The organism is Pantoea sp. GM_Pan_4, assembly GCF_026541005.1.
Lineage (GTDB): Bacteria > Pseudomonadota > Gammaproteobacteria > Enterobacterales > Enterobacteriaceae > Pantoea > Pantoea dispersa.
The window spans coordinates 1-106,713 of record NZ_JALNUZ010000015.1 but is presented as its reverse complement, the minus strand read 5'-3'; the positions used below and the strand labels follow the sequence as shown (position 1 = coordinate 106,713).

At 58.3% G+C, this 106,713-nt stretch carries 103 protein-coding genes, 1 other RNA gene and 1 other annotated feature; of the genes, 58 read left to right on the top strand and 46 right to left on the bottom strand.

From position 1 onward, the window contains the following. Positions 1 to 95 precede the first annotated feature (95 nt). A complete protein-coding gene (gene rdgC / locus OXR61_RS21405) occupies positions 96 to 1,007 on the bottom strand; it encodes a recombination-associated protein RdgC (RefSeq protein WP_021507129.1) in 912 nt (303 codons plus the stop codon). 147 nt (positions 1,008 to 1,154) lie between these two features. Between rdgC and mak the strand changes: the two genes are divergently transcribed. Beyond that, positions 1,155 to 2,066 carry a fructokinase gene (gene mak / locus OXR61_RS21400; protein WP_021507130.1) on the top strand — a complete coding sequence of 304 codons (912 nt, stop codon included), beginning with the start codon at positions 1,155 to 1,157 and terminating at the stop codon, positions 2,064 to 2,066. A gap of 60 nt (positions 2,067 to 2,126) precedes the next feature. Here mak and OXR61_RS21395 read toward each other — a convergent pair whose 3' ends face one another. The 3 genes from OXR61_RS21395 to eat all read right to left on the bottom strand — a co-directional run bounded on the left by OXR61_RS21395 (position 2,127) and on the right by eat (position 5,769). Beyond that, positions 2,127 to 3,059 carry a LysR family transcriptional regulator gene (locus OXR61_RS21395; protein WP_021507131.1) on the bottom strand — a complete coding sequence of 311 codons (933 nt, stop codon included), beginning with the start codon at positions 3,057 to 3,059 and terminating at the stop codon, positions 2,127 to 2,129. A gap of 137 nt (positions 3,060 to 3,196) precedes the next feature. Next, positions 3,197 to 4,195 (bottom strand): aldo/keto reductase, encoded by a 999-nt coding sequence (locus tag OXR61_RS21390; RefSeq protein WP_021507132.1) that lies wholly within the window; start codon positions 4,193 to 4,195, stop codon positions 3,197 to 3,199. Positions 4,196 to 4,404: 209 nt separating this feature from the next. Next, the gene (gene eat, locus OXR61_RS21385) at positions 4,405 to 5,769 is read right to left on the bottom strand and encodes an ethanolamine permease (RefSeq protein ID WP_031279644.1); all 1,365 of its coding nucleotides are present in this window, start codon (positions 5,767 to 5,769) and stop codon (positions 4,405 to 4,407) included. Positions 5,770 to 6,036: 267 nt separating this feature from the next. On the opposite strand from eat, the gene OXR61_RS21380 reads away from it, so the two are divergent. Further along, positions 6,037 to 7,041, top strand: coding sequence for a phosphotransferase (locus tag OXR61_RS21380; RefSeq protein WP_021507134.1), 1,005 nt, complete (start codon positions 6,037 to 6,039; stop codon positions 7,039 to 7,041). A gap of 56 nt (positions 7,042 to 7,097) precedes the next feature. Here the strand turns inward: OXR61_RS21380 and OXR61_RS21375 are convergent, their stop codons facing one another. Further along, positions 7,098 to 7,238: a hypothetical protein gene (locus tag OXR61_RS21375; protein WP_021507135.1), complete on the bottom strand. Its 141-nt coding sequence runs from the start codon at positions 7,236 to 7,238 to the stop codon at positions 7,098 to 7,100. Positions 7,239 to 7,270: 32 nt separating this feature from the next. Here OXR61_RS21375 and OXR61_RS21370 point away from each other — a divergent pair, with 32 nt between their 5' ends. Beyond that, a complete protein-coding gene (locus OXR61_RS21370) occupies positions 7,271 to 8,410 on the top strand; it encodes an AraC family transcriptional regulator (protein ID WP_021507136.1) in 1,140 nt (379 codons plus the stop codon). Here the strand turns inward: OXR61_RS21370 and OXR61_RS21365 are convergent. Continuing rightward, positions 8,292 to 8,672 (bottom strand): cell envelope integrity TolA C-terminal domain-containing protein, encoded by a 381-nt coding sequence (locus OXR61_RS21365; RefSeq protein WP_267412549.1) that lies wholly within the window; start codon positions 8,670 to 8,672, stop codon positions 8,292 to 8,294. The genes OXR61_RS21370 and OXR61_RS21365 overlap by 119 nt on opposite strands. A gap of 200 nt (positions 8,673 to 8,872) precedes the next feature. On the opposite strand from OXR61_RS21365, the gene OXR61_RS21360 reads away from it, so the two are divergent. Genes OXR61_RS21360 through OXR61_RS21350 form a run of 3 tightly spaced genes read left to right on the top strand, consistent with a single transcriptional unit; the run spans position 8,873 to position 10,571 of the window. Then, entirely contained in the window at positions 8,873 to 9,550 is a 678-nt protein-coding gene (locus OXR61_RS21360; protein WP_021507138.1) for a CsgG/HfaB family protein, read from the top strand. An 11-nt stretch (positions 9,551 to 9,561) separates the two neighbouring features. Beyond that, entirely contained in the window at positions 9,562 to 9,918 is a 357-nt protein-coding gene (locus OXR61_RS21355; protein WP_021507139.1) for a DUF4810 domain-containing protein, read from the top strand. Then, entirely contained in the window at positions 9,915 to 10,571 is a 657-nt protein-coding gene (locus OXR61_RS21350; protein WP_021507140.1) for a DUF799 domain-containing protein, read from the top strand. The genes OXR61_RS21355 and OXR61_RS21350 overlap by 4 nt, the downstream gene beginning before the upstream one ends. 45 nt (positions 10,572 to 10,616) lie before the next feature. Here OXR61_RS21350 and OXR61_RS21345 read toward each other — a convergent pair whose 3' ends face one another. Together OXR61_RS21345 and sbcD are read right to left on the bottom strand one after the other, a co-directional pair. Further along, a complete protein-coding gene (locus OXR61_RS21345) occupies positions 10,617 to 14,294 on the bottom strand; it encodes an AAA family ATPase (RefSeq protein WP_021507141.1) in 3,678 nt (1,225 codons plus the stop codon). Continuing rightward, entirely contained in the window at positions 14,291 to 15,508 is a 1,218-nt protein-coding gene (sbcD, locus tag OXR61_RS21340; RefSeq protein ID WP_021507142.1) for an exonuclease subunit SbcD, read from the bottom strand. Before sbcD ends, OXR61_RS21345 begins: the two co-directional genes overlap by 4 nt. Before the next feature lie 197 nt (positions 15,509 to 15,705). Here sbcD and phoB point away from each other — a divergent pair, with 197 nt between their 5' ends. From phoB to proY, 6 genes are all read left to right on the top strand, one after another. Beyond that, positions 15,706 to 16,395, top strand: coding sequence for a phosphate response regulator transcription factor PhoB (gene phoB, locus OXR61_RS21335; protein ID WP_021507143.1), 690 nt, complete (start codon positions 15,706 to 15,708; stop codon positions 16,393 to 16,395). A gap of 15 nt (positions 16,396 to 16,410) precedes the next feature. Next, entirely contained in the window at positions 16,411 to 17,724 is a 1,314-nt protein-coding gene (gene phoR, locus OXR61_RS21330) for a phosphate regulon sensor histidine kinase PhoR (RefSeq protein ID WP_021507144.1), read from the top strand. A gap of 18 nt (positions 17,725 to 17,742) precedes the next feature. After that, the gene (locus OXR61_RS21325; RefSeq protein ID WP_021507145.1) at positions 17,743 to 18,669 is read left to right on the top strand and encodes a phosphate ABC transporter substrate-binding protein PstS family protein; all 927 of its coding nucleotides are present in this window, start codon (positions 17,743 to 17,745) and stop codon (positions 18,667 to 18,669) included. A 165-nt stretch (positions 18,670 to 18,834) separates the two neighbouring features. Then, the gene (locus tag OXR61_RS21320) at positions 18,835 to 19,941 is read left to right on the top strand and encodes a cobalamin-independent methionine synthase II family protein (protein ID WP_021507146.1); all 1,107 of its coding nucleotides are present in this window, start codon (positions 18,835 to 18,837) and stop codon (positions 19,939 to 19,941) included. A 402-nt stretch (positions 19,942 to 20,343) separates the two neighbouring features. Beyond that, positions 20,344 to 21,663, top strand: coding sequence for a branched-chain amino acid transporter carrier protein BrnQ (gene brnQ, locus OXR61_RS21315; RefSeq protein WP_021507147.1), 1,320 nt, complete (start codon positions 20,344 to 20,346; stop codon positions 21,661 to 21,663). A gap of 69 nt (positions 21,664 to 21,732) precedes the next feature. Continuing rightward, a complete protein-coding gene (proY, locus tag OXR61_RS21310; protein WP_021507148.1) occupies positions 21,733 to 23,088 on the top strand; it encodes a proline-specific permease ProY in 1,356 nt (451 codons plus the stop codon). A gap of 42 nt (positions 23,089 to 23,130) precedes the next feature. Here the strand turns inward: proY and OXR61_RS21305 are convergent, their stop codons facing one another. From OXR61_RS21305 to OXR61_RS21290, 4 genes are all read right to left on the bottom strand, one after another. After that, positions 23,131 to 25,083, bottom strand: coding sequence for an acyltransferase family protein (locus OXR61_RS21305; RefSeq protein ID WP_021507149.1), 1,953 nt, complete (start codon positions 25,081 to 25,083; stop codon positions 23,131 to 23,133). Between the two features lie 276 nt (positions 25,084 to 25,359). Next, positions 25,360 to 26,595, bottom strand: coding sequence for a histidine-type phosphatase (locus OXR61_RS21300; protein WP_021507150.1), 1,236 nt, complete (start codon positions 26,593 to 26,595; stop codon positions 25,360 to 25,362). After that, complete coding sequence (locus OXR61_RS21295; RefSeq protein ID WP_021507151.1) at positions 26,592 to 27,401, bottom strand: inositol monophosphatase; 810 nt, start codon at positions 27,399 to 27,401, stop codon at positions 26,592 to 26,594. Before OXR61_RS21295 ends, OXR61_RS21300 begins: the two co-directional genes overlap by 4 nt. Positions 27,402 to 27,563: 162 nt before the next feature. Next, positions 27,564 to 28,145: an ACP phosphodiesterase gene (locus tag OXR61_RS21290; protein WP_021507152.1), complete on the bottom strand. Its 582-nt coding sequence runs from the start codon at positions 28,143 to 28,145 to the stop codon at positions 27,564 to 27,566. Positions 28,146 to 28,249: 104 nt separating this feature from the next. On the opposite strand from OXR61_RS21290, the gene queA reads away from it, so the two are divergent. Genes queA through secF form a run of 5 tightly spaced genes read left to right on the top strand, consistent with a single transcriptional unit; the run spans position 28,250 to position 33,694 of the window. Then, the gene (gene queA, locus OXR61_RS21285; RefSeq protein WP_021507153.1) at positions 28,250 to 29,320 is read left to right on the top strand and encodes a tRNA preQ1(34) S-adenosylmethionine ribosyltransferase-isomerase QueA; all 1,071 of its coding nucleotides are present in this window, start codon (positions 28,250 to 28,252) and stop codon (positions 29,318 to 29,320) included. 39 nt (positions 29,321 to 29,359) lie between these two features. Continuing rightward, entirely contained in the window at positions 29,360 to 30,484 is a 1,125-nt protein-coding gene (tgt, locus tag OXR61_RS21280) for a tRNA guanosine(34) transglycosylase Tgt (RefSeq protein WP_021507154.1), read from the top strand. Between the two features lie 25 nt (positions 30,485 to 30,509). Beyond that, positions 30,510 to 30,842 carry a preprotein translocase subunit YajC gene (yajC, locus tag OXR61_RS21275; RefSeq protein WP_021507155.1) on the top strand — a complete coding sequence of 111 codons (333 nt, stop codon included), beginning with the start codon at positions 30,510 to 30,512 and terminating at the stop codon, positions 30,840 to 30,842. A gap of 25 nt (positions 30,843 to 30,867) precedes the next feature. Beyond that, positions 30,868 to 32,715 carry a protein translocase subunit SecD gene (secD, locus tag OXR61_RS21270; protein WP_071813591.1) on the top strand — a complete coding sequence of 616 codons (1,848 nt, stop codon included), beginning with the start codon at positions 30,868 to 30,870 and terminating at the stop codon, positions 32,713 to 32,715. 10 nt (positions 32,716 to 32,725) lie between these two features. After that, positions 32,726 to 33,694: a protein translocase subunit SecF gene (secF, locus tag OXR61_RS21265; protein ID WP_021507157.1), complete on the top strand. Its 969-nt coding sequence runs from the start codon at positions 32,726 to 32,728 to the stop codon at positions 33,692 to 33,694. Positions 33,695 to 33,759: 65 nt separating this feature from the next. Here secF and OXR61_RS21260 read toward each other — a convergent pair whose 3' ends face one another. Both OXR61_RS21260 and lysM read right to left on the bottom strand, forming a co-directional pair. After that, positions 33,760 to 34,332 (bottom strand): DUF3251 domain-containing protein, encoded by a 573-nt coding sequence (locus OXR61_RS21260; protein ID WP_031279646.1) that lies wholly within the window; start codon positions 34,330 to 34,332, stop codon positions 33,760 to 33,762. A 15-nt stretch (positions 34,333 to 34,347) separates the two neighbouring features. Beyond that, a complete protein-coding gene (gene lysM / locus OXR61_RS21255; RefSeq protein WP_021507159.1) occupies positions 34,348 to 34,785 on the bottom strand; it encodes a peptidoglycan-binding protein LysM in 438 nt (145 codons plus the stop codon). 171 nt (positions 34,786 to 34,956) lie between these two features. Here lysM and nrdR point away from each other — a divergent pair, with 171 nt between their 5' ends. The 6 genes from nrdR to pgpA all read left to right on the top strand — a co-directional run bounded on the left by nrdR (position 34,957) and on the right by pgpA (position 39,018). Then, on the top strand, positions 34,957 to 35,406 hold the full coding sequence (gene nrdR / locus OXR61_RS21250; RefSeq protein ID WP_031279647.1) for a transcriptional regulator NrdR: 450 nt from the start codon (positions 34,957 to 34,959) through the stop codon (positions 35,404 to 35,406). A 3-nt stretch (positions 35,407 to 35,409) separates the two neighbouring features. Then, entirely contained in the window at positions 35,410 to 36,513 is a 1,104-nt protein-coding gene (gene ribD, locus OXR61_RS21245) for a bifunctional diaminohydroxyphosphoribosylaminopyrimidine deaminase/5-amino-6-(5-phosphoribosylamino)uracil reductase RibD (protein WP_021507161.1), read from the top strand. A gap of 93 nt (positions 36,514 to 36,606) precedes the next feature. Next, positions 36,607 to 37,077, top strand: coding sequence for a 6,7-dimethyl-8-ribityllumazine synthase (ribE, locus tag OXR61_RS21240; RefSeq protein WP_267412547.1), 471 nt, complete (start codon positions 36,607 to 36,609; stop codon positions 37,075 to 37,077). Between the two features lie 19 nt (positions 37,078 to 37,096). Then, on the top strand, positions 37,097 to 37,516 hold the full coding sequence (nusB, locus tag OXR61_RS21235) for a transcription antitermination factor NusB (protein WP_031279648.1): 420 nt from the start codon (positions 37,097 to 37,099) through the stop codon (positions 37,514 to 37,516). Between the two features lie 46 nt (positions 37,517 to 37,562). After that, entirely contained in the window at positions 37,563 to 38,540 is a 978-nt protein-coding gene (gene thiL, locus OXR61_RS21230; protein WP_021507164.1) for a thiamine-phosphate kinase, read from the top strand. Then, complete coding sequence (gene pgpA, locus OXR61_RS21225; RefSeq protein ID WP_021507165.1) at positions 38,527 to 39,018, top strand: phosphatidylglycerophosphatase A; 492 nt, start codon at positions 38,527 to 38,529, stop codon at positions 39,016 to 39,018. Before thiL ends, pgpA begins: the two co-directional genes overlap by 14 nt. Before the next feature lie 126 nt (positions 39,019 to 39,144). Here pgpA and OXR61_RS21220 read toward each other — a convergent pair whose 3' ends face one another. The 4 genes from OXR61_RS21220 to xseB all read right to left on the bottom strand — a co-directional run bounded on the left by OXR61_RS21220 (position 39,145) and on the right by xseB (position 43,213). Next, a complete protein-coding gene (locus OXR61_RS21220; RefSeq protein WP_021507166.1) occupies positions 39,145 to 40,119 on the bottom strand; it encodes an aldo/keto reductase in 975 nt (324 codons plus the stop codon). A 67-nt stretch (positions 40,120 to 40,186) separates the two neighbouring features. Continuing rightward, complete coding sequence (gene dxs / locus OXR61_RS21215; protein ID WP_021507167.1) at positions 40,187 to 42,052, bottom strand: 1-deoxy-D-xylulose-5-phosphate synthase; 1,866 nt, start codon at positions 42,050 to 42,052, stop codon at positions 40,187 to 40,189. 19 nt (positions 42,053 to 42,071) lie between these two features. Continuing rightward, complete coding sequence (ispA, locus tag OXR61_RS21210; RefSeq protein WP_021507168.1) at positions 42,072 to 42,971, bottom strand: (2E,6E)-farnesyl diphosphate synthase; 900 nt, start codon at positions 42,969 to 42,971, stop codon at positions 42,072 to 42,074. Then, complete coding sequence (xseB, locus tag OXR61_RS21205) at positions 42,971 to 43,213, bottom strand: exodeoxyribonuclease VII small subunit (protein WP_021507169.1); 243 nt, start codon at positions 43,211 to 43,213, stop codon at positions 42,971 to 42,973. Before xseB ends, ispA begins: the two co-directional genes overlap by 1 nt. Positions 43,214 to 43,447: 234 nt before the next feature. On the opposite strand from xseB, the gene thiI reads away from it, so the two are divergent. Further along, a complete protein-coding gene (gene thiI, locus OXR61_RS21200; RefSeq protein ID WP_021507170.1) occupies positions 43,448 to 44,896 on the top strand; it encodes a tRNA uracil 4-sulfurtransferase ThiI in 1,449 nt (482 codons plus the stop codon). 141 nt (positions 44,897 to 45,037) lie between these two features. Here the strand turns inward: thiI and yajL are convergent, their stop codons facing one another. Then, positions 45,038 to 45,649, bottom strand: coding sequence for a protein deglycase YajL (gene yajL, locus OXR61_RS21195; protein ID WP_058781215.1), 612 nt, complete (start codon positions 45,647 to 45,649; stop codon positions 45,038 to 45,040). After that, positions 45,603 to 46,523, bottom strand: a complete 921-nt coding sequence (panE, locus tag OXR61_RS21190) for a 2-dehydropantoate 2-reductase (protein ID WP_021507172.1) — start codon at positions 46,521 to 46,523, stop codon at positions 45,603 to 45,605. Before panE ends, yajL begins: the two co-directional genes overlap by 47 nt. A gap of 127 nt (positions 46,524 to 46,650) precedes the next feature. On the opposite strand from panE, the gene OXR61_RS21185 reads away from it, so the two are divergent. Then, a complete protein-coding gene (locus OXR61_RS21185) occupies positions 46,651 to 47,142 on the top strand; it encodes a YajQ family cyclic di-GMP-binding protein (protein ID WP_021507173.1) in 492 nt (163 codons plus the stop codon). On the opposite strand, the gene OXR61_RS21180 is transcribed toward OXR61_RS21185, so the two are convergent. Continuing rightward, positions 47,139 to 48,905, bottom strand: a complete 1,767-nt coding sequence (locus OXR61_RS21180) for a sigma-54-dependent Fis family transcriptional regulator (RefSeq protein WP_031279649.1) — start codon at positions 48,903 to 48,905, stop codon at positions 47,139 to 47,141. The two genes, OXR61_RS21185 and OXR61_RS21180, sit on opposite strands and share 4 nt — an antisense overlap. 259 nt (positions 48,906 to 49,164) lie before the next feature. Between OXR61_RS21180 and OXR61_RS21175 the strand changes: the two genes are divergently transcribed. Both OXR61_RS21175 and adhP read left to right on the top strand, forming a co-directional pair. Then, positions 49,165 to 50,685 carry an aldehyde dehydrogenase family protein gene (locus OXR61_RS21175; RefSeq protein ID WP_021507175.1) on the top strand — a complete coding sequence of 507 codons (1,521 nt, stop codon included), beginning with the start codon at positions 49,165 to 49,167 and terminating at the stop codon, positions 50,683 to 50,685. Between the two features lie 36 nt (positions 50,686 to 50,721). After that, on the top strand, positions 50,722 to 51,756 hold the full coding sequence (gene adhP, locus OXR61_RS21170) for an alcohol dehydrogenase AdhP (protein WP_031279650.1): 1,035 nt from the start codon (positions 50,722 to 50,724) through the stop codon (positions 51,754 to 51,756). A 56-nt stretch (positions 51,757 to 51,812) separates the two neighbouring features. Here the strand turns inward: adhP and OXR61_RS21165 are convergent, their stop codons facing one another. The 8 genes from OXR61_RS21165 to OXR61_RS21130 form a co-directional block, all read right to left on the bottom strand. Continuing rightward, positions 51,813 to 53,177, bottom strand: coding sequence for an MFS transporter (locus tag OXR61_RS21165; protein ID WP_031279651.1), 1,365 nt, complete (start codon positions 53,175 to 53,177; stop codon positions 51,813 to 51,815). A 203-nt stretch (positions 53,178 to 53,380) separates the two neighbouring features. Then, positions 53,381 to 54,268, bottom strand: coding sequence for a heme o synthase (cyoE, locus tag OXR61_RS21160; RefSeq protein WP_021507178.1), 888 nt, complete (start codon positions 54,266 to 54,268; stop codon positions 53,381 to 53,383). 13 nt (positions 54,269 to 54,281) lie between these two features. Next, positions 54,282 to 54,611 carry a cytochrome o ubiquinol oxidase subunit IV gene (locus OXR61_RS21155; protein WP_022549333.1) on the bottom strand — a complete coding sequence of 110 codons (330 nt, stop codon included), beginning with the start codon at positions 54,609 to 54,611 and terminating at the stop codon, positions 54,282 to 54,284. Then, positions 54,611 to 55,225 (bottom strand): cytochrome o ubiquinol oxidase subunit III, encoded by a 615-nt coding sequence (locus tag OXR61_RS21150; RefSeq protein WP_021507179.1) that lies wholly within the window; start codon positions 55,223 to 55,225, stop codon positions 54,611 to 54,613. Before OXR61_RS21150 ends, OXR61_RS21155 begins: the two co-directional genes overlap by 1 nt. Then, positions 55,225 to 57,207 (bottom strand): cytochrome o ubiquinol oxidase subunit I, encoded by a 1,983-nt coding sequence (cyoB, locus tag OXR61_RS21145; protein ID WP_021507180.1) that lies wholly within the window; start codon positions 57,205 to 57,207, stop codon positions 55,225 to 55,227. The genes OXR61_RS21150 and cyoB overlap by 1 nt, the downstream gene beginning before the upstream one ends. Positions 57,208 to 57,211: 4 nt before the next feature. Further along, positions 57,212 to 58,135 carry a cytochrome o ubiquinol oxidase subunit II gene (gene cyoA, locus OXR61_RS21140; protein ID WP_031279652.1) on the bottom strand — a complete coding sequence of 308 codons (924 nt, stop codon included), beginning with the start codon at positions 58,133 to 58,135 and terminating at the stop codon, positions 57,212 to 57,214. 438 nt (positions 58,136 to 58,573) lie between these two features. Beyond that, on the bottom strand, positions 58,574 to 60,061 hold the full coding sequence (ampG, locus tag OXR61_RS21135; protein ID WP_021507182.1) for a muropeptide MFS transporter AmpG: 1,488 nt from the start codon (positions 60,059 to 60,061) through the stop codon (positions 58,574 to 58,576). 55 nt (positions 60,062 to 60,116) lie between these two features. After that, entirely contained in the window at positions 60,117 to 60,695 is a 579-nt protein-coding gene (locus tag OXR61_RS21130) for a lipoprotein (protein WP_021507183.1), read from the bottom strand. Between the two features lie 269 nt (positions 60,696 to 60,964). On the opposite strand from OXR61_RS21130, the gene bolA reads away from it, so the two are divergent. The 9 genes from bolA to OXR61_RS21085 all read left to right on the top strand — a co-directional run bounded on the left by bolA (position 60,965) and on the right by OXR61_RS21085 (position 71,353). Next, positions 60,965 to 61,279, top strand: a complete 315-nt coding sequence (gene bolA / locus OXR61_RS21125; RefSeq protein ID WP_021507184.1) for a transcriptional regulator BolA — start codon at positions 60,965 to 60,967, stop codon at positions 61,277 to 61,279. Between the two features lie 303 nt (positions 61,280 to 61,582). Beyond that, positions 61,583 to 62,887: a trigger factor gene (tig, locus tag OXR61_RS21120; RefSeq protein ID WP_021507185.1), complete on the top strand. Its 1,305-nt coding sequence runs from the start codon at positions 61,583 to 61,585 to the stop codon at positions 62,885 to 62,887. A gap of 336 nt (positions 62,888 to 63,223) precedes the next feature. Next, positions 63,224 to 63,847 carry an ATP-dependent Clp endopeptidase proteolytic subunit ClpP gene (clpP, locus tag OXR61_RS21115; RefSeq protein WP_010616837.1) on the top strand — a complete coding sequence of 208 codons (624 nt, stop codon included), beginning with the start codon at positions 63,224 to 63,226 and terminating at the stop codon, positions 63,845 to 63,847. A gap of 127 nt (positions 63,848 to 63,974) precedes the next feature. Further along, complete coding sequence (clpX, locus tag OXR61_RS21110; RefSeq protein WP_021507186.1) at positions 63,975 to 65,246, top strand: ATP-dependent protease ATP-binding subunit ClpX; 1,272 nt, start codon at positions 63,975 to 63,977, stop codon at positions 65,244 to 65,246. Positions 65,247 to 65,435: 189 nt separating this feature from the next. Next, positions 65,436 to 67,790, top strand: coding sequence for an endopeptidase La (gene lon, locus OXR61_RS21105; protein WP_021507187.1), 2,355 nt, complete (start codon positions 65,436 to 65,438; stop codon positions 67,788 to 67,790). Between the two features lie 212 nt (positions 67,791 to 68,002). After that, a complete protein-coding gene (hupB, locus tag OXR61_RS21100) occupies positions 68,003 to 68,275 on the top strand; it encodes a nucleoid-associated protein HU-beta (protein ID WP_014606441.1) in 273 nt (90 codons plus the stop codon). A gap of 237 nt (positions 68,276 to 68,512) precedes the next feature. Continuing rightward, positions 68,513 to 70,381: a peptidylprolyl isomerase gene (ppiD, locus tag OXR61_RS21095; RefSeq protein ID WP_031279653.1), complete on the top strand. Its 1,869-nt coding sequence runs from the start codon at positions 68,513 to 68,515 to the stop codon at positions 70,379 to 70,381. Positions 70,382 to 70,520: 139 nt separating this feature from the next. Then, a complete protein-coding gene (locus OXR61_RS21090; protein ID WP_021507189.1) occupies positions 70,521 to 70,844 on the top strand; it encodes a helix-hairpin-helix domain-containing protein in 324 nt (107 codons plus the stop codon). Between the two features lie 101 nt (positions 70,845 to 70,945). Further along, entirely contained in the window at positions 70,946 to 71,353 is a 408-nt protein-coding gene (locus OXR61_RS21085; protein WP_021507190.1) for a YbgC/FadM family acyl-CoA thioesterase, read from the top strand. A gap of 44 nt (positions 71,354 to 71,397) precedes the next feature. Here the strand turns inward: OXR61_RS21085 and queC are convergent, their stop codons facing one another. Both queC and OXR61_RS21075 read right to left on the bottom strand, forming a co-directional pair. Further along, complete coding sequence (queC, locus tag OXR61_RS21080) at positions 71,398 to 72,093, bottom strand: 7-cyano-7-deazaguanine synthase QueC (protein WP_267412546.1); 696 nt, start codon at positions 72,091 to 72,093, stop codon at positions 71,398 to 71,400. A 26-nt stretch (positions 72,094 to 72,119) separates the two neighbouring features. Continuing rightward, the gene (locus tag OXR61_RS21075; protein WP_031279654.1) at positions 72,120 to 73,835 is read right to left on the bottom strand and encodes an SgrR family transcriptional regulator; all 1,716 of its coding nucleotides are present in this window, start codon (positions 73,833 to 73,835) and stop codon (positions 72,120 to 72,122) included. 93 nt (positions 73,836 to 73,928) lie between these two features. Here OXR61_RS21075 and cof point away from each other — a divergent pair, with 93 nt between their 5' ends. Beyond that, positions 73,929 to 74,750 carry an HMP-PP phosphatase gene (cof, locus tag OXR61_RS21070; RefSeq protein WP_021507194.1) on the top strand — a complete coding sequence of 274 codons (822 nt, stop codon included), beginning with the start codon at positions 73,929 to 73,931 and terminating at the stop codon, positions 74,748 to 74,750. A gap of 34 nt (positions 74,751 to 74,784) precedes the next feature. Here cof and OXR61_RS21065 read toward each other — a convergent pair whose 3' ends face one another. After that, positions 74,785 to 75,819, bottom strand: coding sequence for a PLP-dependent cysteine synthase family protein (locus OXR61_RS21065; RefSeq protein WP_021507195.1), 1,035 nt, complete (start codon positions 75,817 to 75,819; stop codon positions 74,785 to 74,787). Positions 75,820 to 75,934: 115 nt separating this feature from the next. Here OXR61_RS21065 and OXR61_RS21060 point away from each other — a divergent pair, with 115 nt between their 5' ends. From OXR61_RS21060 to amtB, 5 genes are all read left to right on the top strand, one after another. Then, a complete protein-coding gene (locus tag OXR61_RS21060; RefSeq protein ID WP_021507196.1) occupies positions 75,935 to 76,396 on the top strand; it encodes an Lrp/AsnC family transcriptional regulator in 462 nt (153 codons plus the stop codon). Positions 76,397 to 76,420: 24 nt separating this feature from the next. Next, entirely contained in the window at positions 76,421 to 78,190 is a 1,770-nt protein-coding gene (locus OXR61_RS21055) for a SmdA family multidrug ABC transporter permease/ATP-binding protein (protein ID WP_031279655.1), read from the top strand. Beyond that, entirely contained in the window at positions 78,183 to 79,958 is a 1,776-nt protein-coding gene (locus OXR61_RS21050; RefSeq protein ID WP_021507198.1) for a SmdB family multidrug efflux ABC transporter permease/ATP-binding protein, read from the top strand. Before OXR61_RS21055 ends, OXR61_RS21050 begins: the two co-directional genes overlap by 8 nt. A gap of 259 nt (positions 79,959 to 80,217) precedes the next feature. Further along, positions 80,218 to 80,556, top strand: coding sequence for a P-II family nitrogen regulator (gene glnK / locus OXR61_RS21045; protein WP_007886947.1), 339 nt, complete (start codon positions 80,218 to 80,220; stop codon positions 80,554 to 80,556). Positions 80,557 to 80,589: 33 nt separating this feature from the next. Then, entirely contained in the window at positions 80,590 to 81,879 is a 1,290-nt protein-coding gene (amtB, locus tag OXR61_RS21040; RefSeq protein ID WP_021507199.1) for an ammonium transporter AmtB, read from the top strand. Positions 81,880 to 81,951: 72 nt separating this feature from the next. Here the strand turns inward: amtB and tesB are convergent, their stop codons facing one another. Together tesB and OXR61_RS21030 are read right to left on the bottom strand one after the other, a co-directional pair. After that, a complete protein-coding gene (gene tesB / locus OXR61_RS21035) occupies positions 81,952 to 82,815 on the bottom strand; it encodes an acyl-CoA thioesterase II (RefSeq protein WP_021507200.1) in 864 nt (287 codons plus the stop codon). After that, positions 82,812 to 83,003, bottom strand: coding sequence for a hypothetical protein (locus OXR61_RS21030; RefSeq protein WP_125309056.1), 192 nt, complete (start codon positions 83,001 to 83,003; stop codon positions 82,812 to 82,814). The genes tesB and OXR61_RS21030 overlap by 4 nt, the downstream gene beginning before the upstream one ends. 15 nt (positions 83,004 to 83,018) lie before the next feature. On the opposite strand from OXR61_RS21030, the gene OXR61_RS21025 reads away from it, so the two are divergent. Next, positions 83,019 to 83,576: a YbaY family lipoprotein gene (locus OXR61_RS21025; RefSeq protein WP_021507201.1), complete on the top strand. Its 558-nt coding sequence runs from the start codon at positions 83,019 to 83,021 to the stop codon at positions 83,574 to 83,576. A 150-nt stretch (positions 83,577 to 83,726) separates the two neighbouring features. Here OXR61_RS21025 and OXR61_RS21020 read toward each other — a convergent pair whose 3' ends face one another. Next, positions 83,727 to 84,038 (bottom strand): MGMT family protein, encoded by a 312-nt coding sequence (locus OXR61_RS21020; protein WP_021507202.1) that lies wholly within the window; start codon positions 84,036 to 84,038, stop codon positions 83,727 to 83,729. Between the two features lie 176 nt (positions 84,039 to 84,214). Between OXR61_RS21020 and ffs the strand changes: the two genes are divergently transcribed. Beyond that, positions 84,215 to 84,311, top strand: an RNA gene (gene ffs, locus OXR61_RS21015) — signal recognition particle sRNA small type. Between the two features lie 128 nt (positions 84,312 to 84,439). Here ffs and OXR61_RS21010 read toward each other — a convergent pair. The 3 genes from OXR61_RS21010 to OXR61_RS21000 all read right to left on the bottom strand — a co-directional run bounded on the left by OXR61_RS21010 (position 84,440) and on the right by OXR61_RS21000 (position 85,559). Continuing rightward, positions 84,440 to 84,658: an HHA domain-containing protein gene (locus OXR61_RS21010; protein ID WP_021507203.1), complete on the bottom strand. Its 219-nt coding sequence runs from the start codon at positions 84,656 to 84,658 to the stop codon at positions 84,440 to 84,442. Between the two features lie 24 nt (positions 84,659 to 84,682). Beyond that, positions 84,683 to 85,060: an Hha toxicity modulator TomB gene (gene tomB / locus OXR61_RS21005; RefSeq protein ID WP_021313568.1), complete on the bottom strand. Its 378-nt coding sequence runs from the start codon at positions 85,058 to 85,060 to the stop codon at positions 84,683 to 84,685. Positions 85,061 to 85,205: 145 nt separating this feature from the next. Then, the gene (locus OXR61_RS21000) at positions 85,206 to 85,559 is read right to left on the bottom strand and encodes a hypothetical protein (protein ID WP_031279656.1); all 354 of its coding nucleotides are present in this window, start codon (positions 85,557 to 85,559) and stop codon (positions 85,206 to 85,208) included. A 327-nt stretch (positions 85,560 to 85,886) separates the two neighbouring features. On the opposite strand from OXR61_RS21000, the gene OXR61_RS20995 reads away from it, so the two are divergent. From OXR61_RS20995 to OXR61_RS20985, 3 genes are read left to right on the top strand one after another with little or no spacing between them, the layout of a single operon-like run. Beyond that, on the top strand, positions 85,887 to 86,543 hold the full coding sequence (locus OXR61_RS20995; protein ID WP_021507205.1) for an ABC transporter ATP-binding protein: 657 nt from the start codon (positions 85,887 to 85,889) through the stop codon (positions 86,541 to 86,543). Next, the gene (locus OXR61_RS20990) at positions 86,540 to 87,379 is read left to right on the top strand and encodes a metal ABC transporter permease (RefSeq protein ID WP_021507206.1); all 840 of its coding nucleotides are present in this window, start codon (positions 86,540 to 86,542) and stop codon (positions 87,377 to 87,379) included. The genes OXR61_RS20995 and OXR61_RS20990 overlap by 4 nt, the downstream gene beginning before the upstream one ends. Before the next feature lie 21 nt (positions 87,380 to 87,400). Beyond that, positions 87,401 to 88,279, top strand: coding sequence for a metal ABC transporter substrate-binding protein (locus OXR61_RS20985; protein WP_021507207.1), 879 nt, complete (start codon positions 87,401 to 87,403; stop codon positions 88,277 to 88,279). Between the two features lie 44 nt (positions 88,280 to 88,323). Here OXR61_RS20985 and ykgO read toward each other — a convergent pair whose 3' ends face one another. The 4 genes from ykgO to OXR61_RS20965 form a co-directional block, all read right to left on the bottom strand. Then, positions 88,324 to 88,464, bottom strand: a complete 141-nt coding sequence (gene ykgO / locus OXR61_RS20980) for a type B 50S ribosomal protein L36 (protein ID WP_010616859.1) — start codon at positions 88,462 to 88,464, stop codon at positions 88,324 to 88,326. A 15-nt stretch (positions 88,465 to 88,479) separates the two neighbouring features. Then, positions 88,480 to 88,737, bottom strand: coding sequence for a type B 50S ribosomal protein L31 (locus OXR61_RS20975; RefSeq protein WP_021507208.1), 258 nt, complete (start codon positions 88,735 to 88,737; stop codon positions 88,480 to 88,482). A 159-nt stretch (positions 88,738 to 88,896) separates the two neighbouring features. Then, positions 88,897 to 92,046 carry a multidrug efflux RND transporter permease subunit AcrB gene (locus tag OXR61_RS20970; protein WP_021507209.1) on the bottom strand — a complete coding sequence of 1,050 codons (3,150 nt, stop codon included), beginning with the start codon at positions 92,044 to 92,046 and terminating at the stop codon, positions 88,897 to 88,899. 17 nt (positions 92,047 to 92,063) lie between these two features. After that, entirely contained in the window at positions 92,064 to 93,254 is a 1,191-nt protein-coding gene (locus OXR61_RS20965; protein ID WP_031279657.1) for an efflux RND transporter periplasmic adaptor subunit, read from the bottom strand. 142 nt (positions 93,255 to 93,396) lie between these two features. On the opposite strand from OXR61_RS20965, the gene acrR reads away from it, so the two are divergent. Then, entirely contained in the window at positions 93,397 to 94,035 is a 639-nt protein-coding gene (acrR, locus tag OXR61_RS20960; protein ID WP_031279658.1) for a multidrug efflux transporter transcriptional repressor AcrR, read from the top strand. Here acrR and rsmS read toward each other — a convergent pair. The 3 genes from rsmS to OXR61_RS20945 are packed head-to-tail and all read right to left on the bottom strand — an operon-like array spanning position 94,032 to position 95,000. Next, a complete protein-coding gene (gene rsmS, locus OXR61_RS20955) occupies positions 94,032 to 94,187 on the bottom strand; it encodes a pleiotropic regulatory protein RsmS (RefSeq protein WP_021507212.1) in 156 nt (51 codons plus the stop codon). The two genes, acrR and rsmS, sit on opposite strands and share 4 nt — an antisense overlap. Before the next feature lie 8 nt (positions 94,188 to 94,195). Next, complete coding sequence (locus OXR61_RS20950) at positions 94,196 to 94,441, bottom strand: membrane protein (RefSeq protein WP_021507213.1); 246 nt, start codon at positions 94,439 to 94,441, stop codon at positions 94,196 to 94,198. A 49-nt stretch (positions 94,442 to 94,490) separates the two neighbouring features. Further along, a complete protein-coding gene (locus tag OXR61_RS20945) occupies positions 94,491 to 95,000 on the bottom strand; it encodes a primosomal replication protein (RefSeq protein ID WP_021507214.1) in 510 nt (169 codons plus the stop codon). 58 nt (positions 95,001 to 95,058) lie between these two features. Between OXR61_RS20945 and OXR61_RS20940 the strand changes: the two genes are divergently transcribed. The 6 genes from OXR61_RS20940 (at position 95,059) to htpG (ending at position 101,330) form a co-directional block, all read left to right on the top strand. Next, positions 95,059 to 95,442, top strand: a complete 384-nt coding sequence (locus tag OXR61_RS20940; RefSeq protein WP_021507215.1) for a DUF454 family protein — start codon at positions 95,059 to 95,061, stop codon at positions 95,440 to 95,442. 150 nt (positions 95,443 to 95,592) lie between these two features. Then, the gene (gene apt, locus OXR61_RS20935) at positions 95,593 to 96,144 is read left to right on the top strand and encodes an adenine phosphoribosyltransferase (protein ID WP_031279659.1); all 552 of its coding nucleotides are present in this window, start codon (positions 95,593 to 95,595) and stop codon (positions 96,142 to 96,144) included. A 247-nt stretch (positions 96,145 to 96,391) separates the two neighbouring features. After that, the gene (gene dnaX, locus OXR61_RS20930; RefSeq protein ID WP_021507217.1) at positions 96,392 to 98,371 is read left to right on the top strand and encodes a DNA polymerase III subunit gamma/tau; all 1,980 of its coding nucleotides are present in this window, start codon (positions 96,392 to 96,394) and stop codon (positions 98,369 to 98,371) included. Next, positions 97,713 to 97,774, top strand: a sequence feature (DnaX frameshifting element). It overlaps the preceding gene by 62 nt. A gap of 49 nt (positions 98,372 to 98,420) precedes the next feature. After that, complete coding sequence (locus OXR61_RS20925) at positions 98,421 to 98,750, top strand: YbaB/EbfC family nucleoid-associated protein (protein ID WP_010616869.1); 330 nt, start codon at positions 98,421 to 98,423, stop codon at positions 98,748 to 98,750. Further along, a complete protein-coding gene (gene recR, locus OXR61_RS20920) occupies positions 98,750 to 99,355 on the top strand; it encodes a recombination mediator RecR (protein WP_031279660.1) in 606 nt (201 codons plus the stop codon). Before OXR61_RS20925 ends, recR begins: the two co-directional genes overlap by 1 nt. A 106-nt stretch (positions 99,356 to 99,461) precedes the next feature. Then, a complete protein-coding gene (gene htpG / locus OXR61_RS20915) occupies positions 99,462 to 101,330 on the top strand; it encodes a molecular chaperone HtpG (protein ID WP_185749251.1) in 1,869 nt (622 codons plus the stop codon). Between the two features lie 172 nt (positions 101,331 to 101,502). On the opposite strand, the gene OXR61_RS20910 is transcribed toward htpG, so the two are convergent. Beyond that, complete coding sequence (locus OXR61_RS20910) at positions 101,503 to 102,372, bottom strand: LysR substrate-binding domain-containing protein (RefSeq protein ID WP_021507220.1); 870 nt, start codon at positions 102,370 to 102,372, stop codon at positions 101,503 to 101,505. Positions 102,373 to 102,561: 189 nt separating this feature from the next. On the opposite strand from OXR61_RS20910, the gene OXR61_RS20905 reads away from it, so the two are divergent. The 4 genes from OXR61_RS20905 (at position 102,562) to OXR61_RS20890 (ending at position 106,620) form a co-directional block, all read left to right on the top strand. Continuing rightward, a complete protein-coding gene (locus OXR61_RS20905; RefSeq protein ID WP_031279661.1) occupies positions 102,562 to 103,389 on the top strand; it encodes a DUF6024 family protein in 828 nt (275 codons plus the stop codon). 151 nt (positions 103,390 to 103,540) lie between these two features. Continuing rightward, positions 103,541 to 104,185 carry an adenylate kinase gene (adk, locus tag OXR61_RS20900; RefSeq protein ID WP_021507222.1) on the top strand — a complete coding sequence of 215 codons (645 nt, stop codon included), beginning with the start codon at positions 103,541 to 103,543 and terminating at the stop codon, positions 104,183 to 104,185. Between the two features lie 115 nt (positions 104,186 to 104,300). Then, positions 104,301 to 105,260 carry a ferrochelatase gene (gene hemH / locus OXR61_RS20895; RefSeq protein ID WP_021507223.1) on the top strand — a complete coding sequence of 320 codons (960 nt, stop codon included), beginning with the start codon at positions 104,301 to 104,303 and terminating at the stop codon, positions 105,258 to 105,260. Between the two features lie 58 nt (positions 105,261 to 105,318). Then, complete coding sequence (locus tag OXR61_RS20890) at positions 105,319 to 106,620, top strand: inosine/guanosine kinase (protein WP_021507224.1); 1,302 nt, start codon at positions 105,319 to 105,321, stop codon at positions 106,618 to 106,620. Positions 106,621 to 106,713 lie beyond the last annotated feature (93 nt).

The window sequence follows — 106,713 nt, the reverse complement described above, 5'->3', positions numbered from 1 at the left end:
TGACCCTACAGGTATGAATCAGCATATTTGCAGGGGCGTCATTCATGGCGACCGTTAAACACACCCGTACTATCCTTTAAGCCGGCGATGTCCGCTTAACGCTGCGCTTCGCCGCCTAACGCTTCCACCAGATTGCTGATCAATGCCGCCAGCTCGCTGGTCATCAGAATGAAATCGGCATCAAAACGCTGGGCGAAATCATCGCGATCGATATCGTCATTCTGCTCGCGCAGCGTGTCGCTGAATTTCAGACGCTTCACCGAGGCGTCATCGGCGATCACCAGCTGAATACGCTCCTGCCAGTCGAGCGCCAGTTTGGTGACCACTTTACCGGCTTCGATGTGGGTGGCGATCTCGTCGGAAACCAGATCCTGCTTTTTACAGCGGATCACGCCGCCATCTTCCAGTATCGCCTTCAGCTCAGCCTCGTCCATCAGGGTGAAACCCGCCGGCAATTCACCGGAGCGCACCCATTCGGTCAGCGTCAGCTCAATCGGATTTTCCAGCGTCAGCGGCACCACCGGCAGCGAGCCGAGGCTCTTACGCAGCAGCGCCAGCGTATCTTCCGCTTTCTTCGCGCTGGCGCAGTCGACGATGATCAGATTATTGACCGTGTCGATCCACATAAAGGTCTGACTGAAACGGCTGAAGGCACGCGGCAGCAGGCTGTGCAGCACTTCATCTTTCAGCGAATCCTTTTCGGTCTTTTTCAGCTTGCGGCTCTGTTCCGCCTCCAGCTTCTCAATTTTGGCTTCCAGCGCCTGCTTCACCACCGGCGACGGCAGAATTTTCTGCTCGGTGCGGGCGCAGATCACTATCTGACCGTTAATCACATGCGTCAGCGCTTCGCTGCGGTTGCCCATCGGCGAGACCCAGCCGGTTTTGGCCATGTCCTGGCTGCCGCACGGCGTGAAGGTGAAGGCGTCGAGCTGTTTTTCCAGATCGTCTGCGGACAGCGGGATGTCCCGATTCAGACGATAAACCATCATATTTTTAAACCACAACATCAGGATTCCTTACCGTGGGTGCGATCGGGCGCACAAGTCTAAAACAGTCAGCGCGCATGATAGCGAAACATCGGAGTGGTTTCATTGCCTTTCCCGATTCAGCCTTCTACTGTATCTGTCACCTGAACGAATAATGAGGAATAAATCGTGCGTATCGGTATTGATTTAGGCGGCACCAAAATTGAAGTGATTGCGCTGTCTGACCAGGGCGAGGAGCTGTTTCGCCACCGCGTGAATACTCCGCGTGACGACTACGCGGCCACGGTGCAGGCAATTGTCGATTTAGTCCTGCTGGCGGAAGCGCAGACCGGGCAGCAGGGAACGGTCGGTATCGGCATTCCCGGCACGATTTCTCCTTATACCCAGCGGGTAAAAAATGCTAACTCGACGTGGCTCAACGGACAGCCGCTGGACAAAGATTTGGCGCGTGCGCTGAATCGTGACGTGCGCATCGCCAACGACGCGAATTGCCTGGCGGTTTCCGAAGCGGTTGATGGCGCAGGCGCAGGCCAGCCGCTGGTGTTTGCGGTGATCATTGGCACCGGTTCCGGCGCAGGTGTGGCCATCAACGGTGAATCACGCATTGGCGGTAACGGTAACGCAGGCGAGTGGGGTCACAATCCGTTGCCGTGGATGGATGAAGACGAACTGCGCTATCGCGCGGAAGTGCCGTGCTACTGCGGGCTGCAGGGCTGTATTGAGACGTTTGTCTCCGGCACCGGCTTCGCCATTGATTATCAGCGTCTCAGCGGACAGGCGCTGAAGGGCGCGGAGATCATCCGGCTGATCGAGCAGCAGGATCCGGTAGCCGAGCTGGCGATGAGCCGTTATGAAACGCGGCTGGCCAAATCGCTGGCGCAGGTGGTTAACCTGCTCGATCCGGATGTGATCGTGCTCGGCGGCGGCATGAGCAACAACGATCGGCTGTACCAGACGGTGCCGACGCTGATGAAACAATGGGTGTTCGGCCGCGAGTGCGAAACGCCGGTGCTGAAAGCGGTGCACGGTGACTCCAGCGGCGTACGCGGCGCCGCCTGGCTGTGGCCGGTGAAAGGGTAGCGTAACGACGCTTTATGCGTGCTTAACCCCTCTTCCAGCGGAAGAGGGGGCCGAAGCGGGTCAGTTTTGGCTTAACTGACCGGCGTGACACACGATATTGTGCGCATGCAGCACGGCTGGCCGGTTTTCATTCAGTCGGATGGCGGCATAAATATCGATATGCAGATTTTGCGCTTCATCGTCAGCCAGTGCGCGATAACACAACCCTTCCTGATGAAAGGTACATTTCGACTGCGGCATCAGGGCAAAGCCTTTTCCTCGGGCAATGTGTGTCAGCATAACCAGTGAATCATCGGGCTCTTTAACTCTTTTAAGCGGGGTGTGGAGCTGTGAAAACAAGCGTTCACATTTATCGTAGAATGACGGATTGGCGCTTCTGGCAAACCAGAACAGCGGTAAATCACCGATAGCTTCCAGCGAGACTTTTTCTTTCAGGCTGGCCGGATGTCTGGCCGGCATTGCTACCAGCAAAGGCTCACGACCGATCCACTGGTACTGCACGGTATCTTCGTGGCCGGTTGCCCTTTCGCCCGTCAGTACCAGGTCCAGGCGGTTTTTTGCCAGACACTGCAGCAACTGCGCAGACGTCAGATCGGGCGTTTCCACATCGTCGGCGGCGTCCAGTTTCAGCAGTTGCTGGTGAATGGGCGCAATCAGTGCAAAATTCAGCGTGCGGGTGAGGCCGATACGCAGGCGCTTTTCTGAAGAAAGCGAGCCAGGCTTGAGTTCATTCAGCGCCTGAAGGATCTTCTCCGCTTTGATTACCAGCGCCCGGCCAGCGTCCGTCAGACTAACGTCATGGGTGCTGCGGCTAAACAACGGCTGCTCCAGCACGGCTTCAAGGCGCTTAATCTGTCGGGTTAGCGGAGGCTGAGTCATTCTGAGCCGTTCGGCGGCCCGGCGAAAGTTCAGCTCGTGCGCAACCGCAAGAAAGCATTGAAGCTGTTTCACGCTGGGGAGATGGTTGCTGATCAGGTGCTCTGCCGTCGCCATAGAGTCCATCCGGGTAATCAAAGACGTTATTCTACCGCGCGAAAGATCAGCAGGATATGGGGTTAATCGGTCTGGACGCGCAGCAGGCTGGCGGTGCGACGTCAGAAAAAATAACCGGGCGTTACCCGGTTATGGCTTCAGGCATTAATGCTTTTCATCCCTTCCTGAGAATAGCGCTCGCCCCTGATCTCAATATGCTGGTGGATAGCGTTCAGTAAAGCGATATCTGCCTGCTCCAGCACGATATCGGCGGCCTGCGCATTTTCCGCCAGATAGCGGGTCTGTTTCGTTCCCGGAATGGGGATCAGCTTGTCGTACTGCGCCAGTAGCCAGGCCAGCGCAATCTGCCCCGGCGTGCAGCTGTACTTTTCAGCAAGCGGGTGCACCGCGTCAAGAAGCTGGGCGTTATGGTCGAGGCTGGATTGACTAAAGCGTGCATTATTTTTACGGAAATCACCCTCCGCAAAATCGCTGTTATGACGATACTTTCCGGTCAGAAACCCTCTGCCCAGCGGAGAGTAGGGAACTAAACCTATACCCAGCTCTTTCACCACCGGCAGAATCTCAGCTTCGATATCGCGCGTCCACAGTGAATATTCGGTTTGCAGGGCGGCGATCGGGTGGACGGCATGGGCCCGGCGCAGAGTTGAAGCAGAAACTTCACACAGGCCAATGTGGTTGATCTTACCCGCTTTAACGAGGCGGCTCAGGCATTCCATGCTCTCTTCAATCGGCGTAACCTGGCTCACGCGGTGAAGATAGAACAGATCGATGCGCTCAACGCCAAGCCTTTTAAGCGATTCATTACAGCAGCGGGTGATGTAGTCAGGTTGGTTGTTAATCGTCCGGGCATAAGCCTGGTCCGCAGGGCGATCGATTCCGCACTTGGTGGCAATGTTAAACTGCTCACGCGTGGTGTTATCCAGACCGGCAAGAAAGTGGCCAATCAGCCGCTCATTATGGCCCCGCCCGTACATATCCGCGGTGTCGATAAACGTAATATTCAGGTCGATAAGCGTGTGTAACAGCTGCAGTGAAGCGTGGTCGTCTGTCTGGCCATAAAATTCGCTCAGTCCCATGGCACCATAGCCGATCGAACTGACAGTCAGGGTTTGCGATAAATGTCGGGTGTGCATAGTGGCTCCTTTTGTGGTTTTTTTGATTGTTGCACCCCGATTACGCGTAATGAATTGTCATTTTCGTCATGCAAAAAAAGTATCACAGCAGCATGACCGGAGCGGTGCTGTGGTGGGATGGATTTATCGCGTGGGGCAGAAAGAGACGGGTACACAAAGGGCTCTGTGTACCCGCCTCCGTTGCCTGAAGGGCAGGGGCAATGCGTTGCTTACTCGCCGACCAGCATGGAATCCTGCGGTGCGCGCTCGCGCTGGGCTTTGGTGGCAAGGAAGTAAAGGTAGCCGAGCACCATGATCGCCACAAACAATCCGCCGATTACCGGGTTAAACCACAGCATCGCCACCAGACACACCAGCGACAGCACCAGTGCGATGCCCGGTACCAGCGGATAGCCCGGCGCACGGAAGCTGCGCTCCAGATCAGGTGCGCTGCGGCGCAGCTTAAACAGGCTCAGCATACTCATCAGGTACATCACAATCGCGCCGAACACTGCCATGGTGATCATCGCCGCCGTCAGCGTCATGCCCTGCAGATTGATCAGTCCGTCGCTGTAAATGGCGGCGATACCGATGGCACCGCCGGCGATGATGGCGCGGTGCGGCGTCTGGAAGCGCGACAGCTTCGCCAGGCTGGGCGGCAGATAGCCCGCGCGCGCCAGGGCAAAGAACTGGCGCGAGTAGCCAAGGATGATGCCGTGGAAGCTGGCGACCAGGCCAAACAGGCCGATCCACACCAGCATATGCATCCAGTTAGAGTGCTCGCCGACGATCATCTTCATCGCCTGCGGCAGCGGATCGTTGATGTCCGACAGCTTGCGCCAGTCGCCCGCGCCGCCGGCCAGCAGCATCACGCCAATCGCCAGCACCACCAGGGTAAGAATGCCGCTGATGTAGGCTTTCGGGATGGTGCGCTTCGGATCTTTGGCTTCTTCGGCCGCCATGGCCGCGCCTTCAATGGCGAGGAAAAACCAGATAGCGAACGGGATGGCGGCAAAGATGCCGGACAGCGCTGGCATGCCAAAATGATCGCTGCCGGCCCAGCCGTTGGCGGCGAAGTTAGCGACGCTGAAACCCGGCGATACCACGCCCATGAACACCAGCAGCTCCAGCACTGCCAGCACCGTCACCACCAGTTCGAACATCGCGGCCAGCTTCACGCCGAGAATATTCAGCGCCATAAATAACAGATAGGCCCCGACCGCCGCCGTTTTGGGGTTGAGATCGGGATACTGCACGTTGAGGTAGGCGCCAATCGCCATGGCGATGGCCGGCGGGGCGAACACGAACTCAATCAGCGTCGCCAGACCGGCAATCAGACCACCGGTTTCGCCAAATGCCCGACGGCTGTAGGCGAACGGCCCGCCAGCGTGCGGAATCGCCGTGGTCAGTTCGGTAAAGCTAAAAATAAAGCAGGTATAAAGCGTGGCGATCAGCGCGGTGGTGATCAGGAATCCCAGCGTCCCGGCCACGCCCCAGCCATAGCTCCAGCCGAAATACTCACCGGAAATCACCAGTCCAACCGCAATACCCCATAAATGCAGGGTGCCCAGCGTGGGTTTTAGTTTGCCTGTCATCTTCATCTCCCCGTCATGCTTGTTGTGCGGCGTTGGCACCGCGCTATTGTGGGTTTGCGCTACAGTGAAGGGATAATGCCGCTGCCCGGGACGGGAAAACTTGACGCCGGCGCAGTGAGTTTTGTCCTCTGCGGTCAACTCGCTGCCAGAAAAAGCGCTGGCTGTACGCTGCGGTCAACTTTTGCTGTTCTGCGGTCAGGCAGTCAGGACGACCTCATCCCATGCTGATAACACTGGTTTATAGAGACTGATGCTGGAGAGTGATGAATGAGCGCCAAACAAGCCGAATCCCTGACCGATGCCGAGATCACCCTGCTGGCGCAACGTGCGCTGGCCTGCTATCCCGCCGCGCTGCACGGTGAGCTGCAATTGCTGTGCCGTTCGGAGAACGCCACCTTTTTGCTGCGTGCCGGCGGCAAACGCTACGCGCTGCGCCTGCACCGGCCGGATTACCACAGCAAAGCGGATATTCTCAGTGAACTGATGTGGCTCGATGCGCTGCGCGAGACCGGCATCATGGTGCCGCAGGCCATCCCGGCGTGCGACGGTGAAAGCGTGCTGACGCTGACGCTGGCGGACGGCAGCACGCGTCATGCGGTGCTGTTCCACTGGATTGACGGCGAGATGCCGACCACCGACGTCGATCCCAAAGCCTTTCAGCAGCTCGGTACCATCACCGCGCGCCTGCATCAGCACAGCCGCAGCTGGCAGAAACCCGAAGGTTTTCAGCGCATTATCTGGGATCATCACACCATGGTCAGCGAGCATAGCCACTGGGGGCGCTGGCAGGATGCGCCGCATCTCGATCCGGCCGATCACGGCATTATCGCAGCGGCGGTAGAGCGCGCCGGGCAGGCGCTGGCGGAATTTGGTAAAGAGCGCGATCGCTACGGCCTGATCCACGCCGATCTGCGTCTGACCAATCTGCTGCTGCACAAAGGCGAGACCCGGGTGATCGACTTCGACGACTGCGGCATGGGCTGGTATCTGCACGATCTGGCGGCCGCGATCAGCTTCGTCGAGCACCATCCGCGTGCGGCGGAGTGGGTGGATAACTGGATCCTCGGCTATGAACGCGTGGCGCACATCAGCGATGCTGAGATGGCGCTGGTGCCGACGCTGCTGATCCAGCGTCGTATCCAGATGACGGCGTGGATGGGCACGCACGCCGATACCGAGATGGCGCTCAGCCTCGGGCCGCACTGGGCCAGCCATTCGGTGCGGCTGTGCCGTCGCTATCTTGAGAGCAGCCAGCTGCCGGTAGGCGCGTGACCTGCACCAGCAGAGGGCAGCGGCGTGCGCTGATGGCGTAATCTGGTGCCTGCGCATTAAGCGCGCCAGCCGTCACAGGCGCGCTGACAGGGACGCGGATCGCCGCCGGGAGCGCGCCAGCGGCGGCCAGGCGGTGCATTGCCTTGCACCGTGCGCCGCCGGGTGACGCTGGTATGAAAATTGCTGGATCCCTTCATTCTGTTATCCGCGCGATCCCTGAGAGGTTCCCATGCAATCACTCATCTCTGCTGCTGATGCCTTCAGCGCGTTTGCCACACCCGCCAGCAACCGTGGCGTTCTGGCCGCGGCGGCGACCGGTCTGAGCGCCTTCATTACGGATAAAGGCGGCGATGTCGATCGCATCTTTGGCATCAGCGGTATCGATTCCGAACTGCTGGCCAGCCCGACACTGAGCCTCGGGCTGGTGAACTATTGCCGCGTGATGGAAGAAGCGGCGCGCCACTCCGGCTTTGATAACTTCGGTTTGCATTACGGCAGGCAGTTCAAACCGCAGTCATTAGGGTTAATTGGCTACATCGGACTGTGCTCGCCGACGCTGGAGCAGGCGCTGCACAATGTAGTGAACGCGTTTCCCTGGCACCAGCACGATACGCTGACGCGGCTGGTGGACAAGGGCGACTGCTGGCGGCTCGATTATCAGGTGCGCCACGGGGCGATCCTGGCGCGCCGTCAGGATGCGGAGCTGACGCTCGGCATGTTCCTCAACCTGATTCGCCACGTGGCGGGCAAAAACTGGGCACCGCGCGAGGTGCACTTTGAACATCCGCGTCCGGAGCAGTGGCACGAGCACTGCAAAGTGTTTGATGCGCCGGTCTGGTTCGATCAGCCGTTTAACTCACTGTTGATCGCGAAACGCGACCTGCAGCGCGCCATGCCGGAGCAGGATGCGATGCTGCTGATGGTGATGCAGGATGCCATTCGCCGCCTCAACAGCAGCGCCAGCGTGCAGAGCGTGGTCGAACAGGCGCGTTCGCAGGTCAGCCTGACGCTCATTCAGGGCGAACCGGTACTGGAGGAGATCGCCGGCAAAATGGGGTTGTCGAGCTGGTCGCTGCAGCGACGCCTGCGCGAAGAGGGCATCAGCTTTAGCGCGCTGGTGGATAAGGTGCGCTGCGAAATGGCCACGCACTATCTGCAGCAAAGACAGCTGCCCATCTCGGAGATGGCGCTGCTGCTCGGCTATTCCGAGGTCAGCGCATTTTCCCGCGCCTTCCGCCGCTGGTTCGGCATCAGCCCGCGCCAGTGGCGCCAGGATGGGCTGGTGAGTCAGGCCGGTGTGGCGCAAAGCCAAACCACGCTGGCTGGTCGCGCTGCGGCGGAGGCGGTAAGCCGCGCGACTGACCAATAAGCTGCCACGCGCGCAAACACAGCGCTTCGTCGCCCTGGGTTTGCGTCACCGCGTAGCGCCCACTGTTCTGCCACTCCAGGCGCACCCAGCACTGCTGTCCGGCATAGCGCGCCGCATCGTGAAACTGCTTATTGAGCTGCTGCTGCAGTGCTTCACTCCAGTGGCAGGCGGCGCTGTCAGCATTGTCCTGCGGCTGGCACTGATTGGCCAGGCTGGGGGCCGGCGCGGCCACCTGCTGGCAGGCGCTGAGCGCCACCATCATTACTAACCCACCTGATAGTCTCGCTAATCGATTAATTAAATTCATTAATAAGCCTGCATTTTCGCTAAAGATTCCTGGCGCTGCTGCCGACAGTCTACAGACCGCAGCAGGGAATGCTATGGCATTACTCTGACTGTCGGCATAACCAGAATTTGCCGCCTGGTGGCGGTGTTATCCCTTCCTTTATTCATGGACCAGAAATGCAGAAGAAATATGCCTTTGCGGCACTCTCCTTGTTAAGCGCCGCGCTGCTCAGTGGCTGTGCCACCGAGTCGTCGCGCGCCATCGACGCACCTCAGGTTCGCGCCGCAAGCCAGCCGGCTTATCAGGGCGTGCGCAGCCCAATCGCGGTGGGACAGTTTGATAACCGTTCGTCATACATGAATGGGATTTTCTCCGACGGCGTTGATCGTCTGGGCAACCAATCCAAAACCATTCTGATTACGCATCTGCAGCAGACCAATCGCTTCAACGTGCTGGATCGCAGCAACCTGAAAGAGCTGCAGCAGGAAGCCGACTTCAAACACAGCCAGCAGAACATTAAGGGCGCTAACTACATCATCACCGGTGACATCACCGAGTTCGGGCGCAAAGAAGTGGGCGACCAGCAGCTGTGGGGCATCCTCGGGCGCGGTAAAAGCCAGATCGCTTACGCCAAAGTGAACCTGAATGTGGTGGATGTGACCACTTCAGAAGTGGTTTATAGCGTGCAGGGCGCGGGTGAATACCAGCTGTCAGCGCGTGAGGTGATCGGCTTTGGCGGCACCGCCAGCTATGACTCTACCCTGAACGGCAAAGTGATGGATCTGGCGATCCGTGAAGCGGTCGACCACCTGGTGGATGGCATCAATAATGGCGCATGGCGCCCGGTGAAATAAGGATATTGACGATGAAATTACTGCAACTGAGCGCCGCGCTGATCGCGGCAGGCGTGCTGGCCGGCTGTGCGCCAAAAGGACCGGAGCCGATCTACTACTGGGGTGATTACCAGCAGCAGGTCTACAGCTATTACCAGAAAGACAGCGATCCGCAGAAGCAGATTGATGCGCTGAATCTGGATATCGAAAAGGCCAAAGCGGTGAACAAGCCGGTAGCACCGGGTCTGCACGCCCAGCTGGGCCTGCTGTACGCCAAAAACGGCAATACGGATAAAGCTTTCAGCCAGTTCGCCCTTGAGAAGCAGCTGTTTCCGGAATCGGCCCCGTACATGGACTTTCTGATGAAGAAAAAAGGAGTGAACCAATGAAAAAACTGATTGCCGTGTGCGGCGTATTCGCGGCGCTGCTGCTGACCGGCTGTGCCCAGAATAAGAAACCGTATGACTACAGCGCCTTTCGTGCCAGTAAGCCGGCGTCAATTCTGGTGCTGCCTGCCGATAACCGTGCGCCGGATATCAACGCGTCGCACAGCTTCACCTCGCTGGTGACCCAGCCGCTGGCGGAAGCGGGTTACTACGTGTTCCCGGTGGCGGTAGTGGAAGAAACCTTCCAGCAGAACGGCCTGAGCAACGGGCATGAAATTCAGGCAGTGAGCACGAAGCGCTTGCATGACATCTTCAACGCAGACAGCGCACTGTACATTTCGATTACCGATTATGGCAGCAGCTATCTGGTGGTTGATTCGGTGACCACGGTCTCGGCCACTGCCCGTCTGGTCGATCTGCGCAGCGGTAAAGAGCTGTGGCAGGGCATGGCCACCGCCAATGATTCTGAGAACAGCAACAACAGCAACGGCGGCATCATTGGCATGCTGGTGTCGGCGGCGATCAAACAGATTGCCAGCAACGCGGGCGACAAAGCGCACACCATTGCGGGTGTCACCAGCGCACGTCTGTTAGCGCAGAACGAGCAGGGTGGTCTGCTGGCCGGTCCGCGCTACAAAGCGCCGGTTACGCGTTAATCTCGCTGGCGCGGCGATCGGCTGATCGCCGCGCCACTTCACGCATCACTCGCCCGGCAGCTCCAGTTTACTGTAGCCGAGCCCGTTCATTTTACGCACCCGGATCTGCACCGGAATACGCTCTTTCATCGCTTCCACGTGGCTGATCACGCCGATGGTTTTCCCGCTGGCGTTGAGCGCATCGAGCGCATCCAGCGCGGTGTCCAGCGTTTCGGCATCCAGCGTGCCGAAGCCTTCGTCGAGAAACAGTGATTCAATGCGCGTTTTATGGCTGACCAAATCGGACAGCGCCAGCGCCAGCGAGAGGCTGACGAGGAAGCTCTCGCCGCCGGACAGCGTACGCGTGTCGCGCGTGGCATCGGCCTGCCAGGTATCGACCACTTCCAGCTCCAGCTCATCGCTGACGCGGCGCTGCAATAAATAGCGGCCGTGCAGGCGATCGAGCTGGCGGTTTGCCAGCCACACCAGATGATCGAGGGTTAAGCCCTGAGCAAAGCGGCGGAACTTGTCGCCTTTGGCCGACCCGATCAGATCGTTGAGGCGGCTCAGCTGTGCCAGTTCCGCTTCGTCAGCGGCGATCTGCGCCAGCAGCGTTTGCTGCTGCTGACGCTGTTGGGTATCGCTGTGCAACTGCTGCTGCGCTTCCCCCTGCTGGCGTGCGTTGTCACGCAGCGCCACGCGCAGCTGCTCGAGCCGGGCGGCGATGGAGCCAGCATCGGCATCGCTGAGCGCGGCCGGGCGCTGCTGCTGATGATCGCTCAGCCGCTGCGCCAGTCTGGCATGCAGCGCGGTGTGCTGCTGATGCTGCTGCTCCAGCATTTGCAGCCGCTGGCGCAGCGTCTGCACCTCATCTTCCGCCAGCAGCGCGGCGCGCAGGGTGCTTTCGTCAGCGAAATCACTGAGCAGCAACGCCTGCCGGAAGGCGTTTTCAGCGTCCGCTGCGCGCTGCGCCAGCGTCTGCTGCTGGCTGACAATCTGTTCATACTGACCTTTCAGGCCGTGCAGCTCGCTTTGCGCCTTCTGCCAGCGCTGCAGCTGTTGCGACAGCGCCTGGTCATGCTGTTGCAGCGTGGCGTGCTGCTGCTGACGCGCGTCCGCCACGCGCCGGTCGCCAAACAGCTGCTGGCGCTGCTGCTGCTGGGCCTGCTGCTGCTGTTGCAGGTGGTTAAGGGCTTGCTGCAGGCTGGCGACCTGCTGCTGTTCACGCGCCAGCGTGTGCTGCAGGCTGCTGCCTTCCGTTTCGCTTTTCGCCAGCTGCGGCTGTAGCCCGGCAAGTAACCGCTCACTTTCCTGCCACTGCTGCCAGCGCTGCTGCAGCGTTTGCAGCCAGCCGGCGCGCTCGGGCGCTGCAGGCAGGCTAAGCTGATGGGCAGCCAGCTGCTGTTCCAGCTGCTGCAATTGCTGCTGCCATGCCTGACGTTCACCGCTGACGCGCTGATCGATCTCATCCCGCTGTTGCCGGGCGCTGGCAAGCTGCTGCTGTGCCAGCTGTTGCTGCTGCTGATGTTGCTGCCAGCGCTGCTGCTGGTGCAGATGCGCGTCTTTGGCCTGCTGCAACGTGACGGCCGCCTGTTCACGCGCCTGCAACTGCTGCTGCTGGCGGGCTTCGAGCGCGTCCTGCTGCTGCAGCCAGGCGCTGAATTCTGCGTGCTGTTCAGCGCTGAAGGTAAGCGCCAGCTCACCGCACAGCGCCTGCCAGCGCTCGCGGGTGGCGGCGATCTGCTGGTCGAGGTCGGCGATTTCCTGTTGCAGCGCCTGCTGTTGCTGCTGCGACAGTTTGAGCTGCTCGCCCCGCGCAGTGCCGGCTTCCCTGAGCTGCGCCACGTGCGTTTCCAGCGCCGTCTGCCGCTGCTGATTTTCGTCCGGCTGCAACTGCTGGTAGCGGTCGATGGCCGGATGCTGGCAGGAGCCGCACAGCGGGCAGGGCTGTTCCGGCTGCAGCTTCGCCCGCTCGTCGGCCAGCTGAATAATCGTGCGCTCCAGTTCACACAGGCGACGCACATCCAGTAGCGTCTGATGCTCGCGCTTGTACTCCTCGCGCAGCTGCTGCAACGCCAGCGCTTCCTGCTCAGCATGCTGCTGTAACTGCTGCAGTTTAAGCTGACGCTGCTGGCGCTGCGGCTGGAGCGTTTGCCACTGTGCCGCCAGCAGGCTGAGCTGCTGACGTACGCCGCGCTGCTGCTGATGCTGCGCCAGCGCCGTCCGCAGCGCCGGGCTGGCGATCTCCGCTTCCAGCGAAGTAAGCACCTGCTCCGCCTGCTGGCGCTGCTGCTGTGCCGCGGCTTCCGCCTGTTGCAGCGGCTGTGCCGCCTGTTCGCGCGCCTGCAGCGCCTGCTGCTGCTGTTCGAGCTGGCTTTGCAGTTGTTGCTGCTGCGCGCTGAGCTGCGTCAGCGTTTGCTCACGCTCTTCAAGCCGGGCGAGTTCGGCCTGCCAGCGCGCCAGTTCGCCGCCCCAGCGGGCGACAGCGGCTTCACTCAGGCGAAACGCCTGCTGCTGCGCCAGCTGCTGTTGTAAGCGTTCACTTGCTTGCTGATGCTGGTCCAGCGCCTGCTGGCTGAGTAACAGGGTTTTTTGCTGTTCGCTCAGCAGCGCCTGCTGCTGCTCAAGCTGCTGTGCACGGCTGGCGATCTGCTGATCGAGCGGGATCACCTGTTCGCTCAGCAGCGTCTCCAGCTGTTGCTGTTCGGCCAGCGCGCGTTCACGCGCCTGCTGTGCGGCCTGATAGTGGCTTTCACCCTGCTGCAGCGCCGCTTGCGCCTGTTGCTGTTGCTGCTGTAACTGCTGCGCCTGCTGGTTCAGTGTCTGCTGGTCGCGCTGCAGCTGTTCGCGCTGCTGCAGTTTGTCGCGCAGCTTCTCCGCCGGTTCAGCACGCGCCAGCCGCTGGCGATCGCCTTCCGCCTGCTGCCAGGCCGTGGCGGCAGCATGCAACGCCTGCTGCGCCTGCTGTTGCTCCGCGTTGAGCTGCTGCTGCAGCGTCAGCCACTGCTGCTGTTGCTGGGCCTGCGCCAGCTGCTCGCTCAGATCCTGTTCGGTGCGGGTCAGCTGCTCCAGCTGCTGCGCCAGTTCGGTGCGGCGGGCGTCGTCGAGCAGCAGCACCGCACCGGCGCGGGCGCGCAGCGTGTCGAGTGACGCGCGCGCCGTGCGCCAGCGCTCGTAGATCTGCATCGAGATGTGGCCGTAGATTTCGGTGCCGGTCAGCTCCTCCAGCAGCTCGGCGCGCTCGCCGGGTTTGGCATTGAGGAAGGCGGCAAACTGCCCCTGCGACAGCATCATCGAACGGGTGAAGCGGGCAAAATCGAGACCGGACAAGGTTTCGATGGCTTTGAGCTTGTCACCGACTTTATCGGCGACGATCTGGTTGTCCGCCACACGCGCCAGTTCGACGCGTGGCGCCTGCAGTTTACCTTCCGCCAGGCCGCGCGCGCGGTTCTGGCTCCAGAAGGCGCGCCAGGCTTCACCTTTGATCTCAAACTCCACTTCGGCGAGGCACTCAGCGGTGTCACGCGTCATCAGCTGATTTTCGCTCTGCGACAGGCCACCAAGGCGCGGCGTCTGGTGATAGAGCGCCAGACAGATGGCATCCAGCAGCGTGGTTTTACCCGCGCCGGTGGCGCCGGTGATGGCGAACAGCCCGTTGCTGGCAAACGGCTCGCGGCGGAAATCGATAAACCACTCGCCGCGCAGCGCGTTGAGATTTTTAAAACGCAGCGTCAGAATTTTCATGCGCCCGGATCCTCCAGCGTCGCCAGCGTGCTGCGAAACAGCTGCGTTAACTGCGCGCGCTGTTCATCCTCCAGCTGTTCCTCCAGCGCCAGCCGGCGGGCAAATACCTCTTCAACTTTCAGTTCGCTCAGGGTTTCATTCTCCAGCCGCGCCAGGCTGCGCTGACGCTGATCGCGACTGCGGCGCACCAGCAGCACCTCAACCGGCAGCGCGTCGGTAAGCTGTTCGATGCGGCGCTGCAGATCGCTCAGGTACTCCTGAGTAGTGATTTCGATATCCAGCCACACCGGCAGATCGCCTTCATAGGTGTGAAACGCGGTCAGTTGCTGTTCGATCTCCGCCATGGCGCCTTTTAACATCTGCATCGGCTGGAATGACGGAATAACCAGCGGTGTGACGGACTCCAGCCGGGTGCTAAATTCCAGCAGGAATACGCTTTTCTCACGCCCCAGCTCATCAAAACTGAGCGCAATCGGCGAACCGCTGTAGCGGATGTGATCGCTGTCGGCGATGCGCTGCGCACGATGGATGTGGCCCAGCGCAATGTAGTCGGCAGGCGGGAAGGCCTGCGCCGGAAAGGCGTCCAGCGTGCCGATGTAGATATCACGCACCGAATCGCTCTTGCTGACGCCCACGGTGGTGAGATGCCCGGTGGCGATGATCGGCAGCGCGCTGTCCATGGCTTCGCGCTGCGCCACGGCGGCGGCATAACAGTGCTGATAGTGCTGCTCAATCGCCTGCAGCAGCGACAGTTGCTTATCGCGACCGGACTGACCCGCCTGGCTGCGCAGGATGTCGCGCGGACGCAGATAGGGAATGGCGCACAGCAGCGCGCCCGGCGTGCCGTCGTGCTGTTGCAGCGTCAGCACCTGCTGCTCGCCGCCGGGCGTGGCGCTGGTAATGACGCGGGTATTGAGGCAGGCCAGCAGCTCGCGCGATTCATTCAGCGTGGCGACCGAATCATGGTTGCCGGCCAGCACAATCAGCTGGCAGCCGCTGGGCTGCAGCGCCACCACGAAACGGTTAAACAGTTCGCGCGCATAGCTGGGCGGCGAACCGGTATCAAACAGGTCGCCAGCGACGATCAGTGCATCCACCTGATGCTGCACAATCGCGGCCAGCAGCCAGTCGAGGAATTGCTGGTGCTCGGCGGCGCGGCTTTTGCTGTAAAAGAACTGACCGAGATGCCAGTCAGCGGTGTGAATAATGCGCATGAATGCTCCGTGCCTGCTATCGCAAAGCGGCAGTATAACCGCTTAACAACGCAATGAAAAAAAAGCGAAACCGGTTGTCAAAATTGCGCTTTTTATCTGATTATCATGAGGTGGGTTTTTCATAAAAGTGTCACAAAACTGACGCATAATGGCGCCGCAAACCCCCGTGACATGCCGTCACAATCGCAGGAGTAATAATGGCTAAGCGCATTTTGGTTGTGGAAGACGAAGCTCCCATCCGTGAAATGTTATGTTTCGTGCTGGAACAAAACGATTACCAGCCGATTGAGGCTGAGGACTATGACAGCGCGATTGGCAAGCTGATCGAACCCTGGCCCGATCTGATTCTGCTGGACTGGATGTTACCCGGCGGCAGCGGCATTCAGTTCATCAAACATTTAAAGCGTGAAGCCATGACGCGTGATATTCCGGTGATGATGCTGACGGCGCGCGGTGAAGAGGAAGATCGCGTGCGCGGGCTGGAAGTGGGCGCCGATGATTACATCACCAAGCCGTTCTCGCCCAAAGAGCTGATGGCGCGCATTAAAGCCGTGATGCGCCGCATCTCACCGATGGCGGTGGAAGAGGTGATTGAGATGCAGGGGCTGAGCCTCGATCCCTCCTCGCATCGCGTGATGTCCGAAACCACGCCGCTGGAAATGGGACCGACCGAATACAAACTGCTGCACTTCTTTATGACGCATCCGGAGCGCGTATACAGCCGCGAACAGCTGCTGAATCACGTGTGGGGCACTAACGTGTATGTGGAAGACCGCACCGTGGATGTGCATATCCGTCGTTTACGTAAAGCACTGGAAGTTTCCGGCCACGATCGCATGGTACAAACCGTTCGCGGAACAGGGTATCGTTTCTCTGCCCGCTACTAAACGGAGTCTTTTACCGTGCTGGAACGACTCTCCTGGAAGAGATTACTGACCGAGCTGGCGCTGGTGTGTCTGCCTGCGCTGGTGCTGGGTCTGCTGGTTGGCTATCTGCCGTGGTGGCTGTTACTGGCCGTGTGCGGCGTGCTGTTCTGGCACTTCAAAAATCTGATGCGGCTGTCGCACTGGCTGTGGATTGATCGTTCAATGACGCCGCCCACCGGGCGCGGCAGCTGGGAACCGCTGTTTTACGGCCTGTATCAAATGCAGTTGCGCAATCGCCGCCGCCGGCGCGAGCTGGGCAATCTGATCAAACGCTTTCGCAGCGGGGCCGAGTCGCTGCCGGACGCGGTGGTACTCACCACCGAAGAGGGCACCATTTTCTGGTGTAACGGTCTGGCTCAGCAGCATCTCGGGCTGCGCTGGCCGGAAGATAACGGCCAGAATATCCTCAACCTGCTGCGCTACCCTGAATTCTCCCGCTATATCCGCCAGCGCGACTTCAACAAGCCGCTGACGCTGGTGCTCAATAATCAGCATCACATGGAGTTCCGCGTCATGCCTTACAGCGAAGGTCAGTGGCTGATGGTGGCGCGTGACGTCACCCAGATGCACCAGCTGGAAGGGGCGCGGCGTAACTTCTTCGCCAACGTCAGCCATGAACTGCGTACCCCGCTGACGGTGCTGCAGGGCTATCTGGAGATGATGGACGATGCCGGGATGAACGAGCGCACCCGCAGCAAGGCGCTCAGTACCATGCAGGAGCAGACGCGACGCATGGACAGCCTGGTGAAGCAGCTGCTGACGCTGTCACGCATCGAAGCGGCCCCCGCCATTGATCTGAAAGAGACGGTGGATGTGCCGACCATGCTGCTGCTGTTACAGCGCGAGGCGGAAACCCTCAGCCAGGGCCGTCACAGCATCCATTTCCACACCGACCCGCATCTGAAGGTGTTCGGCAATGATGAACAGCTGCGCAGCGCGATTTCCAATCTGGTGTATAACGCGGTGAACCACACGCCGGATGGCACGCGCATCGACATCAGCTGGCTGCGCACCAAACAGGGCGCCGAATTTAAAGTGTGCGACAACGGGCCCGGCATCAGCGAGGAGCATCTGCCGCGCCTGACCGAACGCTTCTACCGCGTGGATAAAGCGCGCTCGCGCGCCACCGGCGGCAGCGGGCTGGGGCTGGCCATTGTTAAGCACGCGCTCGGCCACCACACCACGCGGCTGGAGATCAGCAGCGTGCCGCATCAGGAAACCTGCTTCCGCTTCGTGCTGCCACCGCGCTTGATTGTGGCGAACGGAATCCGCGAGAATGTGGCGCAGTAAACGCCACCGGACTCTGTGATGAAATCGCTGCTGCTCTCTCTTTTATTACTGTGCCCGCTGCTGGCGACGGCTCAGCAAAGCATGCTGACCGGCAACCTGAGCAGCGTCGGCTCGGACACGCTGGGCTATCTGATGACGCTATGGGGCGAAGATTTCAGCCGTCAGTCGCCGGGTGTCAACGTGCAGGTGCAGGCGGCGGGATCGTCGACGGCGCCGACCGCGCTGGCCGCCGGGGCCGCTCAGCTTGGCGCCATGAGCCGGCCGATGCAGGTGGATGAGCGTCAGCTGTTTATCTCGCGCTATGGCTATGCACCGCTGGCGGTGCCGGTAGCGATGGATGCGCTGGTGGTGGTGGTCAATCAGGACAATCCGCTGCCGTCCATCAGTCAGCCGCAGCTGGATGCGCTGTTCTCCGTGACCCGGCTATGCGGCGCACGGCAGGTGCCACAGCGCTGGGGCGATGTTGGCCTGCATACGGCGAACTGGGCAACGCGCAGTATTCAGCGCTTTGGCCGTAACTCCGCTTCCGGCACCTGGGGCTTTTTCAAGCAGCAGGCGCTGTGTCGCGGCGATTTCCGCGCTGACGTCGCGGAGTTTCCCGGCTCGGCGGCGGTGGTGCAGGCGGTCGCCAGCACGCCGAACAGCATCGGCTACGCCAGCTTTGGCTTTCACCTGAGCGGCGTGAAAACCCTGCCGATCGTCACCGCCAGCGGCGACAGCGTTATGCCAGATGCCGAATCGATCCGCAGCGGCCGTTATCCGTGGTCGCGCCCGCTGTATATCTACGTTAACAAGGCACCCGGCAAACCGCTGCCGCCGCTGGTCGCCGCCTTTCTGCAGCAGGTGCTCTCTGCGCAGGGTCAGCGCCGCGTAACGGAGGCCGGCTACCTGCCGCTGTCCGATAGCCAGATCGCGCAGGCGCGCGCGGCGATTGCGCAAAACTAATTCACGCTGACCGATCATGAATTTTTTTCACGTCCCCTGAATTTTCTTCTATTGCCGCCGGCAGGGCGGCATGTCACTCTTATGGACATATAGCCATCCAGATGGCCAAAAATAACCATGCGCAATTATACCCTGACGCAATTATGCGCCAGTGCAGGAGTGAATATGCAACGCAACACCGCCCCGTTCCGCGCCGATACCGTCGGCAGTTTTCTGCGTCCCGCTGCCATTAAGCAGGCACGCGAGCAGTTCGCCAGCGGCACCCTCAGCGCCGACCAGCTGCGTCAGGTAGAAGACGATGCGATTCGCCAGGTGGTGGAGCAGCAGCGCGCCAGCGGTCTGCAGGTAGTGACCGACGGAGAATTCCGCCGCGCCTGGTGGCACTTTGATTTCTTTGGCCATCTGCACGGCGTTGAGCTGTTTGAGGCCGATCAGGGCATTCAGTTCAACGGCGTGCAGACCAAAGCGCACGGCGTGAAGGTCACCGGTAAAGTCACTTTTAACCCGCAGCATCCGATGCTGGACCATTTCCGCTTCCTGCAAAGCGTGGCCGGCGATGCGGTGGCGAAAATGACCATTCCCAGCCCGAGCGTGCTGCACTTCCGCGGCGGCCGTAAAGTGATTGATGCCACGGTGTATCCGGATCTGGAGCAGTACTTCGCCGATCTGGCACAGACTTACAAAGAGGCGATTAAGGCGTTTTACGACGCTGGCTGCCGCTATCTGCAGCTGGATGACACCGTGTGGGCGTACCTGTGTTCAGGCGATCAGCAGCAGCAAATTCGCGAGCGCGGTGAAGATCCGCAACAGCTGGCGCACATTTATGCGCAGGTGCTGAATCGCGCGCTGGAAGATAAACCGGCGGATCTCACCGTCGGCCTGCACGTGTGTCGTGGTAACTTCCGCTCGACCTGGATCTCGGAAGGCGGCTACGAGCCGGTAGCGGAAATTCTGTTTGGCAGCGTGAACATCGACGCGTTTTTCCTCGAGTACGATAATGAGCGCTCCGGTGGCTTTGAGCCGCTAAGTTTCATCAAACCGGGTCATCAGCAGGTGGTATTAGGGCTGATCACCACCAAAACCGGCGAGCTGGAAGACGCTGCACAGGTGAAGGCGCGCCTGCAGGAAGCGGCGCAGTTTGTCAGCCTCGACCAGATTTGCCTCAGCCCGCAGTGTGGCTTTGCGTCAACGGAAGAGGGCAACAGCCTGACCGAAGCGCAGCAGTGGCAGAAGATTCGTCTGGTTGTCGACATCGCACAACAGGTGTGGTGATGCTGTAAAGTTGTGCAAACAGGCGCGTAAAGCGCGCCTTTTGTGCATCCCTGCGGCGGTTTCTGCAAGGAGATCGCCCGCTTTGCAGAAACTTTAAGCAAATCATCTCAGGTGTTTTCCGACTATTTCCTGCTTATCCACTACGTTCTGACGCTTTCCTGTTATATCCTTCTGGTTTTCCGATCCCGTATTGCCTTTCTTCGCTATAAACGTTTTAATTTGCGCCGTTGTCGATTCATCCCTCTGTGAACAGAAGAAAAGCAGTTTAAATCACCTGCGCTGTACCGATTCGGCCCGCATAACGCACTGGTCAAGCCAGTTAAGCCATTGTTTTCGCGCATCCAGGGGACAACACAAACCCAACTTCCACCGCAACATCAGCTACAGGCAGTACAGAAGTTTATGACACATCGTTTAACCTCCAGGGATATCCTGGCGCTGGGCTTCATGACCTTTGCCCTGTTCGTTGGCGCAGGAAACATCATTTTCCCGCCTATGGTCGGTATTCAGTCTGGTGAACATGTCTGGATTGCCGCCTTCGGCTTCCTGATCACCGCGGTTGGTTTACCGGTGATGACCGTGATCGCGCTGGCGCGCGTCGGCGGCGGTATTGATGCGCTCAGCTCACCGATTGGTAAAGCGGCCGGTCTACTGCTCGCCACCGTGTGCTATCTCGCCGTCGGACCGCTGTTTGCCACGCCGCGCACCGCGACCGTTTCATTTGAAGTCGGGATTGCGCCGCTGACCGGCGACGGCCCGCTGCCGCTGTTTATCTATAGCCTGGTGTACTTCGCGCTGGTGATTGGCATTTCGCTCTATCCGGGCAAGCTGCTGGACACCGTCGGTCACTTCCTCGCACCGCTGAAAATTGTCGCGCTGACCATTCTGGGCGTCGCGGCGCTGCTGTGGCCGGCTGGCGGCATTTCGCCGGCCACCGCCGACTACCAGCGTGCGGCCTTCTCCAGCGGTTTCGTGAACGGCTATCTGACCATGGATACGCTCGGCGCGCTGGTGTTCGGTATCGTCATCGTTAATGCGGCGCGTTCACGTGGCGTGGAAGACAGTAAACTGCTGACGCGCTATACCATGCTGGCCGGCGTGATCGCCGGTGTCGGTCTGACGCTGGTGTACCTCAGCCTGTTCAAGCTGGGCTCCGGCAGCGGCGCGATTGTCGATCAGAACGCTAACGGCGCGGCGATTCTGCATGCTTACGTGCAGCAGACCTTCGGCGGCATGGGCAGTGTCTTCCTCGCCGCGCTGATTTTCGTCGCCTGTATGGTTACGGCGGTGGGCCTGACCTGTGCCTGCGCAGAATTCTTTGCGCAATACCTGCCGTTGTCGTATAAAGCGCTGGTGTTTATTCTCGGCCTGTTCGCCATGCTGGTGTCGAACCTCGGTCTCAGTCACCTGATTCAGATTTCAATTCCGGTGCTGACGGCTATCTATCCGCCGTGCATCGTACTGGTGGTGCTGAGCTTTACCCTGAGCTGGTGGAATCGCAGCACGCGCATCATTGCGCCAACCATGCTGATCAGCCTGCTGTTTGGCATCGTCGATGCCATCAAAACCACCAGCTTTAAAGATGCGCTGCCGCTGTTTAGCCAGCATCTGCCGCTGGCCGATCAGGGACTCTCCTGGCTGCCGCCGTCGCTGGCGATGCTGGTGATTGCTGCGGTGGTTGACCGGGTGAAAGGGCGTGAGCAGGTTGCCGTTCACCAGTAAGCGACATCGCTGTTAATTCCGACCACGGGCTTGCCCGTGGTTTTTTCATTTCCACAGGTACTGTTTGTTATGCAAGAAACCAATAAGCTCAAACGCGGACTGAGCACGCGCCACATCCGTTTTATGGCGCTGGGATCGGCGATCGGCACCGGGCTGTTTTACGGCTCGGCAGATGCCATCAAAATGGCAGGCCCCAGCGTACTGCTGGCCTACATCATCGGCGGCGCCGTAGCGTATATCATCATGCGCGCGCTGGGCGAGATGTCGGTGAACAATCCGCAGGCCAGTTCGTTCTCACGCTACGCGCAGGATTACCTCGGACCGCTGGCGGGCTATATCACCGGCTGGACGTACTGCTTTGAAATCCTGATTGTGGCGATCGCCGACGTCACGGCTTTTGGTATCTACATGGGCGTGTGGTTCCCGGAGGTGCCGCACTGGATTTGGGTGCTGTCGGTGGTGCTGATCATCGGCGCCATCAACCTGATGAGCGTGAAGGTGTTTGGCGAAGTGGAGTTCTGGTTCTCCTTTTTCAAAGTTGCCACCATCATCATCATGATCGTGGCCGGTTTCGGCATGATTTTCTGGGGCATCGGCAACGGCGGTCAGCCGACCGGCATCCATAACCTGTGGACCAACGGCGGCTTCTTTGCCCACGGTATCGTCGGCATGCTGCTGTCGCTGCAGATGGTGATGTTCGCCTACGGCGGCATTGAGATCATTGGCATCACCGCCGGCGAAGCTAAAGAGCCGGCGAAATCGATCCCGCGCGCCATCAACTCCGTACCGCTGCGCATTCTGGTGTTCTATGTCGGCACGCTGTTTGTGATCATGTCGATCTATCCCTGGAACCAGGTCGGTACCGCAGGCAGCCCGTTCGTACTGACTTTCCAGCACCTCGGCATCGCCGCCGCCGCCTCCATTCTGAACTTTGTGGTGCTGACTGCTTCGCTGTCGGCGATTAACAGCGATGTGTTTGGCGTCGGCCGCATGCTGCACGGTATGGCGCAGCAGGGACATGCGCCGAAGATGTTTATGAAGGTGTCGAATCGCGGCATTCCATGGGTTACGGTGCTGGTGATGATGCTTGCCATGCTGGTGGCGGTGTACCTCAACTATCTGATGCCGGAAAAAGTGTTCCTGGTGATCGCCTCGCTGGCGACGTTTGCCACCGTGTGGGTGTGGATTATGATTCTGCTGTCGCAGATCGCGTTCCGCCACAAAATCGGCAAAGAGCAGGCCGGTAAGCTGCAGTTTGCTCTGCCGGGCGGCAGCGCTACGGCGTGGGTGGGGGTGCTGTTCCTTGCCTTTATCATCGCGCTGATTGGCTACTTCCCGGATACGCGTATCTCGCTGTACGTCGGGTTTGCGTGGATTGTTCTGCTGCTGCTGGCGTGGCCGCTGGCGAAGAAACGTAAAGCGTAAGAAGCTTTACCGCGGGCGAAGCGAGACTTCGCCCGTGGTGCATTACCAGTTTTTCCCCAGCGCCATCTCTCCGCCGTACGGATTCAGGTGATTATTGTCGTACCAGAGCGGCATGCCCTGATGAGTGACCAGACACCCCTGCGCATTACATAACGTCTCCTGCAGTGACAACACGCGCACGCCGTGCTGCTGATAATCCTTTAACAGATTTGCCACCGATGCGTTTGGCATCTGCAACTGCTGCGTGCGTTCCGCCGCCAGCGCCGCGCCATCCTGCGCGCTGAGCCAGCTATTCAGGCTGCGGCGCAGCGGCATATTGCGGTTATGGCTGTAGCGCAGCGGATCGAGCGTGATGGTCGGCACATCGTCAATCAGGGTGATCTTTTTCCCTGCCGCCAGCAGCTGCGCCACCACGGTATCCAGCCCGCTTTTCAGCGCCTGCAGATTGTCCTGCGCCGGATCGCGGAGACTGCGGAATCCGCTGCCCGGCTGATCACTGAGGCCCGCCGCCCAGAACGCGCTGATCACCACTTCGTCTATTTTATCGCTCAGGATGATCGGCAGAACCCGCTGATTAAAATCGAGGCACTGCTGTGCATGCTGCGGTTTTTGCGGCATCGCGCGCGTGGCGTCAAGCAGGAAAGGGCAGGAGGCTTTGGTCAGCTGAAACAGCGGTTTCTGCTGCCGCCGGGCGTAATCGGCGACGTTGGCCGCCAGCGCGGCGGCATGGCTGTCGCCAATCAGCGCTATCGCCGGTGTGTCACTCTGCGGCTGGCACTGCGCATCGCGGGCGGGCCGCGTGGCGCCGTAATCCAGCAGGCAGGGATCGCGCTGGGCGGCGACTTTCCATTCGTCGCCGAGCATCACCGCTTCATTGACGCGCGATTTCAGGCCACCGCTTTGCCACAGCAGCACCATGGCACCGGCTGCCAGCAGCGACGAGGCGCAGTAGCCGGGGATCAGCCAGCGCGTACCGCTTCGCGCCCGACGGAATGGCTGTTCGACGAAGCGCCAGGAGAGCCAGGCGATGACCAGCGCCACGGCACAGATGCTCAGCGCCTGCCAGATGCTGAGCGGCCGATCGCTGCAGATGCGCGCCAGACTGAGCAGCGGCCAGTGCCACAGATACCACGAGTAGGAAATTTTACCGATGAAGCGCATCGGCGCGTTCTCCAGCAGCCGCTGATTGAGCGGGCTGCGTGCACCGATCATCAGACAGGCCGCCAGCACCGGCAGCAGCGCCAGCCAGCCAGGGAAGCGATCGCTATGGCTGAGTAACAGCGTGGCACCGATGATCAACAGCCAGCCAGCAAGATGACAGAGGCTGGCCAGCCGGCCGGTGACGGGGCGGGGTTGCCACAGCGCCAGCAGCACGCCGGCACCCAGTTCCCAGGCGCGGGTTGGCAGCAGATAAAACGCCTGAGTGCTGGAGAGGGGCGTTAACCACAGGCAGCCGGCCAGCGACAGCAGGCTGAGCAGTAGCACCACGCCGGTCATTGTGCGCCGCAGCCGCACGGCCAGCAGCAGAACAAACGGCAGCACGATATAGAACTGCTCCTCAATGCCCAGCGACCAGGTCATCAGGAGCGGATTGAGATCGGCATCCGCACTGAAATAGTCGCCGCTCTTCAGTAACAGCATATTGGGCACCGAGAGAAACACCGCCATGCTGTATTTTGCCAGCTGGCTTAATTCCAGCGGTGATAACAGCAGATAACCGAGCAGCAGCAATACCATCAGCATAAAAAACAGGGCGGGCGCAATACGCCGGATGCGGCGTAAATAAAACTGATAAAACGAGAAGGTGCCGGCGGTAATTTCTTTACTGATAATGCCGCCAATTAAAAAGCCGGAAATAACGAAAAATATATCGACGCCAATAAAGCCACCCGGCACGGCGCTGACGCCGCAGTGGAACAGCACAACCAATATAATGGCGACAGCGCGCAGACCATCGATATCCGGACGATAGCGCAGCGAAACAGGTACAGACATAACAGGATCCCAGTTATTCAATGTTAATTTGCGATTTCATTACTGCGGGTAAAAATAGCTCGGCGCATCCTGTCGCCGAAAAATGTAAAAAGAGAAAGGTATTACTAAGGGATGATTGACCCGTGCAGCATATCGCAGTTTTTCAGCGCTAACGCTTTTAAGGGAAAAAAAAGAAAAGTCTCAGATAACCGTGCCCACCAGCTTGCAGTTTATTGCTGTAATTTCGCTGCAGGAATAAGCCAGCGTAATCTGTCTGGCTTAACCCGGCGGCTGGCGTCAGGGATAGTCCACGGGGATTACCGCGCGCTGATCAATGGCGGTGCGCCAGTGCTCAAGCGTCGATTGATAAGGACACAGCGTGCCCACCGCCGTCTGGCGACAGTTTTGCTGATGCCACTCCTGGCGCAGCAGCGGGTGCTGCCGATCGATCGGCGTTAGCTGGCGCAGCGCATCCAGACTTTGCGCCTGAAAATAGACGCGCAGCAGCAGCGTCTGCGTCTGGTTATCGCGCCAGCGCTCAAACACCAGACTGCTGCCGGGCGGAATATTACCGCGCGCGTAGCCGGGCAGCTGCCAGCTAAAGCCGATCAGCGTGCGTAACATGGCGATATTGGTGTCGTGTGCCACCAGCAGCAGCCAGCGGGTGGAGGGCGTCGCCGCATCGTCCTGCAGGTTGCGCACCACCGCGTCCAGCAGAATCGACGCACGCTTTTGCGCGATATACGGCACATCATTACTCAGATCGTAATTGGCGGTCAGCAGCGGCAGCAGGGCGCTAATCTGCTGCGCCCGGGTGATGTTGCCCCACGCCAGCTGGCTGAACGGCAGATTTTCGCTCCAGCCGAGCCGTAAGGTTTCGGCCATGCTGGCCAGCACGCTGAGACCCTGCACGTAGGTATGGCCGCTTTTACTCTGCTTCAGCTGCCAGGGGCGATCGAAGAACGGGCAATCTGCCGCACACACCGCCTGCCTGAGCTGCTGCACGGCGGGCTGTAAACGCTGTTGCAGTGCGGTGAGATCGCCGGCGCGCGCCGCGACCGCTGCCCGCTCTGTGGCAGCATCCGTTTGGCCGAACGGCAGTTTTTCGCTCTGAAATAGCGGATCGACCGCCCCCGCGACGTGATGAACTGCCACATCGCAGTCAGGAAAGGCACCCTGCAGCAGTGCCTGCGCCGTGGCGCGGGTGCGCTGCAGCGGACTGGCGCGCACGTAGATTTGCCCGGCATCGGGACAGCCGGCGCGCAGCAGGCCGAGCTGGCGATAGTGTTCACCCTGCCAGCGACCTTTATTCACGACCGCTGCATAACCGTGTGCGGTGAGTTCGCCGTCGGCGCTGCGCCAGCGCGGCCAGGCGCGCTGGGTGGCGGCTTCGATTTCCGTACGGTTACCTGCGGTGGGAGGACGCACGCCGTGACGACTGATCTCTACCACTTTTTCCAGCTGGTAGCGCGGCTGCGCCTGCGCGGTGAGCGCCAGCAAAGCCAGCAGCGCGCTCAGCAGCAGACGTGTCATAGCGTTGGCTGTGCCGGCAGCAGCGCTTTGAGCTGCGGATAGAGCACCGCGTTGGCCAGCAGCACCGGATTACCCTGTTGCAGGCCGTGGTGGCTGAGATAATCGTTGGTGACGCCGCCCGCTTCGCGCATCAGCACAATGCCGGGCAGGCCATCCCACGGATTCATGTGCGCTTCGTAATAGCCAATCAGCCGGCCGGCGGCCGCCCAGGCGCTCATCAGCGCACCGGAACCGTTGCGGATAAACATGCCGCCCTGCGCCAGCAGCTGGCTGATAAAGGTGGTCAGCGGTTCAATCGGCTGGCTGTTGGAGCTGCTGAGGCCCAGCAGCCCCTGATCGAGCCGCTGCGCGCTGTGTGCCTGAATGCGCTTGTCATTCACCCAGGCACCTTTGCCGCGGCAGGCGTGGAAGGTTTCCTGATGATTAGGATCGCTGACTACGCCAATCACCGGCTGATCGTCACAGACAATCGCCAGCGAGACGCACCAGTTGTGCAGGCCGTTAAGAAAGCTGCTGGTGCCGTCAATCGGATCGATGACCCAGATAAAGCGCGCGCCGCTGACATCACCGCCGCTCTCTTCACCCAGCACCGCATCGTCAGGAAAACGCTCATGAATCAGGTGTTTTACCAGCAGCTCAACGTTGCGATCCGCCTCGCTGACCACATCCTGCAAATCCTTCTTGTGCTCCACCACCAGCTGATGGCGCTGCTGATACCACGCCAGCGCGCGGCTGGCGGCGGTTTTCGCCACCTCACAGGCATAGTGATAACGGGCATCTAATTCGGTTAGCGTAGCTGATGACATTTTTCCCTCTTATCATTCACTGGCAATCGACGTGGCGAACCACGCCGGATAAAGCGCCATGGCTGTGTGACTGGCTTAACAAAAGTTAAGCAAGGCTTCATTAAGCCGCAGATGGCTGCGGCTGGCAAGGGGAGGCAATGCGGGGCAGCGGCAAATTGTGCTTCACAGCTGCCGGGCGCGCGCGGCGGCCATCAGGCGTGGATAGAACTGGAAAAACAGCGGTTCGAGCTGGGTGTAGTGGTCGACAAAATCCTGATAGGAGTCGCGCAGCGCCGCCAGCCGTGGCCGGCGATGCGCCATGCCGCTTAGTACGCGCGCCAGCCGCGCCGGGTCAGCATAGTGTTCAAACCAGCGTTCGCGCCACATTACCGCGTTGAGCTCGATAAAATCGGTCGGCGTGCCGGGCAGCTGCGGCACAATATCGCGCTCGGCGGCGGCGCTAAAATCAGACAGCGACTGCGCCGGATGTAGCTGATCCCAGTGGCGCGCCAGGAAGTGGTCCCAGATCACGTCGAGGGTGATTGGCGCCACGCGGCGCGTTTCGGCGCGGAACAGCTGACGCGCGCTGCGCACTTCCGGCAGGTTATCGGTCAGCACGTCAATGCGCCGGTGCAGGGCAATACCGGCCACCACTGGCTGCGGCCACTGCGCCTCAACGTTGCCGCGCACAAAGTCGGCCAGCAGATTACCCAGCAGTGAGCTGTCGGCCAGGGTTGCGAGGTGAAGGTGAGCAAGAAAGTTCATGGCGCATTATAGGCAGAATCACACCGGCGCAGCCAGTTGTTCAGAATTGCCCACTTTTCCGCTAAACTATGCCGCCTGTTTTTTGAGTCCTGAAGAAGTGATGCATGCGTGTAGCCGATTTTGCCTTTGAATTACCGGAATCTTTGATCGCCCACTATCCGCAGGCGCAGCGCAGCGGATGTCGTCTGCTGTCGCTGGATGGCCCGAGCGGGGCGCTGAACCATGGCGTGTTTACTGATGTGCTGGATAAGCTCAATCCGGGCGATCTGCTGGTGTTCAATAATACCCGGGTGATTCCGGCGCGCGTCTATGGCCGTAAAGCCAGCGGCGGCAAAATTGAGATGCTGGTTGAGCGCATGCTGGATGACAAACGCGTGCTGGCGCACGTGCGCGCCTCCAAAGCGCCGAAGCCGGGTGCCGAATTACTGCTGGGCGACGACGAAAGCGTCAAAGCCACCATGCTGGCGCGCCACGATGCGCTGTTCGAAATTGAGTTTGCGGACGATCGCGCGGTGCTGGATATCCTGAACAGCGTCGGCCATATGCCGCTGCCGCCGTACATCGATCGTCCGGATGAGGAAGCTGACCGCGAGCTGTATCAGACGGTGTACAGCGCGCGCCCCGGCGCGGTGGCAGCGCCGACCGCCGGTCTGCACTTCGATGAGCCGCTGCTGGCGGCGCTGAAGGCGAAAGGCGTGGAGATGGCGTTTGTGACGCTGCACGTCGGCGCTGGCACCTTCCAGCCGGTGCGCGTGGAGAACATCAACGATCACATCATGCACTCTGAATATGCCGAAGTGCCGCAGGACGTGGTGGACGCGGTGCTGGCGTGCAAAGCGCGCGGTAACAAAGTGGTGGCGGTGGGCACCACCTCGGTGCGTTCGCTGGAGAGCGCAGCGCAGGCCTGCCAGGATGGGCTGATCGCGCCGTTTTTCGATGACACGCAGATCTTTATCTATCCGGGCTATCACTATCAGGTGATCGATGCGCTGATCACCAACTTCCACCTGCCGGAATCGACGCTGATTATGCTGGTCTCGGCGTTTGCCGGTTATCAACACACCATGGCGGCTTATCAGAGCGCGGTGGCGGAGCAGTACCGTTTCTTTAGCTACGGGGATGCGATGTACATCACCCGTAATCCACAGGCTCCCGACGAAATCGTTGGTGGCTGAGTAATCAGACTGTTTCTCTGATTATCGAAAGAGGTCAATGTGAAATTTGAATTAGATACCACCGACGGGCGCGCGCGCCGTGGCCGTCTGGTCTTTGATCGCGGCGTCGTGGAAACCCCGGCGTTTATGCCGGTCGGCACCTACGGCACGGTCAAAGGCATGACGCCGGAAGAAGTGAAAGAGACCGGCGCGCAGATCCTGCTGGGTAACACTTTCCACCTGTGGCTGCGTCCGGGGCAGGAGATCATGAAACTGCACGGCGACCTGCACGATTTCATGCACTGGCAGGGACCGATCCTGACCGACTCCGGCGGCTTCCAGGTATTCAGCCTCGGCGATATCCGTAAGATCACCGAAGCCGGCGTGCATTTCCGCAACCCGATCAACGGCGATCCGATTTTCCTCGACCCGGAAAAATCGATGGAGATTCAGTACGATCTCGGCTCCGACATTGTGATGATCTTCGACGAATGTACGCCGTATCCGGCGGACTGGGATTACGCTAAACGCTCGATGGAGATGTCACTGCGCTGGGCGCAGCGCAGCCGCGACCGCTTTGACGCGCTCGGTAACAAAAATGCGCTGTTTGGCATTATTCAGGGCGGGGTTTACGAAGATTTACGTGATGTCTCGGTTAAAGGTCTGGTAGAGATTGGCTTTGATGGGTACGCTGTGGGCGGCCTGGCGGTGGGTGAACCGAAAGAGGACATGCACCGCATCCTGGAACACGTCTGTCCGCAAATTCCGCAAGACAAACCGCGTTATTTGATGGGCGTCGGCAAACCGGAAGATCTGGTGGAAGGCGTTCGCCGCGGTATCGATATGTTTGACTGTGTTATGCCAACGCGTAACGCGCGCAATGGCCATCTGTTCGTCACCGATGGCGTGGTGAAAATCCGCAATGCGAAATACAAAGATGACACCGCGCCGCTGGATGCGGAGTGTGATTGTTACACCTGTCGCAATTACACGCGTGCCTACTTGCATCATCTTGATCGCTGTAACGAAATACTGGGCGCACGTCTGAACACCATCCACAATCTGCGCTATTACCAGCGTCTGATGGCGGGTTTACGCCAGGCCATCGAAGAGGGTAAATTAGAGCACTTTGTTAGCGAGTTCTACCAACGGACGGGCAAAGCGGTTCCACCGTTAAACGTCTGATAATTCTATCAATGAGGGAAATTTAATGAGCTTTTTCATTTCTGACGCCGTGGCCGCAGCTGGCGCTCCGTCTCAGGGAAGTCCGTATTCTCTGGTGATCATGCTGGTGGTTTTTGGTCTGATTTTCTACTTCATGATCCTGCGTCCACAGCAGAAGCGCGCCAAAGATCACAAAAAGCTGATGGATTCCATCTCCAAAGGTGATGAAGTGCTGACCAACGGTGGCCTGGTGGGCCGCGTAACGAAAGTGGCTGAAACCGGCTACATCGCTATCGCCCTGAACGACACCACTGAAGTAGTGATTAAACGTGATTTCGTGGCCGCCGTTCTGCCGAAAGGTACAATGAAGGCGCTGTAATTTATTCTTCCCGAAGGGAACTGCCGTGTTAAACCGTTATCCTTTGTGGAAGTACATCATGCTGGTCGTCGTGATTCTCGTCGGCCTGCTGTATGCGCTTCCTAACCTTTATGGTGAGGATCCGGCCGTTCAGATCACTGGTGCGCGCGGTGGCGCCGCCAGTGAGCAAACGTTGGATCAGATCCAGACCGTATTAAAACAAGACAATATCCAGAGCAAATCCCTCGCGCTGGAAAATGGTGCCATTCTGGCCCGTTTCGCTAACACGGATATTCAGCTGCGCGCGCGTGAAGCCATCACCAATGCGCTGGGCGAAGATTTCGTCGTGGCGCTCAACCTGGCCCCTGCCACACCGCGCTGGCTGACCATGCTGGCCGCTGAACCGATGAAACTCGGCCTCGATCTGCGCGGCGGCGTGCACTTCCTGATGGAAGTCGACATGGATACTGCCCTCGGCAAGCTGCAGGAGCAGAATGCTGATGGCCTGCGCAGCGATCTGCGCGAAAAAAATATCCCCTACACCAACGTTAGCAAAATCGCTAACTACGGCACCGAAATACGCTTCCGCGACGGCGCCAGCCGTGATGCGGCCATCAGCTATCTGACGCCGCGCCATCGCGACCTGGTGATCACCAGCGCTGGCAGCGACACGCTGCGTGCGGTGATGACCGATGCGCGTCTGAGTGAAGCGCGCGAATATGCGGTGCAGCAGAACATTAACATCCTGCGTAACCGTGTGAACCAGCTGGGTGTTGCTGAGCCGCTGGTACAGCGTCAGGGCGCTGACCGCATCGTGGTTGAGCTGCCGGGTATCCAGGATACCGCGCGTGCTAAAGAGATTCTGGGTGCTACCGCAACGCTGGAGTTCCGCCTGGTCAACACCTCGGTGGATCCGAGCGCAGCCGCCAGCGGCCGCGTGCCGGGTGACTCGGAAGTGAAAAAGACGCGTGAAGGTCAGCCGGTGGTGCTGTACAAGCGCGTGATTCTCACCGGTGACCACATTACCGACTCGACGTCCAGTATGGATGAGTACAACCAGCCGCAGGTGAATATCTCGCTTGATGGCGCCGGCGGTAACATTATGTCCAACTTCACTAAGGACAACATCGGCAAGCCGATGGCGACCCTGTTTGTGGAGTACAAGGACAGCGGTAAGAAAGATGCGAACGGTCGTGCGATTCTGGTGAAGCAGGAAGAAGTGATTAACGTGGCGAACATTCAGTCGCGCCTCGGCAACAGCTTCCGAATTACCGGTATCAGCAACCCGAACGAAGCGCGTCAGCTGTCGCTGCTGCTGCGTGCCGGTGCGCTGATTGCGCCAATCCAGATTGTGGAAGAGCGGACCATCGGTCCAACCATGGGCCAGCAGAACATCACGCAGGGTCTCGAAGCCTGTCTGTGGGGTCTGATCGCCTCCATCATCTTTATGGTGGTGTTCTACAAGAAGTTTGGTCTGATTGCGACCAGCGCACTGCTGTGCAACCTGGTGCTGATTGTCGGCATCATGTCACTGTTACCGGGCGCCACGCTCACCATGCCGGGCATTGCCGGTATCGTGCTGACGCTGGCGGTGGCGGTGGATGCTAACGTGTTGATTAACGAACGTATTAAAGAAGAACTGCGTAACGGACGCTCGGTACAGCAGGCGATTCATGAAGGCTACAAAGGCGCCTTCTCCAGTATCGTCGACGCCAACGTCACCACGCTGATTAAAGTTATCATTCTTTATGCGGTCGGTACCGGCTCGATCAAAGGGTTTGCGATCACCACGGCTATCGGTATCGCGACTTCCATGTTCACCGCTATCGTCGGCACCCGTGCCATCGTTAACCTGGTGTACGGCGGCAAACGCATCAATAAGCTGTCTATCTGAGGAGTGCGTTGTGGCACAGGAATATAGTATTGAACAGCTGAACCATGGGCGTAAAGTCGTCGACTTTATGCGCTGGGACACGCTGGCCTTTATCATCTCCGGCCTGCTGATTGTGGCGTCCATCGCCATTATCGGTGTGCGCGGCTTTAACTGGGGGCTCGATTTCACCGGCGGGACGGTGATTGAGATCAACCTCGAGAAGCCGGCGGATCTGGATGCGCTGCGTGACGGGCTGGTGAAGGCAGGCTTTGAGGAGCCGCTGGTACAGAACTTTGGCAGCAGCCGTGATGTGATGGTGCGTATGCCACCGACCACCGGCAATGCAGGCCAGGAGTTGGGCAACAAAGTGGTTGCCTCGATCAACCAGACGACGCAGCAGAACGCGACCGTGAAGCGGATTGAGTTCGTGGGCCCGAGCGTGGGCAGCGATCTGGCGCAGGCCGGGGCGATGGCGCTGCTGTCGGCGCTGATTGCGATTCTGATCTACATCGGCTTTCGCTTTGAGTGGCGTCTGGCGCTGGGCACCGTGCTGGCGCTGGCGCACGACGTGATCATCACCTGCGGCATTCTGTCGCTGTTCCACATTGAGATCGATCTGACGATTGTGGCGTCGCTGATGTCGGTGATTGGTTACTCGCTCAACGATAAGATCGTGGTTTCCGACCGTATTCGTGAGAACTTCCGCAAAATCCGTCGCGGTTCTTCTTACGACATCACTAACGTGTCGCTGACCCAGACGCTGAGCCGTACGTTGATCACCTCGATCACCACGCTGGCGATGATCCTGATCCTGTTCATCTTTGGTGGCGCGCTGCTGAAAGGCTTCTCGCTGACCATGCTGATCGGTGTCACCATCGGTACCGTTTCGTCGATCTACGTGTCGTCCGCGCTGGCGCTGAAGCTGGGCATGAAGCGTGAACACATGCTGGTGCAGAAAGTGGAGAAAGAGGGCGCCGATCAGCCTTCGATTCTGCCGTAATTGTGCCGGAGAAATGAAACGGGCTGCCTGAGTGCAGCCCGTTTTTTTTATGCCTGACGCCAGAGTTACTGGCCTGCAACGACCGTGCTGGCATCCGTCACCGCCTGCACATCATGCACGCGCACGTAGCCGAGCTGACCCGGTGCCAGCCCGCTGAGGCGCAGCGGTACGCTGACCGAACTGCGCGGCATCAGACTGGCGGGCACGGTAATGGTCTGGCTCAGGCTGTCGGCGTTCAGCGGCTTGCCGCTGGCGGGATCCATTTCGCCCCATACCACGCGGGCGCTGAGTGCCGGCACCGGCTTATCATCGGTTGAACGGATATTCAGGTTAGCGCGGCTGCCGCTGGCTTCCCCCTCAACGTGCGACAGCGACAGGCGCAGTTTACCCAGCTGCGTCTGCAGCTCTACCGGCGTATTCGCCTGCGGGAGTAACCATGCGCCCTGCGTCGACTGGCTGTTGAGCTGCCCCTGAATCTCCAGCGCGCTGGCCTGACTGGTCAGTTTGCGCATCTGCTGGTTGAGCTGGCTCACTTCCTGATGCAGCGCTTTGACCTGAGGTGAAGCGGGGGTGGAGCTGCAACCACTGAGCACCAGCGCAGCAAGCGCTGCCGGCACCCAAATCATCCTGAACGTCATGCAATGTCCTTCCGGTTATTTAGGGATACGTAAAACCTGGCCGGGATAGATCTTATCAGGATGCGTCAGCATTGGCTTGTTCGCTTCAAAGATCTTGTTGTATTCGTTCGGCGTGCCGTACACCTGCTTCGAGATAGCGCTCAGGGTATCGCCTTTTTTCACCGTGTAGAATTCGGCCTGCGTGGCGCTGTCACTGGTGGTGACGTTATCTTCCACTTTGGTGATGCCGGCCACGTTACCCGCCGCCACCAGAATCTTCTCTTTCAACTCCTGCGAGATACCGTCACCGCTGACCTTCACGGTATCGCCCTGGACATCGACTTTCACTTTATCGCTGTCGGGCAGGCCGAGTTGATTAATGTGCTCCTGCAGCTTTTTGCTCTGGTCATCGCCGCCTGACACCGCATCCCACAGTTTTTCACCCGCTTCTTTGACGAAATTGAATAAACCCATACATCCTCCTGTCATTAAGCCGGATTGGCTCTCTAAGCTTAGTAACTTTTCACGGTTTGCTGTAACCGTCAGGCGTCGCTGTGAGCCAGGTGGCGATTCTCCGCCCTGTATTTTGTTGCAACCGGGAACGCGCTACACTATCTGCCCCCAATTCTCGCGACAGGAAACGTCATGCATTGCCCATTCTGCTCCGCTGTGGACACCAAAGTGATTGATTCACGTCTGGTTAGTGAGGGCTCCTCAGTGCGCCGCCGCCGCCAGTGCCTGGTATGCCATGAGCGTTTTACCACCTTTGAAGTGGCCGAGCTGGTAATGCCGCGCGTGGTGAAAAGCAACGACGTGCGCGAACCCTTTAACGAAGATAAGCTGGCCAGCGGCATGATGAAGGCGCTGGAGAAGCGTCCGGTGAGCGCGGATGCCGTCGACAACGCGGTCAATCACATCAAAACCCAGCTGCGCGCCACCGGCGAACGTGAAATTCCCAGCAAGCTGATTGGTAACCTGGTGATGGAAGAGCTGAAGAAGCTGGATAAAGTCGCTTATATTCGCTTCGCATCGGTGTACCGCAGTTTTGAAGATATTCGTGACTTTGGCGAAGAGATCGCCCGCTTACAGGATTAATCCATGACCGATGCGCACTACATGGCGCGCGCGCTGGAACTGGCGCGGCGCGGACAATATACCACCACCCCGAATCCTAACGTCGGATGCGTTATCGTGCGCGATGGTGAGATCGTGGGCGAAGGCTGGCATCAGCGCGCCGGTGAACCGCACGCGGAAGTGCACGCGCTGCGCATGGCGGGTGACCGCGCACGCGGTGCGACCGCGTATGTCACGCTGGAACCCTGCAGCCATCACGGTCGGACGCCGCCGTGCTGCGATGCGCTGATTGCCGCCGGCGTCAGCCGGGTGGTCGCGGCGATGCAGGATCCTAATCCGCAGGTGGCCGGGCGCGGCTTGTATCGTTTACAGCAGGCCGGCATCGACGTGAGTCACGGCCTGATGATGAACGACGCGGAAGCACTGAATCGCGGTTTTCTCAAACGCATGCGCACCGGTTTTCCGTGGATTCAGCTCAAACTTGGCGCCTCGCTGGATGGTCGTACCGCCATGGCCAGCGGCGAAAGCCAGTGGATCACTTCGGCAGCGGCAAGGCGCGATGTGCAACGTTTACGTGCCCGCAGTTCAGCTATCCTTACCACCAGCGCCACCGTGCTGGCGGACAATCCGTCGCTGACGGTGCGCTGGGATGAACTGAGCGAGACCGTGCGCCAGCAGCTGGATGAGAGCCAGCTGCGTCAGCCGGTGCGGGTGGTGATCGACAGCCAGCAGCGCGTGACGCCGCAGCACCGTTTGATCGCCCAGCCCGGCGAAACCTGGCTGATGCGCACGGAGGCTGATGCACAAAGCTGGCCGCCGGGCGTGAGCCAGATTGAGGTGCCGCCGCGCGGTGAGCAGCTCGATCTGGTGGCGATGATGATGCTGCTCGGTCAGCGTCAGATCAACAGCGTGTGGGTCGAGGCCGGTGCCGGTCTGGCCGGTGCGCTGCTGCAGGCCGGACTGGTGGATGAACTGATCGTTTATCTGGCGCCGAAACTGCTGGGTAACGCCGCGCGCGGCCTGTGTGCGCTGCCGGGACTGGAAACGCTGGCCGATGCGCCAGCGCTGAATTTTAGCGACGTGCGTCAGGTTGGCGACGATTTACGGCTGACCCTGACACCACGCTGAGCATGCACGGAAAAGCCTGAGCGCGTTGCCGAAGAGTATGATAGAATCCGCCCCCTTCTGCGGGGCCATAAAACAAACACCCAAAGGATATGTATGAAAGTTATCGAAGCTGCTGTTGCCACGCCTGATGCCAATATTGCCATCGTAATCGCGCGTTTTAACCATTTCATCAATGACAGCCTGCTGGACGGTGCAGTTGACGCGCTGAAGCGTATTGGCCAGGTCAAAGCGGAAAACATCACCGTGGTCTGGGTACCGGGCGCTTACGAGCTGCCGCTGGCGGCACGCGCCCTGGCGAAAACCGGCAAGCACGACGCGATCGTTGCACTGGGCACGGTGATCCGTGGCGGTACCGCACACTTCGAATACGTGGCGGGTGAAGCCAGCTCCGGCATCGCTCACGTAGCGATGAACAGCGAAATTCCGGTGACCTTCGGCGTCCTGACCACCGAAAACATCGAGCAGGCGATTGAACGCGCCGGCACTAAAGCGGGTAACAAAGGCGCCGAAGCGGCCCTGACCGCACTTGAAATGATTAACGTATTGAAAGCCATCAAAGCCTGATTTTTGTAAGGGGAATTTTGTGAAACCTGCTGCTCGTCGTCGCGCCCGTGAGTGCGCTGTCCAGGCGCTTTACTCCTGGCAGTTGTCTAACAACGACATTGCCGATGTGGAATACCAGTTTCTGGCGGAACAAGACGTCAAAGACGTCGATATTAGCTATTTCCGCGAACTGCTGGCCGGTGTGGCGACCAACAGCGCGTTCCTGGACGGCCTGATGAAGCCTTACCTGTCGCGCCAGCTGGAAGAGCTGGGCCAGGTAGAAAAAGCCATCCTGCGCATTTCGCTCTATGAACTGAGCAAGCGTGACGATGTGCCGTACAAAGTGGCGATCAACGAAGGTATCGAACTGGCTAAAGTGTTTGGTGCTGAAGACAGCCATAAATTTGTTAACGGCGTGCTGGATAAAGCCGCTCCGCAAATTCGACCGAACAAAAAATAAGTGCAAAAGGCCGGCTCACCGGCCTTTTTTCATTGAGACCTGACTTATGTCCTGTGGTGAATTCGAACTGATCGCACGTTATTTTAACCGCGTCACCAGCTCCCGCCGCGATGTGGAGAAGGGAATTGGTGACGACTGCGCGTTACTTAACGTGCCGGAAAAACAGACGCTGGCCATCAGCACCGATACGCTGGTGGCGGGCGTGCATTTCTTACGTGATATCCATCCGGCCGATCTCGGCTACAAAGCGCTGGCGGTTAACCTGAGCGACCTGGCGGCGATGGGCGCCGATCCGGCATGGTTAACGCTGGCGTTAACCCTGCCCGAAGTGGATGAGCCGTGGCTGGCGGCGTTCAGCGACAGCCTGTTTGAGCTGCTGGATTATTACGATATGCAGCTGATAGGCGGCGATACCACGCGCGGGCCGCTCAGCCTGACGCTGGGCATTCATGGCCTGGTGCCGGCCGGCCGTGCGCTGAAGCGCGCCGGGGCCAAACCGGGTGACTGGATTTTTGTCACCGGCACGCTGGGCGACAGCGCTGCTGGTCTGTCGCTGCTGCAGCACCATCATCGCCTGAACGATCCGGCGGTGCATGAAGTGCTGATCAAGCGCCATCTGCGCCCGATGCCGCGTGTGCTGCAGGGCCAGGCGCTGCGCAATCTGGCGACATCAGCCATCGATCTGTCCGATGGCCTGATCTCCGATCTCGGCCACATTCTCACCGCCAGCCGCGTCGGTGCCCGCATCAATCTGGATGCGCTGCCGCTGTCGGCTGCGTTGCGCGATCACTTTGAGCCTGAGCAGGTGCTGCGCTGGGCGCTGAGCGGGGGTGAAGATTATGAGCTGTGCTTTACCGTGCCGGAAGTCAATCGTGGTGCGCTGGATGTGGCGCTGGGCCATCTTGGCGTGGCGTATACCTGCATCGGCCAGATCGCGCCGGAAGCAGAAGGGCTGACGCTGCTGGAGAACGGCAAGCCGCGCAGTTTCCATCACAAGGGATTTGATCACTTTGACGCTAAATAAAGATGTGGCTAAAAGCCGTCTGCGCATGGCCAATCCGTGGCACCTGCTGGCGACCGGTTTTGGCAGCGGCCTGAGCCCGATTATGCCCGGCACCGCCGGTTCAATTGCCGCCATTCCCTTCTGGTGGCTGATGACGCTGCTGCCGCTGCAGCTGTATTCGCTGCTGGTGCTGATTGGCATTAGCGTGGGTGTCTACCTGTGTCACCGCACCGCGCGTGATATGGGTGTGCACGACCATGGCAGCATCGTGTGGGATGAGTTCATCGGCATGTGGATTACGCTGATGGCGATACCTGCGATGAGCTGGCAATGGGTGCTGGCCGGCTTTGTGATTTTCCGTATTTTTGACATGTGGAAGCCGTGGCCGATTCGCTGGTTCGACCGTAACGTGCATGGCGGCATGGGCATTATGGTTGATGACATTATCGCCGGGGTCATTTCAGCGGCGATTTTGTATGGGTTGGGGCTGGTGCTTTAATGCGCCAAATGTGCATGAATGCGCACCCTACAGAAAGCGTTGCCATGAATGCCTAGCCCACAGCAGGTCGCCATGCATGCATTGCCTGTGACATCAGGTCGCCCTAAAGGCGACCTGACTGGACCGTTACTCGAATCCCACCACCGGATGCGGTTGATAGACGCTCTCCAGCTCGGCGATATCGGTTGAACTCAGCTCCACGTCGACGGCTTTCACCAGCTCGGCAAACTGCTGCTCGCGCGAGGCACCAATAATCGGCGCGGTAACCACCGGCTTATGCAGCAGCCACGCCAGCGCCACCTGCGCGCGCGTCACGCCTTTGTCCGCAGCCACCGTTGCCAGCCGTTGCGCAATCGCCGCGTCATTCTCTTCGGTGCCGGTATAGAGTTTTTCCATTACGTTATCCGACACCGAACGCGCAGTGGTTTCTCCCCACGGACGCGTCAGCTTACCGCGCGCCAGCGGGCTCCACGGCAGCACCGCGATGCCTTCGCGCTGGCACAGCGGATGCATCTCCTTCTCTTCTTCGCGCTGAATCAGGTTGTACTGATCCTGCATACTGACAAAACGCGCCCAGCCATGCTGCTGCTGTAACTGCAGCGCCTGCGCAAACTGGGTGGCATGCATCGAGGAAGCCCCGATGTAACGCGCTTTGCCTGACCGCACTACCTGATCGAGCGCTTCCAGCGTCTCTTCAATCGGCGTGGCGTAATCCCAGCGATGAATCTGCAGCAGATCGACATACTCCATACCAAGCCGCGTCAGGCTGTCATCAATCGACTGCAGAATATTGGTGCGCGACAGCCCCTGCGACAGGTTGCTCAGCGGAAAGTAGACTTTGGTCGCCACCACCACCCGATCGCGCTGCGCATAATCTTTGAGCGCGCGGCCGAGGATCTCCTCACTGCTGCCATCGGAGTAGCTGTTAGCGGTGTCGAAGAAGTTGATGCCCGCGTCCAGCGCCTGCTTAATCAGCGGTCGGCTGCTCTCTTCCGGCAGCGTCCAGGCGTGATTACCGCGCAGCGGATCGCCATAGGTCATACAGCCTAAACAGAGACGTGAAACCTGCAGATCGGTCTGGCCTAAACGAACGGTTTTCATGAAGGGCTCCTGCTCTTATGCGTGGGGTTTTACCCTCAAGCATAGCAGCAGGAGCGGGGAAGGGCGGTTACTGCGCCAGCCAGGCGGCGATTTGCTGCTGGATGCCTGCGGCGTCCAGCTGATAATCCTGACGCACTTCTTCCTGCGTCCCCTGCGGAATGAACTCATCCGGCAGGCCGAGGTTAAGCACCGGCACGCGCAGGCGTTTCGCCATCACGTATTCGTTGACGCCGCTGCCGGCACCGCCTTTGATCGCGCCTTCTTCCAGCGTAATCAGCGCGTCGTGGCTGGCCGCCAGTTCGCTAATCAGGGCTTCATCCAGCGGCTTAACAAAGCGCATGTCGACCAGCGTGGCGTTGAGCGCGTCGGCGGCGGCCTGCGCTTCCGGCAGCAGAGTACCAAAGTTGAGGATGGCCAGCTGCTCGCCGCGACGCCGGATGACCCCTTTGCCAAGCGGCAGGCTGGCCAGCGGTTCCAGCGTGGCGCCGGTACCGGTGCCGCGCGGATAGCGCACCGCGCTCGGGCCGTCCTGATAGTGGTAGCCGGTGTAAAGCATCTGACGACACTCGTTTTCATCGCTTGGCGTCATGATCACCATGCCCGGCACGCAGCGCAGATAGGCGATATCAAACGCCCCCTGGTGCGTCTGTCCGTCGGCACCCACGATACCGCCGCGATCGATAGCAAACAGGACCGGCAATTGCTGAATTGCCACGTCGTGAATCACCTGGTCGTAGGCGCGCTGCAGGAAGGTGGAGTAAATCGCCACCACCGGCTTATAACCGCCGATGGCCATGCCTGCGGCAAACGTCACCGCATGCTGCTCGGCGATCGCCACGTCAAAATACTGCTGCGGATAATCACGCGAGTAGCTCACCATGCCGGAGCCTTCGCGCATGGCCGGCGTCACTGCCATCAGTCGCGCATCGTCGGCGGCCATCTCGCTAAGCCAGTTACCAAAAATTTTCGAGTAGCTCGGCAGGCCCGGCGCGCTTTTCGGCAGCGAGCCGCTGGCCGGATCGAATTTTGGCACCGCGTGCCAGGTAATCGGATCTTCTTCCGCCGGCGCGTAGCCCTTGCCCTTTTTGGTCATGATGTGCAGGAACTGCGGCCCTTTCAGATCGCGCATATTCTTCAGCGTGCTGACCAGCGTCAGCACATCGTGACCGTCGACCGGACCGATATAGTTAAAGCCCAGCTCCTCAAACAGCGTGCCCGGCACCACCATGCCTTTCAGGTGCTCTTCGGTGCGCTTCACCAGCTCTTTGATCGGCGGCAGCCCGCCCAGCACGCGCTTGCCGCCTTCGCGCAGGCGTGAATAGGTTTTCCCCGAGAGAATCTGCGCCAGGCGATTGTTCAGCGCGCCCACGTTTTCAGAGATCGACATTTCGTTGTCGTTGAGGATCACCAGCATGTCCGGCTTGATATCACCAGCGTGGTTCATGGCTTCAAACGCCATGCCCGCGGTAATCGCGCCGTCGCCAATAATACAGGCGGTGCGGCGACCTTTGCCTTCGCGTTCGGCGGCCACGGCCATGCCGAGACCGGCGCTGATGGACGTCGACGAGTGGCCCACGCTCAGCACGTCATATTCGCTTTCGCCGCGCCACGGGAACGGGTGCAGGCCATTTTTCTGACGGATAGTGCCGATACGGTCGCGGCGGCCGGTCAGAATCTTGTGCGGATAGGCCTGATGGCCGACGTCCCACACCAGATGATCAAACGGGGTGTTGTATACATAATGCAACGCGACGGTCAGCTCGACGACGCCCAGACCCGAAGCAAAGTGGCCGGACGAGCGGCTCACGCTGTCCAGCAGATACTGACGCAGCTCGTCGCACAGGTCCGGAAGTTTTTCTTTAGGCAGTAAACGTAATTCCTGAACCGTGCCTGCTAACGCCAGTGTCGGGTATTTTGCAATATCAAAACTCATCAGAGACTCATTATATAAGTTATTTATCGCGTTCAATTATAAAGCTGGCCAGCGCCTGCAGAGCGGACGTGTCATACGACTGTGCCGCCAGCACCTCCAGCGCGCCCAGTGCTTCGCGATAGAGATCCTGCGCTTTGGCCCGCGCGTTATCCAGTCCCAGCAGCGCCGGGTAAGTGCTTTTCCCCAGCGCCTGATCGGCTCCCTGGGTTTTGCCCAGAACGGCGGTATCGCCGACCACATCAAGGATGTCATCCTGCACCTGAAACGCCAGTCCGATGGCGTTGGCGTAGATATCCAGCTGCGGCAGCGCATCGCGGCCCGCGGCACCCGCAGTGAGGGCGCCGAGACGCACGGCGGCGCGGATCAGCGCGCCGGTTTTATGGCGATGGATCTGCTCCAGCTGGTTCAGGTCCACGGATTGGCCTTCGGCGGCTAAATCCAGCGCCTGGCCACCGCACATGCCGGCCACGCCGCTGGCCTGCGCCAGTTCGGAAATCATGGCAATGCGATCCTGCGGGCTTACGCCGGGCATCGGCTGGTCCGCAAGAATGGTAAACGCCAGGGTTTGCAGGGCATCGCCGGCCAGAATCGCCGTGTCTTCGCCATATTTGATATGGCAGGTTGGCTGCCCGCGACGTAACGCATCGTCGTCCATCGCCGGCAGGTCATCATGAATCAATGAGTAAGCGTGAATGCACTCCACCGCTGCGGCGGGGGCATCCAGGCTGGCCGCCTCGGCGCGCAGCATCTCGCCAGTGGCATACACCAGAAACGGGCGCAGGCGCTTACCGCCTAATAGTGCCCCATATTGCATGGCGTTCACCAGAGGAGAACTCTGAAAAGGAAGTGGATCTATTAAGCGCGTCAACGCCTGGTTCACGCGCTCATGGTAGGCGCGCTGCAGTTGCACGAAATCCATTACTCATTTTCCGGCGTGAAAGGGGTGAGCGGGGCGTCTTTGTCGTCGCTCAGCAGAATCTGCACGCGCTGTTCCGCCGCCTGCAGGGTTTGCTGGCCGCTGCGTGCCAGCTGTACGCCGCGCTCGAATTCATTCAGCGCCTCTTCCAGCGGCAGTTCGCCACTCTCCAGACGGCTGACAATTTGTTCCAGCTGCTGCAGTGCGTTTTCAAAACTCACGGGCGCTTCGGCTTTTTTCGGCATAATCAGTGTCGACTCACAGGTTGGGACATTATGTTGCAATCGGTCATGGTAGCCGACGGGCATTGATTAGCAAAATAATCAATGCGGCGAAGGTTGCTTACAGCAGTCACCCGACAAAGGTGATATACTTGCGCGCCTCGGATGCGGTGGCTGATGCCAACCCGCAATTATATGATTTTACCAGCTAAGTGTTGATGATTTTAGCACTTATTTGCCCAACGAAGCTGTGTCGCCATGAAGTTTATCATCAAGCTCTTCCCTGAAATCACCATCAAAAGTCAGTCGGTGCGCCTGCGCTTTATTAAAATTCTGACCGGTAACATCCGTAATACCCTGCGCACCCTCGACGAAGAGATCGCCGTGGTGCGCCACTGGGATCACATCGAAGTGCGCGCGAAGAAGGAAGCGCTGCGTGCCACCGTCACGGAAGAGCTGACGCGCATTCCCGGTATCCACCATGTGCTGGCGGTCGAAGACCGCGCCTATACCGACATGCACGATATCTTCGAGCAGACGCTGGCGCTCAACCGCGAGCGGCTGGAAGGCAAGAGCTTCTGCGTGCGCGTGAAGCGTCGCGGCAAGCACAGCTTTAGCTCGCAGGATGTGGAGCGCTACGTCGGCGGCGGTCTCAATCAGCACATTGAAAGCGCGCGCGTGCAGCTGAATCATCCGGATGTGACGGTGAATCTGGAGATTGAAGACGATCGTCTGCTGCTGATTACCGGCCGCTATGAAGGCCTGGGCGGCTTCCCGATCGGCACCCAGGAAGATGTGCTGTCGCTGATTTCCGGCGGCTTTGACTCCGGCGTCTCCAGCTATATGCTGATGCGCCGCGGCTGTCGCGTGCACTACTGCTTCTTTAACCTTGGCGGCGCGGCGCATGAAATCGGCGTGCGTCAGGTGGCGCACTATCTGTGGCAGCGTTTTGGCCGTTCACATCGCGTGCGTTTTGTCGCCATCAATTTTGAGCCGGTGGTGGGCGAGATTCTGGAAAAAGTTGATGACGGCCAGATGGGCGTGGTGCTGAAGCGCATGATGGTACGTGCGGCATCGATGGTGGCTGAGCGTTACGGCGTGCAGGCGCTGGTGACCGGTGAGGCGCTGGGCCAGGTCTCCAGCCAGACGCTGACTAACCTGCGTTTGATTGATAACGCGTCCGACACGCTGATTCTACGCCCGCTGATCTCGCACGATAAAGAGCACATCATCAATATTGCGCGTCAGATCGGCACCGAAGACTTCGCCCGCACCATGCCGGAGTACTGCGGCGTGATTTCGAAAAGCCCCACGGTGAAAGCGGTAAAGGCGAAGATTGAAGCCGAAGAGCAGAACTTCGATTTCGACATTCTGCAGCGCGTGGTGCAGGAAGCCAGCAACGTCGATATCCGTGAAATCGCGGAGCAGACGGAAGAAGAAGTGGTGGAAGTGGAAACCGTGGCGTCATTCAGCGGCAACGATGTGGTGCTGGATATCCGTTCAATTGATGAACAGGACGACAAGCCGCTGGCGCTGACCGGAGTGGAAGTGAAATCGCTGCCGTTCTATAAGCTGAGCACTCAGTTCGGCGATCTCGATCAGAGCAGAACCTGGTTGCTGTACTGCGATCGCGGCGTGATGAGCCGGTTGCAGGCGTTGTATCTGCATGAGCAGGGCTTTAAGAACGTGAAGGTGTACCGTCCGTAACCGCGGCGGGAGTTAAGCCTGGCGCGCCTGATTTCGGGTGCACGGGCAAAACCCGGTGCGCAGGAATGCGCACCCTGTAATCACCGCGACGAATAAAACTGTGCGCTGATCCCGTGAGGTCGCCATTGATGGCGACTTTTTTTATGCGCGCTCTTCAAATTCCTGATAATTATAAATCCCTGCCGCCAGCACCAGCTGTGATGCGACTTCACGCGCTTGCTCTTTATCCACCAGCAGATCAATCAGCTTCAGGGCAAAATCGATCGCCGTGCCCGGCCCCTGGCTGGTCAGCAGATTAACGCGCGGATCCCACACCACGCGGCGCTCCATCCATTTCTCCTCCGGAATGGTGTGCTTCAGGCCGGGAAAACCGGTCATATTGCCCACCGGAAACAGGTCATGCGGCACCAGCACCGTGCCCGGCGCGGCACAGATCGCCGCGACAATTTTGCCTGACAGATGACACTGGCGTACCGTCTCCACCAGCAGCGGGCTGTCGCGGAAGGTTTCAGCGCCTTTGAGGCCGCCCGGCAGGACGATGGCGGCAAAATCGTTATCCGCCACTTCAACCAGCGGTGCGTCAGCCAGCAGGCGTACGCCGCGGGAGCAGACAATCTCGCGCGTGCCGTCGCTCTCCACGCTGGCGGTGGTCACCTTCAGGCCGGCGCGGACCAGCAGGTCAATGGTGGTGACTGCTTCGGTCTCTTCACTGCCATGGGCCAGGCAAACCAGCACTGATGCGTTCGCGCTCATATTGGGACTCCTTGCGTTTAATCAGGTCGTACAGGCGGGTGTTTTCCGGCAGTGCAATCCCCTGCGCGCGGGCGCGGCGCAGCAGGTAGCCGGTAATGTAATCAATTTCAGTCTGACGCTGCGCACGCACATCCTGCAGCATTGAGGAGACGTTGGCGGCGGTGCTGTCGATGACGTCGTAAATAATGTCGCGCAGGTTATCCAGCGCAATGTGCTGGCCCTCGCGCTCCATCACCCAGGCCAGCTCCTCGCACAGCCGTTTAATCTGCTCCGGCCAGGCGCGCAGCGCGCCGTTCTGGCAGTCGTGCTCAACCGTCAGCGTGTTGATCACGCAGTTAACTGCCAGCTTGCGCCAGCTGGCGGACGCGATGTTATCGTGCCACGCCACGTCCGGCAGCGCCTGATGCAGAATATCGGCGATATCGCTCAGCGCCGCGCTTTCGCGGCTGGCAGGCCCGATGTGGGTGATGCCCTGCGCGACATGTTTAATCACCGTGCCGTCGCGCATCGCCGCGTGCGTGGTGATGCCGCGCAGCAGCGGTTGCTGCACTTCTTTGAGCTCTTCGATCGTACCCATGCCGTTGTGCAGCAGCAGGATCGGCGCGTGGCGCGGCAGCACGCTTTGCAGGTTTTTCACCGCAGGTGAAACCTGTGGCGCTTTCAGGGTCACCAGTAGCAGCTGGCTTTCAGCCAGAAACAGCGGATCGTTAGCGATGAAGGTGTGATTGCTGACGTGGCCCTGCGGATCAACCACGTTGACCGAACAGTACGGCTGCGGTACGCGCAGCCAGCCCTGAACGTCATGTCCCTGGCGTGCAAGGGCCGCGAGCCAGATTTGCCCCAGGGCGCCGCAACCCAACACGGTAATTTTCATTATGCCTCCCGCTGGCGGGTGGGTGAATGGGTGTCACACCCTTAATTATAGCTTTCCGCGTCGCGTGTTTTATTAGCGCGACAAGACGCGTATTATGCATGTCACTTTAGTATCAGGAGAAGAAAAGATGCCATCTTTCGATATCGTTTCCGAAGTCGAACTGCCGGAAGTGCGTAATGCGGTGGAGAATGCCAACCGTGAGATCTCAACCCGTTTCGATTTCCGCAACGTGAGCGCCAGCTTTGAGCTCAACGAAAAGAATGAGACCATCAAAGTCACCAGCGAATCGGATTTTCAGGTGAAGCAGCTGGTGGATATTCTGCGTGAAAAGCTGCTGAAGCGCGGCATTGAAGGCGCGGCGATTGAAGTACCGGAAGAGATTGTGCACAGCGGTAAAAGCTGGAGCGTTGAAGCGAAGCTGAAAAAAGGCATCGAAAGCGATGTCGCGAAGAAAATCGTTAAGCTCATCAAAGACAGCAAACTGAAAGTGCAGACGCAGATTCAGGGTGAAGAGCTGCGCGTCACCGGTAAATCCCGCGACGATCTGCAGGGTGCGATGGCGCTGGTGCGCGGTGGCAACCTGGGGCAGCCGTTCCAGTTCAAAAACTTCCGCGATTAATCCCCTCTGTCGCGTGCCGCACGACGATACAGCGTGCTGCGCGCGACCCCCAGCGCCTGCGCCGCTTTACTGATATTGCCGTCATAGCGCTGCAGCGTTTCACTGATCAGCTGTTCATCGTGGCGTTCGCGCAGCGGCGGTGCCGGCGGGCGGCGATACTCTGCCGGCAAGTGACTTTCCGTCAGCGTTTCGCCCTCATCGGCGAGCGCCAGCAGCACGCGCAGCAGACTGCGTAGCTGGCGCACATTGCCCGGCCATGGCTGCTGCGCCAGCGCCGTCAGCAGTGCCGGGGACAGCTGTACGCCACGCTGCGCGGCTCCCAGCTCCTGCCATAAATCGCGGATAAACCCGGCGACGTTCGGCCAGGCGCGCAGCGGCGGAAGGGTCAGCGCGAACTCCTGCAGACGATAGAGCAAATCTTCACGAAATTCGCCGGCGGCCACGCGCTGGGCCAGATCGCGATGCGTGGCGCAAATCACGGCAAAATTCACCGGCCAGCTGCGACTGGAGCCGAGCGGCGCCACCTCTTTTTCCTGCAGCACGCGCAGCAAACGGGTCTGCAGCGTCAGCGGCATATCACCGATTTCATCCAGAAACAGCACGCCGCCATCCGCTTCGCGAATTTTGCCGATGTAGCCATTTTTACTGGCGCCGGTAAATGCGCCGGGCTGGTAGCCAAACAGTTCGGATTCAATCAGCGCTTCGGGGATGGCGGCACAGTTGATGGCGACAAACTTGCCCGTGCGCCAGCGGCTTTGCTGGTGCAGAGCACGGCTGACATACTCCTTGCCGCTGCCGGTTTCACCATAAATGCACAGCGAAACGCCGGCATCCAGCAACCGCACCATTTTTGCGCCGTCAGCTCCCAGCACGCGCGGCAGGTCATGCGTGCGACTGTCCGGCACGCTGACGTGGCTGCGCTGCGGCGCGCGCAGGCGGAACCAGTAGCGCTGCGTGCCAATGTCGACCGCGGCGGGAACGCTGTTGGCCTGCTGCTGCAGTTGCGGAAACAGCTGCTGAAACGTCAGGCTGGCAAAGCGGTCGGCGCTGAGAGCCAGTTCGCGCATCGCCAGCCGGTTGGCTGCGGTCAGCACATTGTCAGAGAATACCAGCAGCAGTTCATCACTGGTGTCGATGCCCTGCGGCTGCGGATGCAGACTGAGCAGCCACTGCTGCGGATGCAGGCTCTGCTTCACCCACAGGTACTCGATCTGCTTTGCCGCTGCTTTCACCCGGTTCAGGGTATGCGGATGCGGAAAGTGTGCCGGACCCGAGATATCCAGCACGCCGGCTATCTGGCCGTTGGGCATCTGCAACGGCATCGCGGCGCAGTACAGACCCTGATTGCGCGTCAGGAAATGCTGCTGGCCATCAATTTCACAGCCGTCATCAATCGCCAGCGCGGTGCCAATCGCATTGGTGCCGCGTCCGCATTCACTCCACAGATTACCGGGTGCCAGGGCAAAGCGCTGGGCTTTCTCCAGCGCCTGCATATCGCCAAAGGTGTTCAGCACCAGCCCGCTGGCATCGGTCAGGATCACCACCGACTGCGTCTCCGCCATCTGCTGCGCCAGCTGGCGGATGACCGGCTGCGCAAACTGCTGCAACCCGGCGTTGCTGGCCAGCACATCGGCCAGCTCGCCCTGACGCACGCGCGGGAAATCGTCGGCGCTGCGCTCTAATCCATACAGCTGGCTGCGGAACCAGGAGTCGCTTAACAACGGGTTAGCGTGCACGGCAGACGCGGCTGAATTTCCCTGCATGAGTGACCTCAGAACGGCGTGTAAGTGTTGCAACATTGTAGCGTTCGGGTTTCTGCACTGTTGCGATACGCAACACAGATACCGCGTTTGTCCTGGGGAACTGGCAGGGTTGCTGGTAGGGGGATTTTATTTGATTGATAAATAACGAATTTATTGCTTTTTCGCCTGATGAGAAAAAACTGGCACGCGCGCTGCAATACCAACACAGGCAGTTGCGCTGCCTGTTCAGACCCTCTGACCTGATAATAAGGAGTTTGCGATGCGTTATGCACATCCCGGCACGCCCGGCGCGCTGGTCTCTTTCCAGGCGACCTACGGCAACTATATCGCCGGCAACTTCACCGAGCCGCTGAGCGGCCAGTACTTTATGAACACCTCGCCGGTAGACGGCAGCGATATCGCTCAGTTCCCGCGCTCCGACGCGCGCGATATCGATCTGGCGCTGGATGCCGCGCATCAGGCTGCGGATGCGTGGGGCAAAACCAGCGTACAGCAGCGCGCCAACCTGCTGCTGCAGGTGGCCGATCGCATGGAAGCCAGTCTCGAGAAGCTGGCGGTAGCGGAGAGCTGGGATAACGGTAAACCGATTCGCGAGACGCTCAACGCCGATCTGCCGCTGGCGGTCGACCATTTTCGCTACTTTGCCGGCTGCCTGCGCGCGCAGGAGGGCAGCACCGCTGAGATCGACGAAACCACGGTGGCCTATCACTTCCACGAGCCGCTCGGCGTAGTCGGACAGATCATCCCGTGGAATTTCCCGCTGCTCATGGCGGCGTGGAAGCTGGCACCGGCGCTGGCCGCCGGTAACTGCGTGGTGCTGAAACCGGCTGAGCAGACGCCGCTTGGTATTACGCTGCTGATGGAGCTGATTGGCGATCTGTTCCCTCCGGGCGTGCTGAATGTAGTGCAGGGCTTTGGCCGCGAAGCCGGCGAAGCGCTGGCCACCAGCAAGCGCATCGCTAAAATTGCCTTTACCGGATCCACGCCGGTCGGGCGGCATATCATGGCCTGTGCGGCGGAGAACATCATTCCCTGCACCGTCGAGCTGGGCGGCAAATCACCCAACATCTACTTCGCGGATGTGATGTCGGGCGAAGAGGCGTTCATCGAGAAAGCGGTCGAGGGGCTGGTGCTGGGCTTCTTTAATCAGGGTGAAGTCTGTACCTGTCCTTCGCGCGCGTTGATTCATGAATCGATCTACCAGCCCTTTATGGAGCGGGTGCTGGCCAAGGTTGCCACCATTCGCCGTGGCGATCCGCTCGATACCGACACCATGATCGGGGCTCAGGCTTCGCGCCAGCAATTCGATAAAATCCTGTCCTATATCAACATCGCCCGTGAAGAAGGCGGTCAGATTCTGACAGGGGGCGAGCGTGCGCATATCGCCGCGGAGCTGGATAACGGATTCTATATCCAGCCCACCCTGATCAAGGGCAGCAACCAGATGCGCTGTTTCCAGGAGGAGATTTTTGGGCCAGTGATTGGCGTCACCACATTCCACGATGAGGCAGAGGCGCTCGCGATCGCCAATGAAACCCAGTTTGGTCTGGGCGCGGGCGTGTGGACGCGCGATACCAATCTGGCGTATCGCATGGGTCGCGGCATTAAAGCCGGTCGCGTCTGGACCAACTGCTATCACATCTATCCCGCCCATGCGGCATTCGGTGGCTACAAGCAGTCGGGCGTCGGGCGTGAGACCCACAAAATGGCGCTCAGCGCCTATCAGCAAACCAAAAATCTGCTGGTCAGCTATGGCACAGCGCCACTGGGGCTGTTCTGAGTCTGCATCCGTTCAAATGGAGAGTGAAAGATGAATATGCAAATCAAAACCACCATGAAAGCCGCGATTGTAAAGGCGTTTGGTGAACCGCTGGTGATTGAGCAGGTGCCGGTGCCGTCCGTTGGGCCAGGGCAGATTCTGGTGAAAATCGCCGCCACCGGCGTGTGCCATACCGACCTGCACGCCGCCGAAGGCGACTGGCCGATCAAGCCCAATCCGCCGTTTATTCCCGGCCATGAAGGCGTCGGGCAGGTGGTGGCCATTGGCGAAGGGGTGAAACATCTCAAACTGGGCGATCGCGTCGGTGTACCGTGGCTCTACTCGGCGTGTGGTCACTGCGAGCACTGCCTCGACAGCTGGGAAACGCTGTGTCTGTCGCAGCAGAATGCCGGCTATTCGGTCAACGGCAGCTTTGCCGAGTACTGCCTGGCGGATGCCAACTACGTCGGCATCATTCCGGATAACGTTGAGTTTAATGAAGTGGCACCGATTCTGTGTGCTGGCGTAACCGTCTATAAAGGCCTGAAGATGACCGATACCAAACCGGGTGACTGGGTGGTGGTTTCCGGCATCGGCGGCCTGGGGCACATGGCTATTCAGTATGCGGTGGCGATGGGGCTCAACGTGGCGGCGGTCGACATCGACGACGATAAGCTGGCATTTGCCAAACGGCTCGGTGCCAGCGTGGTTGCCAATGCGAAGCAGGTCGATCCGGCGAAAGTGTTCCAGGAAAGTTTTGGCGGTGCGCACGGTGTGCTCGTAACGGCGGTCTCGCCAAAAGCATTTGAACAGGCGATCGGCACGCTGCGTCGCGGCGGCACCATGGTGCTTAACGGCCTGCCGCCGGGGAAATTCGATCTCTCGATCTTCGACATGGTACTGGATGGCATTACGGTGCGCGGCTCGATTGTCGGTACGCGTAAAGATCTGCAGGAGGCGCTGGATTTTGCCGGTCGCCATAAGGTGAAAGCGAATGTCGCGGTTGAGCCGCTGACTAATATCAACGATATCTTTGCGCGCATGCACGCCGGCAAAATTGAAGGGCGTATTGTGGTGGATATGTCGCTGTAGTGACGCTGAGCGGACCGCGTGGCGCCAGAGCATCGCGGTCCGCTGTGGTTAAGGCATTAACTGCTGGCGAGCAGCGCCTCCAGTTCCACGCGGCTCGTCACTTTGCTGTCAATTTTAATGTAGGCACTTTTCTCTTCCGGCACGATAAACACTGACGCCACGCCGGGCTGCGCGCGCAGCCGCTTCTCCAGATTCGGTACTGCCAGCACCGCATCACTCAGCACCAGGCGCAGGCTGCTGACGTACGGCGGCTCCTGCATCGACATGGCGACAAACAGCCACGCCGCAGCCACTATCGCGCCGACCAGAAACACCGTTTGCGCATCGAAGTGGCCGAAAATCCAGCCGCCCAGGCTGCCGCCAATCGCGACGCCAATAAACTGGCTGGTGGAGTAAATCCCCATGGCCGTGCCTTTGTAGCCCGCCGGCGACTCTTTGCTGATCAGCGACGGCAGAATCGCTTCCATCAGGTTAAAGGCGAGGAAAAACAGCTGCACGCCAATCACCAGCGTCCAGAAGTGGCCCGCGGCGCCCCACAGTACAATTTCCGCGATGATGATCAGCGCCACGCAGCCGACAAACACCCGCTTCATGCGGCGCTTTACCTCGGCATAGATAATAAACGGCACCACGGCGACAAACGCCACCAGCATGGTCACCAGATACACTTTCCAGTGTTCAGCCGCCGGGAAGCCTGCCTGTTCAAACTGGCCCGGCAGCGCGACGAAGCTCGACATCAGCAAAATGTGCAGACAGAGAATGCCGATATTCAGCTTCAGCAATTTGGGATTAGCCAGCACTGCGCGAATGCTGCCTTTGACCATGCCGGATTCGCGGTTCAGCACGTGTCCCGGCGCATTGGGCACGACCAGCAGGGTGATCACGATACCCAGGCTGGCGAGCAGGGCAATCATCCAGAACAGCGCGTGCAGACCCAGCGCGTGCGTGACAATCGGGCCGACCACCATGGCAATCGCAAAGGTAACGCCGAAGCTGATGCCGATAAACGCCATCGCTTTGGTGCGGTTCTGTTCCCGGGTCAGGTCTGACAGCAGCGCCATCACCGCCGCGGCAATGGCACCGGAGCCCTGCAGCGCGCGACCAAGGATAATGCCCCAGATGGAGGTGCTGGTGGCGGCAATAAGGCTACCGAGCACAAACAGCAGCAGGCCACCGACAATCAGCGGCTTGCGGCCAATACGGTCGGACAGCAGACCAAAGGGGATCTGAAACACGGCCTGCGCCAGACCATAAATACCAATTGCCAGACCGATCAACGTTTCGCTGGCGCCCTGTAAAGCCATACCGTAAGTGGTCAGTACCGGCAGGACCATAAACATTCCCAGCATGCGCAGGGAAAAAACTGTGCCTAAACCCCATGTTGCCCGAAGCTCAACTGGTGTCATTCTATTATCGTTCATTCCAACCTCTGTAAGTTTATGCCCCTGGGACTTCAGGTTGCAGCGGCACAGGTTGCGCGCCCTTATCTGCGACCCGGCTCACCGGGACATGCAGCGCTTATTTTAGGAAGCAGGGCAGGGCGGGTAAAACAATTGTTTTTAAGCAGTGGTAACAAAAAGAAAGGGCGCGAAATTCGCGCCCTTGTCCGGAGTAACGGTCTGACTTACCAGACGTAAGTCAGCAGGTCCTTAGAGGCCGGGGCCATAAAGTCCACCGACATCATCACGCTCAGCGCAGTGATGGCGACAATGGAGAACACGAACAGTTTACGCGCCCAAACTTTGTCGTTTGAGGTTTTGTAACCTGACAGTGCCATACCCAGCCACCACACGCTGACGGCGGCAGCCACCACCAGATATTTGTAGCCAGCATAACCGCCCAGCGACAGCATCAGCGTGGCAATCATGAACGCCAGGATGTACAGCGTAATATGATTTTTCGCCACGGAGATGCCTTTCACCACCGGCAGAACCGGAATATTGGCGGCCTGATAATCTTTGAAGCGGAAGATGGCAATCGCGTAGGAGTGCGGCATCTGCCACAGGCTAAAGATAGCCAGTAAGATTAACGCGCCAGCATCAAACTGGTTGGTCACCGCACAGTAGCCAATCACTGGCGGCGCAGCGCCAGAGAGGCTGCCAATCAGCGTGCCATAGACCGAATGACGCTTCATGTAGAGGCTGTAAATGCCGACATAGACGACGAAGCCCATCACCGCCAGCCACATGGCCAGCGGGTTAGCGCCAAAATACAGCAACGCAAAGCCAGCAATACCCAATGCGGTTGCATAAACCAGGCTTACTTTCGCCGAGATCAGGCCTTTGACCAGAACACGGTTCCGCGTTCTCTCCATTTTGATGTCGATGTCGCGGTCAATCACATTGTTGAATACACAACCGGATGCGACCACCAGCGAAACGCCCACCAAAGCGACGAGAAACAGGGGGTAATCAATGCTGCCTTTTGAAGCCAGCAGGAATCCACCGATCACAGAAATTAAATTGCCGAAAATAATTCCTGGTTTTGTTACTTGCAGGTATTGCTTAATCATTACGCGTGACTCTTTAGTGGGCCATCATGTTGTAGTTGAGGTTCCACATAATCCACAGTGAGCCAATCACCACAATCAGGATAATGACTGCGGAGAAGACAATGGCCACCATGTTCCAGCCACCCTCGGATTTGCTGTCCAGATGCAGGAAGTAGACCAGGTGCACCAGCACCTGAACCACTGCACACACCAGAACCACACCCAGAATGGTGCCGTGAGAAGCACTGCCATCCATCACCATCCAGAACGGGATCGCCGTCAGGATGATCGAGAGGATGAAGCCGATCATGTAAGACTTCACGCTACCGTGAGATGCACCATGTTCGTTTACAGAATGACTCATTACATGGCCCCCATCAGATAGACAACGGTGAATACGCAGATCCACACCACATCCAGGAAGTGCCAGAACAGGCTCAGACACATGATACGGGTGCGGTTGGTGGCGCTCAGACCGCGTTTAGCGATCTGGAACATCAGCACGGCCATCCAGATCAGACCAGAGGTCACGTGCAGACCGTGCGTACCGACCAGAGTAAAGAAGCCAGACAGGAAGCCGCTGCGGTCAGGACCGAAACCTTCCTTGATCAGGTGATGGAATTCATAGATTTCCATCCCGATAAATCCGGCACCGAACAGGAAGGTCAACGCCAGCCAGCTGATGACCGAACCTTTGTTCTGGTTGTTCATCGCAATCACTGCCATACCATACGTGATGGAGCTCAGCAGCAGCAGCGCGGTTTCAACCAGCACAAACGGCAGTTCGAAGATATCTTTACCTGCCGGGCCACCGGCAGTGTTGTTAACCATGACCGCATAGGTCGCAAACAGGGTTGCGAAGATAATGCAGTCACTCATCAGGTAGATCCAGAAGCCAAAGACTTTATTGGCTCCCGCATCGTGATGCCCATGCTCCGCATGGGCGTCGTGGTGGTGTTTAACGGTTTCAGTTGACATTATTTCAGACCTGCTTTGCTGATGTCATCAAAGTGCTTCTTCTCGATCTGCTCGATTTCAGCAACCGGTACGTAGTAATCCACGTCTTCATCGAAGCTCTTCACAATCCAGGTCACGATGGTGCCAAGGAAAGTAAGACCTGCCAGCCACCAGATGTGCCAGATCAGGGCAAAACCGAAGACTGTCATGAAGGCAGCGATAACAATGGCCGCGCCGCTGTTTTTCGGCATATGAATTTCTTCATATTTTTCTGGCTGCTTGTACGCTTCGCCTTTCTCTTTCATTTCCCAGAACGCATCACGCTCGTGGATATGTGGGATCACAGCAAAGTTGTAGAACGGCGGAGGTGAAGAGGTTGCCCACTCCAGCGTACGGCCGCCCCACGGGTCACCGGTCAGATCGCGGTTCTGCTCACGGTCACGCACCGATACCCAGAACTGGATAAGCTGGCACAGAATACCGCAGGCGATCAGCGCCGCACCGCCTGCTGCAACCACCAGCAGAGAGTGGAACTGCGGATCGATGTCCTGGCTCAGACGACGGGTCATCCCCATGAAGCCCAGCGCGTACAGCGGCATAAAGGCAACAAAGAAGCCGATGATCCAGAACCAGAAAGCACGTTTGCCCCAGGTTTCGTTCAGGGTGAAGCCGAAGGCTTTCGGGAACCAGTAGGTCACGCCAGCCATACAACCGAACACTACACCACCGATGATAACGTTGTGGAAGTGTGCAATCAGGAACAGGCTGTTGTGCAGCACGAAGTCTGCGCCTGGCACCGCCAGCAGTACGCCGGTCATCCCACCAACGGAGAAGGTGACCAGGAAGCCGATGGTCCACAGCATCGCCGAGTTGAACTCGATACGACCCTGATACATGGTGAACAGCCAGTTAAAGATTTTCACCCCGGTCGGAATCGCGATGATCATCGTCATGATACCGAAGAAGGCGTTAACGTTCGCACCAGCACCCATGGTGAAGAAGTGGTGCAGCCAAACGATGAACGACAGAACGGTAATGGCGATGGTTGCCCACACCAGCGAGGTGTAACCAAACAGACGCTTTTTCGAGAAGGTGGCCGTGACTTCAGAGAAGACACCAAACACCGGCAGAACGAGGATGTACACCTCCGGGTGACCCCAGACCCAGATCAGGTTGACGTACATCATCATGTTACCGCCCATATCATTGGTAAAGAAATGGAAGTCGAGGTAACGATCAAGCGTCAACAGTGCCAGCGTCACGGTCAGAACCGGGAACGCAGCGATAATCAGGACGTTAGTACACAGTGCTGCCCAGGTGAATACCGGCATCTTGAACAGGTCCATGCCCGGTGCACGCATCTTCAGAATGGTCACGAAGAAGTTGATACCGGTCAGCGTGGTACCAATACCGGAGAGCTGGAGACTCCAGATCCAGTAATCGACCCCGACGCCAGGACTGTATTCTGCCCCCGAGAGCGGTGGATAAGCCAGCCAGCCGGTCTGTGCGAATTCGCCCACACCCAGTGACAGGTTAACCAGGATCACACCGATAGCGGTGAACCAGAAGCTCAGGTTGTTCAGGAACGGGAAGGCAACGTCACGGGCACCGATTTGCAGCGGAACCGCGATGTTCATCAGACCCACCACGAAAGGCATCGCCACGAAGAAGATCATGATCACGCCGTGAGCGGTGAAGATCTGGTCGTAGTGGTGCGGTGGCAGTATGCCTGCTTCCCCGGCGGAAGCCATCACCTGTTGGGTACGCATCATTACCGCATCGGCAAAGCCGCGCAGCAGCATGACGAAGGCCATGATGATGTACATGATACCCAGTTTTTTGTGGTCGATGGAGGTTAACCATTCAGACCACAGATACTGCCATTTACCGAAATAGGTAATAGCAGCGATCAGCGCCAGACCACCAATGATGATACCGGCGACCGTAACCATGATAATGGGTTCATGGTAGGGCACTGCATCCAGTGTTAATTTTCCGAACATCGTATTATTCCTCGGCTCCCGCAGCTGCGGCGTGATTCATGTCCATGCCTTCGTGCGACATGTCCATTTTCCCGTGGCTCATCATGAACTTATCAATAACCTGCTTGAACAGTTCCGGATTAGCAGTTGAGAAATATTCCACCGGGTGATTTTCGCTTGGCGCAGCCAGTTTTTCGAAATCATCCATAGTGGTCAGCGTGTTAGGTGCCGCTTTAACTTTGGCAACCCACTGCTGGAATTCCGCATCGTCTTTGGTGGCAATGGCTTTGAACTTCATGCCAGAGAAACCGCGACCGCTGAAGTTAGCAGAGATACCGTCGAACGTACCTGGCTCGTTGGCGATCAGGTGCAGTTTGGTCTGCATACCCGCCATGGCGTAGATCTGGCTGCCGAGCGTAGGAATAAAGAAGGAGTTCATGACGGAGTTCGAGGTGATCTTGAAGTTCACCGGAGTATTTGCCGGGAAGGCAATCTGGTTGACGGTTGCAATACCCTGTTCCGGGTAGATGAACAGCCATTTCCAGTCCAGTGCCACTACGTCGATCTCAACCGGTTTCACGTCAGAGGCCAGCGGTTTGCTCGGCTCCAGCGCGTGGGTTGATTTCCAGGTCAGCACGCCGAGGAAGAGAATGATCAGGATCGGAATGGTCCAGACCACGGCTTCCACTTTGTTAGAGTGTGACCAGTTAGGGCTATACTTCGCGTTGGTATTGGTTGCCCGATATTTCCAGGCGAACACAACAGCCATTAAGACTGCCGGAATAACGACGATCATCATCAAGCCGAAAGCTGTCAGAATCAGTGAACGTTGCTCCAGTGCAATCTGTCCCTTGGGATTTAACAACGCACTATCGCAGCCGCTGAGTAATACAGCGCCTGCAATTAATGACAAAATCCCCAAACTTTTATTGTATTTCCTGAGTCTCATTTAACGACCTCAATGACAAAGGGCTCTATTGTCGTTTAAGTGTGCGCGCATTTTACGGGAAGGTTTATGCAGTGTAAACCAGCTTAAGGATGTGTCAGAAGGCTGTTGACACCTTTTGCTAAGGGTGTCACAGATGTTGCGCAGGGTGACAAATTATTAACTGCGACAAGCAGTTGGCGGCAATATAACAAAAACCAATGACATTAACCGCAGAGAAAACAGGGAAAGCATAAACCGGAGTTTTAATACTCATTTATTTAACAATTCTGCATCATTTTAGCGATGAAATTTCTACAAATTAATTGCTCACCGGATTTAAATATTACGCGGGATTGTTAATTTAATGTTTCTATTTCGCGTTAAAAAAAATGCTATCGCTTAAAATTCGCCGGGGGCTATTTTTAAGCGATTTATCCCCGTCTGGCAAATAGCGCAGCGTTAATGTGCACGATTTGACGCTGTTTTCCTTAATGCCAGCCAGTCGAGCATCACGCCGAGCAGCACCGCCAGCAGCGCCAGCGCCATCCCTGCCTCAAACAGATGGGTTGGCAGCGTCGCGCTGTGCCAGATATTCGCTGCACGCAGTGCCAGCGTCAGCAGCCAGAGCGCCAGCAGCGTACAGCCGGCCGCGAACAGGCGTACAGTCCAGCGATAACCCTGTGTCCACAGGCTGCGCTTCATGAATTCACCGCTGTGCTGCATTGCCTGCAGCGTGCCGCGACACGCCCACAGCAGCAGCAGGCCCGGTACGGCGGCCACCACGGTAAAGGCGTAAAATACCGGCCAGCCCCACAGTTCGACCAGCCAGCCAGCCGCCGGACCGACATACACGCGTCCAACCGCTGACAGCGCTGACAGCAGCGCGAACTGCGTGGCCGAGAACGATTTGTTGCACAGCGTCATCAGCAACGCCACAAAGGCGGCGGTGCCCATGCCGCCGCACAGGTTTTCGATAAATACCGCGCTGGCCATGCTCCACAGATGCGGTGGCGTTACCGCCAGCAGCCAGTAAGCGAAATTAGATACCGCCTGCAGCACGCCGAAGATCATCAGCGCGCGGAACAGGCTCAGGCGCTGCATCAGCACGCCGCCGTACAGCGCACCAATAATAGTCGCCAGCAGGCCGAGCGTTTTATTCATCAGACCGACATCACCGGCGCTGAAGCCCACGCCGCGAATCAGGAAGGTGGTGGTGAGCGAAGCGGCGAACGCATCGCCCAGCTTGTAGAGAATGATTAAGGTGATCAGCAGCCAGGCGTTGTTGCGCTGAAAGAAATCCTTCAGCGGAAACGCGACGGCCTGACGCAGCGAGTGCGGCTCGCGCACCGGTGCCTCAGGTTCACGCGCCAGCAGCGTGGCGATCAGTCCGGGCACCATCAGCAGCGCCATCAGCCAGTAAGTGGCCTGCCAGCCGAGATAGCGATCCGCCAGCCACAACGCCAGGCCGCCGGAAATCAGCATCGCCAGCCGGTAACCGAGCACGGTAATCGCCGCGCCGCTGCCGCGCTCTTCCGGCGGCAGCACATCGGTTTTCCACGCATCAAACACAATATCCTGCGAGGCTGAGCAGAAAGCCACCAGCACCGCCAGCGCCGCCAGCAGGGTAAGGTCGCGTGACGGCTGCATAAAGCCCATCGCCACAATGCCGGCAATCAGCGCTAACTGCGTGACCAGCAGCCAGCCGCGCCGCCGGCCAAGAAAGGGCGGGGTATAGCGATCCATCATCGGCGACCACAGAAACTTAAACACGTAAGCCTGACCGACGAGGGAGAAGAAACCAATGGTTTTCAGGTCGACATTCTCTACCGTCATCCACGCCTGGAGCGTACCGGCGGTCAGCGCCAGCGGCAGACCGGAAGCGAAACCGAGCAGCAGCAGGACCGCAGCGTTACGTTGGGTAAAAATACGCAGATAGTGAGATGTCATAGCCAGCCTGAAATGAAGCCCGGTCAGCGGGGACCGGGCAGGTTACTGCGGAAAATTAACGCGCGTTTTGCTTGATGAAGTTATTGACGCTGGTGTCCTGCGCCATATCGGCAATCACGTCGCTCAGGGTCGAGTTAACCGCGTTGGTGATCTTATCGTTAGTGGCGCTGAAGGCACCCTCTACGCTGTAGGTCTGACGGTAGTTTTTCACCTGCTTGTTGCCGTTTTTCGCGGTAGCGATAATAGAGATATCCGCTTTGGTGGTGATGCTGTAACGCACGTTGCCCTGCGTAACATCGGCGTACAGGCCATTAACCACGATCTGCAGGTCTACCGCGCCGTTCGGGCCAATCATGTAGCCGCGCGAGGTCATCTGCTTCTCCAGCACTTCCTGCAGCAGGAAACGCAGGTCACGTGACGGGGTCAGGGTGATCAGCTGGCCGTCGCGGTTCACTTTGGCCAGCGCCTGATCGCTGCGCTGATCGGCACCGTTAACGCTGACGGTAACGCCCATCAGGCTCGGATCCTGCTGTGGCAGCTGGATTTTTGGCTGGATGTTCAGCGTGGTGTTATTGCTGGCGCAGCCGGCCAAAATAAAGGCAGCCAGCAGAGGGAATAACAGTTTTTTCAACATACTCATTCTCGTTAGCATATGGGTTGGTTTGCAAAACTGCGGCCATCATAGCATTGCGGCACGGCGAAAAAAGCCCCGCACCAGGGGAAATTGATTGTAAAGGATTTTTTCGGACAGCCGGACGCGGTAACCGATTGACCGGCAGCCTGAGCAGGCTAAGATGCGCAGCGCAGCAGGATTTATTTCCTGCCAGACTGCGGGAAAGGTAAAAAAACCTACTAATATTTAAACAGATGGGGCACAGCGCTCGCCGTAGAGGAGTGTTAACAATGATTCGCGAACAAATAGAAGAAAAGCTGCGTAACGCTTTTGAGCCTGCACATCTCGAAGTGCATGACGAAAGCTATCGTCATAACGTGCCTGCCGGTTCTGAAAGTCACTTCAAAGTGGTGATCGTCAGCGACCTTTTCACCGGACAGCGCTTCCTGCAGCGTCACCGCGCCATTTATGGCGAGCTGGCGACCGAGCTGGCAGGCAGCGTCCATGCGCTGGCGCTGCATACCTACACGCGCAAAGAGTGGGATGGACTGCAGGATACCGTGCTCGCCTCACCGAACTGTCGCGGTACCGGTACGCTGGCCTGAGTTTTCCTCTCCAGCTTCCTCCAAAACGGCCTGCGGGCCGTTTTTTCTTCCCTCAATGATGCACAAACGCGATCTGCGGCGCAAAAAAGCAGCAAAACCGTTAAAAAGTGGTGAGTTTGCAGCCTCGACTCATTCCGGGGATGCCGCTATAATGCGGCGTCTATTTTTCCGGAATGTCTTCGGGACGCTTCTGGTGACAGGGATTAGGTTCTGCCTGCAGAGGCCGTCCCGGTTGTTGGATACGGCGCATTAATTGTGTGGTGTCTGAAGTTGACCGAGCACGTGATTTTTTGAGGTAACAAGATGACAGTTTCAGTAGAAACCACTCAGGGTCTGGGCCGTCGCATTTCGATTACTGTTCCTAAGGACAGCATCGAAAGCGCAGTGAAGAAAGAACTGGTGGAAGTGGCTAAGAAAGTCCGTATCGACGGTTTCCGTAAAGGCAAAGTGCCGGCTACCATCATTAATCAGCGCTACGGTGCCTCTGTTCGTCAGGACGTCCTGAGCGAGCTGATGACGCGTAACTTCGTTGACGCCATCATCAAAGAGAAGATCAACCCAGCTGGCGCACCGAACTACGTGCCGGGTGAGTATAAAGAAGGTGAAGATTTCACCTACGCGGTTGAGTTCGAAGTGTATCCGGAAGTTGAGCTGAAAGGCCTGGATGCAATCGAAGTCGAAAAACCGGTGGTTGAAGTGACCGACGCTGACGTCGACACCATGCTGGAAACCCTGCAGAAGCAGCAGGCGACCTGGAAAGAGACCGATGCAGCGGCATCAGCAGAAGATCGCGCGACCATCGATTTCACCGGCTCTGTAGACGGCGAAGAGTTCGAAGGCGGCAAAGCGTCTGACTTCGTGCTGGCAATGGGTCAGGGTCGTATGATCCCAGGCTTCGAAGAAGGCATCACTGGCAAGAAAGCCGGCGACACCTTCACCATCGACGTGAAATTCCCGGATGACTACCACGCGGAAAACCTGAAAGGCAAAGATGCGAAGTTCGACATCGTGCTGAAGAAAGTGGAAACCCGCGAACTGCCGGAGCTGACCGCTGAATTCATCAAGCGTTTCGGCGTGGAAGATGGCTCCATCGAAGGTCTGCGCGCTGAAGTGCGTAAGAACATGGAGCGCGAACTGAAAGGCGCTATCCGTAACCGCGTGAAGACGCAGGCGATTGACGGTCTGGTTAACGCGAACGAAATCGACGTGCCAGTGGCACTGATCGACAGCGAAATCGACGTTCTGCGTCGTCAGGCTGCACAGCGTTTCGGCGGCAACGAGAAGCAGGCGCTGGAACTGCCACGTGAACTGTTCGAAGAGCAGGCAAAACGTCGCGTTGTGGTCGGTCTGCTGCTGGGCGAAGTAATTCGCATCAACGAGCTGAAAGCCGATGAAGATCGCGTTAAAGCGCTGATCGAAGAGATGGCTTCTGCGTACGAAGATCCGCAGGAAGTGATCGAGTTCTACAGCAAAAACAGCGAGCTGATGAACAACATGCGCAACGTTGCGCTGGAAGAGCAGGCGGTTGAAGCGGTACTGGCGAAAGCCAAAGTGACTGACAAAGCCACTAACTTCCAGGAGCTGATGAACCAGACCTCTGCGGCCTGATTCGTGAGTTAACCCTGAGTGCTAAAGCCCGCGACCGCTGTGTCGCGGGCTTTTTCGTTTCTGGCGGAAACCAACCACATTTGTGCGCTATTTGACTAATTAATCGGCAAATTCTTCGCTAAGCTGTTTTTCCGTGTTAGCGAATGGGGAAAAGGTTGTTATGCTTGAAACAACTGGGCTGCATCCCCAGATACAGGGAGAATGCGTGAAAACAGTAAGACTGGCTGATTAACCGTCCTGTTATGTCGGAACGAGACCGCTGCGCATAGTTTTCGCCGCGCGCCTCGCGTAAAATCGGTACAGAATGTTGCCAATGAAATTTATCAGGAGACGGTAATGTCATACAGTGGCGATCGTGAATTTACTGCACCAACCAATGCGCTGGTGCCAATGGTGGTCGAACAAACCTCGCGCGGCGAGCGTTCTTACGACATCTACTCCCGCCTGCTTAAAGAGCGCGTGATCTTCCTGACCGGTCAGGTTGAGGATCACATGGCGAACCTGATTGTGGCGCAGATGCTGTTTCTGGAAGCTGAGAATCCTGAAAAAGACATTTACCTCTACATTAACTCGCCAGGTGGTGTAATTACCGCCGGTATGTCGATTTATGACACAATGAAGTTCATCAAGCCGGACGTGAGCACCATCTGTATGGGCCAGGCCTGTTCGATGGGCGCATTCCTGCTGACGGCGGGGACCAAAGGCAAGCGCTTCTGTCTGCCAAACTCACGCGTGATGATTCACCAGCCGCTGGGCGGCTATCAGGGCCAGGCGACGGACATTGAGATCCACGCGCGTGAAATCCTGAAAGTGAAGCAGCGTATGAATGAGCTGATGGCGGAACATACCGGTAAATCGCTGGAGCAGATTGAACGCGACACCGAGCGCGATCGTTTCCTCTCTGCCAGCGAAGCGGTAGAGTATGGCCTGGTCGACTCCATCCTGACGCATCGCCAATAAGACACATCTGTCTGCCCCTTACGCTATAGTTAACGGGTGCAGACAGGTGAGTTGCATGCATATCGGCCGTTGCTGTGCGGCCATTGCCGTACACCAATTAGGTCTGAGAACGAAAAGAGGTTAGCTGATGACAGATAAGCGCAAAGACGGTTCAGGTAAGTTGCTGTACTGCTCTTTCTGCGGCAAAAGCCAGCATGAAGTCCGTAAGCTGATTGCCGGGCCGTCAGTGTATATTTGCGACGAGTGTGTCGATCTGTGTAACGACATCATTCGCGAAGAGATTAAAGAAGTGGCCCCGCACCGCGAGCGCAGCGCGCTCCCGACGCCGCATGAGATCCGCCATCACCTTGACGATTATGTTATCGGTCAGGAGAAGGCGAAAAAAGTGCTGGCGGTGGCGGTGTACAACCACTACAAACGTCTGCGTAATGGCGACACCAGCAACGGGATTGAACTGGGCAAAAGTAACATTCTGCTGATCGGTCCAACCGGTAGCGGTAAGACCCTGCTGGCGGAAACGCTGGCGCGCCTGCTGGATGTGCCTTTCACTATGGCGGATGCCACCACGCTGACCGAAGCCGGTTATGTGGGTGAGGATGTGGAAAACATCATCCAGAAACTGCTGCAGAAGTGCGACTACGACGTACAGAAAGCGCAGCGCGGCATCGTGTACATCGATGAAATCGATAAGATTTCCCGTAAATCAGACAACCCGTCTATCACCCGTGATGTGTCAGGTGAAGGCGTGCAGCAGGCACTGCTGAAACTGATTGAAGGCACGGTGGCTGCCGTGCCGCCGCAGGGTGGACGTAAGCATCCGCAGCAGGAGTTTCTGCAGGTCGACACCTCGAAAATCCTGTTTATCTGTGGCGGTGCGTTTGCCGGCCTCGATAAAGTGATTTCACAGCGTGTTGAAACCGGCTCCGGTATTGGCTTTGGCGCGACCGTTAAAGGTAAATCGCAGAAAGCCAGCGAAGGCGAGTTGCTGTCGCAGGTTGAGCCGGAAGATCTGATCAAATTTGGTCTGATTCCGGAGTTCATTGGTCGTCTGCCAGTGGTGGCGACGCTCAACGAGTTGAGCGAAGAAGCACTGATCCAGATCCTGCGTGAACCGAAAAACGCCCTGACCAAGCAGTATCAGGCGCTGTTTAACCTGGAAGGCGTGGAGCTGGAGTTCCGTGACGAAGCGCTGACGGCGATTGCGAAAAAAGCCAACTCGCGTAAAACCGGGGCACGTGGTCTGCGTTCTATCGTAGAAGCGGCGCTGCTCGAAACCATGTACGACCTGCCATCAATGGAAGGCGTAGAGAAAGTGGTGATCGATGAGTCAGTAATCGAGGGGCAATCTGACCCGATGCTGATTTACGGTAAGCATGAAGCCCAGGCTTCTGGCGAATAAATAATCAATTACACCGCGTTGTTATCTTAAAAAAGGGGAAAATGTTTCCCCTTTTATTTTTCTCACCTCTGTGACATTGAATGTCGTGCAAGCATCCCCATATACTCATAATCCTGTGGGTCTAACTGCATACAGCCTGTATCACGCGGTTCCCATCACCTGGCGGACATTAAACTAAGAGAGAGCTCTATGAATCCTGAGCGTTCTGAACGCATTGAAATCCCCGTGTTGCCGTTGCGCGACGTGGTGGTTTATCCGCACATGGTAATTCCGTTGTTTGTTGGTCGGGAAAAATCGATTCGTTGCCTCGAAGCGGCGATGGATCATGACAAGAAGATCATGCTGGTTGCCCAGAAAGAGGCTTCAACGGATGAACCTGGTATTAACGATCTCTTCGCGGTAGGGACCGTTGCTTCCGTACTGCAGATGCTGAAACTGCCAGACGGCACCGTTAAGGTGCTGGTGGAAGGTCTTCAGCGCGCACACATCACCACTTTAGCGGACAATGGCGACCACTTTGTTGCCCAGGCCGAATACCTGATCTCGCCGGAAATTGAAGAGCGCGAGCAGGAAGTGCTGGTGCGTACCGCCATCAATCAGTTTGAAGGCTATATCAAGCTGAACAAAAAAATCCCGCCGGAGGTGCTGACTTCACTCAACAGCATCGACGACGCGGCGCGTCTCGCCGACACCGTCGCGGCGCATATGCCGCTTAAGCTGGCTGATAAACAGTCAGTGCTGGAGATGTCCGACATCAATGAGCGTCTGGAATATCTCATGGCGATGATGGAATCGGAAATCGATCTGCTGCAGGTTGAGAAGCGTATTCGCAACCGCGTTAAAAAGCAGATGGAGAAAAGCCAGCGCGAGTACTATCTGAATGAGCAAATGAAAGCGATTCAGAAAGAGCTGGGCGAGATGGATGATGCGCCGGATGAATACGAAGCGCTGAAACGCAAAATCGACGCGGCGAAAATGCCGGCTGAGGCGCGCGAGAAGGCCGAAGCTGAACTGCAGAAGCTGAAGATGATGTCACCGATGTCAGCGGAAGCCACCGTGGTGCGCGGCTACATCGACTGGATGGTGCAGGTACCGTGGAACGCGCGCAGCAAGGTGAAAAAAGACCTGCGGAAAGCGCAGGAGACGCTGGATACCGACCATTACGGTCTGGAGCGCGTGAAAGACCGCATCCTTGAGTATCTTGCGGTGCAGAGTCGCGTCAGCAAAATTAAAGGGCCGATTCTGTGTCTGGTTGGACCGCCGGGCGTGGGTAAAACCTCGCTGGGACAGTCAATCGCTAAAGCCACCGGCCGTAAATATGTGCGTATGGCGCTGGGCGGCGTGCGTGACGAAGCGGAAATCCGCGGCCACCGTCGTACCTATATCGGGTCGATGCCGGGCAAACTGATCCAGAAAATGGCCAAAGTCGGCGTGAAAAACCCGCTGTTCCTGCTGGATGAGATCGACAAAATGTCATCCGACATGCGCGGCGATCCGGCTTCAGCGCTGCTGGAGGTACTGGATCCAGAGCAGAACATTGCGTTCAACGATCACTATCTGGAAGTGGATTACGATCTGTCAGATGTGATGTTTGTGGCTACCTCTAACTCCATGAACATTCCGGCTCCGCTGCTGGATCGTATGGAAGTGATTCGTCTCTCCGGTTACACCGAAGATGAGAAGCTCAACATCGCTAAACAGCACCTGCTGCCGAAGCAGATCGAGCGTAATGCGCTGAAAGAGAAAGAGATCAGCGTTGACGATAGCGCCATTATCGGCATTATCCGCTATTACACCCGTGAAGCGGGCGTTCGTAGCCTGGAGCGCGAACTCTCCAAGCTGTGCCGTAAAGCGGTGAAAGCGCTGCTGATGGACAAAGCGAAAAAGAGCATCAAAATCAACGGCGAAAACCTCAAGGATTTCCTGGGTGTGCAGCGCTTTGATTACGGCCGCGCTGACAGCGAAAACCGTGTTGGTCAGGTCACCGGCCTGGCGTGGACCGAAGTGGGCGGCGATCTGCTCACCATCGAAACCGCCTGCGTGCCGGGCAAAGGCAAGCTGACCTACACCGGTTCACTCGGTGAGGTGATGCAGGAGTCCATCCAGGCGGCGCTGACGGTAGTACGCGCCCGTGCGGAGAAACTCGGCATCAACGGCGACTTCTACGAGAAGCGTGACATCCACGTACACGTACCGGAAGGGGCGACGCCGAAAGATGGCCCAAGCGCCGGTATCGCGATGTGTACCGCGCTGGTCTCCTGTCTGACCGGTAACCCGGTGCGTTCGGACGTGGCGATGACCGGCGAGATCACACTGCGCGGTCAGGTACTGCCGATTGGTGGCCTGAAAGAGAAACTGCTGGCGGCGCATCGCGGCGGCATCAAAACCGTGCTGATCCCGGACGAAAACAAGCGCGATCTGGAAGAGATTCCACAGAACGTGATTGCCGATCTGTCGATCCATCCGGTGAAGCGTATTGAAGAAGTGCTGAGCCTGGCGCTGGAAAATGCCCCGTACGGGATGCAGGTTGCCACGGCAAAATAGTGATTAGCGACAAAAAGCGCTAAAAAGCGAAGCTGGCAGGCCAAATCGGGCTTGCCAGCTTTTTTTTGTGCCGCTAATTTAGGGGGCTGCTGGATCAACGATTAAGATGAATACCGTTGTTTCAGCTCCACAGGCTTGATATAACTGGCTGCGCGTTCGCACCGGGCGGGAAGCGCGGGTGCGAGTGAATAATAAAAGAGGGGATGAAGAGAGTGAATAAGTCACAGTTGATCGACAAAATTGCTGCAGACGCTGACATTTCTAAAGCGGCAGCTGGACGTGTGTTAGATGCATTCATGGGCTCCGTTTCTGACGCGCTGAAAGGCGGTGACGAAGTGGCACTGGTCGGTTTCGGTACCTTCTCTGTACGCGAGCGTGCTGCCCGCACCGGCCGTAACCCACAAACCGGTAAAGAAATCACCATCCCGGCTGGTAAAGTACCGGGCTTCCGTGCAGGTAAAGCACTGAAAGACGCCGTCAATTAATGACCGCTGACCTGTCCATCGAAGCATTTTCTTCCATGGATTGAGGACGAAAAAGGCGTTCTCATGTAACATACGGGCACATCATTTTTGATGTGCCTTTTTTTATCTTGATGCGCGACTTTAGCCGCTGGCTTCAGTCTCCGCATGGTTGCCAGCTGCCAGCCTGAACCGCAGCTGCACGATGATGACATCGTGTCAGAGCTTTACATCCACACTACAGCGGAGTGTTGTCATACCATGATGGACAATTTACGCGCGGCGTCGAACCATGTCGTGCTCAAGATCATTCTGGGATTGATCATCCTGTCATTCGTACTGACCGGGGTGGGCAACTACCTGATTGGCGGTAACAGCGATTACGCTGCCAAAGTGAACGGCCATGAAATTAGCCGCGGTGAGCTGGAACAGGCGTTTAACAACGAGCGCAACCGTCAGCAGCAGATGCTGGGCGACCAGTTCTCGCAGCTGGCCAGCAACGACGGCTACATGCAGCAGATGCGCCAGCAGGCGCTGTCACAGTTGATCGATCAGGCGCTGCTCGATCAGTACATCAAAGATCTGCACATTGGCATCAGCGACGATCAGGTGAAGCAGGCTATTTTCAATCAGCAGGCTTTCCAGACCAACGGTAAGTTCGACAACGCGAAATACAACGGCCTGATCGCCAGCATGGGCTTCAGTGCCGATCAGTACGCCGAAGCGCTGCGCAAGCAGCTGGCGACGCAGCAGTTGATCAACGCCATCGCCAATACCGACTTCATGCTGAAGGGTGAAACCAGCAAGCTGGTGGATCTGGTCTCGCAGCAGCGTGAGATTCGTCAGGCGGTGATTGACGTTAATGCGCTGGCCGCGAAACAAACCGCCAGCGACGACGAAATCAATCAGTACTACCAGCAGCATCAGAGCAGCTTTATGGCACCTGAGCAGTTCCGCGTCAGTTACATCAAAATGGATGCGGCCAGCCTGCAGGAGAACGCCAGCGAAGCGGATATTCAGAGCTGGTACGATCAGCACAAAGCCGACTATTCACAGCCGCAGCGCAACCGTTACAGCATCATTCAGACCAAAACCGAAGCCGATGCCAACGCGGTGCTGGATGCGCTGAAAAAGGGCGAGGATTTCGCCACGCTGGCGAAGAGCAAATCCATCGACCCAATCTCTGCGCGTAAAGGCGGCGACATGGGCTGGCTGGAGCCGAACACCACGCCGGACGAACTGAAAAACGCCAACCTGACGCAGAAAGGTCAGCTGTCTGGCGTGATCAAGTCCTCAGTCGGTTTCCTGGTGGTGCGTCTGGACGATATCCAGCCAGAGCAGGTTAAACCGCTGGCGGAGGTGCACGATGCGGTGGCGGATAAAGTGAAGCAGGAAAAAGCCGTCGACGCCTTCTATAAGATGCAGCAGAAGGTGAGCGAAGCCGCCAGCAACGACAACGAATCCCTGGCGGGCGCCGCACAGGCATCTGGCCTGAAAGTGGTGGAAACGGGCTGGATCACCCGCGATAACGTGCCGGCCGATCTCGATTTCGATGCGGTTAAACAGGCGATCTTCAACGGTGGCCTGACCGGTCAGAACGGCGCGCCGGGCAACAACTCTGACATCATCAGCGTCGATGGCGATCGGGCGTTTGTGTTGCGCATCAGCGAGCACAAACCGGAAGCGGTTAAACCGCTGGATCAGGTCAAAGCGCAGATTGCCGACAGCCTGAAGCATGACAAAGCGACGCAGCAGGCCAAAGCGCAGGCAGACAAATTGCTGGCCGAGCTGAAAGCGGGCAAACAGGACGCGCTGCAGGCGGCTGGCCTGACGCTGAGCGCCAGCAAAACCGTCGATCGCAACGCACAGGATCCGGTGGCACAGGCCGCATTCAACCTGCCACAGCCAGCGGATAACCAGCCGTCGTGGGGTGTCAGCGAAGATATGCAGGGCAACGTGGTACTGGTCGCGCTGGATAAGGTCAGCGCGGGCAACATGCCGCAGGCGCAGATTGACGAAATGGTGAAAGGCGTGACGCAAAACAACGCGCAGATTGCCTTTGAAGCGCTGCTGGAAAACCTGCGTAAAGAGGCGAAGATTAAGTACGGCACCGCCGCACAAAACCAGTAAGCCTCACAAAAAAAGGTAAACTGCTGCAATACCGAAAGGCCGCTTCTGCGGCCTTTTCCATTTCTGATCATCGCCTTTTGAGTGCGTTTCTCGCTTGTGCCACCCTGCAGTGGCTGTCAAACACAAGGAGAAACACAGCATGGTTAAATCAACATTTCGTGCCTTTTGCATCACGCTGGCGCTGGGCGGCGCGCTCTGGACCAGCGGACTGGCGGCGGCGGAAAGCCCCAGTGAAACGCAGGCGACGCAGGTGTCCACGCCGCAGCCGGAACAGGTCAGCATCAATCAGGCCACGGCCGAGCAGCTGGCCGCTGCCATGAACGGTATTGGACTGAAAAAAGCGCAGGCGATTGTCAGCTATCGTGAGCAGTACGGGCCCTTCAGCGCCATCGAGCAGCTGAAAGAAGTACCGGGTATTGGCAGTGCGCTGGTGGAGCGGAACAGCGCGCGGCTGAAATTGTGAAGCGGCTCGCGACTCTGAAGGATTGCTAAAGCGGCCCATCAGGCTGTGCTATGCTCAACAGGTCCAACCAGTTGTCATTCACAGCCTGAACAGGAGCAATCATGCAAACCATCATCAAAGTGCGCGGCTATCATCTTGACGTCTATCAGCATGTGAACAATGCGCGCTACCTGGAATTTCTGGAAGAGGCGCGCTGGCAGTGGCTGGAAGATGCCGATGCCTTTCACTGGCTGCTGGAGCAGCAGCTGGCGTTTGTGGTGGTGAATATCAACATTAACTATCGTCGTCCGGCGGTGCTGGGCGACGTGCTGCACATTGAGAGCGAGGTCTCGCAGCTCAACGGCAAAAGCGGCATTATTTTACAGCGGGTGGTGCTGGCGGGTGATAATACGCTGGTGGCGGATGCGGCGCTGACCTTCGTCTGCATCGATTTGCGCACGCAAAAAACCGTGCCGCTGGAAGGGGAGTTACGTGAACGCCTGGCGGCATTGATGACCGCGTCTTCCTGAGCTGGCATGCCCAGAAAGCACGCCAGCCCGCAGTGCGGTCGCAATCAGCGCAGGCCGCTTTTCTGTTTCATCGCCGCCATCACGCTGGCCGCATTGGCCTGGTAATCGGCCAGGCCGCGCGCGCGCAGATGGCAGGCCGCACACTCACCACAGCCGTCGCCTTTGACGCCGTTGTAGCAGGTTAGCGTCTCCGATCGGACCAGCGGCAGCTGCTGCCAGTAGTCCGCCAGCGCCCAGGTTTCCGCTTTATTCAGCCACATCAGCGGCGTTTCAAAACGCACTTCGCGCGCCATGCCGAGAGTAACGGCGTTGTTCAGCGCTTTGACAAACTCGTCACGGCAATCCGGATAGCCGGAAAAATCGGTTTCACATACGCCGGTGATCACCGCTTCGGCTTCCACCTGATAGGCATAAATTGAGGCCAGCGTCAGAAACAGGATGTTACGCCCCGGGACAAAGGTGCTGGGCAGGCCGCTGGCCTGTGGATTGTAGGCCGGCACCGGAATGTTATCGCGCGTCAGGCTGCTGACCGCCAGTTCATTAAGCAGCGTTACGTCCAGCACTTTGTGCGCCCGCGCGCCCAGCTGGTGCGCCAGCTCTGCGGCGACGCTGATCTCTTCGCGATGGCGCTGACCATAATCAAAGGTCAGGCAGTGCACTTCATCATACTGCTGCAGCGCCTGAATCAGACAGGTGGTGGAGTCTTGTCCGCCACTGAATACGACAACGGCTCGTTTCATGTTTTCTTCCCCATAAATCAGTGCGCCTATGGTACTGGCTCCGGCGCGGGCTGAACAGCACCGCCTGCGGCGGGCGGCGGGATCCAGGCGCGGGTGAAATCGAACCAGCCCATGCTGTTAAGCTGAATACCTTCGACGCCTGGTGGAGCAAACACCTGGTAGCGATAGTTAAACAGCGGCAGCAAATGGCCGTCGCGCATCAGCTGCTGGAACAGCTGATGAATCGCGGCGCTGCGCAGTGCCGGACTGGGCTGACGGGCGATAGCGTGCAGCGGTGCCTGCAGTACCGCCGGACGCAGCGGTTGCCAGGCCGCATCATTTTCCAGCCAGTTCACCAGGGTAAACTGCGGCGCATCACCAATCAGACGGTCGCCCATGATGATGTCGGCGTCACTCAGATCGATGTCGTCGCGCCAGCTTTTGACGTCGTGAAATACGCAGGTGAGGGTACAGCCCTGTGCCGCCAGCAGCGGCACCAGCGCCTGCGCCATGACGTGCAGTTCGATGGGCAGGTGATAATGCAGCGTCAGCGTTGCGGGCAGTGCGCCATCCGGGCGGTGCGGGGCGGGCAGCGGCCAGCCGGGCAGCAGTTCTGCGGTTGGCGTAATTAAGCCTTCATCCAGCGGCAGCTGCTGAATAACGCCGCTGTGCTGAATCAGCGCGAGCAGCGTTTTGGCCTGCGCCTGGCTGAAGCGAGCCGAGAAACGCGGCGCCAGATAACAGAAACCGAGACTGATGCTGCGATCCACCGGCCGCAGCGTGTCCAGCTCGTCGGGATCGCCAATCGCGATCTGCACCGGATGGCGACAGCTGGTGCCCAGCCCGCGATCGAACAGCTGCGGCGTAATCCAGTATTCCACCACCTGAATCAGCGGACGCTGATGGTGCCAGCGCGCATGGCTCTCCAGCCGCACCAGCTCGCGGGTAAAGTGCGTCAGGCGCCACGGTCCGCTGCCGATATCGGCATGTTCCGGATGCGGCAGCAGGCAAAACTGATGCGCCAGCCGCTGCGGCAGCCAGTAATCGCTGGTGCGCAGCCGGATACGCAGCGCCAGCGGATGTGGCGCATCGATGTGTTCCACCGCCGCCAGCAGGCGGCCGCCCTGCGGCGTCTGCATGATACGTTGCAGCTGCTGGACCAGCTGTGCCGCCTGCACTGGTTCGTCGTTGTGCCAGCTGAGGAGTGGCCGCAGCCAGAAATACCATTCGCGGCCCTGTGCATCGTGCTGCCAGTGATGTGCCAGATCGCCCTCGACATCATCCGCGTTAAAGCGCGTCAGGCCGGAAAAAATCTGGCGTACCAGATGCTGCTCGGCGCGTCCGGTGAGCTGCAGCGGATCCAGCGCCTCCATCGCGCGATAATAGGGAATGCGCAGCACCGGCGCCTGATTCTGCCACTGGCCGCCCATCAGTGGGCGCAGCATTTTCACCAGCCGTTCAGGCGCGACATCCAGTACCTGCAGTGCCTGTACCGCTTCACCGGCTGCCAGCTGCTGGCTGAGCAATTGCTGACGCAGCTGTTCGGGAGAGAGCAGAAAGCGCAGTTCGCCCTGTTTACCGCGTCCCGCCGCACCGTGCCACTGCAGCCAGCCCGCCTGCTGCCACTGCCGCAGCAGGGTACGCACGTGGCGCTCGCTGCAATAGCAGTGCTGCGCCATGGCCGCAACGCTGATGCGCTGCGCTTCGCCCTGGCTAAGCTGCCACAGGCGCTGAAACTGATTAACCCGATGAAGCTGTCGCATGATTAAACCCGGAACAGTTTTTTGAAAGTATTCACTATTAGTTCCGTAATTACCAGGCGATAGTAAACCCCTCATTCAGACCGGAGAGTTGCTATGGCCCGCCTCGCGGCATTTGATATGGACGGTACACTGCTGCTGCCTACCCACCGTTTAGGTGCGGAGACGCTGCAGAGCCTCAACGCCCTACACCAGCGTGGCGTTACACTGGCGTTTGCCACGGGGCGTCACCTGCTGGATATGCAGGCAGTACGCCAGCAGATCACCTTGCCCGCCTGGCTGATCACCGGTAACGGCACGCGCATTCACGATGCCGAGGGCAGGCAGCTGTACGGCTGTGATTTAGCGCCGTCGGTGGCGGAAGAGGTATTGCACAGTCACTGGCAAACTCCCGCATCGATCCACATCTTTAATGACGAAGGCTGGTTTACCGATAAACCGCTCCCGGGATTGCTGGAAGCGCACGCGATGAGCGGGTTTCACTATCAGCTGCGTGATTTACGCCGCATGCCGGCACATGAAGTCACCAAGATCTGCTTTATCGCGCCGTATGAGATGCTGCTGGCGCTGAAGATTGAACTGCAACAGGCGCTCGGCGATCGCGCCAGCCTGTGCTTCTCCGCCAGGGAGTGTCTGGAAGTTTTACCGTTGGATTGCCACAAAGGCGCCGCGCTGGCGCGGCTGTGCCAGCATCTGTCTCTGTCGCTGGCGGATTGCATGGCATTTGGCGATGCGATGAACGACCGCGAAATGCTGGAGCGCGTCGGGCGTGGTTTTATCATGGGCAACGCCATGCATCAGCTCAAAACCTCGCTGCCCCATTTACCGATTATTGGCCATTGCGAGACACAGGCGGTGTCTCACTACTTAAATCACTGGATGAACACACCACACCTCGATTATTCCCCCGAATGCTGAGGCTTACAGTGAACCGGACAGGATGTCCGGTTTTTTATTGCAGCTCGCGCTGCCACGCCTGAATATCGCCGATCTGCTCAGCGACCCACTGCGGATTGTAATAGGTATCCGGATAGCGCTCGCCGCTGTCACACAGCAGCGTGACCAGCGCGGCGGACTGCCCCTGCGCGCGCAGCCGTTTTGCCACCTGCAGCATGCCCCAGAAATTGGTGCCGGTAGAGGCACCCGGACGCCGGCCGAGAATCTGCTCCAGCCTTAACATCGCCGCCACGGTGGCGCCATCGGGCACTTTCATCATTTCGTCAATCACATCCGGTAAAAACGACGGCTCAACGCGCGGGCGACCAATCCCCTCAATCAGGCTGCCGCGCTCGCTGCGCAGCGTGCGATCGCGGCTGTGCCAGTAATCGAAAAACACCGAGTGCTGCGGATCGACCACCAGCAGGCGCGTGTCGTGGCCCTGATAGCGGATGTAGCGCCCCAGCGTAGCCGAGGTGCCGCCGGTGCCGGCGCTCATGATCAGGGTGTGCGGCACCGGGAAGGGTTCATGCGCCATCTGGCGGAAAATGCTTTCGGCAATATTATTGTTGCCGCGCCAGTCGGTGGCGCGTTCGGCGTAGGTAAACTGATCCATAAAATGGCCGTTGAGTTCACGCGCCAGACGCTCGGATTCGCTGTACAGCTGGCACGGATCGGCGACGAAGTGGCACTCCCCGCCGTAAAAGCGGATCAGCTCGATTTTGCGCCGTGCGGTACTGGCTGGCATCACGGCGATAAACGGCAGGCCGAGCAGACGGGCAAAATAGGCTTCCGACACCGCAGTGCTGCCGGAGGAGGCTTCGATGATCGGCGTGTTTTCTCCAATCCAGCCATTGGCCAGACCATAGAGAAACAGCGAACGCGCCAGGCGATGTTTCAGGCTGCCGCTTGGATGGGTGCTTTCATCCTTAAGATAAAAGCGAATGCCGGGGAAATCGTCCAGCGTAAAACGGATCAGGTGCGTATCAGCGGAGCGCTGAAAGTCGGCGTTAATTTCATTGATAGCGTGGCGAACCCAGGGCGTTTGCATGGTGCGATTCCGGCAGCGAGATTGCGCTCAGTGTAAGGCACTGGCAGGAAAAAGAGGTTGCTAAAAGTTGGTTATAATTGGCAAATAAGAGAAAATTTTTCTCCTGAGGTGGCGAATGCTAGATAAAACTGACCGCACACTGCTGGCGCTGCTGCAAAAAGACTGCACGCTGTCGCTGCAGGCGCTGGCCGATGCGGTGAATCTCACCACCACGCCGTGCTGGAAACGCCTGAAAAAGCTGGAAGATGATGGCATTATTCGGGCGCGCGTCGCGTTGCTGGATGGTGAAAAGCTCGGCCTGTCGCTCACCGCCTTTATGCTGATCAAAACCCAGCAGCACAGCAGCGACTGGTTTCAGCAATTTGTCGCGGTGGTACAGCAGATGCCGGAAGTGATGGCCTTTTACCGCATGGCGGGCGAGTACGACTACCTGCTGCGCATTCAGGTGGCCGATATGAAGAGCTACGACGCGTTTTACAAGCGTCTGGTTAACGGCGTGCCGGGGCTGATTGACGTCACCTCCAGCTTTGCTATGGAAGAGATTAAATACACCACCGCCTTGCCGGTAGCGCCCTGAACGGGCATCACAAGAGATTGTTTTGTGCGATTATTCAGCCAGTTAAGTTGGTATTTTTTGCGCGAGTGGCGGCGCTATCTGGGCGCCATCAGCTTGCTGATTATCATTGCGCTGCTGCAGCTGCTGCCTCCGCATCTGGTCGGCGTGATTGTCGACGGCGTGACCCAGCACAGCCTGACGCGCGGCGAAATTTTTCTGTGGATCGGCGTGATGCTGGTGACCGCAGTGATTGTCTATTTGCTGCGCTACGTCTGGCGTGTGCTGCTGTTCGGCGCCTCTTACCAGCTGGCGGTAGAGCTGCGCGAAGACTTTTACCGCCAGCTTAGCCGCCAGCATCCGGCGTTTTACCTGCGCCACCGTACCGGCGATCTGATCGCGCGCGCGACCAACGATGTCGATCGCGTGGTGTTTGCCGCGGGTGAAGGGGTGCTGACGCTGGTGGATTCGCTGGTGATGGGGCTGGTCGTGCTGGCGGTAATGAGCGTGCAGATTAGCTGGGAGCTGACGCTGCTGGCGCTGATTCCCATGCCGATTATGGCGCTGGTGATCCAGAAAGACGGCGCGCGCCTGCATCAGCGCTTCAAAGTGGCGCAGGCGGCGTTCTCCAGCCTGAACGATCAAACGCAGGAGAGTCTGACCAGCATCCGCATGATCAAAGCTTTTGGCCTGGAAGATCATCAGTCGAGCCAGTTTGCGGATATCGCCAGCGACACCGGCCGCAAAAATCTGCACGTGGCGCGCGTCGATGCGCGCTTCGATCCCATCATTTATATCGCCGTGGGCTTTTCGAATCTGCTGGCGATTGGCGGTGGCGGCTGGATGGTGTGGCACGGTTCACTGACGCTCGGGCAGCTCACCAGCTTTGTCATGTATTTAGGGCTGATGATTTGGCCGATGCTGGCGCTGGCGTGGATGATTAACATCGTCGAGCGCGGCAGCGCGGCCTGGAGCCGTATTGGCGCGCTGCTGGCGGAAGCGCCTGCGGTTGAGGATGGTCAGCAGCCACTGCCGGTGGAAGCGGGCGTGCTGCAGGTGGCGATCCGCGCCTTCCACTATCCGGCGAGCAGCGCGCCGGTGCTGAGCGACGTGCATTTCCAGCTACAACCCGGGCAGATGCTTGGGCTGTGCGGGCCTACCGGCTGCGGCAAAAGCACGCTGCTGAGCCTGATTCAGCGCCATTTTGATATCGATCAGGGCGAGATTTGCTATCACGCCATTCCGCTGCCGCAGCTGCGGCTGGACAGCTGGCGCAGCCGGCTGGCGGTGGTCAGTCAGACGCCGTTCCTGTTTTCCGATACCGTTGCGAATAACCTGGCGCTGGGCCGCCCGGAGGCTACGCAGGAAGAGATCGAGCGCGTGGCGCAGATGGCCTGCGTGCACGATGACATTCTGCGTCTGCCACAGGGGTACGCTACTGAAGTGGGCGAGCGCGGCGTCATGCTCTCTGGCGGGCAGAAACAGCGCATCGCCATTGCGCGTGCGCTGTTGCTCAACGCGGAGATTCTGATCCTCGACGATGCGTTGTCGGCGGTTGATGGCCGTACCGAACATGAAATCCTGCATAACCTGCGCCTGTGGGGCAAAGGGCGCACGCTGATCATCAGCGCGCATCGGCTGTCGGCGCTGACCGAAGCCAGCGAGATTCTGGTATTGCAGCAGGGCGCAGTGGCACAGCGCGGCGATCACGATACGCTGGCGGCGCAGCCGGGCTGGTATCGCGATATGTATCGCTATCAGCAGCTGGAGGCCGCGCTGGATGAGGACGAGTCAGAACAGGGAGCCGACCATGGCTAAATCACAACGCTTATGGCCAACGCTGAAACGCCTGCTGGCCTACGGTAAACCGTGGCGCAAATCGCTGTGGCTGGCCGTCGGCATGCTGTGGATCGCTGCCGCTGCTGAAGTCACCGGTCCGGTGCTGGTAAGCTATTTTATCGATAACCTGGTGGCAAAACACCAGATGCCGTGGGGCATCGTGGCCGGGCTACTGGTGGGCTTTGTGCTGCTACAGCTGCTGGCAGCGGGTCTGCACTATTTCCAGGCGCTGCTGTTTAACCGCGCGGCGATTGGTGTAGTGCAGCAACTGCGCGTCGACGTGATGAATGCGGCGCTGCGTCAGCCGCTCAGTGCCTTCGATACCCAGCCGGTGGGGCAGATTATTTCGCGCGTCACCAACGACACCGAAGTGATCAAAGATCTTTACGTCACGGTGGTGGCCACTGTGCTGCGCAGCGCTGCGCTGATTGGCGCGATGCTGGTGGCGATGTTTGCACTCGACTGGCGTATGGCGCTGGTGGCGTTGGTGATTTTCCCGCTGGTGTTAACGGTGATGCTGATCTATCAGCGCTACAGCACGCCGATTGCGCGCCGCGTACGTAGCTATCTGGCCGAGATCAATAATGGCTTCAACGAAGTGATTAACGGCATGAGTGTGATCCAGCAGTTTCGCCAGCAGGCGCGCTTTGGCGAGCGCATGGGCAAAGCCAGCCGTTCACACTATCTGGCGCGGATGGAGACGCTGCGGCTGGACGGCTTTCTGCTGCGTCCGCTGCTCAGCCTGTTTTCTGCACTGATTTTGTGCGGTCTGCTAATGCTGTTCAGCTTTGCCACGCCGGGCGTGTTTGAGGTTGGCGTGCTTTACGCCTTTATCACGTATCTTGGCCGCCTTAACGAGCCACTGATCGAGCTCACCACGCAGCAGTCAATGCTGCAGCAGGCGGTGGTGTCGGGCGAGCGTATTTTTGAACTGATGGATGCGGCGCAGCAGGGCTACGGCAGTGACGCTCAGCCGCTGGCTTCCGGGCGTATCACCCTGCGCGATGTCAGCTTTGCCTACCGCGACAACCGCGACGTGCTCAGCCATATCAACCTCGAGGTGCCGGCGCGCGGCTTCGTGGCACTGGTCGGCCACACCGGCAGCGGCAAAAGCACCTTAGCCAATCTGCTGATGGGCTACTATCCGGTGACGCGCGGCAGCATAGAACTGGATGGCCGCCCGCTGCGCCAGCTGACGCACGATGCGCTGCGCTGCAGCGTGGCGATGGTGCAACAGGATCCGGTGGTACTGGCCGATACGCTATTGGCCAACGTGCGTTTGGGACGCGATATCAGCGAAGAGGACGTGTGGCGCGCGCTGGAGAAGGTGCAGCTGTCACCGCTGGCCCGCGCGATGCGCGACGGCATTCATACCCGGCTCGGTGAGCAGGGGAACACGCTGTCGGTCGGGCAGAAGCAGCTGCTGGCGCTGGCGCGCGTGCTGGTGTCGCTGCCGCAGATTCTGATCCTCGATGAGGCCACTGCCAATATCGACTCAGGCACCGAGCAGGCGATTCAGCAGGCGCTGCGCACGCTGCGCCAGCACAGCACGCTGGTGGTGATTGCTCACCGTCTTTCCACCATCACCGAAGCGGATCAGATTCTGGTGCTGCACCGTGGTCAGGTGGTCGAACGCGGTACGCACACCGAACTGCTGGCGCAGCAGGGCCTTTACTGGCAGATGTACCAGCTGCAGCAGGCTGGCGATGAACTCGCGGCGGGCATACCCGCAACGGCAGAGGGGTGATTTGCACCTTTTTTGCGCAGATTTATCGGAATGTTCTGTATTGATGCACTCCTTTGAGGCCGCAAGCACCAAAGGAGTGCAGTAAAGTCCCACCTTTCTGTTTTTCCGAATGAAAACCTTGCCCGTTACGCCATACCGGAGCGCGATACTCTGCGCCCGGCAGCCTTAGCGCCCACTTTTGCCATTTGTGGCACAGCCTTTGCTTAACTCTCTGCGTGTCCGCGAAGACTCACCTATTTTTATATCCGGAGGGGAACGTATGAAGCTGGTTACCGTGGTAATCAAACCATTTAAGCTGGAGGACGTGCGTGAAGCCTTATCCTCCATTGGCATTCAGGGCCTGACCGTGACCGAAGTAAAAGGCTTCGGTCGTCAGAAAGGCCATGCAGAACTGTACCGCGGTGCCGAGTACAGCGTTAACTTCCTGCCAAAAGTAAAAATCGATATTGCGATTGCGGACGATCAGCTGGATGAAGTGGTGGATGTGATCAGCAAAGCCGCGTACACCGGCAAAATTGGCGACGGCAAAATTTTCGTCGCGGAACTGCAGCGCGTGATTCGTATTCGCACCGGCGAGACCGACGAAGCAGCACTGTAACTGGGGCTCTGAATTGTGATGGGATGGAAAGAAATGAATAAAGTAATGACTAAGTTGGGCCTCACCAGCCTGGCGCTGTTACCGTCTCTTGCGATGGCAGCTGCGCCTGCCGTAGCGGATAAAGCCGATAACGCGTTTATGATGATTTGTACCGCGCTGGTACTGTTCATGACAATTCCCGGCATTGCCCTGTTTTACGGCGGCCTGATTCGCGGCAAAAACGTGCTGTCGATGCTGACTCAGGTCGCGGTGACGTTCGCGTTAGTATGCGTACTGTGGATCGTCTACGGCTACTCGCTGGCGTTCAGCGAAGGCAACGCCTTCTTCGGTAACTTCCAGTGGGCGATGCTGAAAAATATCGAGCTGAAAGCGGTGATGGGCAGCTTCTATCAGTACATTCACGTGGCGTTCCAGGCTTCCTTTGCCTGTATTACCGTGGGGCTGATTGTTGGTTCGCTGGCTGAGCGTATTCGCTTCTCGGCGGTACTGATTTTCGTACTGGTGTGGCTGACTCTGGCCTATCTGCCTATCGCACATATGGTGTGGGCTGGCGGCTTCCTGGCACAGGATGGCGCGCTGGACTTCGCTGGCGGTACCGTGGTGCACATCAACGCCGCCGTTGCGGGTCTGGTTGGTGCTTACCTGGTAGGCAAGCGTGCTGGCTTCGGTAAAGAAGCGTTCAAGCCGCATAACCTGCCGATGGTGTTTACCGGTACCGCGATTCTGTACGTTGGCTGGTTCGGTTTCAACGCCGGCTCTGCGTCTTCCGCGAACGAAATCGCGGCGCTGGCCTTCCTGAATACCGTGGTGGCCACTGCGGGTGCCGTGCTGTCGTGGGTGTTCGGTGAGTGGGCGCTGCGCGGTAAGCCTTCACTGCTGGGTGCGTCTTCTGGCTTCATCGCCGGTCTGGTTGCCATCACGCCAGCCTGTGGTTATGTCGGCGTCGGCGGCGCACTGATTATCGGTCTGGCCGGTGGCCTGGCAGGTATCTGGGGTGTGACCACGCTGAAGAAATGGCTGCGCGTGGATGACCCGTGCGATGTGTTCGGTGTGCACGGCGTGTGCGGTATCCTCGGCTGTATCCTGACCGGCGTGTTTGCCTCCTCTTCACTGGGCGGCGTAGGCTACGCGGAAGGCGTGACCATGGGCCATCAGGTTTGGGTGCAGCTGTTCAGCTGTGGCCTGACCATCGTCTGGTCTGGCGTAGTAGCCTTCGTGGGCTTCAAGCTGGCAGATATGATTGTTGGCCTGCGCGTACCGGAAGAACAGGAACGTGAAGGTCTGGATGTGAACAGCCACGGCGAGAACGCTTACAACCAGTAAGTGCCGGCTGGCAGAAGAGCAGTGCGCTATAACTATAATGATGAGAAAGGGGCGAGATAATCGCCCCTTTTTTTATGCTTCGCGCTGACGCATCACCCCTTCCTGCACCGTCGTCGCCACCAGCGTGCCGTCCTGGCTGAAGAACTCACCGCGCACGAAGCCGCGCGCGCCGGACGCTGAAGTGCTTACCACGCTGTACAGGAGCCACTCCGAGAGATCGAATGGACGGTGGAACCACATGGAGTGGTCAATCGTCGCCACCTGCATATCCGGCTCAAGGAAGCCTTTGCCATGCGGCTGCAGCGCGACCGGCAGAAAGTTGAGATCGGAAGCGTAGCCCAGCAGATATTGGTGAATGCGGCGATCGTCCGGCAGCTGGCCATTGGCACGCACCCAGACCTGGCGCAGCGGCTCATCAACGTGGCCTTTCAGCGGATTGTGGATCTGCACCGGACGGATATCCAGCGGGCGCTCGGCGAGGAATTTTTCTTTCAGCTTGAGCGGCAGGTGCGCAGCCAGCCGATGGGCGAGATCCTGCTCGGAGGGCAGGTTATCGGGTCCCGGCACCTGCGGCATGCTGTTCTGATGCTCGAAGCCATTTTCCGGTGCCTGAAAGGAGGCGGTCATGTAGAAGATCGGCTGACCGCTTTGTACGGCGCTGACGCGGCGGGCGCTGAAGCTTTTGCCGTCGCGCAGGGTTTCCACATCGTAAATAATGGCTTTCTGGCTGTCGCCCGGGCGCAGAAAGTAGCTGTGGAAGGAGTGGATGATACGGGCTTCCGGCACGGTTTGTTTTGCCGCATACAGCGCCTGTCCCACCACCTGGCCGCCAAACACCTGGCGCAGGCCGAGATCTTCACTCTGGCCGCGAAACAGACCCTCTTCCAGTTTTTCCAGATTCAATAAATTAAGCAGGTTGTGCAGTGCCTGGCTCATAACGGATTCCTCAGTGATGCCAATGGCGTCAGTGTGAAAGATCCGACCAGTTTGCGCAACGCTTTTACCCGGTTTTCAGCAGGATGGCGGGGCTTCAGGCGCAAAGCGGATTTTTGTGCCAGAATTAACAGCAATCGGCGGTGGAAAACCCAGCCAATAAATTTACCGCCGACAATCATAGTGTTCATAAGGAGACGACATCGATGAAACTCTGGCATGTAATTAGCGGTATGACACTGGCGGTGGCAATCACAGGCTGTGCCGATCACAGTAAACCCGTGCCGACGCCAACTTTAGGCGCCAGCGTGGCCGGGCAGCCGTCGGCGATTGCCCAGCCGAACGTAAGCGGGTCCGTCTATATTCGCCAGCGTATTGCGCTGCCGCCGGATGCGGTGCTGACCGTGACGCTGGCCGATGCGTCACTGGCGGATGCGCCGTCCAAAGTGCTGTCACAGCGTGTGGTTCGCACCGAGGGCAAACAGGCACCGTTCCAGTTTGTGCTGCCCTTTAACCCGGCCGATATCCAGCCGAACGCGCGCATTTTGCTGAGCGCAGCGATCACCATCGACGGCAAGCTGGCGTTTATCACCGATACGGTGAAACCGGTGATTAATCAGGGTGGAACGAAAGCGGAACTGCTGCTGGTACCGGTGACCAATATGGCGATGCCAACCCAGCCGGGCGCTGCTACCACCGTGCCTTCGACGTCGCCAACCCAGGTTACGCCGTCAGCCTCCGTGCCGGCACCAACCAGTCTGTAACACACCCATCGCGGCAGACAGGCTCACGGGCCCGCTGCCGTGAAGTAAAGCGTCACACGCCAGGGATGGCGTGTGCCGAGCGATCAGGGACGAGACAGCGGCTTTACGTAACGGCTGCGGGCTCGGGGGCCACATTTTGCACCGCTTGCATTAATACTCCCAGCGATACTTCGCCAGTTCAATTTCTCCTGCATCACTCACTTCAATACCTTCGGCTTCCAGTGCATCGCGCTGACGAAAAAGATCATCGCCCTGTAGCGAAATACGACCATGACGATTAATCACGCGGAACCACGGCAGTTTGCTGCCTGGCGGCAGGCGCCGCAGCACGCCGCCCACCTGACGTGCGGCGCGCGGTGAACCGGCCAGCAGCGCGACATCGCCGTAGGTCGTCACTTTACCGGCAGGAATAGCGGCAACAATTTGCCAGACGCGCTCGGAAAAATTGCTCTGTTCACTCACTGACGCACCTCGTCTGCGGGAAAAGCGCCACTTTAGCATGCGATTGCGGCTATCTGCAGGGTTTTGCCGCCGGCCTGTTCAAGAAACCAACGGTTGCCCGGCCTGCGCTTGCAATTGCCAGGGGCTTCCCCGATAATGCCAGCGCTCTCAACATGAGAGCTCGTCAATGGGGGCCCTGTTGGTTCTCCCGCAACGCTAACTTGTGAACTCGGTCAGGTCCGGAAGGAAGCAGCCGCAGCAGGCGACGCGTGTGCCGGGATGTAGCTGGCAGGGCCTCCACCATTTCTGCCCATGCAAAATCCCTGCGCGCAATGCGGCACAGCACCGTATCGGCACTCCTTTGCCTGCCTGTCATCCGTGGAAATAAAGGTGAGTAACGAAGCGACCTGCGGGGAGAAAACTTAGCGGACGTACTTCCAGACAGATCCGGGCACTTTGTCATAGAGCTTGTTCATGGTCAGCTCGGCCAGACGGTGATCGGCTGCGGAGTAAAATACCGCTAACTCATCATCGGGTAATTCATACTTGTTCTTTTCAATCACCCGTTCAAGGGTGTCAATTGAGCGACAACGACGCAGTCGCATCAAATAGTCTGTTTTGGTTAAGGCTGGGTTGCTCATAAATAAACCGGTCTCACTCTGATGCTAAAAGGAATGGCTGGGTTGCTGGAGATAAGCGCACTCTTCGGCAAACAGATTAAATAAGCGTTTTGCTGAACGTTGCCACCGTTGAAGATCCTGGGTATTGATTCCATAGCTGCTAAACAGCATAAAGGTATCATCAAGATATTCATCGATTTGCGTAATCAGCGCTTCATCTTCAACATGCTTAATTTTGTAATTCATCGTGAAAGAGGCGATATGCTCAATCAAATCGTTGAGCTGTAAATTGCCTGGCGAAGTGGGATCATTAACCCAGCCGTGATGGCTGTCGGTTAGCGTCGCCATACTTTCGTCAAACAGGTTCTCACACAGAAATTTAAGCTGGGCAATATCATGCCGTTTCGGTGAGTATTCGTCCATCTTTTTCCCCTCCATAGCGAGCACAGTTACCGCGACGCGGCGAGATTTGGAAAAGCTACCAGGGAGCGATCACGAATAAAAAGAATTCAGCGACCTTTTAAATATAATCCACAATCATTAGTTTTGCTCACCCAATTACTAAATATTACAATTCGTCGCACGGTGACGGGCGGGTATTGTCTATCACCTCAAACACCAGCGCACCGGGCGTTGTCTGGAACATAACTTCTTCACGTTGGGTAAAGGTTTCATTTAAATCAAGGCAGGGATTAAATAAATCCCACGTGAAATCGTAAAGCATTTTAAATCGTTTGTGGCCGACGGGCTGAATGGAAATAATGGTAAAACTGTCCGGAACTAATTGCGCGTTTTGAGAATACCACTGTAAATCGCCGGCAAGGTCCTGGGCTATTTTGAGAATATTCCCCTGGATAATCTGGCGTAACTTGCCGCAATCATCCTCATTCACATCAATATCACTATGAATAATAGACTGCATTCTGCATCCCGTAAAAAGCAAGGAGAGTTCTATCATTGGCTTTCAGCTCTGACATTGCAAGCCATTGGTAAACAGAAAGGGCGATTGCTGCGATGGGCGCTGGCTTGATGGCACAAATCGCCCAGGCGTATCGCCGCTGATCAACTTTTGAAACACTTTCGTCCGCGCGTCGCGATGATGCCATCAGGTAGTATATTGTTATGTTATAACATTTTGGTTGCCTATCATGAATCACAGTGGATTACTTCTCTCGCTCGGCGGGCGCCTGCTGGTAGCGCTACTGCTGAGTGGCCTGCTGGCTCTAGCCATCGTCTGGGGCCTGCACCAATGATGCGTTTTCATCGTCTGCAGGGCGGCTATCAGGGCAGGGCGGTGACGCCGGTGGTGAATGGCGAACTGGCGGCCGGCAGTATGACGGCACTGGTCGGGGCCAACGGAACGGGCAAATCAACCTTGCTCAAAACTATCGCCGGACTGCTGCCGCCAGTGGCGGGACGCTGTGAACTGCAGCTGCCGCGAAAAGCGCTGGGCTGGTTGCCGCAGCGCAGCGAGCTGGATACCCGCTTTCCGCTCACCGTCTATGAGCTGGTGGCAATGGGCTGCTGGCCGCGCTGCGGCTGGTTCGGTGGCATCACGCGTGCGCTGAGGCAGGAGATTGATGCCGCGCTGGAGGCGGTGCAGATGCGCGACTTCGCCACTGCGCAGCCCGCGATGCTCTCCGGCGGGCAGTTGCAGCGCGTGCTGTTTGCGCGCCTGATGCTCCAGCGCAGTCAGCTCTGGCTGCTGGATGAACCCTTCAACGGCATTGATACGCCGACGATAACCTTACTGATGTCGATTCTCGAACAGCAGCAGCGGGCGGGCACCACGCTGCTGGTGGTGCTGCACGACAAGCTACTGGTGGCGCGCCATTTTCGTGACGTGCTGTCGCTGGATGAGCGCGACAGTGCGCAGCAACCGCGGCTGTGTCGGGTGGCGTCATGACGTTACTCCAGCCGTTTATTGAGTTTGGTTTTATGCGCCGGGCTCTGGTGGCCTGCATGGCGCTGGCGATCAGTGCAACGCCGCTCGGCGTCTTTCTCTCGCTGCGCCGTATGAGCCTGGTGGGCGATGCGCTGTCCCATGCGGTACTGCCTGGCGCCGCCATCGGCTATCTGGTATCCGGCCTGTCACTGGTAGCGATGGGCATTGGCGGCCTGATTGCCGGGCTGGCGGTGGCGCTGCTGTCCGGTGCGGTCAGCCGTTATACCCACCTGAAGGAAGATGCCAGCTTTTCCGGCTTCTATCTGGGTTCGCTGGCGCTCGGCGTCACGCTGGTATCACTGCGCGGTTCCAGTGTCGATCTGCTGCACGTGTTGTTCGGCTCGCTGCTGGCGGTGGATAACGGCGCGATTGTGCTGGTTGGCAGCATCGCTGCGTTCACCCTGCTAATGCTGGCCGTGATCTTCCGGCCGCTGGTCATTGATGCCTTTGATCCTGATTTTCTGCGTGCGCAGGGAAAATGGAGCGCACCGCTGGTGCACGGCATTTTCCTCACGCTGGTGGTGCTGAATCTGGTGGCGGGTTTTCAGGTGCTCGGCACGCTGATGTCCGTTGGGCTGATGATGCTGCCCGCCACCAGCGCGCGCTTCTGGAGCCGTCACCTTACGCGCATGCTGGCGATTGCCATGCTGCTGGCGCTGATCGCCGCCTTTATCGGCCTGTTGCTCTCCTGGCACTATGCCCTGCCTGCCGGACCGGCGGTGGTACTGAGTGCGGCCGTACTGTTTTTGCTGTCTGTGTTGACAGGACCATGTGGCGGCCTGCTGCGCCGTCGATAATAAGATGACAAGGGGATAGGTATGAAGAAGTTACCGTTGAGTCTGGCGATTGGCGCGATGCTGATTAGCCCGCTGACGCTGGCAAAAACCGTTGATGCCGTAGCCAGTTTTACCGTGCTGGCAGACATCGTTAAACAGGTCGGCGGCGATCACGTTAAGGTGAAATCGCTGGTGGGTCCGGATGGCGATCCGCACACCTTTGAGCCCACGCCGCAGGATAGCCAGGCGCTGGCGCAGGCCGATGTGGTGTTCGTCAGCGGACTGGGCATGGAAGGCTGGATGGACCGGCTGATTAGCGCGTCCGGCTACAAGGGCACGGTGGTGGTCGCCTCGAACGGCGTCAATACGCGCAAAATGGAGGAGGATGGCAAAACCATCACCGATCCACACGCGTGGAACAGCATGCACAACGGCGTGATCTACGCCACTAACGTGATGAACGCGCTGATCAAAGCCGATCCGGACGATGCTGCCGACATCCGTCACAGCGGTGAACGCTATATTCAGCAGTTGCAGAAGCTGGATAGTTGGGCCAAAAGTGAATTTTCCGGCGTGGCGCAAAGTAAACGCAAGGTGCTCACCAGCCATGATGCCTTTGGCTACTTCGGCCAGCGCTATGGCGTGACATTCCTCGCGCCGGTGGGCTTCTCAACCGAAGCGGAAGCCAGCGCCAGCGATGTCGCCGCTATCATCAAACAGCTCCGGGCCGAGCACATCACCACCTACTTTATGGAGAATCAGACCGATCCGCGTCTGGTGAAACAGATCGCCAGTGAAACCGGTGCGCAACCCGGTGGCGAGCTCTATCCGGAAGCGCTGTCAGCGGCCAGCGGGCCGGCGCCCACCTATGAGGCGGCGTTTAAGCACAACGTGGAAACTCTGCTGCACAGCATGAAGTAAAAAAAAGGCCGGGGAGCATCCCGGCCAATTATCACGACACTTTCCTAACGTTTTTTCTTTCTTCCCTGCACCGCCTTAAAGCGCGGGTTGGTTTTGCAAATCACATAAATACGACCTTTACGCCGCACGACTTTGCAATCTTTGTGACGGGTCTTGGCAGACCGCAATGAACTGACAACTTGCATGTGGCTGAACTCCGGTTATTTGCTGCGCGTCAGGAAGCTGCCAAAACGCTTGTTGAAGCGTGCGGCGCTGCCCTCTTTGGCAAACTCTTTCTGTTTACCGGTGTAGTAAACGTGCGACTTCGACGACACATCAAGCGTGACGTACGGCAGCTCTTCGCCCTCAAACTGGATGGTACGATCGGTCTGAATCGTTGAGCCGACTTTGAAGTATTCGTCGACGGTGGTGTCGTGGAACACCACAGGACGGTAGTGCGGATGAATGTTTGGTTTCATAATAGCGCTCTCGTGTAATGTTATAATATAACAATATTATGAACCTCACGCCGCAGGATTGCAACCACGCGTCCGGTGCGGATTTGTCATGGAACGTGCGGGCAGAGGAGTGCGCAATAAAAAAGGCCGCTTGCGCGGCCTTTTAGCAGAGAGAAACTATCAGTGAGGGTGATCGACCGGATGGCCCTGTTCCAGCTCAGACTTGTTCTTGCTGAAACGGCGGCGCACCACCACGAAGAACACCGGCACAAAGAAGATCGCCAGCGCGGTGGCTGTCACCATTCCGCCCATTACGCCGGTACCGACGGCGTTCTGTGCGCCGGAGCCGGCACCGCTGCTGATCGCCAGCGGCAGTACGCCGAGGATGAACGCCAGCGACGTCATCAGAATCGGACGCAGACGCATACGTGAGGCTTCCAGCGTCGACTCGACCAGCCCTTTGCCTTCTTTCTCCATCAAATCCTTGGCGAATTCGACGATCAGGATGGCGTTCTTCGCCGAGAGACCAATGGTGGTCAACAGACCCACCACAAAGTACACGTCGTTACTCAGACCGCGCAGCGTGGTGAAGAGCAGGGCGCCAATCACACCCAGCGGCACCACCAGCATGACCGCGAACGGAATCGACCAGCTCTCATACAGCGCGGCCAGACACAGGAACACCACAATCAGCGAAATGGCGTACAGTGCAGGCGCCTGGTTGCCGGACAGGCGTTCCTGATAGGACATGCCGGTCCAGTCGTAGCCGATACCCGCAGGCAGCTTCGAGGCGAGGCTCTCCATCAGGTTCATGGCATCACCCGAGCTCTTGCCCGGTGCCGCCTGACCCAGGATCTCCATTGATGGCAGACCGTTGTAACGCTCCAGACGCGGTGAACCATACTGCCACTTCGCCGAAGAGAAGGCAGAGAACGGCACCATGGTCCCGGCGCTGTTGCGCACGTACCATTTGCTGATGTCATCCGGCAGCATGCGCGAGTCGGCCTGACCCATCACGTACACTTTCTTCACGCGACCACGGTCGATGAAGTCATTGACGTAAGAACCGCCCCAGGCCGCACCCAGCGTGGTGTTGATGTCGGACAGCGACACACCAAGCGCCTGCGCTTTTTCCTGATCGATAATCAGTTTGTACTGCGGCGTATCTTCCAGCCCGTTTGGACGCACGCCCACCAGCGTATCCGGATGCTGGGCAATCATGCCAAACAGCTGGTTACGCGCGGCGGTCAGCTTCTCATGGCCGAGGTTACCCTGATCGATCAGCTGGAAGTCGAAACCGGTGGCGTTACCCAGTTCGATAATGGCCGGCAGGTTGAACGGGAACACCATGGCATCTTTAATCTGACCCAGCGCCTGCATTGCACGTCCGGCAATCGCCGGCACTTTCAGGCTGGCATCACCACGCTCATCCCATGGCTTCAGGCTGACGAAGGCGATACCGGTGTTCTGTCCACGACCGGCGAAGCCAAAGCCGTTAACGGTAAACACCGAATTCACGCTGTCTTTCTCTTTGGTCAGGAAGTAATCCGTAACCTGATCCAGCACCTTCTGCGTACGTTCCTGGGTCGCACCGGCAGGCAGCTGCGCCTGCGCCAGTAACAGCCCCTGATCCTCTTCCGGCAGGAACGAGGTAGGCAGTTTAAGGAACAGGTAAGCCATGCCGACCACAATCAGCAGATAAATCAGCAGATAGCGACCGGTGCTGCGCACAATGTGGCCGACGCTGTCGACGTAATGGTTGGTGCTCTTGTCAAACAGGCGGTTAAACCAGCCGAAGAAACCGGTGGTTTTGCCGTGTTCACCTTTTTTGATGGGTTTCAGCATGGTGGCACACAGCGCTGGCGTCAGAATCAACGCCACCAGCACCGACAGCGCCATCGCCGAAACGATGGTGATCGAGAACTGACGATAAATCACCCCGGTTGAGCCGCCGAAGAACGCCATCGGGATAAATACCGCTGACAGCACCAGCGCGATGCCAACCAGCGCGCCCTGGATCTGTTCCATCGAGCGTTTGGTGGCTTCTTTTGGCGGTAATCCCTCTTCCGCCATGACGCGCTCAACGTTTTCTACCACCACGATGGCGTCATCAACTAACAGGCCGATGGCGAGCACCATGCCGAACATCGTCAGGGTGTTTATCGAGTAGCCAAAGGCACTGATGATGGCAAAGGTGCCCAGCAGCACCACCGGCACGGCGATGGTAGGAATCAGCGTCGCGCGGAAGTTCTGCAGGAACAGATACATTACCAGGAACACCAGCACGATGGCTTCGAACAGCGTTTTCACCACTTCGAAAATGGAGATCTTAACGAATGGCGTGGTGTCGTACGGATAAACGGTTTTCATGCCGGCCGGGAAGAACGGTTCCAGCTTGGCCAGTTCCGCTTTCACCGCGTCGGCGGTATCCAGCGCGTTGGCGCCGGTCGCCAGTTTGACACCGATACCGGAGGCTGGTTTGCCGTTATAGCGGGCAATGATCTCGTAGTTTTCACCGCCGAGTTCAATCTTCGCGACATCGCGCAGGCGCACCTGTGAGCCGTCCTGATTGACCTTCAGCATGATGTTGCCGAACTCTTCGGTCGAGGTCAGACGCGTCTGGGCAATGATCGAGGCGTTAAGCTGCTGACCCGGCACCGGTGGGGTACCGCCCAGCTGACCAGCGGCCACCTGGGTGTTCTGGGTTTGCAGCGCGCTGATCACATCCACCGGCGTCAGCTGGTAGTTGTTAAGCTTGTGCGGATCGAGCCAGATACGCATCGCATACTGCGCACCAAACACCTGAGTATCACCGACGCCAGGTGTACGGCTGATCGGATCTTTGATGTTCGACGCTACGTAGTCTGAGATGTCGTTCTGCGTCATGCTGCCATCTTCGCTGACAAAACCGGCGACCATCAGGAAGCTGCTGGAGGATTTTTTCACCTGAATCCCCTGCTGCTGTACTTCCTGCGGCAGCAGTGGCATCGCCAGCTGCAGTTTGTTCTGCACCTGCACCTGAGCAATGTCGGCATCAGTGCCAGACTGGAAGGTCAGCGTCAGCGTCAGCGTACCAGAAGAGTCACTGCTCGAGGACATATACATCAGCCCGTCGATGCCGTTCATATTCTGTTCGATAACCTGCGTTACCGAATCCTGTAGCGTTTTCGCATCTGCACCCGGATAAGATGCCTGGATTTCAACTGCCGGCGGCGCAACGTTGGGATATTGCTCGATCGGCAGTTTGATAATCGATAGCGCACCCGCCAGCATAATAATGATGGCAAGCACCCAGGCAAAAATGGGGCGATCGATAAAGAACTTAGCCATGTATCAACGGCTCCTGTTTATGACGATGATTTAGCAGACTGAGATTCCGGTGCGGCTTTGGCATCATCTTTGACTTCCTGCGGCGTCACCTGAGCACCCGGTTTAGCACGCTGAATACCGACGGTAATCACGCGATCGCCCTCTTTCAGGCCATCGGTCACCAGCCATTTGTCGCCAAACGCCTGGTTCGCGGTAATCTTACGCACTTCGACTTTATTATCCGCGCCCACTACCATCGCGGTGGCTTCACCGGTTGGCGTGCGGGTTACGCCGGTCTGCGGTACCAGCAGCGCCGTCGGGTTAGTGCCCTCATCCAGACGTGCACGCACGAACATGCCCGGCAGCAAACGATGATCCGGATTCGGGAAAATCGCGCGCAGGGTAATCGAGCCAGTGGTTTCATCCACGGTAACATCAGAGAATTCCAGTGTGCCCTGCTGGCTGTATGCGCTACCGTTCTGCATCAGCAGGGTAACGTTAGCTTTGCCGTCGTTCTGTTTCAGCTGACCCGACTCCAGCTCGCCGCGCAGGCGCAGGAAATCATCGCTGGATTGGGTTACATCGACGTACATCGGGTCGAGTTGCTGCACGGTCGCCAGCGCGGTGGTCTGGCCGTTCGACACCAGTGCACCTTCCGTCACCGAGGATTTACCAATGCGGCCGCTGATTGGCGAGGTCACTTTGGTGTACGCCAGGTTAATGCGGGCGGTTTCCACATTGGCCTGCGCCGCCTGTACGGCTGCGGCGGTCTGCGCGGCGGTGGCCGCGGCGTTATCGTAGTCCTGCTGGCTGATATATTTGGTACCCAGCAGCGGCTTGTAACGATTCACCGTCAGCTGGGCAACGCGCGCGTTGGCCTGAGCCTGGGCTAAATCGCCTTTTGCGCTGTCGTACGCGGCCTGATAGGTGGCGGGATCGATCTGGTACAGCGAATCGCCGGCTTTAACATCACTGCCTTCAACAAAATTACGCTTAAGAATGATACCTGACACCTGCGGACGCACTTCAGCCACGCGAAACGCCGAAGTACGGCCTGGCAGTTCGGTGGTAATTTTCAGGGGCTCGTTTTTTAACGTGACAACACCCACTTCCGGGGGCTGCTGCTGGGCGGCTTGCTGGGATTTATTATCATCACATCCTGTTAACAAAAAGCTGCCTGTAAGCATCACGGCGGCCGCCAGAGGCGCTAATCCTCTGTTTTTATTCATAAATAAACCTCTAGTGTCCGATATCAAATGATCAATGGATCACAAACCGTTAAACCCATTGCTGCGTTAAAACACGGGTCGTGCTATGGTACATACATTCACAAATGTATGTAAACTTGCCAGTTTGTAAAAACAGTCCTCTATGGCACGAAAAACCAAAGCGCAAGCACTTGAAACGCGACATCAAATTCTGGATGCCGCTCTAGCTCACTTTTCTGAACACGGTGTGGCCGCCACCTCACTGGCGGATATCGCCGCGGCCGCTGGCGTCACGCGCGGCGCTATCTACTGGCATTTTAAAAATAAAGCCGATCTGTTACAGGAGATCTGGCTGCGCTGCGACGCCGGGCTCGACGATGTGGAACTTGAGTATCAGACAAAATACCCTGGCGATCCACTTTCTGTAATGCGTTCGATGCTGATCTATATCCTTGAAGCCACAGCAAAGGATCCACAAAGACGCGCATTAATGGAGATTATCTTCCATAAATGTGAGTTCGTTGGCGAAATGTCGACGTTAATGGCGATGCAGCAGGGGCTGCTGCAGGCGTGTTATGACCGCATCGAAGAGGTGCTGCGCAGCTGTATCGAGGCCGGGCAGCTCCCGGCCAGCCTCAATACCCGCCAGGCGGCGCTGCTGATGCGCGGCTACATCAGCGGCATGATGGAAAGCTGGTTATTCAATCCGCAAAGTTTTGATCTGGTGAGTGAAGCGCCGCAGGTGGTCGAGGCCTTTATAGATATGCTGCGCCTGAGCCCGACGCTCGCCGGCACGCGCTAAGCGGTGCGTTCGGCCGCCAGCTTCTGCTCGTAATCGCGCTGGACAATCGCCAGCGCAGCCAGCACCGTGGCCGTGGGTACCTGGTTTTCCTCCAGCAGCTGAATTAAATCGACCGCCAGCTTGATGTCGTCCGGCGCGGTATCCAGCGTCATAGTGTCTCCTAAATACGTAGTTTAGCGGCGACCAGCAGCATTAGCAGAGCACCGGCCAGCGCCACGGCAAAGCCCATCGGATGCAGCGTACCGAGGTCACCCGTGGTGAAATACGTGGCGATGTAGCCGCCAATCAGCGCGCCGATCACCGCCAGCACCAGCGTCGGTACCAGTCCGCCGGGACGGCCGGGAAACACCCTCCGCTTCAGCCAGCCGGCAGCCAGGCCAATAATAATCCAGATGATAAGGGTCATGCTTTTCCTCCCGTCAGCGCTGTTTCCAGTATAGAGGAAAGCGAACGGCTTACGGCTGCGCCGCGATCTCCAGTTTATGCAGCGCGGCGCGGCAGCGCGCCAGCCGCTCCTGCAGAATCTCCACCTCGCGCATCAGCTGCTGCTGCACGCTCAGCGTTTCAGCGCGTGCCAGGTGCTGTTCGCGCTGCTGCAGCATGGCCAGCAGTCGCGTTTCATAGCCGCGGTACTCATCACGCTTCGGCTGCAGCGGATCGCGACGCGGTCGTTCACGCACCACGCGCAGTTGCTGGCTACTGCACTCGCGCTGCAGCGCGGCAATCTGGTCCAGCACCTTCTGCGCCAGCCACTGGCGGCGCGACGCATCACTGTCGGACGCCGCGAGCTGCGCCGCATTGTGCTGCAGCTCTTGCAGATAGTCAGCCAGCCGCGTGCCTTTGCAGCGAAACAGCTGCGCGTCAAAGCGCGGCTGACGGCAGCTACCGTCCGGCTGCTGCGCAATCTGCTGGCGCAACGTGTCAATCATTGCGTGCAGACGCTGTTGGGCGGGCAGTTGAGGCATCACTTCGATTCCGTCTGTGTTAACGTAGCGCTGTTGTGACATTTTTCAGGCATCTGGCATGCAGCGCATTTTACTGTTAAGCCTTGGCTGGCTGGCGATTGTGCTGGGCACGCTGGGCATTGTATTACCTTTACTACCGACCACGCCATTCGTGTTGCTGGCCGCCTGGTGTTTTGCCCGCTCGTCGCCACGCTTTCACCACTGGCTGCTGTGGCGCTCGCCGTTTGGCCGCTATCTGCGTCACTGGCAGCAGCATCGCGCCATGCCGCCCGGTGCCAAAAGCCGCGCCATGTTGCTGATTGTCATCACCTTTGCGCTTTCAATCTGGCTGGTGAAGCTGCTGTGGCTGCGCATCCTGCTCGGTGTGATGCTGGCGCTATTGTTGCTCATGCTGTGGCGCATCCCGGTTGTGGCAGAAAGTGCGAACCCGCACGAACCGTAGCATCAGGGTTGCATTTAGCCGGCTGTTTGCTTAGATTTGGGCATCTTCGTGCGTGGCTTCCCTTTGAGAAACGACTTCGCTTAACCCGGTTTCCGGGTATTGGCGCTGTGGAAGCTGCGCGTTTTAGATATTTTTCCAGGCGTAACCTTTATGACCGCAACTGCGCAGCAGCTTGAACTGATCAAAAACAGCATCAAAAGCATTCCTGACTATCCGAAGCCGGGCATCCTGTTCCGTGACGTCACCAGTCTGATGGAAGATCCGCAGGCGTATGCCGCAGCGATCGCCATTCTGGTTGAGCGTTATCGTAATAAAGGCATCACCAAAGTGGTGGGCACCGAAGCGCGTGGCTTCCTGTTCGGGGCGCCGGTTGCGCTGGGTCTGGGCGTGGGATTTGTGCCGGTGCGCAAGCCGGGCAAACTGCCGCGTGAAACTTTCAGCGAAAGCTATGAACTGGAGTACGGTTCAGACGCGCTGGAACTGCACAAAGACGCCATCAAACCCGGCGATGTGGTGCTGGTGGTGGACGATCTGCTGGCTACCGGCGGCACCCTTGAAGCCACGGTGAAACTGATTCGTCGTGCGGGCGGTGAAGTTAAAGATGCCGCGTTCGTGATCAACCTGTTTGATTTAAGCGGCGAAGCGCGCCTGAACGCGCTGGGTATCGACTGCTACAGCCTGGTCAACTTCCCCGGCCACTAAGGCCATCGCGCCGCCCGCCTTGATGCCCGGCGGCGCCTCTCTTCGCACTCCCTGACAGGCGTATTCCGCCCTGAAGCGCAGCGCGCAACGTATCACGGGTATAGGCATATCCGGCTGTGGCTGTTACACTCCTGTCAAAATAAACAGGGTTTGCGTCACCGCATTTTTCCCCTAAGTCCCACGGCAGAATCGGCGCAACTGAGCGTGCTGCTGTGCCAGGTTAAACAACTCCAGTGATTGAATCCACATGAGCTATCAGGTACTTGCGCGAAAATGGCGTCCCCAGGCTTTCGCCGACGTAGTCGGTCAGGAACATGTGCTGACGGCGCTGGCCAACGGGTTGTCACTGGGACGCATCCATCATGCCTATCTGTTTTCCGGCACGCGCGGCGTGGGGAAAACCTCGATTGCGCGTCTGCTGGCTAAAGGCCTCAACTGCGAAACCGGTATCACGGCCACGCCCTGTGGACAGTGCGATAACTGTCGCGAGATTGAACAGGGGCGCTTTGTCGATCTGATTGAAATCGATGCCGCCTCGCGCACCAAAGTGGAAGACACGCGCGACCTGCTGGATAACGTGCAGTATGCACCCGCGCGCGGGCGCTTTAAGGTCTATCTGATCGATGAAGTGCACATGCTGTCGCGCCACAGCTTTAATGCGCTGCTGAAAACGCTGGAAGAGCCGCCGTCGCATGTGAAATTCCTGCTGGCGACCACCGATCCGCAGAAGCTGCCGGTAACCATTCTGTCGCGCTGCCTGCAGTTCCATCTGAAAGCCCTCGACGTCGAACAGATTCAGCAGCAGCTGGCGCACGTGCTGCAGCAGGAGCAGATTGACGCCGAGCCGCGCGCGCTGCATCTGCTGGCGCGCGCCGCCGACGGCAGTATGCGCGATGCGCTCAGCCTCACCGATCAGGCGATTGCTATGGGGCAGGGCAGCGTCACGCGCGACAGCGTGGCGCAAATGCTGGGCACGCTGGATGATGAACAGCCGCTGGCGCTGATTGAAGCGCTGGTGGAAGGCAACGGCGAACAGGTGATGGCGCTGCTGAATCAGGCCGCATCGCGCGGCGTGGAGTGGGAGGCGCTGCTGGTGGAGATGCTGCGTCTGCTGCACCGTATCGCGATGGTCCAGCTGCTGCCCAGCTCGCTTGGCGAAGATGATGCCAGCCAGACGCAGCGCCTGCGCGAACTGGCGCGCGTGCTGCCGCCTGCTGACGTTCAGCTCTATTATCAGACGCTGCTGATGGGGCGCAAAGATTTGCCGCTGGCGCCGGATCGCCGGCTGGGCGTGGAAATGACGCTGCTGCGTGCGCTGGCGTTTCATCCGCAGGCCACCATCGCTGAACCGGTGGCGCGCCCGTCGCTGACGCCGCAGGCCGCACCGGCCGTTGCCGCGCCAGCGCCTCAGACCAAAGCCGCACCCGCTGTGGCCGCGCAGCCGCAGATGGCACCGCCGATGGATGAGTCGCCGCCGCCGGCCGATGATTATCCCGATATGGCACCGGCCCCGGATAACTTGCCCGACGCCACCAGTCAGCTGTTACAGGCGCGGACGCAGCTGCTGCGTCAGGGAGCCGGCAAAGCAAAAAAGAGTGAGCCGGCAGCGCGTTCCGCGCGGCCGGCAAACCCGGCGCTGGAACGTCTGGCAAGCGTCACCGAGCGCGTGCAACAGCGCGCGTCTGAACCGGCGGTAAAAGCGCCGGCGAAACCGGAAGCGTATCGCTGGAAAGCCCAGCAGCAGGAGGAGATCAAGCCGGAGCCGGTGGCGACGCCAAAAGCCTTGCGTTCTGCGCTGGAGCATGAGAAAACGCCAGAGCTGGCGCTCAAACTGGCGGAAGAGGCGCTGCAGCGCGACGCCTGGGCGGCGGAAATCGCCACGCTGACGCTGCCGAAGCTGGTCCAGCAGGTCGCGCTGAACGCGTGGAAAGAGGTGAATGAGCAGGGCGTGACGCTGCATTTGCGCAGCAGCCAGCGTCATCTCAACTCTGCCCCGGCGCGCCAGGCAATTCAGGACGCGCTGAGCCAGGCGGCCGGCCAGACGGTTGAACTGACCATCGTGGAAGACGATAATCCGGCGGTATTGACGCCGCTGGAGTGGCGTCAGGCCATTTATGAAGAGAAACTGGCGCAGGCGCGTCAGTCGATCGAAAGCGATACCCACATTCAGACGCTGCGTCGCTTCTTTGATGCGGACCTGGATGAAGAGAGTATCCGACCCGTATGATCACGCTGTCGCGCAGCGTTGCGCGCAGCCCCAGCAGAGAGAGAAAACTATGTTTGGTAAAGGCGGATTGGGCAACCTGATGAAACAGGCCCAGCAGATGCAGGATAAAATGGCCAAAGTTCAGGAAGAGATCGCCGCACTGGAAGTCACCGGCGAATCAGGGGCTGGCCTGGTCAAAGTGACCATCAACGGTGCGCACAACTGCCGCCGCGTGGAAGTCGATCCCAGCCTGCTGGAAGATGACAAAGAGATGCTGGAAGATCTGATCGCTGCGGCGTTCAACGATGCGGCGCGCCGTATTGATGAAACGCAGAAAGAGAAGATGGCGTCCGTCTCTGCCGGTATGCAGCTGCCGCCTGGCTTCAAGATGCCGTTCTGATGCAAACCAGTCCACTGCTTGAAGCTTTGATGGAGTCGCTGCGCTGTCTACCGGGCGTTGGCCCGAAATCGGCGCAGCGCATGGCGTTTCATCTGTTGCAGCGCGATCGCAGCGGTGGCATGCGTCTGGCGCAGGCGCTGACCCGCGCCATGGCAGAAATCGGCCACTGTTCCGACTGCCGCACCTTCACCGAGCAGGAGATCTGCACCATCTGCGCCAATCCCCGCCGTCAGCAAAACGGCCAGATTTGCGTGGTGGAGAGCCCGGCGGATATCCACGCCATCGAGCAGACCGGCCAGTTTGGCGGTCGCTATTTTGTGCTGATGGGCCATCTGTCGCCGCTGGACGGCATCGGCCCGCAGGATATTGGCCTGGATCGGCTGGAGCAGCGCCTTGAACGTGAGACGCTGCAGGAGGTGATCCTTGCCACCAACCCAACGGTGGAAGGCGAAGCCACGGCTAACTATATCGCCGAGCTGTGCGGCCAGTATGGCGTTGACGCCAGCCGCATTGCGCACGGGGTTCCGGTCGGTGGTGAACTGGAAATGGTCGACGGCACAACGCTGTCGCACTCGCTTGCCGGACGGCACAAGATTAAATTCTGACCACTTGCCGGTATCCTGCTGCGATACCGGCTTGAAATTCTTCCCACCATCCCCATTTCACTCTCAACAATTGATCAACCCCGATTCTGTTGAGGTAGCAATGACCATGAAAGGACAAGAGACGCGTGGCTTCCAGTCAGAGGTAAAACAACTTCTGCACCTGATGATCCATTCCCTCTATTCAAACAAAGAGATTTTCCTGCGTGAACTGATCTCCAACGCCTCCGATGCGGCTGACAAACTGCGCTTCCGCGCACTGTCGACGCCGGATCTGTACGAAGGCGATGGCGACCTGCGCGTGCGTATCTCGGTCGACAAGGAAAAACGCACACTGACGCTGAGCGATAACGGCATCGGTATGCGTCGTGATGAGGTGATTGAAAACCTCGGCACCATCGCGAAATCCGGTACCAAAGCGTTTCTGGAATCGATGGGTTCCGATCAGGCAAAAGACAGCCAGCTGATCGGCCAGTTCGGCGTCGGTTTCTACTCGGCGTTTATCGTGGCTGACAAAGTGACGGTACGCACCCGTGCTGCGGGCGCCAAAGCCGACGAAGGCGTGTTCTGGGAATCCGCCGGCGAAGGCGAGTATACGCTGGCGGAGATTGAGAAAGCCGATCGCGGCACCGAAATTACGCTGCACTTCCGTGAAGGCGAAGATGACTTCCTCGATGCGTGGCGCGTGCGCAACGTGATCAGCAAATATTCCGATCACATCGCGCTGCCGGTGGAGATCGAGACCAAAGACGAAGAGAACGATACCGTCACCTGGGAGAAGATCAACAAAGCCCAGGCGCTGTGGACGCGCAACAAAGGCGAAATCAGCGACGAAGAGTACAACGAGTTCTACAAACACATCGCTCATGATTTCAGCGATCCGGCCATCTGGAGCCACAACCGCGTCGAAGGTAAGCAGGAGTACACCAGTCTGCTGTACATCCCGTCGCGTGCGCCGTTCGACATGTGGAACCGCGACAGCAAGCACGGTCTGAAGCTGTACGTGCAGCGCGTCTTCATCATGGATGACGCGGAACAGTTCATGCCGAACTACCTGCGCTTTGTGCGTGGCCTGATAGATTCCAGCGATCTGCCGCTCAACGTCTCCCGTGAGATCCTGCAGGACAGCCGCGTCACGCAGAGCCTGCGCGCCGCGCTGACCAAACGCAGCCTGCAGATGCTGGAAAAACTGGCTAAAGACGACGCAGAGAAATATCAGCAGTTCTGGAAAGAGTTCGGTCTGGTGCTGAAAGAGGGCCCGGCGGAAGATCATGCCAACCAGGAGGCGATTGCTAAACTGCTGCGTTTCGCCACCACCCAGAGCGAAGGCGCGGCGCAGACCGTTTCACTGGAAGATTACGTTAGCCGCATGGTTGAAGGGCAGGAGAAGATTTACTACATCACTGCCGACAGCTATGCCGCCGCGAAAAGCAGCCCGCATCTGGAGCTGTTCCGTAAGAAAGGCATCGAGGTCCTGCTGCTGTCCGATCGTATCGACGAGTGGATGATGAGCTACCTGACGGAATTCGATGGCAAAGCGTTCCAGTCGGTGAGCAAAGCGGATGAGTCGCTGAGCAAGCTGGCGGATGAAGAGACGGAAGCACAGAAGGAAGCGGAAAAAGCGCTGGAGCCGTTCGTCGATCGCGTGAAAACCCTGCTGGGCGAGCGCGTCAAAGAGGTGCGCCTGACCCATCGCCTCACTGACACGCCAGCGATTGTCACCACTGACGCCAACGAAATGACCACGCAGATGGCGAAGCTGTTCGCCGCGGCCGGTCAGGATGTGCCGGAAGTGAAGTACATCTTTGAGATCAACCCGGAGCATACACTAGTGAAACGCGTGGCTGATACGCAGGATGAAGCGCGCTTTGCGGAATGGGTTGAACTGCTGCTGGATCAGGCGCTGCTGGCTGAGCGCGGCACGCTGGACGATCCTAACCAGTTTATCCGCCGCATGAATCAGTTGCTGACGGCGTAACGCGGTGCGGTAATCGGAACGGTCGGCATGAATGCCGACCCTACAGGTTACCTGTCACCGATTTGACAACTGTCCACTCTCTGTAGGGTCGTCATTAATGACGACCTTAAAAAATCACATATTCGTAGGGTCGTCATTAATGACGACCTTTTTTTATTTATGCCGCCCTTGCTTACTTCAGCGCTTCATCCCGCAGCCAATCCCGGAACAACGTAATCTCCGCATCGTGCTGGCGTGACCGCTTGGTCATCATCCAGGTGGCACGGTCGGCGCGCACAAACCCCAGCGGCGCAATCAGCGTGCCGTCGTTCAGCTCCTGACGCACCAGCAGACGCGGCGCCACAATCACGCCCAGCCCGTTTCTCGCGGCCTGAATCGCCAGCGTCAGATTATCGAAATGTTTGCCCAGCCAAAAATTACCGCGCACGCCGCTGATTTTCGCCCATTCGGCCCAGGCCTGCAGGCGGGTATCGGCGTGCAAAAGCGGCAGCGACGCCAGATCCTGCTCGCTGTGAAAACGCGCCGCGTACTGTGGGGCGCACAGCGGGCCAACGTAATCATCGCTGATGAGCGAGGCATCAATGTCGTCGTCCGGCGCCTGTTCATAACTGAGGATCAGCACATCGGTGTGTTCGCTGCGCAGCTGAGCAATATCGCCCTGCGGCTGAAATTGCACTTCAATATCGGGATAGCGCTGGTAAAAGCTGCTGATGCGCGGAATCAGCCACTGGGATAAAAAACTCGGGGTACAGGCGACGCTCAGATGATTGCGCATCCCGGTGCGAATACTTACGCAGGTGGTAGAGAGTTCGCTAAAGGCTTTCTGGCAGCTCACCAGCAGGCGTTCGCCGTGAGAGGTTAAGCGCACGCGCCCGTTGGTGCGGATGAACAGGGGTTTGCCCATCCAGCTCTCCAGCTGGCGAATCTGATGGCTGATGGCGCTGTGGGTGACATGGAGACATTCGGCCGCGACGCTAAAGCTGCAATGCAGCGCCGCCTGATGAAAATAGTGCAGTGCACGTAACGACGGAAGCGCGGTCATACTCATCCCCTGTGTAAAAACCTAACAGGGATTGTCAGTTTATATCATTTTAATGTCCAGCCGCATTAACCTAACCTTTCCTGCTTAATCTGGCGGGTTGACGGACCGGCTTCGCTGTGTAAAGCAGCGGCGATGTCCGCTGCCAGCGCCAGCTTCACACAGCAGAATAACCAAGAGAAATGTCACGTGATGACTTCACAACAGGCTACTGCCAGGGCGGCGGCGCGCGATCGGCTGCGCGGCTTGCTGTCCCGTCACTATCGGCTGGAAAATTACGATCTGTTTTTTGCCCCCTCACTGCACATCGCGCGCGTGCTGCTCTCGCAACTGTTTCTGCGCCAGGAGCAGGCGCGCAATCAGACGCGCTACGCCGCGCAATATCCGGTCAGCGAACTCAGCGTGCTGCCGGCCCTGCCGATGATGGCGGGCAATATCGCGCTGGTCGATCACGTCGATATGCAGCAGGGCCGGGTGCGCAATCTGAGTGCCTGCCAGAGCCAGGGCGTGACGCACGCGTCCGGCTCCTTCGCCAGCGTGTTGCATAAACGACTTATCAGCGAGGCGCGACTGTTTGTCACCCAGCTGAATCAGCATGCGATGCTGAGCGACGATCTGGTGCTGATTGCGCTGCGTACTCATGATTTTAGTACGCTGGTGCGCAGCGAGCTGCGGCTGTTCGAACAGGGACTGGCGCTGGGTGACGCGCCGGAACGCGCGCTGGAGTGCATGGCGCAGGACGACTGGCAGCCCTTCAACGTTGCCAGTGTTGACAGCCTGACGCTGGATACGCCGTTCACGCTGCAGTCGATTCACCAGCCCGGCCTGCCGTTTGCGCTGCTGCCCTTGCCGCCCGGCAGTGCGCTGCCAGCGTTGCCCGCAGATATGCAGCTGCTGCCCGCGCCGCATCGCCTGTTTTTGCCGGTCAGCGTGCGCGGCAACGGCAATAAGCCGCAGAACGTCACCGCTGCGCTAAAAAAACGGCTGCGCGAGGTGCTCAGAGACAGCCGAAATTCTTAAAAACGCGCCTGCTACTGGCGCACCGCGCTAAAGCAGGTCAAAGTAGGCCTTTCAGCGCCCGGGGGCCCGTTGCCTTGTGGTGTGCGGGTCATAATGGTATGTTCTTGGCCTTCTCAGATTGATCAATGCGATTCGCAAGGGGAATTACGCAATGCGTATTATTCTGCTCGGGGCACCGGGCGCAGGTAAGGGCACTCAGGCTCAATTCATCATGGAGAAATACGGTATTCCGCAGATCTCCACGGGCGACATGTTGCGTGCGGCTGTTAAAGCCGGCACCGAATTGGGCCAGCAGGCGAAAGCCATCATGGATGCCGGTAAACTGGTAACGGACGAGCTGGTGATTGCGCTGGTTAAAGAGCGTATCGCGCAGGAAGACTGCAAAAACGGCTTCCTGCTCGATGGTTTCCCACGCACCATTCCGCAGGCTGACGCCATGAAAGAGGCGGGCATCAAGGTGGATTACGTGCTCGAGTTCGCCGTACCGGACGAACTGATTGTCGATCGCATTGTCGGCCGCCGCGTGCATGCGCCGTCAGGCCGCGTTTACCACATCAAATACAATCCGCCAAAAGTGGAAGGTAAAGATGACGTGACCGGCGAAGAGCTGACCACGCGTAAAGATGACCAGGAAGAGACCGTGCGTAAGCGTCTGGTGGAATACCATCAGCTGACCGCGCCGCTGATTGCTTACTACAGCAAAGAAGCCGAAGCCGGTAACACCGAATACCACAAAATCGACGGCACCCGCCAGGTGACCGAAGTGAGTGCACAGCTGGCCGATATCCTCGGCTAAGTGGTGACCAGGGCCGGTTGTCCGGCCCTTTTGCAGCAATTGCTTTCCCCCTCCGCTTTTTCCGCTACAATTTCCCCCGATTCAGAACCATTGTCTGCGACATCAAGGAAATACAATGAGGCAAGATAAGCCTGGGGTTTTACTGGTTAACTTAGGTACACCAGACGCACCGACCACCGCGGCGGTGAAACGCTATCTGAAACAGTTCCTCGGCGATCCGCGCGTGGTGGATACGCCGCGCTGGCTGTGGTGGCCGATTCTCAATTTCATCATTCTGCCGTTCCGCTCGCCGCGCGTCTCGAAGCTGTACGCATCGGTGTGGATGGATGAAGGTTCCCCGCTGATGGTGTTCAGCAAGCGGCAGCGTGCCGCGCTGGCGCAGCGGCTGGATATGCCGGTAGAGCTGGGCATGAGTTACGGCCAGCCGAGCCTTAACGGTGCGGTTGAGCGTCTGCTGGCGCAGGGCGTCACCAAATTCATCGTGCTGCCGCTCTATCCGCAGTTCTCCTGCTCCACGGTGGCGGCAGTGTGGGATGGCCTGGCGGCCAGCTTTAAACCGCTGCGTTCCCTGCCGGAAGTGGCGTTTATCCGCGATTACGCCGAACATCCGGCCTATATCGCCGCGCTGAAGGCCTCGGTGGAGCGCTCGTTTGCCCAACACGGCGAGCCGGATCTGCTGGTGCTCTCTTACCACGGCATTCCGCAGCGCTTCGCCAATGAAGGCGACGACTATCCGCTGCGCTGCAAAGACACCACCGACGCCCTGGCCGCCGCGCTCGGCATTGCGCCGCATAAAATCATGATGACCTTCCAGTCGCGCTTTGGCCGCGAGCCATGGCTGATGCCGTACACGGATGAGACCATGAAAAGCCTGCCGGCCAAAGGGATTAAACATGTGCAGGTGATGAGTCCGGGCTTTGCGGCGGACTGCCTCGAGACGCTGGAGGAGATCAGCGGCGAAAACTGCGAAATCTTCCTGCACGCTGGCGGCGAGAAATTTGAATACATTCCGGCGCTTAATGCGGATGATGAGCACATCGAGATGATGGTGCAGCTGGTACAAGCGCGCCGCTAAGGGTGTGGCAGAGAATGTGATATCATTCTCTGCCTGATTTTCCCTGACGGCAGCTTTCATGAAATTTCCCGGCAAACGCAAATCCAAACACTATTTTCCCGTCAACGCGCGCGATCCGCTGCTGCAGGCTTCCCAGCAGGAGCAGGAAGAGGGCAGCTGGGTGGTGGGTATCGACCAGACGCTGGTGGATATCGAAGCCAAAGTCGATGACGACTTCCTGCAGCGCTATGGCCTGAGCGCCGGTCATTCGCTGGTCATCGACGATGCGACCGCCGAAGCGCTGTATAACGAGCTGATGCGCGAGCAGCTGATCAGCCACCAGTTTGCCGGCGGTACCATCGGTAATACGCTGCACAACTACTCGGTGCTGGCTGATGACCGTTCGGTGCTGCTCGGCGTGATGTGTAACAACATCCAGATTGGCGGTTACGCCTATCGCTACCTGTGCAATACCTCCAGCCGCATGGACCTTAACTTCCTGCAGGGCGTCGATGGCGCCATTGGCCGCTGCTTTACCCTGATCGGTGAGCAGGGCGAGCGGACTTTTGCTATCAGCCCTGGCCTGATGAACCAGCTGCAGGCCGCCAGTATTCCGGAAGAGGTGATTGCCGGTGCGTCGGCGCTGGTGCTGACATCCTACCTGGTGCGCTGTCAGCCGGGCGAACCGATGCCGGAAGCGACGCTGCGGGCCATTGAGTTCGCCAAAAAGCACAATGTACCGGTGGTGCTGACGCTCGGTACCAAATATGTGATTCAGGATAACCCGCAGTTCTGGCGCGATTTCCTGCGCGAACACGTCTCGATTGTGGCGATGAATGAAGAGGAAGCGTTCGCGCTGACCGGCGAAGCGGATCCGCTGCTGGCCTCTAACATGGCGCTGGACTGGGTCGATCTGGTGCTATGCACCGCCGGACCGACCGGGCTGTATATGGCCGGGTTCACCGAAGAGGCGTTTAAGCGCAAAACCAATCATCCGCTGTTGCCGGGGGCGATTGCCGAGTTCAACCAGTTTGAGTTCAGCCGCGCCATGCGTCATCAGGATTGCCAGCAGCCGCTGCGGATCTTCTCGCACATTGCGCCTTACATGGGTGGTCCGGAGAAGATCATGAACACCAACGGTGCCGGTGATGGCGCGCTGGCGGCGCTGCTGCACGATATTACCGCCAACAATTTCCACCGTCAGAAAGTGCCAAACTCCAGCAAACACGCCCGCGAATACCTGACCTACTCGTCGCTGGCGCAGGTGTGCAAATATGCCAACCGCGTCAGTTATCAGGTGCTGAACCAGCACTCACCGCGTCTGACGCGCGGACTGCCGGAGCGGGAAGACAGTTTAGAAGAGTCTTACTGGGACAGGTAATAACGGCGGGCTGACCAGCGATCCGTCATGGATGACTGCGCTTTGCGAAACGGTGCGCATGAATGCGTGATGGATATCTGCGCTGTGTGAAAC

Coding starts and splice junctions, on each gene's coding strand:
- rdgC (WP_021507129.1), bottom strand. CDS start 1,007: ATGTTGTGGTTTAAAAATATGATGGTTTATCGTCTGAATCGGGACATC.
- OXR61_RS21395 (WP_021507131.1), bottom strand. CDS start 3,059: ATGGCGACGGCAGAGCACCTGATCAGCAACCATCTCCCCAGCGTGAAA.
- OXR61_RS21390 (WP_021507132.1), bottom strand. CDS start 4,195: ATGCACACCCGACATTTATCGCAAACCCTGACTGTCAGTTCGATCGGC.
- eat (WP_031279644.1), bottom strand. CDS start 5,769: ATGACAGGCAAACTAAAACCCACGCTGGGCACCCTGCATTTATGGGGT.
- OXR61_RS21380 (WP_021507134.1), top strand. CDS start 6,037: ATGAGCGCCAAACAAGCCGAATCCCTGACCGATGCCGAGATCACCCTG.
- OXR61_RS21375 (WP_021507135.1), bottom strand. CDS start 7,238: ATGAAGGGATCCAGCAATTTTCATACCAGCGTCACCCGGCGGCGCACG.
- OXR61_RS21370 (WP_021507136.1), top strand. CDS start 7,271: ATGCAATCACTCATCTCTGCTGCTGATGCCTTCAGCGCGTTTGCCACA.
- OXR61_RS21365 (WP_267412549.1), bottom strand. CDS start 8,672: ATGATGGTGGCGCTCAGCGCCTGCCAGCAGGTGGCCGCGCCGGCCCCC.
- OXR61_RS21360 (WP_021507138.1), top strand. CDS start 8,873: ATGCAGAAGAAATATGCCTTTGCGGCACTCTCCTTGTTAAGCGCCGCG.
- OXR61_RS21355 (WP_021507139.1), top strand. CDS start 9,562: ATGAAATTACTGCAACTGAGCGCCGCGCTGATCGCGGCAGGCGTGCTG.
- OXR61_RS21350 (WP_021507140.1), top strand. CDS start 9,915: ATGAAAAAACTGATTGCCGTGTGCGGCGTATTCGCGGCGCTGCTGCTG.
- OXR61_RS21345 (WP_021507141.1), bottom strand. CDS start 14,294: ATGAAAATTCTGACGCTGCGTTTTAAAAATCTCAACGCGCTGCGCGGC.
- sbcD (WP_021507142.1), bottom strand. CDS start 15,508: ATGCGCATTATTCACACCGCTGACTGGCATCTCGGTCAGTTCTTTTAC.
- phoB (WP_021507143.1), top strand. CDS start 15,706: ATGGCTAAGCGCATTTTGGTTGTGGAAGACGAAGCTCCCATCCGTGAA.
- OXR61_RS21325 (WP_021507145.1), top strand. CDS start 17,743: ATGAAATCGCTGCTGCTCTCTCTTTTATTACTGTGCCCGCTGCTGGCG.
- OXR61_RS21320 (WP_021507146.1), top strand. CDS start 18,835: ATGCAACGCAACACCGCCCCGTTCCGCGCCGATACCGTCGGCAGTTTT.
- brnQ (WP_021507147.1), top strand. CDS start 20,344: ATGACACATCGTTTAACCTCCAGGGATATCCTGGCGCTGGGCTTCATG.
- proY (WP_021507148.1), top strand. CDS start 21,733: ATGCAAGAAACCAATAAGCTCAAACGCGGACTGAGCACGCGCCACATC.
- OXR61_RS21305 (WP_021507149.1), bottom strand. CDS start 25,083: ATGTCTGTACCTGTTTCGCTGCGCTATCGTCCGGATATCGATGGTCTG.
- OXR61_RS21300 (WP_021507150.1), bottom strand. CDS start 26,595: ATGACACGTCTGCTGCTGAGCGCGCTGCTGGCTTTGCTGGCGCTCACC.
- OXR61_RS21295 (WP_021507151.1), bottom strand. CDS start 27,401: ATGTCATCAGCTACGCTAACCGAATTAGATGCCCGTTATCACTATGCC.
- OXR61_RS21290 (WP_021507152.1), bottom strand. CDS start 28,145: ATGAACTTTCTTGCTCACCTTCACCTCGCAACCCTGGCCGACAGCTCA.
- queA (WP_021507153.1), top strand. CDS start 28,250: ATGCGTGTAGCCGATTTTGCCTTTGAATTACCGGAATCTTTGATCGCC.
- yajC (WP_021507155.1), top strand. CDS start 30,510: ATGAGCTTTTTCATTTCTGACGCCGTGGCCGCAGCTGGCGCTCCGTCT.
- OXR61_RS21260 (WP_031279646.1), bottom strand. CDS start 34,332: ATGACGTTCAGGATGATTTGGGTGCCGGCAGCGCTTGCTGCGCTGGTG.
- lysM (WP_021507159.1), bottom strand. CDS start 34,785: ATGGGTTTATTCAATTTCGTCAAAGAAGCGGGTGAAAAACTGTGGGAT.
- nrdR (WP_031279647.1), top strand. CDS start 34,957: ATGCATTGCCCATTCTGCTCCGCTGTGGACACCAAAGTGATTGATTCA.
- ribD (WP_021507161.1), top strand. CDS start 35,410: ATGACCGATGCGCACTACATGGCGCGCGCGCTGGAACTGGCGCGGCGC.
- ribE (WP_267412547.1), top strand. CDS start 36,607: ATGAAAGTTATCGAAGCTGCTGTTGCCACGCCTGATGCCAATATTGCC.
- thiL (WP_021507164.1), top strand. CDS start 37,563: ATGTCCTGTGGTGAATTCGAACTGATCGCACGTTATTTTAACCGCGTC.
- OXR61_RS21220 (WP_021507166.1), bottom strand. CDS start 40,119: ATGAAAACCGTTCGTTTAGGCCAGACCGATCTGCAGGTTTCACGTCTC.
- dxs (WP_021507167.1), bottom strand. CDS start 42,052: ATGAGTTTTGATATTGCAAAATACCCGACACTGGCGTTAGCAGGCACG.
- ispA (WP_021507168.1), bottom strand. CDS start 42,971: ATGGATTTCGTGCAACTGCAGCGCGCCTACCATGAGCGCGTGAACCAG.
- xseB (WP_021507169.1), bottom strand. CDS start 43,213: ATGCCGAAAAAAGCCGAAGCGCCCGTGAGTTTTGAAAACGCACTGCAG.
- thiI (WP_021507170.1), top strand. CDS start 43,448: ATGAAGTTTATCATCAAGCTCTTCCCTGAAATCACCATCAAAAGTCAG.
- yajL (WP_058781215.1), bottom strand. CDS start 45,649: ATGAGCGCGAACGCATCAGTGCTGGTTTGCCTGGCCCATGGCAGTGAA.
- panE (WP_021507172.1), bottom strand. CDS start 46,523: ATGAAAATTACCGTGTTGGGTTGCGGCGCCCTGGGGCAAATCTGGCTC.
- OXR61_RS21185 (WP_021507173.1), top strand. CDS start 46,651: ATGCCATCTTTCGATATCGTTTCCGAAGTCGAACTGCCGGAAGTGCGT.
- OXR61_RS21180 (WP_031279649.1), bottom strand. CDS start 48,905: ATGCAGGGAAATTCAGCCGCGTCTGCCGTGCACGCTAACCCGTTGTTA.
- OXR61_RS21175 (WP_021507175.1), top strand. CDS start 49,165: ATGCGTTATGCACATCCCGGCACGCCCGGCGCGCTGGTCTCTTTCCAG.
- adhP (WP_031279650.1), top strand. CDS start 50,722: ATGCAAATCAAAACCACCATGAAAGCCGCGATTGTAAAGGCGTTTGGT.
- OXR61_RS21165 (WP_031279651.1), bottom strand. CDS start 53,177: ATGAACGATAATAGAATGACACCAGTTGAGCTTCGGGCAACATGGGGT.
- cyoE (WP_021507178.1), bottom strand. CDS start 54,268: ATGATTAAGCAATACCTGCAAGTAACAAAACCAGGAATTATTTTCGGC.
- OXR61_RS21155 (WP_022549333.1), bottom strand. CDS start 54,611: ATGAGTCATTCTGTAAACGAACATGGTGCATCTCACGGTAGCGTGAAG.
- OXR61_RS21150 (WP_021507179.1), bottom strand. CDS start 55,225: ATGTCAACTGAAACCGTTAAACACCACCACGACGCCCATGCGGAGCAT.
- cyoB (WP_021507180.1), bottom strand. CDS start 57,207: ATGTTCGGAAAATTAACACTGGATGCAGTGCCCTACCATGAACCCATT.
- cyoA (WP_031279652.1), bottom strand. CDS start 58,135: ATGAGACTCAGGAAATACAATAAAAGTTTGGGGATTTTGTCATTAATT.
- ampG (WP_021507182.1), bottom strand. CDS start 60,061: ATGACATCTCACTATCTGCGTATTTTTACCCAACGTAACGCTGCGGTC.
- OXR61_RS21130 (WP_021507183.1), bottom strand. CDS start 60,695: ATGTTGAAAAAACTGTTATTCCCTCTGCTGGCTGCCTTTATTTTGGCC.
- bolA (WP_021507184.1), top strand. CDS start 60,965: ATGATTCGCGAACAAATAGAAGAAAAGCTGCGTAACGCTTTTGAGCCT.
- tig (WP_021507185.1), top strand. CDS start 61,583: ATGACAGTTTCAGTAGAAACCACTCAGGGTCTGGGCCGTCGCATTTCG.
- clpP (WP_010616837.1), top strand. CDS start 63,224: ATGTCATACAGTGGCGATCGTGAATTTACTGCACCAACCAATGCGCTG.
- clpX (WP_021507186.1), top strand. CDS start 63,975: ATGACAGATAAGCGCAAAGACGGTTCAGGTAAGTTGCTGTACTGCTCT.
- lon (WP_021507187.1), top strand. CDS start 65,436: ATGAATCCTGAGCGTTCTGAACGCATTGAAATCCCCGTGTTGCCGTTG.
- ppiD (WP_031279653.1), top strand. CDS start 68,513: ATGATGGACAATTTACGCGCGGCGTCGAACCATGTCGTGCTCAAGATC.
- OXR61_RS21090 (WP_021507189.1), top strand. CDS start 70,521: ATGGTTAAATCAACATTTCGTGCCTTTTGCATCACGCTGGCGCTGGGC.
- OXR61_RS21085 (WP_021507190.1), top strand. CDS start 70,946: ATGCAAACCATCATCAAAGTGCGCGGCTATCATCTTGACGTCTATCAG.
- queC (WP_267412546.1), bottom strand. CDS start 72,093: ATGAAACGAGCCGTTGTCGTATTCAGTGGCGGACAAGACTCCACCACC.
- OXR61_RS21075 (WP_031279654.1), bottom strand. CDS start 73,835: ATGCGACAGCTTCATCGGGTTAATCAGTTTCAGCGCCTGTGGCAGCTT.
- cof (WP_021507194.1), top strand. CDS start 73,929: ATGGCCCGCCTCGCGGCATTTGATATGGACGGTACACTGCTGCTGCCT.
- OXR61_RS21065 (WP_021507195.1), bottom strand. CDS start 75,819: ATGCAAACGCCCTGGGTTCGCCACGCTATCAATGAAATTAACGCCGAC.
- OXR61_RS21060 (WP_021507196.1), top strand. CDS start 75,935: ATGCTAGATAAAACTGACCGCACACTGCTGGCGCTGCTGCAAAAAGAC.
- OXR61_RS21050 (WP_021507198.1), top strand. CDS start 78,183: ATGGCTAAATCACAACGCTTATGGCCAACGCTGAAACGCCTGCTGGCC.
- glnK (WP_007886947.1), top strand. CDS start 80,218: ATGAAGCTGGTTACCGTGGTAATCAAACCATTTAAGCTGGAGGACGTG.
- amtB (WP_021507199.1), top strand. CDS start 80,590: ATGAATAAAGTAATGACTAAGTTGGGCCTCACCAGCCTGGCGCTGTTA.
- tesB (WP_021507200.1), bottom strand. CDS start 82,815: ATGAGCCAGGCACTGCACAACCTGCTTAATTTATTGAATCTGGAAAAA.
- OXR61_RS21030 (WP_125309056.1), bottom strand. CDS start 83,003: ATGAACACTATGATTGTCGGCGGTAAATTTATTGGCTGGGTTTTCCAC.
- OXR61_RS21025 (WP_021507201.1), top strand. CDS start 83,019: ATGAAACTCTGGCATGTAATTAGCGGTATGACACTGGCGGTGGCAATC.
- OXR61_RS21010 (WP_021507203.1), bottom strand. CDS start 84,658: ATGAGCAACCCAGCCTTAACCAAAACAGACTATTTGATGCGACTGCGT.
- tomB (WP_021313568.1), bottom strand. CDS start 85,060: ATGGACGAATACTCACCGAAACGGCATGATATTGCCCAGCTTAAATTT.
- OXR61_RS21000 (WP_031279656.1), bottom strand. CDS start 85,559: ATGCAGTCTATTATTCATAGTGATATTGATGTGAATGAGGATGATTGC.
- OXR61_RS20995 (WP_021507205.1), top strand. CDS start 85,887: ATGATGCGTTTTCATCGTCTGCAGGGCGGCTATCAGGGCAGGGCGGTG.
- OXR61_RS20990 (WP_021507206.1), top strand. CDS start 86,540: ATGACGTTACTCCAGCCGTTTATTGAGTTTGGTTTTATGCGCCGGGCT.
- OXR61_RS20985 (WP_021507207.1), top strand. CDS start 87,401: ATGAAGAAGTTACCGTTGAGTCTGGCGATTGGCGCGATGCTGATTAGC.
- ykgO (WP_010616859.1), bottom strand. CDS start 88,464: ATGCAAGTTGTCAGTTCATTGCGGTCTGCCAAGACCCGTCACAAAGAT.
- OXR61_RS20975 (WP_021507208.1), bottom strand. CDS start 88,737: ATGAAACCAAACATTCATCCGCACTACCGTCCTGTGGTGTTCCACGAC.
- OXR61_RS20970 (WP_021507209.1), bottom strand. CDS start 92,046: ATGGCTAAGTTCTTTATCGATCGCCCCATTTTTGCCTGGGTGCTTGCC.
- OXR61_RS20965 (WP_031279657.1), bottom strand. CDS start 93,254: ATGAATAAAAACAGAGGATTAGCGCCTCTGGCGGCCGCCGTGATGCTT.
- acrR (WP_031279658.1), top strand. CDS start 93,397: ATGGCACGAAAAACCAAAGCGCAAGCACTTGAAACGCGACATCAAATT.
- rsmS (WP_021507212.1), bottom strand. CDS start 94,187: ATGACGCTGGATACCGCGCCGGACGACATCAAGCTGGCGGTCGATTTA.
- OXR61_RS20950 (WP_021507213.1), bottom strand. CDS start 94,441: ATGACCCTTATCATCTGGATTATTATTGGCCTGGCTGCCGGCTGGCTG.
- OXR61_RS20945 (WP_021507214.1), bottom strand. CDS start 95,000: ATGCCTCAACTGCCCGCCCAACAGCGTCTGCACGCAATGATTGACACG.
- OXR61_RS20940 (WP_021507215.1), top strand. CDS start 95,059: ATGCAGCGCATTTTACTGTTAAGCCTTGGCTGGCTGGCGATTGTGCTG.
- apt (WP_031279659.1), top strand. CDS start 95,593: ATGACCGCAACTGCGCAGCAGCTTGAACTGATCAAAAACAGCATCAAA.
- dnaX (WP_021507217.1), top strand. CDS start 96,392: ATGAGCTATCAGGTACTTGCGCGAAAATGGCGTCCCCAGGCTTTCGCC.
- OXR61_RS20925 (WP_010616869.1), top strand. CDS start 98,421: ATGTTTGGTAAAGGCGGATTGGGCAACCTGATGAAACAGGCCCAGCAG.
- recR (WP_031279660.1), top strand. CDS start 98,750: ATGCAAACCAGTCCACTGCTTGAAGCTTTGATGGAGTCGCTGCGCTGT.
- htpG (WP_185749251.1), top strand. CDS start 99,462: ATGAAAGGACAAGAGACGCGTGGCTTCCAGTCAGAGGTAAAACAACTT.
- OXR61_RS20910 (WP_021507220.1), bottom strand. CDS start 102,372: ATGACCGCGCTTCCGTCGTTACGTGCACTGCACTATTTTCATCAGGCG.
- OXR61_RS20905 (WP_031279661.1), top strand. CDS start 102,562: ATGACTTCACAACAGGCTACTGCCAGGGCGGCGGCGCGCGATCGGCTG.
- adk (WP_021507222.1), top strand. CDS start 103,541: ATGCGTATTATTCTGCTCGGGGCACCGGGCGCAGGTAAGGGCACTCAG.
- hemH (WP_021507223.1), top strand. CDS start 104,301: ATGAGGCAAGATAAGCCTGGGGTTTTACTGGTTAACTTAGGTACACCA.
- OXR61_RS20890 (WP_021507224.1), top strand. CDS start 105,319: ATGAAATTTCCCGGCAAACGCAAATCCAAACACTATTTTCCCGTCAAC.